The organism is Bacillus sp. NH11B (genome assembly GCF_001884205.1).
GTDB classification, from domain to species: Bacteria; Bacillota; Bacilli; order Bacillales; family Bacillaceae_G; genus Bacillus_A; species Bacillus_A proteolyticus.
The window spans coordinates 1-115,343 of the sequence record NZ_MAOG01000036.1 but is presented as its reverse complement, the minus strand read 5'-3'; the positions used below and the strand labels follow the sequence as shown (position 1 = coordinate 115,343).

The following is a 115,343-nucleotide window of genomic DNA, read 5'->3' as shown; positions in this document are numbered from 1 at the left end:
TATACCGCTTCCTGTCTTTTTCTTATATATATTGATACTACAACAAATATAAGGAAATAACCTCCTAGTACCGCGATATTTTCCCAACCAATCGACTTTCCAGCTACAATAGCCCATGCCCCGCTTCCGAAGTGGTATGTTGGTGTCCATTCACCAATAGATCTTAATATTTTCGGGAATACTTCAATTGGCATCCATAATCCACCGATTACAGCTAGACTCATATTTAAAATATTCGCTAAGCCAGCAGCTGCATCCGCCTTCTTAATTGAACCTATTACTGTTCCAAGGGCTAAAAATGGTGTCACGCCTAGTAATAACCATAATCCTGCACCAATCCATTGGCCTATCGTTAACTCAACATTATTAATTAATATTCCTGCCATAAAAATAACTAAGATTGAAAAAGCATTCACTACTGTTTGAGCAATAATTTTAGCTGCTAAATATGCGCCCTCTGGAAGCGGTGTAATTTTTAACAAATGTGTCCATCCTTGCCCTTTCTCCTGAGAAAGTCTCACACCGAAACTAAAAAGGGCAGTCCCTACAATACTGAAAGTCGCCATTGAAATTAAATAATGTGCTTTCCATGCATCTCCGTTTTGCGGGACTTGAACAACATTTGTAAAGATGTAATAAAACATAACTGGCATTAATAATGAGAAAAAGATGAATAATTTATTGCGGAACGTACGTAAAACCTCTATTTTACATTGCATCCATAATGCTCTCATGCGATTCCCTCCTTCTGATTTGCAACAAACTGTTCAAATGCTTCATCGAGGCTTCCACGTTCAACTGAAACGTCTGTTACAGGTAGATTCCTCTGATAAATTGCTTGTAAAGTGGCATCTGTATCTTCCGTCGTTAAAGTGAAGCGCCCTTCATTTGACTGTACTTCTGTTACATGCGGTAATTCCTTTAGTAAACTCTTAAGAATTTTCTCTTTCGAATAAAACGAGATAGTTTTTCGAGAAATCGTCGCTTTCATTTCATCTGGCGTACCATCTGCAATGATTTTCCCATTCGCAAATAATAAAATTCGATCTGCTAACGCATCCGCCTCTTCTAAATAATGTGTCGTTAAAATAATCGTTTTCCCTTCACTTGCTAATTTTCTAATCGTTTCCCAAAACGTTTTTCGAGATGTAATGTCCATCCCTACAGTTGGCTCATCTAAAAATAACAAGTCTGGATTCCCTGCAAGTGCCAGCGCAAAATTTAACCTTCTCTTTTGACCGCCCGATAATTTCTCACATCTTTGCTTTCGTTCTGATTCCAAGTTTGACAACTGCAGTAATGTTTCTTTCTCTACAGGATTCGTATAATAACTACGGAATAACTCGATTGCCTCTTCTACCGTGATGCTATCAATCACACTTACTTCTTGCAGCATCGCGCCGAGGCTATTGCGAACCTCTCTATGCTTCGGACTCTTTCCAAACATAGAGATATCCCCTTCTGTTGGATCCTTTAACCCGAGCATCATTGAAATTGTCGTTGTTTTCCCCGCACCATTCGGGCCGAGTAATGCTACTATTTGCCCTTTATTCACATGAAATGAAACGTTATTTACTGCTTTTTTATGTTTAAATGTTTTAGAAACACCATTTACTTCAATAATCTTTTCCATCTCTCCACCCCCGCCGTTTCTTATATTTACATTGTATGCTCTGGAAAAGTTAGGAAACAGTATGATGCGTCATGACATCCATATGACAATTGTCATGTATTCTCTATGAGATGAATCAACCCGCATACCGCACGCGAGTAGCAGTACAAAAACAAACATGATACAATCGGATAAGACATATATTCGAGGAAGGACAGTGGTTTTCATGATTATTCGTAATGAGCAAGATTTAGAAGGTTTACGAAAAATCGGCCGCATCGTTGCACTTGCACGCGAAGAAATGAAAAAACAAGCGAAGCCAGGTATGACAACGAAAGAGCTTGATTTAATTGGTAAAAAAGTATTAGACGAGAACGGTGCTATTTCAGCGCCTGAAAAAGAATATAAATTCCCAGGTGTAACTTGCATTAGTGTAAACGAAGAAGTTGCTCACGGTATTCCAGGCGATCGTGTATTAAAAGAAGGCGATTTAGTAAACGTAGACGTATCGGCAGCACTTGACGGCTATTATGCAGATACAGGTATCTCATTTGTTCTTGGAGAAGATGAAGAAAAAGAAAAGCTATGCCAAGCTGCAGTAGATGCATTTTGGGAAGCAATGAAAAAAGTAAAAGCTGGATCAAAACAAAATCAAATTGGTCGTGCTGTTTCTAACTTTGCACATAAAAGTGGATATAACGTAATCCAAAACTTAACTGGTCACGGCATTGGTCTTAGTTTACACGAAGCTCCAAACCACATTTTAAGCTACTATGATCCAATGGATAATGCACTTCTAAAAGACGGTCTTGTTATCGCTGTAGAGCCATTCATCTCAATGAAAGCAGATCATATTATTGAGCGCGGTGATGATGGTTGGACATTCGTTACGCCAGACAAAAGCCTTGTTGCACAATGTGAACATACAGTTGTCGTCACTCGTGGCGAGCCAATTATTTTAACTCAACTATAATAAAAAATAGCCGTTTTGTAGATTCCTTCTACTAAAGCGGCTGTTTTTATTATTTTTAAGTATGTAACATCCCAATAAACAGAAAGCTTATAAAAATAAAAAGGTGATACATCAAAGTATCACCTTTTTAACGGGGTGAGGCTGCCCAAAAGTACGGAAAACTCTTGAACAGCCTCGTATTTTCATATGGATGCCTTACATATATCATTGATGATAATTATGAAATGCGGAAACATAGTTATCATCACATGATTCAAACAAAAGAAAAGAAACCCTATAACAGATCTCTTTTCCCTACATAATCTAAAGTTTGGGTACACTAGATTCATGCAATGTAGGAGCCTTCAGAACTGAAAGCAATCCTTCATTTAAAATGATAGCATACATATATCCGCTAAAAATATGCAAATGTGCATATAGCGTTTTTTATTTCTCAATATACATTTATTGAAAATTCATACATATAAAGGTAAAATAAAGTCGTTATCCGTCTTCTTTTGTCAGTCAGAGAGAATAGAAGAATGGGAGAGGAAAAAATGAGAAAATCACTGAAACAAAAAATAGTAAGCTCCTTGCTTGCTGTATCACTCGCCGTTAGCTTAGCCCCAATTGGACAAGCAAAAGCTGATTCCACATCAGAAATCACGCAAACCCCACCTATTACAAAGCAAGTTGATGCAAATCGTGCCATCGAACATATCCGATTTTTATCCGAAACAATTGGTCCTCGTCCTGGTGGGACAAAATCAGAAGAATGGGCCTCTCGCTACGTTGGTATGCAACTTAAATCAATGGGCTATGAAGTAGAATATCAGCCATTTCAAGTGCCCGATCAGTACGTTGGATTCATTGAATCACCACTATCCACAAAACGCAATTGGCAAGCTGGTGCTGCTCCTAATGCACTAATTTCTACAGAAGCTGTTACAGCTCCTCTTATCTTTGTTCAAGGTGGTACAAAATTAGAAGATATCCCAAATGAAGTAAATGGCAAAATTGTTTTATTTGAAAGAGGAACAACAGTAGCAGACTATAATAAACAAGTTGAGAATGCTGTTAGTAAAGGAGCAAAAGGAGTTCTTTTATACAGTTTAATTGGAGGACGAGGAAACTATGGACAAACTTTCAATCCTCGCTTAACGAAAAAACAATCTGTACCTGTATTTGGTCTTGCTTACGCGCAGGGAAATGCATTTAAAGAAGAAATCGCGAAAAAAGGAACTACACTCCTTTCATTAAAAGCTAGACACGAATCTAATTTAACATCCCTCAATGTTATCGCGAAAAAGAAACCAAAAAAGAGTACAGGCAATGAAAAAGCAGTCGTTGTAAGTTCACACTATGATAGTGTAGTTGGAGCACCTGGTGCTAACGATAATGCTTCTGGAACAGGACTAGTATTAGAATTGGCTCGTGCTTTTCAAAATGTAGAAACTGATAAAGAAATCCGCTTTATTGCTTTCGGTTCTGAAGAAACTGGATTACTTGGTTCGGATTATTATGTGAATAGTCTATCCCAAAAAGAACGTGACCGCATTTTAGGTGTCTTTAACGCTGATATGGTCGCTACAAATTATGATAAAGCAAAAAATTTATATGCTATGACACCTGATGGATCTACAAACCTTGTAACCGATGCTGCTTTGCAAGCAGGTAAACAATTAAATACTGACCTCGTTCTTCAAGGAAAATTCGGTTCAAGTGATCACGTGCCGTTTGCTGATGCTGGTATTCCTGCTGCTCTATTTATTTGGATGGGTGTCGATAGTTGGAATCCATTAATCTATCATATTGAGAAGGTATACCATACACCTCAAGATAATGTATTCGAAAACATTTCACCTGAACGTATGAAAATGGCATTAGAGGTTATCGGAACTGGTGTTTATAACACCCTTCAAAAACCTGTTACTCAAACTGAACAGAAAGCTGCTTAATCATTTAAAAGACCACTGATTTAATTAGTGGTCTTTTATTGAGAAAAAATATATATGCATAAAAACATATTTTTTCCTATTCATTATCGTATACAATATTAACTGTAACAAAAATGATTACAACTAATCAGGAGGCTTTTCTACTATGAAAAATATGATTTTAGCCGGCGCATTAACTTTAACAGGAATTACTGGCGCTACCGCGTTTATTCCTGAAACAAAAGTCGCTGCTGCCGCTCAAGAACAAAGCTTTACAAAATTTTATTCTTTGCAAACTGGAGCTAGTTCTGAACAAGAACCTATTTTCCTTCAAAAGGGACAAGAGCTAACAATTCAACCTAACAGCAAAACTCCTAGTTACAGTGTTTATGACTCAAATCATAACCTTATTGGGCATTATTCTGATGGTTACGGCCGAATTTTCACTGCAAAAACAGATGGAAATATGTACGTTCAATTTCATGCACCTTACGTTTACTATAGTCCTGTTAGCTTTTCTGTTACTTATACTATTCAATAGAAAAGAGGTCCTTTACAGGGCCTCTTTTATTTCTCTTTCCAATTTACTTTTACAAATCCATCTTTCACCATTACACCACTTATATTAAACACATACTTTTCATTTGCTTTTAATGTAACTGTAAAAACACCTTTTTTCGATTCACAGATCTCCTTCAACTCTTTTATCCCTTCCCCTTGTCTTTCGTTTTCGCTAATTTATAGCATAGGGAATATATTTGCTTATATATATATCAATTAATTCTTCTACCTTTTCTTCCATCTTAAACCTCCTGTCGTTTATATAAGACGACGCAAATTCTCCTTTTGTTTGATAATTATTTTATTATCTCCATACAAAAAGGCAATCACAACATCGTGTGATTGCCTTTTATTTAAAGTGAGCTCTGCCTCCTAACCCCTTCCGTCTAAGAACCTTAGCCTTCGGGACTAAACAGCCGCTTCCGCTCTTCTTAATTACATTTTTTCTGGTGCAGATACTCCTACGATTGCTAATGCATTTTGAAGTGTAGTGCGTACTGCTTTCATTAATTCGTAACGAGCTTTACTTAATTCTAAGTTATCTTGGTTTAATACTTTTTCTGCATTGTAGAAGCTGTGTAATGCTGCTGCTAATTCAAATGCATAGCTTGTAATGCGGTGTGGCAGACGTTTTTGCGCTGCATCCGCAACTACAGCTGGGAATTCACCAAGTTTTTTCAGTAACTCTACTTCTTTCTCAGAAGTAACAAGTTTGTAATTCACGTCTCCGCCTGTAGCTAATCCTAACTCTTCACCTTGACGAAGGATACTGCATACGCGAGCATGAGCATATTGTGCATAGTATACTGGGTTTTCATTAGATTTTGATACAGCTAAGTCCATATCGAAGTCTAAATGAGAATCACCGCTACGCATTGCAAAGAAGTAACGCATTGCGTCCACGCCTACTTCTTCCATAAGCTCACGAAGTGTAACTGCTTTACCTGTACGCTTACTCATCTTCATTTTTTCACCATTTTGGTACAGTTGTACCATTTGGATGATTTCTACTTCAAGTGTTTCTTTATCATAACCTAGCGCTTGAATAGCAGCTTTCATACGAGGAATGTAACCATGGTGATCGGCACCCCAAATGTTGATTAGCTTATCGAAACCACGCTCTAATTTATCACGGTGGTAAGCGATATCTGGCGTTAAGTATGTGTAAGAACCATCGTTTTTAATTAATACACGGTTTTTGTCGTCACCGTAAGTCATTGAACGGAACCAAGTTGCTCCGCCTTCTTCAAAGATCTCATCACGCTCTTTTAATACTGCAAGTGCAGCATCGATTTTTCCGTTTTTGTATAATGATGTTTCTGAGAACCATACATCAAATTTAACACGGAAGCTTTCTAAGTCTTTTTGAAGTTTCGCTAACTCATATTTCAAACCGTATGAACGGTAGAACTCATAGCTTTCTTCCGCATCAGCTTTCGCATAACGATCGCCGAACTCTTCTGCTAAACGTTTACCGATTCCAATGATGTCTGCACCGTGGTAACCGTCTTCTGGCATTTCTTTCTCTAAACCTAACGCTTGCATGTAACGAGCTTCAACAGAAAGAGCTAAGTTATGAATTTGGTTACCAGCGTCATTAATGTAGTACTCACGAGATACATCGTACCCTGCTTTTGCTAATACGTTACATAAAGTGTCACCTACTGCCGCACCACGTGCATGTCCTAAGTGAAGATCGCCTGTTGGATTCGCAGATACGAACTCAATCTGTACTTTTTCACCTTTACCAGTATTCGTTTCACCGTATGCTTCACCAGCGTTTACGATTGTTGGGATTAAGTCTGTTAAGTAGCTATTATCCATGTAGAAGTTAATGAAACCAGGACCAGCGATTTCAATTTTTTCAATAGAAGCTTTTGCTTTATCGAAGTTTGCAACTAATTCTTCTGCAATCATACGAGGCGCTTTTTTCGCAACGCGTGCAAGTTGCATTGCCATATTTGTAGAGAAATCACCATTTGTTTTATCTTTTGGAGATTCTAATATAACGTTTGGAATCTGTTCTTCTGTTGCTAATTCTGCCTTTAATACAGCAGCTTGAATTTCTTCTTTAATCAATCCTTTTACTTGTTCTAAAGAATTCATTATTTTGCCTCCTTCAAATTAATTGTAATTGTATATCTGCCAGCTTCTTGTTCACTTAGAAGCAATGCGTACGTTAAGAAGAGTTGTCCTTTTTTCTTTTCATCCGACCATTTAAAAAGAACGTTATCAGTTTTCGTTTGCAATACAAACGTACCAAGTTCACTCGTATACGTACCAGTTGTCCATTCACCTTTCACATGCGTCTGACGCATAGAAATAGCACCTGAACGCATAATGAGAACTTGTTCATCTTGAATTTTAATAATTGTTTTCACTTCGCCTTGTTCGTTCGGCTCTTGGAATGTTATATATGTACCTTGACCTTTTACATAGTATTGACCATTTGCTTCAAAAGCAACGGTTTCCTTCCTCGCCCCTTCACGGATTTCTGTTACGAAATGAACGTGTACTGGCAAGCCTGCAAGTTGTTTCTTCACGTCTTGCACACCTTTCAAATGTTATAGATATTAAATACTACTTATAATAAATCACTTTTCCTATCATATCAAAAAAAGACTCTGTCTGTCTGCTGAAAAATCAGGAAAACTCCTTTTCAAAAAATAATTCAACTTCTCTTTATTTCGTATGTTAAAATATTTTTAAAATCTGAATATTTTTTCATTTAAAGAGGTGAATCTAATGCTACCAACAAAATTAAAAAAAGGTGATGAAATAAGGATTATTTCACCATCTTGTAGTTTAAGTATTGTCTCAAATACGAACCGAGAGCTTGCTATAAAAAGATTAACCGACATGGGCTTTCAAGTTACATTCTCAAAATATGCTGATGAGATAGATCAATTTGCTTCCTCTTCTATTTCTTCACGCGTTCAAGATTTTCATGAAGCATTTAAAGACCCTAATGTAAAAGCAATTTTGACGACACTTGGAGGATACAACTCTAACGGTTTATTAAAACATCTCGATTATGATTTAATTCGAGAAAATCCGAAATGTTTCTGTGGCTATTCTGATATTACCGCTTTAAATAACGCACTTTACACAAAAACAGGCTTAGTTACATATTCAGGTCCTCACTTCTCTTCATTCGGAATGGAAAAAGGGCTCGATTATACGACTGATTACTTTTTAAAATGTTTAGCTTCTAATGAGCCTATTGAAATATTACCGGCTGAAACATGGAGCGATGATTCTTGGTATATGGATCAAGAAAATCGAGAATTTATTAAAAATGAAGGATATGTTTCAATTCAAGAAGGGGAAGCGACGGGAGATATTATTGGTGGTAATATGAGCACATTTAATTTACTGCAAGGTACACCATATATGCCAAGCTTACAGGGCAAAATTTTATTTCTTGAAGAGGATAGTTTAACCGGAAAAGCTACCCTAAAAACTTTTGATCGATATTTACATTCTCTTATGCAGCAACCTGACTTTGAACATGTAAAAGGCATTGTTATAGGAAGAATGCAAAAAGGAGCAGAATGTACGATAGAAGACATTCAAGAAATGATTGCTTCAAAATTCGAACTTACACATATACCTATTATTGCAAACGCTAGTTTCGGGCATACAACTCCGATTTTCACTTTCCCAATTGGCGGACGTGCAAAAATCATTTCTAATAAAGAAAGTTCAGCTATCACCATTTTAACGCACTAAAAAAGGAGCGAACGATTCGCTCCTTTTATGGTTTTTCTATCTTTTGCAATGCTTTTTGTGGAATTGACTCTTTCTGGATTTCAGCCCATCCTTTTCCTTGCATACCTTTTGCATAAATTTTTATAAAAGCACCCGTATGCAATTCACGGTTCACCATTCTTTTAATAACTTGTAACTTTCCATCTTCTGTATACCCTTTAAATGTATACAAATATTCATCGTCTTTTTTCTCACCTTTATCTATAACTGCATAATAATCTTGTATTTCTTTATTTGAAAAGAAGTTGTCTACAAAAGCATGCACACCTTCTGTTTTTGTGTTTAAATAGTACGCTGTTCCACCCAAAATAATAGCGAACACAGCTAAAACTTTAATTACCAATTTCATAAATGCGCCTCCTGTTTGCACTTCTTTCTCACTAACCGTATGTCTATACCTGTATTATACGAAAAAAAGCATACTATACTCTATCGAAATGTCTTACACTTCCCTTACATTATTGTAAGGCTTTTTCACCTTACAGCAATTTCCGGGCAAAAAGTTTTTCCGTTTAACAAACTTTTATATTATTATTGAATGATACAAATTTTTATTACAAAAATCAAAGGAGACAGTTTTCAAATGGCTATCTTGCAAGGTTTAGCACTATTACTTGTTGTACTTTGTCTATTTACACTTTTTAGTTACCGTGCTCCTTACGGAATGAAAGCAATGGGTGCTTTGGCTAATGCAGCAATCGCAAGTTTTCTGATTGAAGCATTTCACCGTTATATCGGTGGAGAAATGTTTCATAATGACTTTTTACAATCAGTAGGAGAAGCTTCTGGTAGTATGAGCGGTGTCGCAGCAGCGATTTTAGTAGCATTAGCAATCGGTGTTTCACCCGTATATGCTGTTTTAATCGGTATCGCTACTAGTGGATTCGGTATTTTACCAGGTTTTTTCGCCGGATACGTTTGTGCTTTCGTTGTGAAATTTCTCGAAAAGAAATTACCAGCTGGTGTAGAATTTTTAGCAATTTTATTTATTGCTGCACCAATCTCACGCGGAATGGCAATGCTTATGGACCCGCTTGTTAACGCAACACTCGGTAAAATCGGTTCTATGATTTCAGTTGCAACTACAGAAAGTCCTATCATTATGGGTATTATGCTTGGCGGATTAATAACAGTTATTTCTACCTCTCCATTAAGTTCTATGGCACTAACTGCAATGCTCGGATTAACAGGTTTACCAATGGCAATTGGTAGTCTTGCCGTAGCAGCCTCAGCCCCGTTGAACTTTATTTTCTTTAAACGACTAAAAATTTGTTCAAAGAAAGATACAATCGCTGTAGCAATCGAACCGTTAACACAAGCCGATGTTGTCTCAGCAAATCCAATTCCAATTTATACGACTAACTTCGTTGGCGGTGCACTTGCTGGTATTATTACATCGCTATTCCAGCTCGTTAATAACGCGCCAGGAACAGCATCACCAATTCCAGGACTTCTTGTCTTATTCGGATTTAATGACGTTGTAAAAGTAACAATCGCTGCTATATTATGTGGAATCGTTACCACTATTGTTGGATACGTTGGATCAATTGTATTCCGTAAATATCCAATCCGTTCTGCTGATGAAATTCGTGGCATTACTTCGGAAGAGAAAGTCGCATAAGAAAAAGAGCTATTCTCAAATGATGAGAATAGCTCTTTTTTATGTCATATGACATTAAGTGAAATTATATCGGCGACTCTGAACAAGTCGGCTTCACTTTTACTTTACCCAGCCGAGCAGCATTTCCCGCACGAATTTGCTTGCTGCAACTGGTGTTTGATCACTATGGTCGTAGACAGGAGCTACTTCTACTAAATCTGCTCCAACTACATTTATATTTGAATTTGCAATTGCTACGATGGAATCTAATAGTTCTTTAGATGTGATACCTCCAGCCTCTAACGTTCCTGTTCCAGGAGCGTGAGCTGGGTCTAATACGTCAATGTCAATTGTGACATAGACTGGGCGTCCTGCAAGTTTCGGTAATACTTCTTTTAACGGTTCTAATACGTCAAATTTGTATAAGTTCATACCTACTTCTTTTGCCCATTCAAATTCTTCCTTCATTCCAGAACGAATTCCGAAAGAATATACGTTTTCCGGACCAATTAAATCACACACTTTACGAATTGGTGTAGAGTGAGATAAAGGCTCTCCTTCATACGATTCACGTAAATCAGTATGAGCATCCATGTGGATGATTGCTAAATCCGGATATTTTTTTGCCATTGCCTTAAAAATTGGCCAAGACACTAAGTGCTCACCGCCGAGACCTAGTGGAAACTTATCGGCATCTAAAAGTTTTGATACATATTCTTCAATCATGTCTATGCTGCGTTGTGGGTTCCCAAATGGTAATGGGATATCACCCGCATCAAAATACTTTACTTCTTCTAGTTCACGATCTAAATACGGACTGTATTCCTCTAGTCCAATCGATACTTCACGAATACGTGCAGGGCCGAAGCGAGAACCTGGACGGTAACTTACTGTCCAATCCATTGGCATCCCGTAAATAACTGCCTCTGACTCTTCAAAACTTGGATGACTTTTAATAAATACTTTACCTGAATAAGCTTCATCAAAACGCATATTCTTTTCCTCCTTATGTGGAACTTAAGGTATCCCAACCTTTCACTATTTCTCAAATTTGGAGCGCACTGCTCCTCTTTCTCGATTTACCGGGGTCTTCTTTTTTAACAATAAGAAGACGATTTTCTTTACAGAAGTATAAGTAGCTAGCATGCTCAAGTCTTCTGGACAAACACCTTAAATGAGCTACTTACACTTTATTTGTTCAAACTCGATTTCTTACTTAATTAAATCGCCAACAAATTTCGGTAATGCGAATGCTGCATTGTGTAATTCTTTTGTGTAGTATTTCGTTTCGATTTCGTGGAAACGCTCTTCACTTACTTCTAGTGGATCATGTTTTTTAGATCCGATTGTGAATGTCCAAAGTCCACTTGGGTAAGTTGGAATGTTCGCTGTGTATAAACGAGTAATTGGGAAAATCTCTTTTACGTCTTTAAACACAGTTGTAATTAGTTCTGGTGTAAACCAAGGGTTGTCCGTTTGAGCAACGAAAATACCATCTTCTTTTAACGCTTTAGAAATTCCAGCGTAGAAGCCTTTTGTAAATAGGTTTACCGCTGGGCCTACTGGCTCAGTAGAATCTACCATAATTACGTCATATTCATTTTCGCTTTCTGCGATGTGTAGGAAACCGTCTCCTACTTTTACTTCTACACGCTCATTATCTAATGCGCCTGCAATTGATGGTAAGTATTGTTTAGAGTACTCAATTACTTTTCCATCGATTTCAACAAGAGTTGCTTTCTTTACGCTTGGGTGTTTTAACACTTCACGAATAACACCGCCATCGCCACCGCCTACAACTAATACGTTTTCAGGGTTTGGATGTGTAAATAAAGGTACGTGCGCTACCATTTCATGATAAACGAACTCGTCCTTTTCAGTTGTCATAACCATGCCATCTAAAATAAGCATGTTTCCGAACTCTTCCGTTTCAACCATATCAAGTTTTTGGAATTCTGTTTGCTCCGTATGTAATGTGCGGTTAATACGCGCCGTAATCCCAAAATGCTTTGTTTGTTTTTCAGTGAACCATAGTTCCATCGTACAATCACGCCTTTCAATGCAAATTTATAATAGGGACATCATTAATGTCCCCTAACAAAAATAAAACAAAACATCCAAAAAGTATAGTTAAAAGTACAAAAATACCGAAAATATATTTTAGTCAGAGGGTTCTAACATATATGCAAAAAGGGTTTGCTCTGCAACAGGAAAGAAAACCCTTTCTTAAGAAAGGGTTTCTGTCTCTATTTCTACCGGTTTACGAATCGGAATTAAGATCATTACGCAACCAACTAATACAACAATTCCACCGACTAAAAACGGACTTTGTGGTGAAACTGTATGACCGATGACTCCTGATAAAATTGGAGCAATCGCGCCTCCTAACCAACGAACAAAGTTATAAACACCTGATGTAACAGATCTTTCATAAGGTGAAATATCCATTACATAACTTGTAAATAACGCGTTATTTAATCCTGATGCTAATCCTGATAGAACGATTAACACGATTTGTAACCACATGATTTTAACGAAGAATAGTGCAATTAAGAAAATCGCAAATACGAGTAAACTACCTTTTAACAATGTTTTTGGTTCATATTTACCTTCTAGCTTATGCGCTAAAATTGCTGATCCGTAAGCTAATGCTAATCCCCATCCGCAAAATACAAATCCTAATTGAATAGCAGATAAATGCATAATCAGTGGTGAATATGCTAACACGACGAAAAATCCGTAGTAGTATAACATTCCTGAAATGGCACCTTGCATAAACGGTTTATACTTCACCAGGTTAAGTAATTCACCTACGCCTGCTGCTTTACGCTTCACTTCTCGCTCCGGTTCTTTTACAAAAAAGAATACTAAAATAAATGCTAAGAAAATTAAAATACTCGTTGCGAAAAATGGGTAACGCCAAGAATGTCCACCTAATATACCACCTAACAATGGGCCACCTGCCATCCCTAAACCGATAGCTGCTTCATATAATCCTACTGCTTCATGAACTTCTTTACTTAATGCTATTAAAAGTGTCATTGCTGTAGCAAAAAACATCGCATTTCCTAATCCCCACCCTGCACGGAAAAGAGATAATTGAGCAATCGTTTGAGATATACCACATATAAATGCAAACACAGTTACAATCGCAAGACCGATCGTCATCATTCGTTTATCACCAAATCTTGATGCAAATATTCCAGCTGGTAACATCATAATTGCCATCGTTAAAATATAAGCTGTAAATAACATCTCGACTTGCCAATGCGAAGCACCAATTTGTTCAGCAATACTTGGTAAAATTGGGTCGACTACTCCTATACCTGAAAAGGCAAGGAAGGTAGCCACCACTGTAATCAATCTCCCTAATTTTTGTTTGCTCTCCATTTTGATTACTCTCCTTTTGTATTCTCTAAAAATGTAACCGCTCGACTTAAACTATCCTCTAGCTCTGCCTTCACGCGCTGCATTTGCTCCATTTTCTCGTCTAACGTTTGCACTTGTTTTTCAAGCATCTCTTTAATTTCTTGAATAACTTCACGGTCACGAGGATTCTCGCTATTTCTTCTTTGTTCCATTCGTTCTTTTAACGATAAGAAATGTTGCATTTCTTGAAGTGTAATTCCTAGCACTTCTTTCGCTTCCACAATCTTTTTAATTCTTGCAATGTCCTCATCTGTATACAGGCGAATGTTCCCCTCACTTCGTTCTGGGGGATGAATTAAACCAATTTCCTCATAATAACGAAGTGTACGCTTTGTTAAACCCACTTGCTTTGTTACTTCATCGATTTTATACATGTTTATTCCTCCCTTCACTTGATTATTACATTTTACGTTAACGTTAACTTTTATGCAACTGTTAGACTTTTGTAAATGTTTGTCCTATTCAATTGTATTTTTCCCAAGGCAGTTTCATAATGAAGAAAAAGAGATGATAAGGAGATTTTCACATGAATAAACCACTTATTTTCGCTCACCGCGGGGTAAAAGGGACACATCCAGAGAATACGATGATTGCCTTTCAAGAAGCCGAACGCATTGGTGCTCATGGAATTGAACTTGATGTCCATTTATCAAAAGATGGTGAACTTGTTGTAATTCACGACGAAACCGTCGATCGTACAACAAATGGCATAGGACTTGTTTCTGAAAAAACTGTAGAGGAATTACAAACTCTAGATGCTGGTAGCCATAAAGATCCTTCTTTCCATGAAGCAAAAATTCCAACGTTACGCGAAGTATTCATTTGGCTATCTACAACAAATTTACAACTTAACATTGAGTTAAAAACAGATGTGATTCACTATCCTAATATCGAAGAGAAAGTTGTCGCTCTTGTTCGAGAATACCATCTATCTAATCAAATTGTATTCTCCTCATTTAACCATGACTCTGTTTCATTATTAGCAGAGATAGCCTCTGAAATCCCAAGGGCAATTTTATATGATACGCCACTTGCTGATCCTATTGTCGAGGCAAAGCGTAGAGAAGCAACTGGATTACATCCAAATTTCCAGCTATTAACCAAAGAATTTGTACAGTTAGCACAAGAACAAGGATATGTTTTCCGTCCTTATACAATGAACGAATACAAAGATTTGCAAACTATGATTGATTATGGCGTAGATGTCATTATTACCGATTGGCCAGCACGTGCCTTTGAGCTCCTTTCTTAATTCAAGGGGCTTTTTTGTTTTCAAAATTTCATTGTTTAAAATAAACCAAAACCCTCAATACTAATACAATAATGCTTGTATTAATGAGGGGCTGAAAAAGATGGATCAAACTATGAATCCAAAACTTAAAAAATATAAACGTCTTTTCTTCACCGTAATGTTTTCTTGTGTTCTTTTTTTCGTTTTTTCCTTTTTCATTATCATTATAGCTGCAAAAATTATGGGACCTCCCCCTGTTGCAGTTCCGCAAACGAGTGTCTTTTACGCGAACGATGATACAGTTATTGGACAAAGTAACGAAATACAAAAGCGTTACAATGTCTCTCTTGACGAAATTTCTCCCTATGTAAAAGAAGCGACACTTTCTATTGAAGACCAAAGATTTTATAAGCATCATGGCTTCGATATGAAACGTATTGCAGGTGCAATTGTTGCTGATTTAAAAGCAATGGCAAAGGTGCAAGGAGCTAGTACGATTACACAACAATACGCACGTAATCTATATCTAGATCATGATAAAACGTGGAAACGAAAACTACTAGAGGCAATGTACACTGTCCGTCTTGAAGTGAATTATAATAAAAATCATATTTTAGAAGGATATTTAAATACAATTTATTACGGACATGGCGCTTATGGCATCGAGGCCGCGTCTCGTCTATATTTCGATAAAACAGCAAAAGAATTAACATTAGCAGAAGCTAGTATGCTTGCAGGAATCCCGAAAGGACCTAGTGTCTACTCTCCCTTTTTAAAAGAAGAACGTGCTAAAGGACGTCAATCTCTCATATTAGATGAAATGGTAGAGCAAGGTTATATTACGAAGCTGCAAGCAGCTTCAGCAAAAAAAGAACCGCTAACTTTCGCCTCATTAGATACGAAAAAAGTGGCAGAGGTCGCGCCTTATTTCCAAGATGCTGTACAAGCTTCTCTTCTTCGGGATATCGGATTAGATGAGCAAGCCTTACAACGAGGTGGCTTGCGTATTTATACAACGCTAGATCCTAAGTTACAATCTGTAGCAGAACAAGCTGTCAAAGATCATATACCTGAAACAACAAACATCCAAACTGCCCTCGTCTCTATGAATCCAAAAACAGGTGAAGTGGCTGCTCTTGTTGGAGGAACTGATTATAATACGAGTCAATTTAACAGGGCTACAGAAGCCGTTCGTCAGCCTGGCTCTACATTTAAACCATTTCTATATTACGCGGCCTTGGAACGAGGATTCACCCCTACTACGCGCTTAAAAAGCGAATACACTGTATTCACTTTAGGTGACGGCGTTTCAAAGTATAAACCGAAAAACTATAAAGATTATTATGCAGATGATTTCGTAACGATGGCGCAAGCCCTCGCAGTCTCTGATAACATATATGCTGTGAAAACAAATTTGTTTTTAGGAGATGACACGCTCGCAAAAACAGCGAAGCAATTCGGAATTAAGAGTGCATTAAAAGATGTGCCTTCTCTAGCTCTCGGTACGTCCCCTGTAAAACCGATTGAAATGGTGAACGCTTATAGCATGTTTGCAAACGGCGGAAAAGAAGTAAAACCTATCTTTATAAGGCGCATTATGGATCATGAAGGGAACATGTTATACGACGCTCATTTGGAGAGCAATCAAGTTCTCGATAAGAGCAAAGCATTTGTGATGGAAGAAATGATGACAGGTATGTTTAATAAAAAACTAAGTAGTTATGCCGCTGTGACCGGACAATCGATGTTATCCAAACTATCAAGAACGTATGCTGGAAAGTCCGGTTCAACAGAAACTGATAGTTGGATGATTGGATTTACTCCGCAACTTGTAACAGGGGTTTGGATTGGATACGATCAACCTAAATCCATTTCAAATGTAGCAGAACAAGGATACGCGAAAAAAATATGGACCGATACAATGGAAAAAGGATTGGATGGACAGCCTAAAAAAGAGTTCAAACAACCAGCAGATGTTGTTGCGGTCGACGTTAACCCTGAAAACGGTAAGATTGCTACAAAAAATTGTCCCATTTCTGTGAAAATGTATTTCACAAAAGGTACAGAGCCCACTGAATATTGTATGGATCACGTTGATGATAAAGAAGAGTTTGAAAAGGTTAGTGAAGAGAAGAAAAAGACGGGTTGGTGGAAGAAATATCTCCCGTGGTAAGAAAGAAGGCTATTGTCATTCTTTATCGGTAAATCGATATTCCTTATCGAATCGTTGATATATGTTGAGTTACGTTAGATATATTTTCATCTACCATGGTCCTATTCACTAAATAAAAAGGATGTCACCTAGTCAAAAAACTCGACTTACGGGACATCCTTTTCTTTTATTCACCTAATAATGCGTGACGCAATTCTTCACTAGATTCGTTCCAAATTGCTTCATTATGCTCTTTTAAGAATGTACCAAGTACTTTTTTAGATGATTCATCCATATGATCGACCATGATGTGACGCTTTAGTGATTTATCCATTTTGTTTACATGCTCTGGAAGTGATTTATATCCGCGGCGAATTTCACGATCAACTGTCATTTCACAAGCAGTTACACCTGCGTAATATGCACCGTTTGGTGTTCTTTCAATCGTTACCCAAACAAGCCAAAATGGTTTTCCGTTTGGAACTTCATCTTTATTTGTTAAAAATTTAATACCTTTTTCTACTGTACTACGCGCATGCATCGCACCGATATCAACGAATGCAGTTTTCTCTAGTACATCGACAAATACAGGTGAAATATTTTCTAGGCTTAATGCCCCAACGCCAAACCCACCATGTCCATCTGTTGAATCATTTTTTACAATATTAAAACCGATTTTTTTCTTTTTCTCTGTCATATGTAAATTCCTCCTCACTTAAAGATTATAAAAGCCCAAAAATAGGCGCAATGATATTTTGTAAAAATACTAATACATATGGGATAACAACATTGAAAATAGGCTGAATTGTGTAATTGCTAAGCGGTGTAATAACAAGAATTAATAACGCAATTGATCCATACTTTTCATACTGTGTCATTTTCGCTCGCACATTTGCTGGTGCTAAATCTTCCACAACGCGATATCCATCAAGTGGCGGGATTGGTAATAAGTTAAATACAAGTAAAACAATATTAAGCATAATAAAAATTTGGAAAAATTGATTTAACGTCTCTCCTACTGCGGGTGGAATCGCATCTAACACACCAAACGTTATTAGGCTATACCAAATAATTAAACCAATTGCACTTAAGATAAGATTACTTATCGGTCCCGCAATAGAAACTAATATTCCCGCAAGACGCGGTCTTTTAAAGTTATACGGGTTAACAGGTACTGGTCTTGCCCAACCGAATCCAAGAATTAGTACAGCAATCATCCCGATAGGATCTAAATGAGCCATCGGTGATAACGTTAAACGTCCTTGTTTTTTCGCTGTATCGTCTCCAAATTTATATGCAACATACGCATGTGCAAATTCATGCACAGATAGCGCAATAATAATCGCCATTGCTACCAACGGAATTTGTTGCAATGGGTATCTAAATAACTGATCCATAACTCATCTCCTCTTCAATATGTCAAAAAAAGAAATTATTTGTTTTTTCGATTGTTCTTCCTCATAATCCGCTATAATAAGAGTGTAACTTACATAAAAGGAGCGATTGTACATGCCATACGTAACAGTGAAAATGCTAGAAGGACGCACAGAAGAACAGAAGAAAGCTCTTGCTGAGAAAGTAACAGCAGCAGTAAGCGAAACAACTGGTGCTCCTGAAGAAAACATCGTTGTTTTCATCGAAGAAATGTCTAAAAACCATTATGCAGTTGGCGGAAAACGCTTAAGCGACAAATAATTTCAAGTTTTTTCATAAGAAGCAGCTCTTAGCTGCTTCTTATTTCTTTCCCTCTAACAACTCGATAATTCTCTCTTTATATTTTCCTCTTCTTCCATCTTCATAGATCAAATCATGCGGATAGAATAGTTTTTGATCCGTTCGCTTCTTACCTGTAATCGCCTCAACAATATCCGATTCACGCGAAAGCTCTCTAAGTTCCCCATTCGGCATAAGAAGTAAGATTGGTAGACGTTCTTCTTCTTCTCCTGCACGATAAAAGTCATACGGTAAGTCTGATGTTGAATCAACAACTAAATAATACTCTGGATCGAGTCCAATCTTTTTAAATAAGCTACTTAATTCCATCCAATTATCTAAACCATGCTTATCAGTAAACTCTACATATTTAAATAGATTTCTGTTCATAAAGCGGCGGCATAAGTCACTTAAAATCGGATCTTCTTCGTCTTGCCATACTTGGAAGTAATAATACATTACGTTCTCGTCTAACTTTAAATAATCCTCTACTGTTACCTCTTCTTCAAATAAAGAATAGAAATGAACAGGATGATTTTTAAACGCATAATACTTCTCATGCAGTGATTTAGCTCGGTGTAAAATCTTCGTTAAAATAACTTCTGCACTACGTGTTACCGGATGGAAATATACTTGCCAATACATTTGATAACGGCTCATAATATAATGCTCTACAGCATGCATACCACTATTTTTAATGACAACTTGATTACCGTATGGGCGCATGACACGCAGTATACGTTCCATATCAAAGTTCCCATACTTTACACCAGTAAAATATGCATCTCTTAATAAATAATCCATACGATCAGCATCAATTTGGCTTGAAATCATACTAATTGCTAATTTATTAGTAGATGTTTTCGCAATGACATCTGCTACCTTTTGCGGGAAATCCTTATCAACACGGCTTAACACACGATTAATTTCCGTATCGCCAACGATAATCTTTTGCGTAAATTTCTCATGATCTAACGAAAATACTTTTTCAAACGAGTGAGAAAATGGGCCGTGACCGACATCATGAAGTAATGCCGCACATAAACATAATAATCTATCTTCAGCATTCCAGTTCGGTCTGCCATCAAACACATCATCAATCATACGACGAATAATTTCATATACACCTAACGAATGAGTAAAGCGACTATGCTCTGCACCGTGAAATGTAAAAAATGTCGTTCCAAGCTGCTTAATACGGCGCAAGCGTTGAAATTCTTTCGTTCCGATTAAATCCCAAATAACGCGATCACGCACGTGCACATATTTATGTACTGGGTCTTTAAACACTTTTGTTTCGCTGAGTTTGTCGTTTAAATATACCACCTTCCGACATCCCCCTTCCTTTACTACATTCTTACTTTATATTATAAACGAAATAAGAAACAGAAAGAAATGAAAGACTATATTAATTCCTGTTATATAAAGAAAAATCACTTTTACCGACGTAAAAGTGATTTTTCTTTATATATTATTTTCCTAAAACAAACTCAGCAACTTCGTCTAAGATCATTTCTTTACCTAGTGGGAAGTATCCTTTGTTTAGGTCTTCATTGCTAATTGTGAATACGTGATTGTTTTTAACAGCATTCATATTTTTCCAAATTGATTCTTCTTGGAATTCTTTTAGACGCTGAGAACCGTCACCAGTTGTAAATACGAATAAGTAATCTGGATTGTAATCGATTAAAGCTTCTTTTTGTACTTGTACTAATGGTTTATCAGTTGGTGTACCTTTAACTGCTGGTAACTTTAAGTCATTAAAGATTACGCTACCGTAACCGTAGTCACCGTATACGCGGAAAGCATTTGGATATGCAGCCATTTTCATGAATGTTGCATCACCAGTTTTAGCGATGATTTTGTCATGTAATTTGCTTGCTTTTTCATCATACTGTTTGAACCATTCTTTTGTTTCTTTCTCTTTACCGAAGATTTGACCTACTTCTTCGAATTTTGGACGCCATTGGTCTAATGGAGTTTTTAACATAACTGTTGGTGCAATTTTAGATAATTGATCATAAATCTTTTCTTGACGATTGTTTACAAGAATTAAGTCTGGTTTTGCAGCAGCTACTGCTTCGATGTTAATTTTATCGCCCCAAGCAGAACCTACTGGTTTCACGCCTTCTAATTTCTTTGCAATATGTCCATCAATTTTTTCTTGTGTTGTATTTGCAGTAATAATCGGTTTCATACCGAAAATTACTAATTCTTCTGTTGAACCACTGAGGTCAGCAATTTTCTTTGGATTTGCAGGAATTTTAATTTCCCCTTTTGCATGTTGTACAGTGCGCTCTTCAGTTTTCGCATCCTTCGCATCTGCTTTCTTTTCTTCTTCTTTGTTAGAACAAGCTGCAAATAGTACAGAAGTAACAACTAGTACCATTGCTAATAGTGACATTTTAAAATTCTTCATATTCCCACTCCTTCTAGCTGTATTTCTCTTATAATTTGCATGTAACTATAAGAAACGAAAACAACAGTTAATTAATATATATTTATTAATTGTTGTTTATAGCCCGTTCTAACGGGCGTTCAACTTCCCATCCATGGGTAAGAAGCTCAACGTCAATTAGAACTCCCCCTCTCACCTCTTTAAGAGGGAGAAATCCTATTAATTACGCTTTTTTACGCAATTGATTATTAATCATCGCTAAATCGTATGTTAAACAAATTGGTTTACAGTTTACTGGACATGGAACGATTTGAGCTTCGATTTCAAATACATTTCGAAGCGTTTCACTTGTCATGACTTCATCTGGCGTTCCTTGTTTCATTAACTTCCCAGCTTTTAATGCAATCATATGATCAGAGAAACGAGAAGCATGATTTAAATCGTGAATAACCATAACAATCGTTCTGCCTTCTTCTTTGTTTAACTTCTTCAGTAAGTTTAATACCTCAAGTTGATGAGCCATATCTAAGTATGTTGTTGGTTCATCTAACACAAGTAAATCTGTTCCTTGTGCAAGAGCCATCGCAATCCATACACGTTGACGCTGCCCACCGGATAAAGCTTCTGCTGGACGATTTGCAAACTCAGTCATTCCAGTCACTTCAAGTGCCCAATGAATGTAGCGATAATCCTCTTCTTTCAATGTTCCAAATCCTTTTTGATGAGGAAAACGTCCATATGAAACAAGTTCAAACACAGTAAGGCCTGTTGGCACTTCTGCAGTTTGTGGTAAAATCGCCATTTTCTTTGCGATTTCTTTCGTTGGCTGTTTCTCAATTGCTTTTCCATCAAGATAAACAGTACCTCGTTTTGCTTTCAAAATACGAGAAGCCGTTTTTAATAATGTGGATTTCCCACAACCATTTGGTCCAATAATCGTTGTAATTTGTCCTTCCGGAATTTCAACTGTTAATCCATCTATAATTAACCCTTCATTGTAGCCAACAGATACCGCATCAACTGCTAAAGTTGCCATACAAAAAGCCTCCCTTTATTTTGTCCTCATAAGTAAATATATGAAATATGGTGCGCCAATTACAGAAATAACAAGACCGACCGGTATCTCTGAAGTTGGTAACACACTTCTTGAAATTACATCTGCAAATAAAAGTAAGAACGTTCCTATTAATGCAGCCGTTGGTAACATAATTTGATGCTTACCGCCAACGAGGCGCCTCGCTAAATGCGGAGCCATTAAACCGATAAAACCGATTCCGCCCGCAACAGCAACAGATGCACCTGCTAAACAAACTGCAATAAATAATAATTTCCGTCTTTCCTTTTCTACGTTTACACCAAGCCCAACTGCTGTAGAGTCGCCTAAATTCATTACATTTAATATGTGCGCTTTACTAATAGCTAGTGGTAAGAAAATAACCATCCATGGGAGCACACTTAGTACGAACTTCCAATCTGTTCCCCATAAACTTCCTGCCAACCAAATCGTTGCAAAACGGAAGTCGTTCGATGTCATCTTCATAGAAAAAATTAAACTAACCGCACCAAAGCCGGCTGCAACAGCGATACCAACAAGAATTAATCGAGTTGATGAAACGCCGTCTTTCCATGCTAGTAAATAAATAATAACCGCTGCCAATATCGCTCCAACTAGCGCGAAGAATGGAAGGATAAATACAGATAAAAGTGTACCTGTTCCAACTTTCCCGAAGAAAAAGTAGACGAATACAACAACTGTTAATCCCGCTCCAGCGTTAATACCGATAATACCTGGATCAGCAAGTGGGTTTCGTGATAACCCTTGCAAAATTGCACCTGACATAGCTAATGCAGAACCAACTAATATGGCAATAACCATACGTGGCATACGAAATTCAAATAAAATAACAGATTGATCTTCTGCACCTAATCCAACCAATGACTTTAATACATCTATTGGAGGAATTTTAAATGTTCCTGTATTTAAACTTATTAAAAATACAGCAACAATTAATCCTACTAAAATCGTTAAAATAGAAATGTTCTTTTTTGTTAAGACGCTCGTCCTCACATCTTTCCTCTCCCTTCATTACGTGCTAAGTAGAGGAAGAATGGCACCCCAATTAGCGCTGTAATTGCTCCAATTGGCGTTTCAAATGGTGGATTAATAACGCGAGATAACATATCTGCACATTCAATTAGCAATCCACCTAAGACCGCAGAACATGGAATAACCCATCTATAATCTGAGCCGACAAGGAAACGAGTCATATGCGGAATTACAAGTCCAACAAATCCAACTGATCCTGCCATAGAAACCGCAGAACCTGTTAATACAAGAACAAGTACTGTTCCTATAAATTTAATTAATGTCGTATTTTGACCAAGTCCAATCGCAATTTCTTCACCAAAGCTTAAAATTGTGATATATCTCGACATCATAATTGCTATAATGAGACAAACAAGACCAATTGGTACTAACATATTAATACTTTGCCATTTCACTCCGGCAACGCCGCCTGCATTCCACATACTTACCTCTTGGGCAAGGTTGAAATACAATGCAATTCCAGATGAAATCGCCCCTAATAAAGCACTAATTGCTGCACCTGCTAAAGCTAATTTCACAGGCGTTAATCCACCTGGTGAAGAAGACCCAATACCATATACAATGCTCGCTCCAAACGCAGCCCCAATAAAAGATGCGATAACAAACATTAAATAAGGTGAATTAGGGAAAAATGCATACATAATTGCAATCCCAAATACAGCTCCATCTGTAATTCCCATTAACGATGGTGATGCAAGTGGATTTCGCGTCATACCTTGCATAATTGCACCTGATACCGCTAAAAAGGCACCTGCAACTACGCCCCCTATTGCTCTAGGCATGCGTAATTCTTGAATTACGTTATGGTGCGTTATGGAACCATCAAACTGAAATACAGCTTGCCAAACGGTCTTTAAACTAATATCTGCTGCACCAAACGAAATAGAAACTGCCATACTTAAAGCTAACAAAATTGTGCCTGCTATTAAAATAATAGAAGCAACGAGCGGTCTGCTCTTAATCTCTTTAACATTCACATCTTGCTGTTCTATACTCCTTGCGCTCGCTTCCATCCCTCAACCATCCTAACCAACAACATATATTTAATAAAATGAAATTTATTCTCAAATAATAATAAAAAAATTAGGTGAATTGACCTTTTTCCTGATAATGATTCTCAGAATCAGACACTTTCTATTCTACCTACCACGTCAAAAGACTGTCAACCATTATTTTGAAATACGAATTCATACAAAACGCTATCTTATGGACATAAAAAAAGAAGAGTAATCTGTTCACTCTTCTTTTTCTTACTTATTTAACTTTGCTTCAATTTTTACGATTAATTCGTCTTCTGTTGGAGCCGCAACTGGACGATTATTTACAAACGCGAATGATTTTTTACGACCAGGGCCACAGTAAGACTGACATGCAACCTCAATCGTTGCACATGAATCTACTTTTTTTAACTTCGGAATCAACGTTTTAACGTTCGTTGCCTGACAATCATCACACACACGAAATTCGTTTCCCATTATATATAACACTTCCTCTATTTTAAACTTTTCACAAGTACATTTTAAAATAAACACTAAATGGTATTTTACCGCTCTTTGAAGCTTGTTGCAAGTCTCCGGGCATAGCTCTATTCCTATATAAGGCTACATATTATTTATATTTTCTCCTTCAAAAGCTTCCACCATTCATAGCAAAAATTTCTTCTCTTCATCGAAATCTACCATATTTTTAAAAGCTTTGTATAAAAGCTTTTTTTTTTGCCCATTATAAAAATAGGAAGTTCATAAAAAGAAAGGGAGTTGAATCTATGAAAGTAAGACAAGATGCTTGGACAGACGAGGACGATTTATTACTTGCTGAAACGGTGCTTCGCCATGTTCGAGAAGGAAGTACTCAATTAAATGCATTTGAAGAAGTAGGAGATCAGTTAAACCGCACATCCGCTGCTTGTGGTTTCCGCTGGAACGCTGTCGTTCGTTATAGTTATGAGCAGGCTCTTCAACTAGCAAAAAAACACCGTAAAGATAAAATGCGTGCTGCGAGCGGTGAACAAGCGAAAAAACGTTTACTTTATACACCAACAGCCTCAGGATCAATAACTGATTACGAGGAACTAATGCCAAACGAAACAGCTGTCCAATATAAAGAAGCTAGTCCATATCAAGAACCGACTGTTCCTACTTCAAAAAGTTCAATAACAATGCAAGATGTTATTTACTTTTTACAAACAGTTGGATCTTCAAATATAAAAGTAACAGCTCTTGAAAACGAGAATACGAGATTGAAACAAGAAATTAAAGCGCAAATACTCCGAAATGAAGAACTAGAGAAGAAACTAGAAAAATTAGAGCAACAATCTCATACTGTACAAGAAGATTACGAAACACTTATGAATATCATGAACCGCGCTCGCAAATTGGCAGTAATGGATGATGAGGAACGCTCACAAACATCTTTCCGAATGGATCGAAATGGTAATTTAGAAAAAATTGCAGAATAAAAAGGATGCAGGCAATGCATCCTTTTTATTCTTTCACTTTATATCCGAGAAAACCCCTCATTTTTTGCTATAATAGAGATTGTCATTTTAAAGATAAGGGGTTAGTTATATGAGCAATTCCCGTTCAATTTTATCTCAGCCAGAGTGGCGTATTGTAGATCAGTCTAGTTTAGGACCGACATTCCATGCCTTGCAATCATTCGCAATGGATGACACATTATGCACAAGTATTGGGAATGGCGCATCCGCTGCAACAATGCGTTCTTGGGTTCATCACAATACAATTGTTCTCGGCATTCAAGATTCACGCCTACCACACTTAGAAGAAGGTATTTCCTTTTTAAAAGAAAACAACTTCAATGTTATCGTTCGTAATTCCGGTGGACTTGCGGTCGTACTTGATGAAGGTGTGTTAAACGTATCACTTTTATTCCAAGAAACAGAAAAAGGTATCGATATTGATCTTGGATACGATACAATGTGGCATTTAATTAAGGAAATGTTAAACGATTACGACGTTACAATCGAGGCAAAAGAAATTGTTGGTTCTTATTGTCCTGGTAGCTATGATTTAAGTATTCGCGACCAAAAATTCGCAGGTATTTCTCAGCGCCGTATTCGCGGTGGGGTTGCTGTACAAATTTACTTATGTGCTACAGGAAGCGGATCGGAACGCGCTGCGCTTGTTCGCGACTTTTACAATGTAGCAATTCAAGGCGAAGAAACACGCTTCACGTACCCTGAAATTGTACCGAGTACGATGGCCTCACTCTCAGAATTACTTGGTGAAACAATTACAGTACAAAATTTAATGATGCGTCTTTTAAAAACATTACAGCAATTCGCTCCAAAGTTAACACCATCTCAATTAACAATAGATGAGATTCCTTTATATGAGACGAATTTGCAACGTATTATTGATCGTAATAATAAAGCACTTGGTTTAGAAAAATAAAAAAGACCACCCGCATTTCAAAAGAAATAGGGTGGTCTTTTTTCATATTAATTCATTATAGAATTAAAGTGCTTGAGCTGCTGTAATTAAAGCTAACTTGTACACTTCTTCTTCGTTACATCCACGAGATAGGTCATTTACAGGCATGTTTAAACCTTGTAAGATTGGTCCTACTGCTTCGAAGTTACCTAAGCGTTGAGCGATTTTGTAGCCGATATTACCAGCTTCTAGGCTTGGGAATACGAATACGTTAGCATCACCTTTAATTGTAGAACCTGGAGCTTTCTTCTCAGCTACAGATGGTACGAATGCAGCATCGAATTGGAATTCTCCATCTAAAGTTAATTCAGGAGCCATTTCTTTCGCAATGCGAGTTGCTTCCACAACTTTTTCTGTTTCTGGAGATTTCGCAGAACCTTTTGTAGAGAAGCTTAACATAGCAACGCGTGGGTCAATGCCGAATAGTTCAGCAGTTTTCGCACTTTCGATACCAATTTCAGCTAAATCTTGGCTGTTTGGTGCAATGTTAATTGCGCAATCAGCGAATACATACTTCTCTTCTTCACGTACCATGATGAATACGCCTGAAGTTTTTGTAACGCCTGGTTTTGTTTTAATAATTTGAAGTGCTGGACGAACTGTATCAGCTGTAGAGTGAGCTGCACCACTTACTAAACCTTGTGCTTTGCCCATGTATACAAGCATTGTACCGAAGTAGTTTTCGTCTTTAAGGATTTTGCGAGCATCTTCTTCTGTTGCTTTACCTTTACGGCGTTCAACGAAAGTTGCTACCATTGCATCCATTTCTTCGTATGTAGCTGGGTCGTAAATATCAACGCCCGCTAATGTTAAGTCCATGCTAGCAGCTTTCGCGCTAATTTCTTCTTTATTACCAACTAAGATTGGTTTTACTAACTCTTCTTTTGCTAAACGCTCTGCAGCGCCTAAAATTCTTTCATCAGTTCCTTCAGGAAGTACGATAGAAATGCCTTTTCCTTGAACTTTTTCTTTTACTGCTGTAAATAAGTTGCTCACGAATAAACCCTCCTACATATGTTAAAAAAACTCTATCTTTAAGAATACTGCTTTTCCTCTATATTTTAAACTTATAGCTCCCAAAAAATAGATAAAATAAAAATGATTATATTTTCATAAAATTCAGCCGAAAAATAAAGCCTACTTAATCCTTATTTTCTCCCGTTTTTGAGTAAATATAAATGTGACAATTTTATGCGCCGAAACTTTATGTAGATGTTTTTAACCCTATATATGCTATAGTTAACGTGTAAAATATCATTAACTGAGGTGAATAGAATGAGTGAAGCAACAACAACGTTAGATGGCTGGTATTGTTTACATGATTTACGTTCTATTGATTGGGCAGCATGGAAAACATTATCTAGTGACGAACGCGGACAAGCTGTGTCTGAATTTTTAAATGTCATTGAAAAATGGAACGAAGTAGCTGCTGCGAAAAAAGGCAGTCACGCAATGTATACAGTTGTTGGCCAAAAAGCAGATATTATGCTTATGATCTTACGTCCAACAATGGAAGAATTAAATGAAATTGAGACAGAATTAAATAAAACAACATTAGCTGAATATTTAGTTCCCGCATACTCTTACGTATCTGTTGTTGAACTAAGCAACTACCTTCCAGCTGATGAAGATCCATACCAAAATCCACAAATCTTAGTTCGCTTATATCCTGAGTTACCAAAAGCAAATCATATTTGCTTCTATCCAATGGACAAGCGTCGCCAAGGTGATGACAACTGGTACATGCTTCCTATGGAAGAACGTAAAAAAATGATGTACAGTCACAGTAAAATCGGTCGCCAATACGCAGGGAAAGTACGCCAAGTAATTTCAGGATCAGTCGGATTCGACGATTTTGAGTGGGGCGTAACATTATTCGCTGACGATGTTCTTCAATTTAAGAAGCTTATATATGAAATGCGCTTCGATGAAGTAAGTGCTCGTTACGGTGAATTCGGTACATTCTTCGTTGGGAACATTTTACCAGACGAAAAAGTAGAGAAATTTTTACACATATAATAATAAAAAAGGAACGAATTTCGTTCCTTTTTTATTATCCTCTATATTTACCCACCAAAAACTTCTTTTCTCTGCAAATTTGAACAAAAATCGACAAATTCTTTTCAAATTTCTTGTAAGATTGTAACCTTTTTACATCCAAATTTATGCTAAAATGGTACGAGCTATATGCTAATAACGATGCGAAGGTGATAATGTATATGAAGAAAATCTTGTCTATTTTACTAGTGTTTCTATTGTCAATTTCTTCCTTAGAAGTAACAACATCCCATGCAGAAGAAAAAATACATATAGAGGCAGCTGCTGCACTTCTATTTGATGCAGATACAGGAAAAATACTGCATGAACAAAATCCAGATGAATTACTAGCTATCGCTAGTATGTCAAAATTAATTGTTGTTTATGCCGTATTAGAAGCAATTAAAGAAGGAAAAATCACTTGGGATACGAAAGTAAACATTTCTGATTACGCTTATGAAGTTTCACGTAATAATGAATTCTCTAACGTACCGTTCGAAAAGGGACGCCAATATACTGTGAGAGAATTATATCATTCTATCGTTATCTTCTCTGCGAATGGATCTAGTATTGCTTTAGCAGAATTACTTGCAGGCAGTGAGAAAAACTTCTTAAATCTTGCAAATGAACATGCAAAAAAACTAGGGTTAAAGAAATATAAATTTGTAAACGCTACTGGGTTGAATAACGCTGATTTAAAAGGGAAACATCCTGAAGGAACTGATCCGAATGGAGAAAACTCTATGTCAGCTCGCGATATGGGTATTCTTTCAAAAACAATTATTACAAAGTATCCAGAAATGCTAGAGGATACAAAACAAAGATTTAGAAACTTCCCAGATAATCATCCGAAACCAATTCGTATGGAAAATTGGAACTGGATGTTACCAGGTGCTGCTTTCTCTTATGAAGGAGCGGATGGTTTAAAAACAGGAAGTTCTGATACCGCTGGATATGGATTCACTATTACAGCAAAACGCGGTGATTTACGCCTTATTTCAGTTATTATTAAAACGAAATCAATGGACGAACGTTTCACAGAATCTCGCGCATTAATTGAATACGGGTTTAATAACTTCGAAAAACAGAAATTAAAAATAGATAAAAATAACAAAATTTCTGTAGTAAAAGGAAAAGAAGACTACGTAACAGTTGTACCAGAAAAAGAAGTGACAGTAGTTACTGCAAAAGGTAGCAAAGCACCTTACAAAATTTCTACTGAAGCGGATAAATCACTCGCTGAAGATGGACATTTAGTTGCTCCTATTAAGAAAGATGCAAAGGTCGGTTCCATCGTTTTAGAACCAACTGATAAATACGGATTTTTAGATGGAAATAAAAGTATGAAAGTTGCTGCAAAAACGACAGAAGAAGTAGAAAAAGCAAATTGGTTCGTATTAACAATGCGTTCCGTTGGTGATTTCTTCTCAAATTTATGGTCTAAAATGTTCTAATGAAAAAGCTAGCCCACGCTAGCTTTTTTTCTTTCCCCCTCTAAATGTAAAACTTCGTTTGGTTGTCATATCTGAGTCCTTTTTCTCATACGTATGAACTAGTAATTGTTCCACACTTCATCTAGAAATAACCTCTTTCCAAAAGGTATTCCAAAAAGAGAGGTGACACATAATGGGTGTTATTGCTTATAACGAGGAAGATGTAAAGTTATTAGCTAGACTGATGCGTGCTGAAGCCGAAGGAGAAGGGCAACAAGGAATGTTGATGGTCGGAAACGTTGGGGTAAATCGTGTCCGCGGAAATTGTTTAGATTTTAAAAAAATACGTAATTTACGTCAAATGGTTTATCAAAATCCTGGTGGTTTTGAGGCAACGCAAAAAGGGTATTTTTATCAACGAGCAAGGGAACAAGATATCGCCTTAGCAAGACGAACCATTCAAGGGCAACGTTTTTGGCCTGCCAACTTTTCCTTATGGTTTTTTAGACCTGAAGGCCCTTGCCCACCAACTTGGTATGACCAACAAAATTCTGGCCGCTTTAAAAAACACTGTTTCTTCCAACCATCTGGTGAGGATTGTCCTGGCGTATATTAAGGAATGAAAATGAGGAGGGATTTTTGAATGGCACAGCAACAAAACCCATACTACGGAACAGGTTTTTATCAACCATCTGGAACTTATGTGCAACCGCAACAAATGACTCCTGGGCAACAGCAACAGCAACAAGCGATGCAACAACAAGTTGCTCAGGCTCAGCTTGCAGTTTCTCAAGGGATGTTACCACTAGAGCAATCGTATATCGAAAACATCCTTCGTTTAAACAAGGGTAAGCCAGCTACAGTTGTAATGACTTATGAACGTGGTAGTTCGCTTGGTACACAATCTTATACAGGGATCATCGAGGCAGCTGGCCGTGATCATATCGTTATTAGTGAACCGAAATCCGGAAAACGCTACTTGCTACTAATGATTTACTTAGATTATGTAGAATTCCCAGGAGAAATTACGTATTTACCTAGTCAACAAGCAACTTATCCTCCAAGACCATAAAAAAAGCTGGCTCCTGCCAGCTTTTGTTTTTTATAATCCTTTTACAACTGCAGTTCCTACTAGAATCCAAGCCACAATAAATGCCACACCACCAAGAGGTGTAATTGGGCCAAAGAACTTAATACCTGTCGTACTTAATGCATACAAACTGCCTGAGAACATAATAATCCCAGCTACCATTAGCCAACCAGCAGTAGTTAAAAGTGATGATTGAATCTTATCCATCAATAAAGCTACTACAAATAGTCCACCCGCATGAAACATTTGATATGTAACGCCTGTTTTCCAAACTTCTAACATTTTTGCAGAAATTTTATTTTCTAAACCGTGTGCTCCAAAGGCTCCTAACGCAACAGATAGCCCCGCTGCAATACAACCTAGTAAAAAGAAAATTTTCATCTTAATTCCCCTTTTTTACTTTTATCATAAGCAATTTTTTCATATAAGCCAAACGATTTTGCTTTTAAAAATCCAATAGAGAGTTACCATTTGCATCATCTTCTTTTATATATACTGGCTCTCCAGAAATCGGCATAACTGGTTGAACTGTTGTCATAGGCTGAGATCCGATTATTTGTGATTGAACCTGTGGCTCTCTATACGTATGCGATTCAACTTGTTCATCTAATAATAAATCACATAATGCTCGCACAACTAATAAATGTTCTTTAGACTTTTGCCCTTCACTACTTTTTGCCTTTGCAATTTCATTCGCCATTTTATTTAAAACCTTGTCGCTAGATATTTGCATTCCTTATCACCTCGTACTTTGTAATTCTTTCTCAAATTGCCCCAGTTTCTGTACTGAACCAAATACTATTATCATATCACGTTCTCGCAGTTTTTCCTGCCCCGTTGGATTATGAATAATATTTCCATTCCTTAAAATAGCTAAAATTGTTACATCAAACTGATTTCTTACATCGCTCTCTAATAATGATTTACCAACTAATATAGAATCTTTGCCAACTAAAATTTCTTCAATAACAAATGACTGTTCTACTCCATATAAAACTGTATCAATATAATTAACTGTTAATGGATTCGCAATACCTTTTGCAATATGAATTCCTGCCATACTAGACGGATTAATAACCTTATTCGCGCCAGCACGCCGTAACTTCTCTTCTGTTTCTGGCTTTTCAGCTCTTGCTACAATTTTAATTGCATCGTTCAATCCTCTTGCTGTTAATGTAATAAATACATTTTCAGCATCATTTGCTACGATAGCAACTAGACCAGCCGCCTTTGAAATTCCCGCGTTATGTAATACGTGATCTTCCGTTGCATCTCCATTTACATATAAAAGCTTTTCCTGTTCGAATATACTTTCATCTTTATCCACAACGACAAATGGAATTTTCTTCTCCTGTAATTCATGTACAACTTGAAGTCCTACTCTACCACACCCACATACTATAATATGATTTTGTAACTGTGCTATTTGTTTATCCATCTTCTTCCTCCGCACTGCATGAAATAAATTCCCTTCAATAATCATAGCTGCTACTACCCCTATTGCATACGTAACGATACCGACGCCAACAGGGATAATAAGAAGTGCAAATAATTTCCCCGCCTGCGTTACAGGAACGGCATCTCCGTATCCAACAGTTAATACAGTAATCATTGTCATCCAAAATGCTTGAAATAAACTAATCTCTTCAATTGTCATAAATCCTAATGTTCCTAGAAGTACAACAGAGGTCATACATATAACTGCTATCCATAATTGCTTGCGTGCATTCATATCGTGTTTCAACTCTTTTCTCTATCTACATTCTTTGCCAGTGGAAATGAAATACGTATATACTAGATATGGAATCTATGAAAGAGGTTGATATAATGAAGATATTTCTTTCCGCCTTACAATGGGCACTATTTATTTTAGCTGGAAGCCTTATTGTACCAATTAGTGTCGCAACTAGTTATGGTCTCGATGGTGCTGAAGCTATCGCATTTGTACAAAGAACATTATTTGTTCTTGGCTTTGCCGGCCTACTGCAAGCTATATTTGGTCATAAACTTCCTATTCAAGAAGGTCCTGCAGGCCTTTGGTGGGGAATTTTCTCCCTTTATGCAAGTTTAGGTGTCGTATTATTTGGATCAAGCAATGAAACGCTTAAAGTTCTTCAGTACGCTTTCCTATTAAGTGGAATTATTTGTATTATTCTTAGTGTGTTTGGACTTATCGATAAACTAGTTCGTTACTTTACACCGACAGTAATTGGAACATATTTATTCCTTCTTGTCGCACAACTTAGTGGCTCCTTCTTAAAAGGCATGTTTGGTCTTGATGGACAACATACAGAAGTACAGGCTAACGTATTTATTCTTTCACTCATTGTTATTTTACTATCTTTTTTCATTATGAAGCTACCTATTATTGGACAATATTCCGTTCTTTTCAGTATCGTCTTCGGCTGGATATTATTCGCATGCTTCGGATTATCTAATCCAGTAACACCTGTGACAGATATAATTCGTCTTCCATCTCTATTTGTTTTCGGCATGCCTCGCATTGAATGGAACATGGCAATTACAGTAATTTTCGTCACACTACTACTTCTAACAAATATGTTAGCAAGTATTCGCGTTGTACAAAAGGTTGTTTCTAAGTATGAAGAAGATGCCGCTCCAAATCGCTTCAAACAAGCTGGCATTATAACAGGAATAAATCAATTACTAGGCGGCCTATTTTCAGCCATTGGTCCTGTTGCCATTTCTGGATCAGCAGGATTTATCGCAACGACAAATATTTATAAACGCCTTCCATTTATGTTAGGGTCAAGCTTTATCATTCTTGTTAGTATATTCCCAAAGATTACTTCATTCTTTGCAGCAATCCCCGTTGCAGTTGGGTATGCTGCGATTTATCCTGTATTTGCAAGCATGATTGGTCTCGCTTTTCGCGAATATAACACTGTACAAAATAAAGAACAATTATTTAAAGTAGCAGGTCTTTCAATATTTACAGGAGTGGGAGTTATGTTCATTCCGGCAGGAGCATTTTCTACGCTACCACCATTTTTAGCATCATTTTTAAGTAACGGTCTCGTTCTTGGGTCTGTTATGGCTATTTTGCTGGAAATACTATTTTCTCGTTCGAATGAAAAACAACTATCGTAAATTGGAAAACTTCCATTATTGCACTCTACCTTTAGAGTTGTTACGATAATGATAAAGTGAAACTTTAATCAGTGGGGGTTTTGTTCATCCCCCACTGATTATTAGTTGAACCAATCGGGCGTTTACGGGCAGTTGATCTCCCACCTAACTTCTTTGCTCCAGCTGAATTTTGAGGTGGGAGTCTTACTGCCCACAAATAGCGGGATAAATTATCATGGGCAACACGCTCATGATAATTTATACTAACAATGCAGAACCTTTCTTATCTTCATGCAAAGAGGTTCGATGTCTTACTATATATATTCCCCAATATCTTCATAAAAATTTATTTCTATTCCAACAAAGAAAGGAATTTTCTATATGACTTATAAAATGATTGTTTTAGATTTAGATGATACTTTATTACGCGATGACCATACCATTTCACCTCGTACGAAAGAGGCTTTAATGACAGCACAAGAGCAGGGGGTCAAGGTCGTACTTGCTTCAGGGCGTCCAACGTTTGGTATGCGCAACGTCGCAAAAGAACTTCGTTTAGAAGAATACGGCAGCTTCATTCTATCTTTTAACGGCGCAAAAATTATTAACTGTAAAACAAACGAAGAAATCTTTAGTAGTACGCTATCTCCTGAAATCGTTCACAACCTATTTGAAATTAGTAAAACTGAAGGTGTATGGGTTCATACTTATATTGGCGATGATATCGTAACAGAAGAAAATAATCCATACACTGGAATTGAAGGCGAAATTACTGGTATGCCAATTGTTGTAGTAGATGATTTTAAAGCCGCTGTAACAGAGCCTGTAGTAAAAGTATTAATGAATAAAGAAGCTGAACGTCTTGTTGAAGTAGAAAAGAAACTACAAAAACAACTAGAAGGCCAATTAAGCGTTATGCGTTCAAAACCTTTCTTCTTAGAATTTACTGAATATGGTGTTACAAAAGGAACAAGCCTAAACCAACTAATCCAAAAACTTGGTATTAAGCGTGAAGAAGTTATCGCAATGGGTGATAGCTATAACGACCAAGCAATGATTGAATTTGCTGGCCTTGGCGTTGCAATGGGCAATGCACCAGATGATATTAAAGAAATTGCGAACTACGTGACAGACACAAATATGAACGATGGTGTTGCAAAAGTTGTAGAGAAATTTGTTTTAAAAACGGAAGTACTTGTTTAATATTTTCATTCATAAAACCTATTTGAAGTCAAATACTTCAAATAGGTTTTTATTTAAATTACAACGCTTTTGTGACTATATTTTGAACTTTGCACTATTCTCGTAGTGTAAACTTTCTTTTTGTATATAATGGAACAAAATAGACTATTTTATTTTGAAAAAGAATACAAATTTACTATAAACAAGCATTCATTAAAGGAGGCTACTTCATGTTATCTACACCAATCGGACGATTACGAGCAATCGGACTAGTTGAGGGGATTTCTTTCCTATTACTATTATTTGTAGCAATGCCATTAAAATATTTCGCAGGATTTGCAACAGCCGTTAAAATTACAGGTATGGCTCACGGAGTTCTATTTATACTATTTATCTTTGCGGTAATTCAAGTAACAATCGTACACCGTAAATCAATTTTATGGGCACTTGGCGCACTTGCTGCATCAGTTATCCCATTTGGTACTTTTGTACTAGATGCAAAACTAAAAAATGAACAATAATAAAAAGGTAGTTAACAATTGTTAGCTACCTTTTTGCGTTCATATATTCGGAATTTGCCAATCGATTTCTTTTTCATCCATGTTAGATAGAATCTCATTTACTTTAGAGTATGGCTTACTACCAAAGAAACCTCGTCTTGCTGATAGTGGGCTTGGGTGGACAGATTCAATAATATGGTGATTCGTATTCGTAATTAACTTTTTCTTCGCCTGAGCATGGCGGCCCCACAATATGAAAATAACTGGCTTTTCACGTTCATTTAATAGCTCAATTACGTGATCTGTGAAATGCTCCCATCCTTTTCCTTTATGAGAGTTTGCTTCACCTTGTCGAACTGTTAATACAGTATTTAATAATAAAACTCCTTGCTCCGCCCACTTCACTAAATAACCGTTATTCGGAATTTCATAACCATATTCATCTCGAAGTTCTTTATACATATTTAACAATGACGGTGGTGTTTTAATACCAGGTTGTACAGAAAAGCTTAAACCATGCGCTTGATTCGGTCCATGATATGGATCCTGTCCTAAAATGACAACCTTTGTATTTTCATAACTTGTATACCGAAGAGCGTTAAAAATATCTTCTACCTTTGGATAAACAACATGTGTACTGTACTCTTCTTTCAAAAAATTAGCTAGCGTATGATAATATTCTTTCTCAAATTCGGGTGCCACTAATGGCCCCCAATCATTATTTAAAACTGTTTCCATGCTTTCACTTCCTGTCCAATTAATTCACCATATCCTGCTTTGTAAATACTACAAACGAAATAATAAGGGAAACAACTGCCCAAATCGTTAAATTCATTAAAGAAAATCCCATCGATAGCCCTTGTAATGCAGGTAATTTTCCTGATAAATAATCCGTTAACGTTAAGTTCACACTAAAAATATATTTCGCACCTTCCCAAGATGTTGCGAATGAGCTTAAAATGCCTCCTGCAATTAATGCGGCTAGCATAACGCCCATACCAGCTGGTGTATTACGAATTAAAACAGAGACCATAAATGATATAGTTCCGACGACGATAGCAACAAACCAAGCTAATCCATACGCCATTAAGATGTATTGCCACTGCGGAATAAGATGTACAAAATTCGTATTTAATGTCTCCTTATCAATGACGAACCCTGTTAAAACAGGCAAGTTCCATCCAGAGTATCCAAATACAAGCCCGGATAATACGTAAGCAAACAAACCTACAAGAAGCAGTATGAGTGAAATGAAAAATAACATCGTCACGTACTTACTAAGAAGTATTTTCCAGCGCCGGATCGGCCGCGTAAGTAACATCTTCATCGTCCCATCACTCCGTTCTCCTGAAACAATATCAATAGCGACAATCATTACAAGAAGCGGAATAAACAATGTAATTCCTTGCTCAATAAATGCTCTTACAAAAGTCGGTGCGCCCGGTGCCATCGGGTTAATATCATGATCTAAATAATATTGTTGTTGCTCCACTCTTACCTTTAGCCAATCACGCCATTCTTCTGGCAATCTAGAGTTGTTCAAACGGTTCTGTGAATCAACAATTTGTTGTTGTAATGAAACTTTCCAATCCGTTGTACCGAGTCTTTTTTGCGTCGTTTCTATTTCACGATACTGAGCATACACGAAAAGTGGGATCAAGATTGCTAAAATAAGCATGACAACAAAAATACGTTTCTTACGATAAATTTTCTCCGATTCATTTAAAACTAGATTCGCAAATTCACGCATGCTGCTCACCCCTTGTGAGTTCAATAAATAAATCTTCTAGCGTAAATACCAGTTCCTTAACGCTATGCACATCTATCCCATTTTCTACAAAGAGTTTATTCCAACTACTTATAGATGCAATATCCATGCGGCATAGTAATCGGTCATCTTCTATACTCACTTCCCTTACTTCCTCAGCCAATTCAAGCATATTTTTCGCCTTAGAGATCGGTGTAACAATCCATTCTACACGATCACTTGCTGTTTTAATTAACTCTTCAATAGGTGCAACTGTTATCATTTTTCCTTTATGAATAATAGCAACACGATCGCATATCATTTGTACTTCACTTAGCAAGTGACTTGAAATAAACACACTCATATTTTCTTCTTTCACAAGCTTATGTATAAATTCCCTAAGTTCTCTAATTCCAGCTGGATCTAAACCATTTGTTGGCTCATCTAATATGAGCAATTTGGGATTTCCAAGAAGCGCCTGGGCAATTCCAAGGCGCTGTTTCATACCGAGTGAGTATGTTTTTACCTTGTCGTGAATTCTTTCATCCAAATGAACCATTTGAGCAATTTCAAAAATACGTTCATCTGATATACCACCTAGCATACGAGCAAATTGTTTTAAATTTTCCCATCCAGTTAAATATGTATACAGTTCTGGGTTTTCAACGATACTCCCTATTTGACGCATCGCTTCTCTGAAATTTTCCTTAATAGAATAACCACCTATAGAAATCGTACCTTCTGTTTCTTTAATCAATCCAACTAACATTCGAATTGTAGTCGTTTTTCCGGCACCATTTGGCCCTAGGAAGCCAAACACTTCCCCTTGTTTTACATCGAAGGAAATATTCTCTACAATTGTCTTCTTTCCAATTACCTTCTTCACGTCTCGTACAGAAAGTATCGTCGTCATTTTACCCCTCCTTGTTCTAGTTTTAATTTACTCGCAACATTTTGAACCAATCGGTCCGCCATATATGTATACCCTCCTTCATTCGGATGGAAATGATCGGAGTATAATAAATCTTTTCCACGGTTTTGGAATAAATCAAATGTCGGTGTAATATACACATTTTTATTATTTATCGCCAATTTTTCTAAAGATGCATTCCAATCTACAACAATGTTTGAAGACCCTTTTAAATCTTCTACATCTTCAAAAGGATTATATAAACCTAGCCAAAAAATTGGGCTGTCTGTATTTAACTTACGAATTTCTTCTATTATTTTCTTCGCTTCATTTTGGAACGTCGCTGTATCAGGACGGTATGTTTCTAAATCTATCTTTCCAAGCGATTCCCAGCCTGGAAATAAATCATTTCCTCCAATTGTTAAAACGATTACATCCGCTTGCTTAATTGAATATTGAGCGCCACTACTCTCAATTTGTTTTAATAAGTCAGGCATTTTCGCACCACTAACAGCTAAGTTTGTTAATGCAATCTTTTGCTTATAATCTTTTTGTAAATCCTCTTTCATACGCCCAATATAGCCAATTCCTTCTTTATCACCAACACCGCGTGTTAATGAATCACCTAAACTAACGACTTGCAATGTTCCGGTTTTCTTTTTCTCTTTTGCTACTACATCCGTTTTCTTAATTAAACTTGAAGCTTTCGGATTTAATACATCATTTACACCTGAAACAAAGCCATATGCAAATAAACAGAAAGATGCAATTGTAATGAGTAGAATTACTTTTACTACTTTTGATCTCATATCAAAACCCCTTTTAGCCCTCATAGATTGTCCATAATTATACCAAACGCAATTTTGAAAAGCGATTTTCACACCTTATCTATTATGTTGTTTCCCTTTGTACTAATTCTGGCAATAACTCCACGTGCTTTACATCTATTTGCTCATCATTAATCTTTTCATATAATAATTCAAATGCCTTCACACCAACATTTTTACTACAATATGAAATCGTCGTAATGCCTAAAATGTCTGCCACATCTTGATCATCACAACCGATAATCGTAATATCTTCTGGAATACGAATTCCTTGTTTTTTCGCCTCCGTTACCATTCCCGCCGCAATATGGTTGCAAGATACAAGAAACGCAGTTGGTTTTACTGACATAGAGGCCCATTCCCTAATTACATTACGCCCATCTTCCACCGTAAAACAGCCTTTAAACTTCCAGGCCTCTATCGGTGTTACAGCCATCTGTTGAAGCGAATCTTCATATGCTTGTTTTCTCCTTTGGCTATTAATGCTATTACTTCTTCCAATGCAATACCCAATACTTGTATGGCCCGCATCTATTAAGCTCTTCATACCGCGCGAAAACACTTTATAATAATCAATATGCACACTCGAAATTAAATTCGAATCTATTTCTTCACACATAACAATTGGACCTAATTTCGTATATTCTTCAAGCTTTTCCTTACTATTTGCCCGCGAACATATAATAACCCCATCAAGCTTTTTCATTTTTAACATATTCAAAATTTCTAATTCTCTTTCCCCACTATAATTCGTCTGACAAAGCATCATATTATAATTATTTTTTGCTGTTTCCTTTGATATTCCCTCGATAATAGCGCTATAATATTGATCATTTACGTGCGGCAATAAAACACCAATGACATTCGTTTTTCCTTTCACTAAATGAATTGCATTCACATTTTGCGTATAATTCAATTCTTCTATAATTGCTAAAATTTCTTTTCGTTTCTGTTCATTCACATATGGATGATTATTCAGTACACGTGAAACAGTTGAAACAGACACCCCAGCAAGTTCAGCAATCTTTCTTATATTTGTCATCTCATTTTCCCCTTCTCACAAAAATTCTCCCTTGACCTGGTAAGCTTTCCACAATATATCCTTTCTTAGCAAATACATTTTGAAAGGATATACAACTATGCTTCGATTCAAATTAGAATATATATTTTTCATTGGTGGTTTACTCATTCTCGCCATCGGCATTAATATGATGACGACAATTACTTCCTTTGGACTTAGCCCTTATGATTCCTTCTTTATTGCACTATATCAAAATTTCGGCATAAGTATCGGTTTTTGGATTTTCATGATTAACTTTGTTTTTACCCTAATCGTACTCTTTTGGGACAAAAAACAAATTACAATCGGCACAATTGTAACGATGATTCTTATTTCTCTTTTTGTTGATTGGGTTGGTTCTATTACGACTATTATGGACGCTATCCGCTCTCTTCCAAAATATATAACACTTATTTGCGGAAATCTATTCGTCGGAGCCGGAATTGGTCTTTACGTCTCTACTAACCTTTGCGCAGCACCTCAAGAGGCTTTCGTTTTAACTGTTGCTGAGAAAAAGAAGTGGACATTTAGAAGAACAGAAATTTCATTAGCTTTTTTATTTTTAACATTAAGCTTCTTATTAGATGGGCCAATCTATTTTGGAACAATTATCTTATCCTTTACAACAGGTTGGATTATTCAAGCATTTATTCAAGTTGGTACGCAGATTTTAAATAGAAAAAAACCTATTAAGCAAGCCGCTTAATAGGTTTTTTCATTTTATCCCGCTATTTGCGGGTAGTAAAACTCCAACCTCAAAATCCAGCGAATGCAAAGAAGTTAGGTGGGAGATAACTGCCCCTAAATGCACGATTGGTGAAGACAAATAATCAGTGGGGGATGGACAAAACCCCCACTGATTAAAGTTTCACTTTATGATAAGAGATACTACTTAGCATCTCCTTCAATTCGATAGTTTGCTTTCAAACAATCTATTTCTTCATACGATTGCAATGTATGTAGAATGTACTCGTAATCCGCAAGAGAAGCACGATGCGTTACAATTACAATTTCTGCTTTCCCTTTCTCTTCAAGCGGCATTTGAATAATCTTTTCAAAGCTAACACCACGCTCAGAGAACAATGATGTAATTTTTGCAAATACACCAATTTCGTCTTTTACATGAAATCTTAAAAACTTTTTCACAACAATTTCATCTGGCTCTTTTAATACTTTTTCATACTGAGGAGATACCGCACTATTTCCGTTTACACCTAACCTAATATTTTGCATTACAGCAACTAGATCTGACACAACAGCTGTCGCTGTCGGTAAGCTTCCTGCTCCCGGTCCATAAAACATCGTTTCTCCTACCGCTTCTCCATACACATAGACAGCATTATATTCATTTTGTACTGCCGCAAGAGGATGTGTATTTGGAAGTAACGTTGGTTCAACTGTAACCTCTAATTTTTCACCATCTCGCTTTGCAAGACCAATTAATTTAATTGTATAACCTAAGCTCTTACTATATTCAATATCTTCTGCTGTAATAGAAGTAATTCCCTTTACCTTCACATCTCCAAGCTCTACATTTGTAGAGAAACCGAGAGTAGCCAAAATCGTCATTTTCCTTGCTGCATCTAAACCTTCTACGTCTGATGTTGGATCTGCTTCTGCAAATCCAAGCTGCTGAGCTTCTTTTAACACGTCGTTATATGCTCTCCCTTCATCTGACATTTTCGTCAAAATAAAATTTGTCGTTCCATTTACAATTCCCATTACTTTCGTAATAAGATCTGAAGAAAGTCCTTCTACTATGCTGCGTAAAATCGGAATTCCTCCGGCTACACTTGCTTCATAAAACAGATCAGCTTTATTATCCTTTGCTACCGCTAATAATTCCGCTCCGTGTAACGCCATTAAATCTTTATTTGCAGTCACAACGTGCTTCCCACTTTGTAAAGCTTGTAAAATATATGCTTTTGCATCATTAATGCCACCCATTACTTCGATGACAACATCAATATTAGGATTATCTAAAATTTCATTCGCATCTTGTGTTAATAGAGTAGAAGATACTTCGACCTCCCTCTCCTTCTCAATGTTTTGCACCAACACTTTCGTTACTTTCACTGGACAACCTACTTGGTGTATGAGTCGTTCTTGATGATCTGTAATAATACGAACTACACCGCTACCAACTGTCCCAAGACCTAATAAACCAACTTGAATTTCTTTCATAATACTGCCCACCCCTCAAAAATTGTGTTTAGATGAAATTATATGAGTAAAAAATCTGAAAAACAATGTATTTTGAAGATTCGGAAAAATAAAGAGTAATCTTTACAAAGAAAACGTTGCCACGTGTTACACAATCTTTTTTTACAATACATAAGGGGTTTCTTGATACACGTAATAATTCAACCAATTAGAGAATAATAAATTCCCATGACTCCTCCACCTAACAAGCGGTTTCTCATTTGGATTATTATGCTTAAAATAATTTTTTGGCACATCAATATTTAACCCTTTTTGACGATCTCGTTCGTATTCTTCTTTTAACGTATCACAACTATATTCGCTATGACCGAGTGCGAAAACTTGCCTTCCCTCTTGCCCAATAACAAGGTGAACACCAGCTTCTTCAGAGTTTGCTAACAATGTTAATTCTTTTACCCTTCTAATATCACTCTCTCGTACTTCTGTATGACGAGAGTGCGGGGCAAAAAACAACTCATCAAAGCCTTGTAACAATTTCACATGTTGTTCAAGGACCTCATGTTCAAATACACCAAACATTTTTTCCTTAAGAGGATACTTTGGAACGCCATAATGATGATACAAACCAGCCTGTGCCCCCCAGCAAATATGAAGCGTAGATGTTACATTCGTTTTTGAATACTCCATAATACTTTTAAGCTCTTCCCAATAATCTACTTCTTCAAAAGAAAGAGTTTCAACTGGTGCTCCTGTAATAATGAGCCCATCAAATCTTTCATTTTCAATATCACGAAACGTTTTATAAAAGCTTGTTAAATGGTCCTGCGCTACATTACGAGACAGATGTGATTCCATATGAAGCAAATGGACATCTAATTGCAACGGTGTATTTCCAATTAATCGAAGTAATTGTGCCTCTGTGTCTTGCTTCGTTGGCATTAAATTTAATATGGCAATTTTCAATGCCCGGATATCTTGTGTTTCTGCTCGTTCCTTCGTCATTACAAAAATATTTTCTTTTTGCAATACTTTACGAGCTGGTAAATCTTTATCAATTATGATCGGCATGTTGTTTGCCTCCGATTAATGCCGCTTCTAAATCTGCAATAATATCAGAAACATCTTCTATACCAACCGATAAACGAATTAAATCAGATGTAACACCAGCTAAACGCTGATCTTCAGCACTTAATTGTCTATGCGTCGTACTAGCAGGATGTATAACACAAGTTCTTGCATCAGCTACATGCGTTACAAGAGTCGCTAGTTTTACATTTGCAATAAATTCTTTTGCTGCTTCTAATCCACCTTTAATACCGAAAGTTAAAACTCCACTAGCACCTTTTTTCAAATACTTTTGTGCTAACGAGTAATTTTCATTACTATCTAACCCCGGATAATTCACCCATTCAATACGTTCATGGTTAGCAAGCCACTTGGCAACTGCGAGAGCATTTTCGCTATGACGTTCCATTCGTAAATGCAGTGTTTCTAAGCCAATATTGCTAATATACGCATTGAATGGGCTCATACAGTTTCCATAGTCTCTTAATAATTGAACGCGCGCTTTCACAATATAAGCTACCGCTCCAAAATTTTGTACATAACTTACGCCGTGATAACTCGGATCAGGTTCGACAAGCTCAGGATATTTTCCATTTGTCCAATCAAAGTTTCCTCCGTCAATTACAATGCCACCTAAAGAGCTTGCATGACCATCAATATATTTCGTCGTAGAATGAACAATAATATTTGCTCCATGTTCGAACGCTTGGCATAAATAAGGAGTCGCTAATGTATTATCAACGATAAAAGGTACTTCTAATTCTTTTGCTGCCGCTGAAAGTTCTTTGAAATTCAAAACGTTCATTGCTGGATTTCCTAGCGATTCTGCATAAACGAGTTTTGTCTTATCATTAGCAAGTGCCGCAATTTCATCTGCTGTTAAATTTGGATTAAAGAACGTAACATCAATGCCAAGCTTACGTAAACTTACTCCAAATAAATTAAATGTTCCCCCGTAAACTGTTGAAGAACAAAGAAGATGATCTCCACTACTACAAATATTTAAAACTGCCAGCATAATGGCCGCCTGCCCAGAAGCTGTCGCAACAGCCCCCACACCGCCTTCTAAATCTGATAACTTTTGCTCAAATGCAGCTAAAGTAGGATTTCCAATACGCGTATATATATATCCTTCTGCCTCTAAATTAAATAGTGCCGCTAAATCATCCGAGGTATCGTATTTATATGTTGTACTTTGATAAAGTGGCAAAACACGCGGTTCACCATTCTTTGGCGTATAGCCACCTTGCACACAAATTGTTCCTTTTCCCCATGATTCTCCCATCTCTCATTCTCCTTTCTTTTATACAAAATAAAAAACTGCCCCTTTCCTGAAAACAAGAAAGGAGCAGTTTGAAAACACGCTCTAAAGGCTCTTTCTTATCTCTCAGGATTATTACCTGCAGGATTTGGCACAATTCCGTTATACGGCTGTTGCCAAGGTTTCATCGGGCCTGTCCCTCCACCTTTTCTTGATAAGACTATGCAATTACCGTTGATTTTATAGCAATAATTTCCTGATGTCAATTGTTTTTTCTGAATGTTCTAAATCAAATTCGTGAACTTTAATATAAACAACAAAAGAAATATATTCCATATTCATTTAAAAAAGACCTTTTAAAAACCTCGATCAATATATAGAATTAAATAAGTAGTTTAAGCGTATAGGTTCAAGATTCTCAAGAGACTCCATTATATTGAATAAGCCAGCCTCTCAAAAAGATACTATATATATTCAATCCATTTCACACTAGCATATTTAATCCTTTCTATATTAAAACTTACATAACGGAGGTATAACATGAAAAATAAAAAGGACATGCACTATATACTCGTCCTATATGGCATTCTTTTAGGCTCTATAGTAGGGGCTACAGTTTGGTTATTTTTAGTTACGCTAAATATCGGAATCCACTTTATTTGGGGATATTTACCTAACGTTTTCTCTTCTCCCCCTTATTACACTCTTTGTGTAACAATCATCGGCGGTATCCTCGTTGGTTTAACACAAAAATACTTCGGTACATATCCACGTCTTATGCCAGAAGTAATGGGTGAATATAAAAAAACAGGTAGAATTGAATACCGTTTTGTACATAAAGCTACTTTAACTGCGCTTATTGTTTTAATATTTGGAGCTAGTCTAGGTCCAGAGGCCGCACTTGTTGGAATTATCGGTGGACTTTGTACATGGGTAGGGGATCGCTTTAACTTCGCTTTAAAGGGAATGAACGAACTAACAGAAGTTGGAATTGGTGCCACTTTAAGCGTCATTTTTAACGCTCCATTATTCGGTTATTTAGCTCCGAATGAAAATGAGGGTGAACAAATTAATGGGTTTTCTAAAAGAAAAAAAGCAATTGTATATCTAACTACTACTTTTGCTGGTTTTTCCGTTTATTTATTGCTTAGTAAACTCGATAATCGTGGATCTTTTATTGTTGATTTTGGGGAAGGATCTCTTTCAATCAATGAATGGATCGCCTTTCTCCCTCTTGCTTGTATCGGTGCTATCGTCGGTTTCCTTTATTTCAAAGTAGAATTTACATTAGAGAAAATTATCCATCCTTTCCGCGAATACAAACTAACACTTGGAATTATAGGTGGGGTTTTATTAGGAATTGCGGGGACTTTTCTCCCATACACATTATTTTCTGGGGAACATCAATTAAAAGATTTAGTTGTTGAATGGAGCCATTTATCTTTTTGGGTATTACTTCTTTCAGGAGTTTTAAAATTATGTATTACCGCCGTTTGTTTAAATACAGGTTGGCGCGGTGGACATATCTTCCCAATTATATTTGCTGGATCAAGTATCGGATTCGCGATGGCTTCCATTCTTCCTATAGATCCAATAGCATCTGTGGCCATCGTAACAACAGCAATCTCAAGCTATGCGTTACGAAAGCCAATAGCTATAACCTTGTTATTACTTATGTTTTTCCCGCTCAATTTACTATTACCAATGCTTGGAGCGGCAGCGATTGGTAATGCATTTCCACTTCCAAAAAACAACGAAGCTACAAACGAATAAAAATAGGCAGTAGGGACAAAAGTTCCACTGCCTATTTTTATCCCGCTATTTGTGGGCAGTAAGACTCCCACCTCAAAATCCGGCGAGTGCGAGGGAGTTAGGTGGGAGATAATTGCCCGTAAAAGCCCGATTGGTGAAGGCTAATAATCAGTGGGGGATGGACAAAACCCCCACTGATTAAAGTTTCACTTTATTACACATGCTGCTTTAATAGCGCGTATAACTCTTCAAAACTATGCACTTCATATGTTGGCACAATCTCGCTATTATTTGGTTTCTTTTCTGGATTAAACCAACAAGTATCAATTCCCGCTACATATCCACCTTTAATATCGGCACTTAACGAATCCCCAATAATGAGCCCTTCTTCAAAAGCAAAATTAGGAATCCTTTCAAAAACATAATCAAAATACTCTTTCAGCGGCTTTCGGAATCCCGTATCTTCAGAAACAAAAATATCTTTAAAAAATGAATGTAATCCTGCATTACGTAAACGTTTATCTTGCGTCTTAGAAATACCGTTTGTCACTATATATAAATCATACTCACTTTGAATTTGATTTATAAATTCAAATGCACCTTGCATGAGTTGGTTTCCTTCTTCTAAGTAGCTACGATAATTATTTTCGAATAATATCCCATCTACTTCTTCCCCGTACTCTTTAAACAAAATCGAAAATCGTGTATTTACGACTTCATCACGGTTTATTTCACCTTCTTCAAAAGCAGCCCACAGGCTTTTATTAACTTTTTTATACTGCGCTTCAACCTCGCTAGTTAAAGGAATCCCTTTCTCTTCAAAGAGCATACGTAACGCCACTTTCTCCGCCTTCTGAAAATCTAACAATGTATCATCTACATCAAATAGCAATGTTTTATATTTTTTCATAAACCCCTCACACTCTCTTTTCTACAAAAACAAATTTACATAAATCGTATCATTCTTCCTTGTAAAAATAATAGGAGATATCTCATACTATAAACAGGGGTGAAAATATGAAAATCAGTAAAAATGAGAAAGAAATTTATCAATACATGCAAATTCATCAATTCCATACTCTTTTTTCCTTTCATGTCTTACCATATGTAGAACTACATTCTTTTCAAAAGAAAGAGATGATATGTAAGGAGGGAATCGACCTCCCTTATCTCTATTACTTAATTTCCGGGAAAGCAAAAATATATATGAGCCATAAAAATGGGAAAGTCTCTTTAATTAATTTTATTCAAGCACCTTCATTCATTGGGGAATTAGGATTAATTGGCGTAGAATCTGTTACGAAAGAGGTTGAGGTGATTGAAGATTGCATTTGCTTAGCGCTTCCTCTTAAAGATTGTCAGCATCTTTTATTGCAAGATGCTACCTTTCTACAGAAACTATGCAAATTTATTGGAGAAAAAATAATTACCCGAACAGAAAATTACGCCAAAAACTATAGTTACCCGTTTGAAAACCGATTAGCTGCATTTATTCTATTAACGGAACAAAATAATTGCTATACCGAAAAACATACTGAGGCCTCAGAATACTTAAACGTCAGTTACCGCCATCTTTTATATGTATTAAACCAGTTTTGCCAGCAAAATTATTTAAAAAAAGAAGGCCGAACATATTACATACAAGATCGAAATCAATTAGAAAAACTTGCTGACGAGCTGAAAATATAAAAAACAGCATTAACATAAAAGTTAATGCTGTTTTTTGAGTGGCGATTATAATTTCAATTAAAATTTGCTTGCTACTTTAGCTGCTTCTTCAAGACCTGCAGTAATGATTTCTTCTGCTTTATCTGGAAATTGGTTATGTCCCTCGATAACTACCGTTTCCATGTTTTTTGCACCGAAGAAGCCCATCATGCTTGCTACATATTTAACAGCCATTTCAACTTCCGCCGCTGGGCCTTCAGAGTATACGCCGCCGCGTGCATTTAATAATGCAATTTTCTTATCTCCGATTAGGCCAACTGGACCTTCTGGTGTATATTTAAACGTTTTACCTGCACGGTTTAAATAATCAATATACGTGTGTAGTACTGCTGGAATCGTTAAGTTCCATAATGGGAAACCGAAAACAACTTTATCAGCTTCTAAGAATTGATTTAAATACTTATCAGCAACTGCTACTACTTTTGCTTCTTCTTCTGTTAAATCAAATCCTCTGCTTGCTTTGAATGTACCATTAACCATGTCTACGCCTACATATGGTAATTCTTCTTTATATAAATCAAGTTCTACTACTGTATCATTTGGATGTGCTTCTTTATAGTTTGCTAAAAATGCCTCGTATAATTTCACACTTACTGCTTGTTCCGCTGGGCGGTTGTTTGCTTTTACAAATAAAACTGTTGCCATGATTCTTTTCCTCCTACTATTCACTCTTATGTTGTTATATATTACTTACGAAAAAGGGTTTCTCCCTTGTAATTGTTGTTGCTTACAAATACATTTTATCTTTATATCAAGACAATTTCGTCCTCACATAGACGTATTTTTCCATAAAAAAAGTCCACCTTCTAAAGGCGAACTCAGTCTTACGACTTTAGTCTTATACAATTCCATTTTTCACTGCATATAATGCTGCTTGTGTGCGATCTGATAAATGTAACTTACTCAAAATACTACTCACATGAGCTTTTACCGTTTTTTCCGTAATAACTAAAACAGAGGCGATTTCTTTATTACTCATCCCTTTCGCTAATAGCTGCAATACTTCATTTTCTCTTGCTGTTAGCACATCCACTTGAATAGAAGGTTCTTCTTCCTTTTCGTCCACAGGTAATGTTTGAGAGAGAAGAGCATTTGCTATATCCGGGTGTAATTGAATATTTCCTTTATATGCGCTTCGAATAGCTTCAACAAGCTGATCCGGTTCTACATCTTTTAAAATATAACCACTCGCTCCAGCTTTCAATGCCGGCAATACATGAGCCTGATCAGAAAAACTAGTTAAGACAATTACTTTCACGTTTGGATATTCTTTTTTAATACAAGCTGTCGCCTCAATCCCATCCATCTCAGGCATATATAAATCCATTAGTACAACATCAGGATTTGTTTCTCCTACTTTCACTAACGCTTCTTTTCCATTATTGGCTTCCCCAACTAATTCAAAATCTTCCTGTGTACTTAGAAAAAACGCTAATCCTTTTAAAACGACTGTATGATCATCAACTAACAATACTTTTATTTTCACAAACTTCCCTCATTTTCACATCATAATGGTACATTTACTTTTACACTTGTTCTTTTCTTACCACTTACAATTTTAATTGTTCCACCAACTAATTCTACTCTTTCACGCATCGTAGTCATACCAAGTGATTTCTTCTCTTTTATATCCTTTTCTTCAAAGCCGTTTCCTTGATCGATTATTTCTAATGATACATTTTTCTCCGTCACCTTGAAATAAATCGTCGCTTCTCGTACATTCGCATGCTTACTTACGTTATTTAAAGATTCTTGTCCAATTCGCCATAGCGCTTCCTCTACTACGCGTGGCAAATCACGAACACCAGTAACCTGTTCCCGAATTTTCAATCCCAAACTTTCGCCATATTGCTTTAGAGCTGGTAATAACCCTTTCTCTAATCCTGCCGGACGAAGCTGCCAAATCAAGGTCCTCATTTCTTTCAAAGCACCTTGCGCTAGTTCACGCATTTCATACAAAGAACTATCTACCTTTTCATTTTGGCCTTTTAAAACAGCTTCAGCACCCTTCGTCATAAAAGTTAATGAAAATAATTTTTGTGATACAGAGTCATGCAAATCTCTAGCTAAACGATTACGTTCCTCCATTCGTACAAGCTCTCGGCGTTTTTCATTTAACCTTAAGTTTTCTATCATTAATGATATATGATTTGCTAAAGCCTGTACTACATCTATCGTATTTATATCAAATTCTCCATTATTAGAACTTACACTTAATACGCCAAATATATGATTTTGAATATGTATCGGAATGGCAATAACTGCACTATTAGGATGTGCTATATTACTAACCTGACTCTTTAATAAAACAGGTTCTTCTTTTTCCAGCGCTTCCTGTGCTGCTAACTTCAAATCTTCTTGCAGCTCATCCATCTTATAAGAAGCCCTTACAGCAAGTTCATTTTCTTCTCTAATGAAGAATACAACTTGCTCCCATAGAAATAATTTCCCTATTTGTTCTACAATCCCCTCTGGCAATGCATTAAATTTATGAATCGCTCTTAAGGCTTGAATAAAACGCTCCAATTTCACATAATAATGCGCTCTTCGCTTTTCATTTTCATATAGTTTTGCCCGCTTTAAAGCCGTTCCAATTTGGAAAGCAACGGATTGGAGTAGTACTAATTCTTCTTCCGAAAAATGTGTTTTACCTGGACTTGCTACATTTAATACGCCAAACTTTTCTCCTCCAGCTTTTAAAGGAACCGTAGCATGATGAAGAATTCCTTCCGTATCTCCCCAATTATATTCAATTGCATTATTAATTCTTTTACATTCAATAATATTAACTGCTCGTTTTAATTTTCCATCTACAAAGCCTCGTAAACACCAACACTCACCTTCACACATCGGGCGTTTATTTTCATATGTAAGTGCCTCTGGTAATTGGTAATCGATTAACTTCGTATACTTCCCATTTTCATCCGCAAGAAAAATCCATCCTGTCGTTAAACCTGTTACACTTAGTAATTTTTCTAGGACCGCTTGCAATACATGGTAGGTATCATTTGAGGTATTCAACGTTTCTGCAATCTCTTTTAATATAACTAATTCATTTGTACGATTCTCTTGAAACATAATTCGTCTCCTGCATACAAGATTTTAAATAGTACTTAACATAAATCATCTACTTTTCACTTTGTACTTATTCGTAACATTGATATAATAGTGAAAACATAGTTTTCATTATATCACTTGAGGGGGCTTTCATAATGACATTAAATAAGGCACTTACAATCGCGGGTTCTGACACAAGTGGCGGTGCTGGTATACAAGCAGATTTAAAAACATTCCAAGAACTTGGCGTATATGGAATGACATCTCTTACGACAATCGTAACGATGGACCCACATAACGGTTGGGCACATAACGTATTCCCGATCGCGGCTTCTACATTAAAACCACAATTAGAAACAACAATTGAAGGTGTTGGCGTAGATGCTTTAAAAACAGGTATGCTTGGATCAGTAGAAATTATCGAAATGGTTGCGGAAACAATTGAAAAGCACAATTTCAAAAATGTAGTAGTTGATCCTGTTATGGTATGTAAAGGGGCCGATGAAGCGTTACACCCTGAAACAAACGACTGCTTACGTGACGTTCTTGTTCCAAAGGCACTAGTTGTAACACCAAACTTATTTGAAGCGTATCAATTAAGTGGTGTGAAAATTAATTCTCTTGAGGACATGAAAGAAGCTGCAAAGAAAATCCATGCTTTAGGTGCTAAATACGTACTAATTAAAGGTGGTAGCAAACTAGGTACAGAAACTGCTATTGATGTATTATATGACGGTGACACATTCGATCTTCTAGAATCAGAAAAGATTGATACGACAAATACACACGGTGCAGGTTGTACATATTCTGCTGCAATTACAGCAGAACTTGCAAAAGGAAAAACTGTAAAAGAAGCGGTAAAAACTGCAAAAGAATTCATCACAGCTGCAATTCGTCATTCATTCAAAATTAACGAGTATGTAGGACCAACACATCACGGTGCATACCGTAAATTCGTTGCACAGAAAGAGCTTGTCTAATAATAAATTAAAAAACATACTAAAACCGACAGAGCATTCATTGTTCTGTCGGTTTTAGTATGTTTTGCAAAAATGTTTTAAAGTACTCCTCGAATTCCTATGATGCTGAACTAACTTGGTTTCTACCATTTTTTTTTGAATAATATAATGCATCATCCGCTGCTTGAATAAATTGCTCAGGTGATTTTTTATACTCTGAAATCCCAACAGAAACTGTAATTTTAATTTTTGTTCCGTTTTTCAGTTGGAATGAATGCTTTTCAACAGCTAGTCGAATTTGTTCCCCTATACGAGTTCCAAATGCTAATCCCTTTTTCGGTATCAACAAGGCAAATTCTTCGCCACCCTTTCGAAAAACCAAATTAGAGAATGGTCCATTCTCTAACAAAATACGCCCTACTTGTTTTAACACTTCATCCCCAGCAGGATGACCGTATGTATCATTTACATACTTAAAGTGATCAATATCGATAAGTAATAAACAGAGTGAATCATTTTTCATATACTTGTTATCAATATGACGATTCATCTCTAAATCAAATTGCCTTACATTTCCTAGATTCGTTAATGCATCTATCGTTGCATAATGCTTCATCGTTTGAAATAATTCATTTGATTGCAATACGTAACTTGTACTTACAAATGTGATATATGCCGCTACAATACAACAAACTAAATATAATGAAACTACATACATATCCTTAAATAAAATATAAAGTGGCAGTATTAAAATAGACAAACTGCACACATTGAACCATATCCATTTTGTAAATATAGAAATTTTCATTCGCCAAATAAGGGTAATGCCAATCCCTATTGCCACGATAGTATAGCAAGCCAATTCAGAGGCTAAAGAATACTCAGTAAAAAGCACCCGCGTTATTAAAATGATCATAACTGTTATACTACTAGCTATTGGGCCACCAATTATAACTGCCAAAATAACTGCTAAATAACGTAAATCCAACATAATATCTTCAATATGTACACCAAAATGCATCAATAATATACCCAATATTCCAGTTAAAATACCGACCAAACATTTCTGCTAAAAAGAGAACCCTTCTTTTAACGGCTTATCTCTTAAAAGCTGAGCACCTACAAAGATAAAGGAAAGAATGATTGTCATATTTACAAATAGATCTCTGAACATAAAATAATCTCCCTACTTTTTCTTTTCCATCTATCTCTTTCTATATGCTATTGTATTACGTAATCCCTATAATTCCCAATATTTTTTATTTTACTGTTCCACGTGGAACAGTAAAATAAAAGAGGAGACGAAATTTCGTCTCCTCCATTAGCAACATCGTGATATCTTTCCGCCTTTTGCATTAAATCTAGCTTCTTGTGCCTCAGCAAAAAATTGCTTTTGACATAGAATTTTCTCTTCTGGATGATGCGCTTTCATATGATTTACATACGTTTCATAACTTGGAACTCCAACAAGCAAACTAATAAATTGCTTCCTCTTTCTCCATACGTTCCGTAAACTTTTAAGCATAGTTCCTCGACTCACTTTCATCTCTAGGAATATATGGCGCCTCTTTTAGCGGCATCGGCTTATTTCTTAATACTTGGATCCAAATTCGAAGTGCAGAAATTAATACAGCGATTACAACTATCATAAAAATCCCACAAAGTGCCGCATCAATATAGTCATTAAAAATAATTTGTTTCATTTGCGCAACGTTTTTAGCTGGAGCTAATACCTTCCCGTCATCTAATGCTCCCTGGAATACTTTCGCATGTGATAGAAATCCTATTTTAGGATTTTCATGAAATAACTTTTGATAACCAGCTGTCATTGTTACAATAAGCAATCCGACAGTTGGAATAAGTGTCACCCAAACATATGCTTTTTTCCCCATTTTGAACAAAATTGTCGTTCCAAGTAATAATGCAATACCTGCTAACATTTGGTTTGCAATACCAAAAAGTGGCCATAGCGTATTAATTCCGCCAAGAGGATCTACCACTCCTTGATATAAAAAGTACCCCCACCCTAGTACACATAGTGTTGTAGCTATCACATTTGCTAATGTAGAATCTGTTTTCGCAAACGGCTTATATACATGTCCTAAAATGTCTTGAATCATAAATCGCCCTACACGTGTTCCAGCATCAATCGTCGTTAAAATAAATAGTGCTTCAAAAAGAATCGCAAAATGGTACCAAAATGCCATCATCGCCGTTCCGCCCATTACTTGTGAAAATATATACGCCATACCAATTGCTAATGTTGGTGCGCCACCTGTACGTGATAAAATGGTCTGTTCTCCGACATTAACAGCAAGTTCTTTTAATTCATTCGGTGTAATAGCAAATCCCCATGAGGAAATAACTTGAGCCGCTTGTGATACATCAGTCCCAATTAGTGCTGCTGGGCTATTAATTGCAAAATAAGTTCCTGGTGTTAATACACAAGCTGCAATCATAGCCATCGCCGCTACAAACGACTCCATCAACATCGCTCCATAACCGATTGGCCTTGCATGGCCTTCTTCCTCAATCATTTTCGGTGTCGTACCTGATGAAACGAGAGCGTGGAATCCAGACACAGCACCGCAAGCTATTGTAATAAATAAGAACGGGAATAAATTTCCAGAGAAAACAGGTCCTGTTCCATCAATAAATTGAGATACTGCCGGCATCTTTAAATCTGGAGCTACAACTAAAATGCCAATTGCTAATCCAAGTATCGTTCCTATTTTTAAAAATGTACTTAAATAATCTCGTGGTGCAAGAAGCATCCAAACTGGTAATGCTGATGCAATAAATCCATATACGATAAGCATAATAGCAATTGTCTCACCACTGAAAGTAAATATACTTGCAAGCGTCGGATTTTCTGCTACATATTGTCCTCCAACAAGAGATAAAACTAGTAAAATAATACCAATTACTGATCCTTCTCCTACACGTCCTGGCCTAATGTAACGCATATAAACTCCCATTAAAATAGCAATTGGAATCGTTGCTGCGATTGTAAACATTCCCCACGGACTTCCAACGAGCGCTTTCACGACTACTAAAGCTAATACCGCTAATAAAATTATCATAATACCTAAAATACCAATCATCGCAATTAATCCTGTAACAGGACCAATCTCATCTTTAATCATTTCTCCTAATGATTTACCGTTACGTCTCATTGAAGCAAATAAAATTACAAAATCTTGTACAGCTCCAGCAATAACTACTCCAACGATAATCCAAATTGTCCCGGGTAAATAGCCCATCTGCGCCGCCAAAATTGGACCTACTAAAGGACCTGCCCCTGCAATCGCTGCAAAGTGATGGCCAAATAAAACCCATTTATTTGTCGGAACATAATCCTTCCCATCATTTAATGTATGAGCAGGTGTTTGCCTATTATTATCTAGTCCGAAAACTTTCCTCGCTATAAATCTACTATAAAAGCGATAAGCAATCGCATACACTGATACAGCAGCAACTAATAGCCATACAGCATTAATTGTTTCACCTTGAGATAAGGCTATTACACCAAAAGCAGATGCTCCTAGTGCTGCAATAACTCCCCAAAGTAAAATTGACTTCAACGTTTTCACATACAATCCCCCCATTACTACTTCTTAGTGGAGATTGTACTAAATTTTCTGAATATTTAAGTTAAATCCTCCTTATCATGAAGGATTTCTAGTTTATCATGTTAAAATTCTCTCATTACTTGTCATAGTTCAATTTTATTTCGAAGTCGTTTTACATAATTACGACTTACTGGAATCGGTTGCTCATCGTACCCGTCTAAATACAAATTATACGTGCCATTATAATAAGGTTTAAGTTCTTGTACATATAACATATTAATTAAATAACTTTTATGTACACGTAAAAAATCATATGCATTAAGCTTATTTTCTAATTCCTGAAGTGTATATGTTGAAATATGATGATTATTCGTTGTATAAATTGAAACTGTTTTATTTTCCTTATTTTTACTTACATATATAATATCCTCTGGAAAAATATATCTAATTCCCTCATGGCCTTCTATCGGCAGTTTACGCAAATGACTCTTTGCTTTCTCACTTTTTTCTTTCCCCATTTTATATAAAATGAATTGTAAATCTTCTTCACGAAATGGTTGCAATAAATAATAAAATGCTTGGAAACGAAAAGCTGTAATTGTCTCTTCTATATCCTCACCAATAAAAATAAATTTTGTATAACAATTCACTTCTCGTAACAAGCTCGAATATTCAAAACCAGTGCCGTCTACTAATTGCGAATTTAAAAAAACAAAGTCAGGTGTATGTTTTTTCATTATTAGCAAAGATTCTGTTCCGGTTCTCGCTTCAAAACATTCTACATTTCGAATGTTCTCAGTAAAGTACTCAACTAATTTTCTTCGCTCTTCTGTCTCTTCCATGATAAGTAAAATTTTCATTTATCCAACCACCTAATTCCTTTGTCCATATGTCTTGTTGTATACATTCGCTTTAGTAAGAAACAATCCCTTTTTCTTACTATACCATTATTTATCTAAAAAAACAGAAAAAAGGAAACCACTTTGGTTCCCCTTTTCTTTTATCTCGATTGGTGCGTGCTAATAATCAGTGGGGAATAGATGAAACCTCCACTAATTAAAGTTTCACTTTATACCAATTCCTGCTGTTTCGTTTCTTGCCCAAGTATAATCACAGCAAGTGCCCCAATTAAAATTGATCCACAGAAAATCGTAAATATTAGCGATAGTGAAGCTTGTGAAGCAACTAAATATCCTACTAATAGTGGTCCAAGAATACCACCAATACGTCCAAATGCCGCTGCCATTCCTGCACCCGTACCGCGAATAACTGTTGGATACTGTTCAGGTGTGTAAGCGTATAATGCACCCCAAGCACCTAAGTTAAAGAAGGATAATAACATACCCGCTACTATTAATGCTGTTAATGAATCCGCGATTCCGAACACATAAGCACTACATGCTGTACCAATTAAATACGTAACCAATACAAATTTACGACCAAGACGTTCAATAAACCATGCTGCTGTAAAATATCCTGGTAATTGGGCTAATGTCATAATAAGTACGTACTGGAAACTTTTTATTAAACTAAAACCTTTCAGTACCATTACACTAGGTAACCAAAGGAACATTCCATAATAGGAAAAGACAACACAAAACCATAAAATCCATAACATAATTGTTGCTTTACGATACTTCCCAGACCAAACCGATTTTATATTCTCAATAATAGATGGCCTTTTTTCAACCTTTTGAAATCTTGGAGAATCGGGTAAATTCCATCTTAAATATAAAGCATATAAAGCCGGAACTGCACTTAATACCATCGCAACTTCCCAACCGTATTTAGGAATCACAAAGTACGAGATAAGAGCTGCAATTAACCAGCCACCAGCCCAAAAGCTTTCTAATAGCACAACTATTTTCCCACGTTCGTGCGCTTCAACACTCTCTGATACGAGGGTAGATGCAACTGGGAGTTCTCCGCCGAGTCCCATACCAATTAAAAAGCGTAACATGAGGAACATTGTGAGTGTCGTCGTTAAGGCTGTTAAGCCACTACCAATAGAAAATAGTAATAATGTAATAATGAAGACCGATTTCCGTCCTATTTTATCTGATAGTACCCCAAAGACAAGCGCTCCTACAGCCATACCAATTGAGTTAATACTACCTATCCAACCCATCTCTTGAGTACTTAATCCCCAATCTTTTTGCAACGCCACTATTACAAATGAAAGCATTCCAACATCCATTGCGTCAAATAGCCATCCAAGCCCCGCTATACCAAGTAGCTTTCGCTTCGAAATTTCTTTTACCTTGCTCACAAGAAGTCCTCCTTACACAGCTGTCTTTACACATCATTTTACATGTGTGTATTGTATAAGTAAAATACTTTCGTGTAAAAAATTCTCCTTCATCATTCCCCAAAGGTAAAATGTTTATCAAAAATAAACAAATAAAAAAAGTAGCGATGTTCCGCTACTTTTTTGAACGCATTACTTCTTTTAAAAACTCAGCTAGTACTAACTGACGACGCCAGCGTGTTGGATTACTACATAATCTGTAAAACCACTCTAAGTTAATAGCTTGGATCCATTTTGGCGCACGTTTTACCTCTCCAGCCCACACATCTAAACTACCGCCTACTCCAACAGCCATTTTCGTTTCTAAACGATGCTTATTGTTTTGGATAAAGTTTTCTTGTCTTGGGAAGCCCAGCGCAACAAGTAATAGATCTGGTTTTGCTTCTTGAATACGAGAAACAATATTCTCTTCTTCTTCTTGTTTAAAATACCCATCTTGTGTACCCACAATAGATACAGCCGAATATGTCTTCGTTAAATGATTAGCTGCAGCTTGTACAACATGTGGTTTTGCACCTAATAAGAAAACAGATACTGGTCTATTATCTTCTGATAACTTTGCAAGTAAATTACACATTAAGTCAAAACCTGCCACACGCTCTTTTAAAGGTGTACCAAGCATACCACTTGCTTTAACAACCCCGATACCGTCAGGTGTAATTAAATCTGTATTTAATAATGTTTTATGGAATTTTTCATCCTTTTTTGCGCACATAACAATTTCAGGATTCGCTGTTACTACCTGAAAAGTATGAGTTTGCTCCAATTCTAGTTGTTTCTTTAAATATTGGATTGTTTCATCCATTGTCATTGTAGAAAAAGGAACACCTAGAATATCAACCGTTTGTACTGCCATATTTAACTATCCTCTCTATCATTAAAGGTTTTTCGTTATTAATTGCTGATATGTTTCTTTCGTATCTTCATATAATTTTTGAAGTGAGAAGTTCATAGTAGCATGCTCATAAATATGTTTACCCATTGCTGCTAACTCTCCAGTTTTCCACTTATCATACGCTTCTTCTAATGCCGATGCTAATGCTTTTCCATCACCAGTTGGCACAATCCATCCGTAAGTTTCGTCTGCGATTAACGGCTCGATCTCTCCCGCTCTAGTCACAATTGATGGTACACGCTGATTTGCCGCTTCTAATAAAACTAATGGAAATCCTTCGCTATGGGAAGTTAATAAATTTACATGTGATGAAGCAAATAATCGTTTCACATCTTGACGGTGCCCTAAAAATTCAACTTTATCATTAATTCCTTTTTCAGTAGCTAACGCCTTTAACTCTCCTTCTAACGGCCCGTCACCAACTAATAATACTTTAATCTTCTCCAATTTTGTTTGTTGTAACGCATCGAATAAAACTTCATGTCCTTTAACAGGATGCAGACGTGCTACTTGGATTGCCGTAAACACATCTTCATCAATATTAAACATTTCCTTGTTATTATAGCCAGCTGCTTTTTCTTGATCATATTCAATACCGTTATAAATAACATGCATCTTTTCATTTGAAATCCCTAATGCCGCTAAACTTTTTTTCAACCTATTCGTTACAACAAAAAATAAATCTATATTTTTTAAAGCTTTTAAATTTAACTTAGTAAAAATCCAACCTTTTAGGCCTTGTTTAGTGAAGTCTTGAAATGGATCACTATGAATTGTCGTTACCCATTTTGCCGCGAATTTCTTTTTCATTAAAGAAACAAAGAAATTTGCTCTAGGACCGTGTGTATGAACTACATCAAATTTTTCTTTATTAATGAATTCACTTATGTTTTTTAAAATGGATAAATCATAGCGAGATTTTTGTGAAAACACATGAACTTTTATCCCTAGCTCTCTTGCTTCTTTCGCAACAATTCCATCTTCAAATACTGCTAATTCTACTTCACCATCCGGAAACTGATCGAGCAGTGAAATAATATGTGTTTTTCCTCCACCATCTTCTGCTCCTGCATTCATATGCAATATCCTCATATTTTTTCCTCCTTTAAATCCTCGCTACATTTCCATCTATCTTTATTTTACTGTACTAAAAAATAAAAGCTAACAAAAGTTAGCTTTTATTTTTATCATTCAATTTCTAAATCTACAATTAGATAAGCTAACACCACTACAAAGTAAATTCCCACTCCTGGTGCTGTCAAAATATGTCCTGCAATGTACGCAATACCTAGTGCTAATACTAAGCTTGCTGAAATCATTCCATATTTTATATTAAATATTTCCTTAAATCTTGTAACAAATGCTATCAAGATTCTTAAGCCATAATAAATAAATGGAATCATCATTAATGCAAAACCAATAATTCCGAAATCATAAAACCAATCATGGAAGTCCATTTCAATTAACTTCGGATCTGGTTGTTTTTGTTCGTTATACTTAAAGTTACCTGCGTAACCCATTCCGAATAGTTTTTGTGACATTGGCGCTTCCTTAAAGAATTGCTTATGTCTTTCTTCATATACTTGACGTCCGCTGAAAATAAGATTTTCTTGATTTTCTTTCTTTTGCTCTTTCTCAATCTCTTTTTTAACTTCCGCCTCTATCTTTGCTTTTTCTTCCGGCTTTTCAACTTTATGTTGTTTTTCTTCTTTTTCTTTAATTTCTTGTTCTTTTTTTATTTTCTCTTTAATTTCTTGTTCTTTTTGCCCTTGTTGTGCTACGTTTTGTTCTGATAAATAGTTATTATGAATACCCATATTTTGTGCTAATGGTGTCTTTTTAAATGTTCCAACTACACCAGCTAATAGGACAATAGCAATTAATGCATTAAGTACAAGAGCTTTTTTGTTTGGATTTTTTCTATCAAATAATAATTGTAGTACAATAATCCCGATTGCTGCCGCTAACGTAGCACCAATTGAGCCCATTCCTACCTTCGTTCCAACTTGAATTAAAGAGTAAATCATTAACAGCGATGGAATCCAATATAAAACGTTTTTCATGCTCTTTGTTTTTTGAATAGAATATAGTACCACAATAGGGAAAATAATAGCTAAAATTGATCCTAATTCATTACCTGCATAGAACCATCCTCGGGAACCAACTTTCATCCACTCATAACTTCCAAAGTCTGTAGAAGTTGTAATAGAAACAACCATAACAGCATTAATAATTAATGTTGAATACACAATGTTATTTCTAACTTTATCGCTAATATTTACTGTCTTCTTCAGTGATTTTAAAGCTAAAATGTATGAGCCAAGCATAATATATATATACAATGCTTTTCCAATGAATTTAACTTCTTCTGCGAGTACAATAGGACTCTTGATTAACTTGTTATTAATAAATCCTATTCCTAATACAACTCCTAGTAATACAAGATAAATCAAAAACTTCCTATTTTCTCTTTCTTTTGCCTGAATTAAAATATAAATGCCACCCATTGCCATAATGAGGAATCTTACCATAATTCCAACTGTCGCATTTACTTTTAATAACTCAATGCTAAGAGACGTTAATAAATCTAAAACAGGCTGTAAAATAATAAAAAAGAGCAAAAAATGCTCAAATCTAACCCTAGCTTGATTTGCTAACATTCCAAGACCTCCATACAAAATCTTCACATTATCTTTTAATCATAGTTTTCTACTGTCTAAACATACCTAGCAATTATAACATAACTCATATTTAAATTGAGAACTATTTTTCATGCCGAAACTAGTCAAATCCAGCATTATTAGTAACCAAAAACATTGTCCTTTAGCTATCCTTTCCTATCCCTATAAAAACTATCTAACACATATGCACTTATTTTCGACAGTACAAAAATATTTTTTTATCATTTTATATAAATGTGCAAAACGGACTTCTCCTATTGTACCATCCCTCTAACTAAGCTACATCAAAAAACTATGCAATGAATCTTCCCACACTTTTTCACTTTACTTTATTGCTACTTATCAAGCATTTTCAAACGCTTTCTTTAGCTATTTCATCCATTTTTCTACATGTAGCGAAAAGTAATTGTTATTTCCAAAACTTTAGTGTATATTTTTTCTCTGGAACATCTTTAAGAGGAAGGAATTAAAGCCATGTTATTAATCGATATATTTACGTTTCTTGGCATTATCGCCGCTGCCATTTCTGGTACATTAGTTGGTTTGAAAAAAGATCTAGATTTATTTGGTGTCCTTTGTTTAGCTGTAGCTACTGCGCTCGGCGGCGGTATTATTCGTGATATTATGATTGGTAACCTGCCTCCTGTCGCATTTGTAAAACCCATTTACTTTTTTGTAAGTGTACTATCAGCATTATTCACATGTATGTTTTTTGAGCGCATTAATAAACTTCAAGTTGTTATTATGCTTTCTGATGCTGTTGGTTTAGGTGTATTTACAGCTATTGGTGCAAATGCAGCAATGTCACATCACGTTGACGCCTCATTTTTAGTCGTTTCAATGGGAGTTATTACAGGTATTGGGGGCGGTATTTTACGCGACATTTGCGCTCAAGATATCCCGTATGTATTCCGAAAAGAGATATATGCAATTGCTTCTATTTTAGGAGCAGTTAGTTTCCTAATTACACATGCAATGGGGGCACACGTATTAGCTTTCTATGTTTGTTTATTAATAACATTCGTTATTCGTGTAGTCACCGTAATATATAATGTACATTTCCCAGTTTTCTTTAAAACACATGCAAAAATTAATAAAGGCCATTAAGAGAATTCTACATAGAATTCTCTTAATTTATATACAATTTTACATACTATAGAGTAATTATATATAAAAAATTGAAAATGAATTAGAAACTATCCCACAAGTAATGAAGAGTATTCAAGACGATTCCTCGAAAATGGCCTTAACGGTGGATAATTTACAACTAGAACTAAGCCGATAAGGCGAATCGATACAAAAAAAGAATCCGAAATGGATTCTTTTATTTTCTAAAAAATATTTTTTGGCAATAAAAATAACCCATATAAACACCAAAGCTTTGTAAAATAAACAAAGCTGGCATAATGATATTATAGTATGCCATATCTACTTGAAAGAGCCTTAACGATACATATCCGGTAATTAATAATACAAACAGCATATATCCTTCATTTTGCTGTTTCTTAATTAGAAAATGTAATAAAGCTATGGCCATAAACAATGTCACCACTATAAATATAAGCTTTTCACATTTAAAAAGAATAGAATTTATCCCCTCATTTGAAAACTGGCTAATAACTGGTTTTAACAGTTTAAATCTTTCTACTTCCATTTCTTTTAACTCTTGATCAATTTGCTCTTTTACACTTTGATTTTCAGATGTTTTTTCTTCATTTTGACTTTTTCCAATTAAAACAGATTGAACATAATTCTGATTAGAAATCGTATACTGTGACATTCCCATCATCTTGATACCATAGCTCACACCAAAATGAGTACTATAAAACAGAATAAGTATTCCTATCATTTTTAATAGTAATTTTTGTTTCGCCCCTGATTGAAATAATTCAATTAACAGCACATATATAGCTATAAATATAGGTAAAAATAACCCCATTGGGAAAATCATATTGCTAAGCGCAAATAAAACGGCTGAAATTACCCACATATAAGGATGATCCAATCCTTTATATAAAAGTATGTAACAAGCACAATAAAATAAAAATATTGCGAGTGATTCCGCCGTTAATACAGAACTCATAAATATATTTGGAATATATAAAGCATAAAACACGGACGCGATACGACCACACTCTTCTCCAAAGACCATTGCCGCAATGCGGTAAATGAAAAATGCAGTTCCTGTACAAAATAAAATATTAAATAGTTGCAAAGCGAGTACCGTATCACCAAATATACGAATGATGATCGATTCATAAATAATAAAAGGTAACTGCGCTACATTCTCTATATTATTTCCAATTGCAATCTGCTTTGCAGACTCATACATAGCTTTCATATCACCTATTATTGGACCATCTACAAATAGAACTGTGATAAATCTTACAACTATAGATACGCTTATAAGAAAGATAAGAAATTGTTTATCTGTAAAACGATATTGCAAAATCGATGCCACTAACAAAATAAGAATAACAAAAATTACTAATACGATTGTTATACTTGTTGTACTTCCTCCAAAAAATTGCTTACTTGTTTCAAAAGCCGACCAGCAACTATAAACAAAAAATGCAAGCATCGCACCAATCGTTATTTTACTGAAGAAAGACGAAAAATTTGTTTGTATATGATTCATATGTCCATTGCACCTCTACTTCCATTTATAACAAAACGATTCTATCATGAATAGGCACAAGGTTAATAGGGAATTTCTATGACAAATACATAGTCATTACTTTTTCACTTGCAATGTAAGCGAATCCTCTTTTACACTACATTTTATATAAGATAAATTTTCTTTCAGTTGCATGAATACAAATACAGAAATTTCAATAAAGTGAAACTTTAATCCGCGGGGGTTTTGTTCATCCTCCACTGACTATTAGCCTGCTATTTGCGGGATAATCCTCTTGGAACACTTTACTTCATTAAATATCTAATATGGGTACTCCACTTACACATGTCACTCTGATTGAAAACAAAAAATAGGGGATGAATATATGGAAAAGAAATTCATGCGAGAATCAAAAGCAATTAAAACAACACGTGTTTTTCCTAACGATTTAAATAATCACCAAACACTTTTCGGGGGAAAATTATTAGCAGAAATTGATAGTATCGCTTCAATTGCAGCTGCGAGACATAGTCGCAAACATTGCGTAACAGCATCTATCGATTCCGTTGATTTTTTAACTCCAATTCACCAAGCAGATTCTGTCTGTTATGAAGCATTCGTATGTTATACAGGAAAATCTTCAATGGAAGTTTTCGTAAAAGTAATTGCAGAGGATCTACTAGCAGGCGAGCGTAGAATGGCCGCAACTTGTTTCATTACATTTGTCGCATTAAAAGACGGAAAACCTTCATCTGTACCACAAGTAATTCCTGAAACAGAGGAAGAACATTGGCTACATACAACTGGTTCAGATCGTGCAGAAAATAGAAAAAAAGGACGTTTGAAGAGTAAAGAAATGGCTGAAGTGTTAACTTTGAATAAACCTTGGAGTATTTAATTGCATTTAGCACAGGTAAACATCCCCATATGTTCGCCTGTGTTTTTTATTTTGTCTTAAATTATGATACACATAATCACCTGTTTCATAATCCTCATTAACAAACGTCCACTATCCTGACCTTTATTTTAGTATACTACTAGTGTTATAGTAGATGAGGCTTGCAAAAAATAATACTGCCTAATTAACATTATAAAGGATGGTGCAATATGTCTGTTGAGGTACCAATTGTAATACCTAAAACTTTGATTATTATTCCCGCTTACAACGAAGAAGAAGCGATTGCAGATACATTAACAAGACTTTTAGAACTAAAAGAACACTTTGTAGGGTTAGATATTTGTGTAATTAACGATGGTTCAATGGATAAAACGCCTGAGATTGTTACAACATTCCCGGTCCATCTTGTAAATCTACCTTATAATTTAGGAATTGGGTCCGCTGTACAAACTGGATACAAGTATGCTTATGAAAATGACTATGATATTGCTATTCAATTTGATGCCGATGGACAACATAACCCAGAGGATTTATATAAAATCATCCAACCTATTGCTGAAAATCAATGCGATATGGTGCTAGGGTCTCGATTTACGGAAAAAACTGCATATAAGGGAAGTCTTTCAAGACGAATTGGTATATTTTACTTTACTGCCTTATTAAAATTACTAACGAAACAAACATTTATGGATCCAACATCTGGATACCGTGCTATTAATCGCGAAGTAATTCAGATTTTCGCACACAATTATCCAAAAGATTATCCAGAACCAGAAGTACTTATCCACTTAAAAAAGAAAAATCTTCGCATTAATGAAATATCAGTTAATATGCAAGAAAGACAAGGTGGACAATCTTCTATTACACCATTGAAATCTGCATATTACATGATTAAAGTAAGTTTAGCTATATTGATGCAAAAAATTGTGAAAGGTTGATAATCCATGCCTATAATTACCTTTTCATTTATCTTTATCCTATTATTATTTTTCTTGATTATTAACTCGATACGTAAAGGAACTTTAGAAACAAAATATTCCATCCTTTGGATTTTTGTTTGTATCGCAATGGCGATTTTAAGCTCTACAGATAAGATTATAAATTGGATTGGGAAGCTATTACACGTAGAATACCCACCATCTGTTTTATTCCTGTTCGGACTTTTATTCTGCTTTATTTTAATTTTTGATTTAACTCGTAAGGTTTCTAAACAGCATCACCAACTTGTAACATTGACACAAGATTATGCGCTGCTAAAACAAAAATTAAATAATAAAGAACAAAATGATTCTTTACACGATGCATAATTAAAAACGACCTACTTTCTATTTTCAGAAAGTAGGTCATTTTTATATACCATTTAAATGTAATGTTTTTGATAAATTTAATTAAATCATTTATCTATTTTAGAAATGGTCTGCTAACCCTCATAACAGTTGCGACAATACCTACACCTATCATTATAAATAGCATTGGCATCAATGGAAGTGCATAACGATCATACGCAAAGTACAAGCTATTAAAATACGTTTGGAATAGAATGTTTATCCATAGGAATGAATACTCTCTCCATCTTCTCCAACAGAATGCAAATGCTAGGATTGAGCAAATTATGAAGCCTGTTTTAATTGGTTCATAAATTTTCTTCATATCTTCTCCAGATATATCAAAAATACTAATTGTAGTGCCTGGATAATAATATGCCTTCTCCCAGAAAATTTGTGGCTTTAAAATTAAATAACTTTTCAGCATTGATTTTTTATCTGTATGCCACCATTCCTTAATACGGTCCATCGCTACTTCTTGTTGCTTCGCCATTAATTCATGTGCTTCTATACCCGGATATTTCGCGAGAATTTCCGCATCGATTTCTTCCATACTTTTCCCAGGTGGATAACCTTCACCTTGATATGTACCCAGTAGCAACGGATTACCTGAACCTGCTGTAAGCGGAATAAACTTGTGAAATTGAACATAATTACGCGCCCACCAAGGACCAAGCACAACAAGTAACACTAATACACTAATACAGGCTTGCTTTATCATTAGGCGGAATGGATAGCGTTTTGCTACAAGGTATACAAATAATAGAATTGGATATAAAGCGATTTGTACCCTGAAATATAGTGCTACAAAGTAGAATAATAAAATAATATAAAAATCTTTCATTGAATGCGTATCTGCTAATTTCAAGCTCCAATATAATAGCCCTAATGATAGAAATAGATACGGGCTTTCTGTCAACGTCAAGTTCTCTACTACCACTTCAGGAGGGTATAATGCTAATAACAATGCAGCAATTAATCCTACTGCTGGATTTAAGATATATGTACCAATCTTATAAGTCATATAAATACTTAAGACACCGAAAGTTATCATAACTAATTTTGCACATAAAACCCCTAGGCTTCCGTGCCCAAATATGGCGAATATGCCTGCTAATAAAAATACTTGTCCAGGCATAATATGAGCAGTTGGTTTTGTCGGATCATGATACGTTAACATGCCCGTTTCTAAGAAATTGACAGCATTTTTTTGATACATTAAATCATCATTAGCGAGTGTTAAATCACTGCCATATGTTATTAAAGTCATGAGCCGGAATATTAGGCCGATAACTAAAATAATACCCAATATAATTAACTCCGGTCTTCGAATATACTTGCGTAACATGCTAAATTTCCTCCCTTTTATTGCAAAACATTTGTATTTCAAGCAAAAATATACACATACATCCTTTTATTATAACCAATTTCCATATAGGACTTCTATATTTTTAATAATAATTATTATATGCATAAAGTTGATTTACAAACTTTATATGCGGTAAACTTATACAGATAGGTATTCTGATAACCTTTTTTCACAAAAAGATTTACATAATAAAAATTTGAGGAGTTAAAATTCTATGATAGAACAAAACCAACTCGTCTCAGTTGTTATTCCTTTATATAATGCAGAGAAATATATTGAAGAGACGATGGAATCGATACTAAATCAAACATATAAACATATTGAAATTGTAATTGTAGATGACGGAAGTAAAGATCAATCAGCTTCTATCGTAAAAAATCTTGAGCAAAAATATCCAGGACAAATAAAATACATCCCTCAAGAAAATCAAGGTGTTTCTGTTGCTCGTAATACAGGAATTGAAAATGCTAGCGGAGAATATGTTGCTTTTCTTGATAGTGATGATTTATGGCATCCAACAAAAATCGAAAAACAAGTTGAAAGCATGCATAAAAACAACATGAATGCCTGTTATTGTGGCTATATGAACTTTTATGAAGAAACTGGTGAAAAAGTTGAGCACACGACAAACTTTATTAAAGGTGATATGACGAAAGCTTTCTTAACGCATCAAGTTGTTGCTCAAACGAGTACTTGGATTTTCAAAAGATCTATCGTGATGGATCATAACATTCGTTTCACACCAGGATGTAGCTGGGGAGAAGATTTAGAATTTCTATTTAAATTAATGAGTGTAGCAAACGTATGCTATGTAGATGAATATTTGACATATTACCGAATCTTATCAGAAGGAAATCTTTCTTCAAAGTATAAAGATTATGAATTAAAAACAGCAAAAGAATTAGAAGTATTTAATCGAATGAAGGATTGGGTTCATAATAAATCAAAAGACTTAATCGTGAATGATTCTACAGAACTTCTTGAAATTCTTGAAACCTACCTATTCCCATATACAGTCATTAATAACGCTTGTATATACATTAAGAGCAGCTCTAAATTAGATAAATCACAAGTACAACTAATCAAAAGCGATATAAATAAATATTGTCGCAAAATTTATTCGAAAAATGGAAAACGAAGCAAGAAGTTATACGCGATGCTTTGGTTTGTACGAATCAAGTTTATGTTTTCTTAAATAAAAAATACGCTTCTAAACATTCTTTCTGTAAACAAATCAAATTTACAAATAGGACGAAGCGCGTCCTGAAGAATAGAAAGGTCTTTTTCCATGAAAACAAATAAAATCCTTAAAAATGCCTCCTACCTCTTTGTAGGAAATATTACTGTTCGATTTGTACTTGCTATTGCGACAATTTTCTTTGCAAGATATGTTTCACCAGGTGAGTATGGGATGTTTACAACTGCATTAGCAGTTTCCGCTGTTATTTGTTATTTTACAGATGCAGGTTTAACACATACGTTTATGCGTGAAGGAACGAGAAGTGATGCTAACATTAGTGTACTAATCAGCAGTTATTTACGCATTCGTTTAGTATTAGCTATCGTAATTTCCGTACTCTTCGCTATTTTTGCTCAGTTCTTCTATACTGATGCTTACTTACGCGCCATGGTATATTGGGTTGTATTACCGACCATGTTTGGAGCAACTTTACAAGGTGTTGGAATGGCTTACTTCCAAGTTACAGAACGTATGCAATTTACAGCGATTATTTCTGTAATACAAGGTGTCACAGCCGCAGCTGCGCTTCTACTAGGAATGTCATTTAAATGGTCACTTATGATGGTCGCTGCCATGTACGGAATATCTAGTCTTGTGACAGGAGCCATCGCCTTTATAATGGTACTCCGCCATACAACAGTTCATAAAGGCTGGGACAAAGGTATTTTAAATCAATTACTGATTTTCACAATCAATGGCATTATCATTATGCTCTTACCACAGTTAGGGCCTATTATATTAGAAAAAGTTTCAACGTATGAGCAAGTTGGATTCTTCGGCGCTGCATCGAAAATACCCGCTGTACTTTATCAAATACCAGGTGTAATTGCAGCAGCCTTTTATCCAAAGTTATTTGCTTTTGGAAATGAAAAGAATATTGATGAACATAGAAAACTATCTCTGTTTGAATTAAAGCTTATGTCTTTCTTAGGGATGGGAATTTCTATCCCATTTATCGCTGATCCAAGCTTTTGGATTGTTACTTTATTAGGGGAAGAGTATGCACCAGCTGGTGATGCTCTTGCAATTTTAGCCTTTATGGTCATTTTACAATCTATCAACTATCCACTTGCTGATAATTTAACAACAATTGGTCAACAGTGGAAACGTGCGACAACGATGGGAATTGGATTAGCTGTCGCTATTATAAGCTACATCGCATTAGGTAGCCAATTTGGAATGATGGGAGCTGCGGCAGCCGCGATCATTACCGAGATTACGTTATTAATCGGATTTACTTTATTCGTTCGTAAAGGCTTTTCATTACTATTCAAAGGAATAATATTTAATAGCCTAGCATTTATAGTCAGTTACGCAATATACCGCACAGTATTAATTAACTTACCACCACTAATAGCTTTAACATTTACTGGTATATTGTACGGTATTATCGGTCTTGCCATTGACCCTCAAATACGTGGATTGATTTTAGGATTTGTAAAGAAAAAGCTAGGTAAGAAAATAGCATAAAGGCCAAGTTCTTTTTCATCTTTATGAAAAAGAACTTGGCTTTTTATTTATTATCCTCTACATATAAAATAGTTTCTTTTAATCCTTCATAACACCAACTCTTCTCGACGACATTTTTCATATCCCACAATGTAATTAAACACCTTTCAATTACACTCTATATTTTCCCAGAAGCAACGCAATGTTAATCTTGCAAAAATATACATTTTGAAAGGATAGCATTATACTCAATAATTTAGTATCATGATTCAAGACACTATTTCGAAATGGACGGAGGATACTATGAGCTTATTAACAGTCGAGAAATTAGGCCATACATTTGGCGATCGCACATTATTTAAAGATGTATCCATGCGTTTACTAGCAGGGGAACATGTTGGATTAGTCGGTGCAAACGGTGTAGGTAAATCAACATTTATGAATATTATTACTGGTCAACTTATCCATGATGAGGGCCGTGTAGAATGGACACCTGGTACAAATTACAGTTACTTAGACCAGCATACAATTTTAACACCTGGTCGCACAATTCGTGATGTATTAGCTGACGCATTTTTACCTTTATTTGAAAAAGAAAAAGCTTTAAATGAAGTTGCAGAAAAAATGGGAACTGCAACACCAGAAGAATTAGAGGAACTTCTTGAGGAGATGGCGGAAATACAAGATGCCCTCGAAGCAGGTGGTTTTTATTTATTAGATATTAAAATTGAAGAAGCGGCACGTGGTCTTGGAATTGATGCAATCGGTTTAGACCGTGATGTTGCTGCATTAAGTGGTGGACAACGTACAAAAGTATTACTAGCAAAATTATTACTTGAACAACCAGAAGTATTACTATTAGATGAGCCTACTAACTATTTAGATGTTGAACATATTCATTGGTTAACAACTTATTTAAAGGAATACCCACATGCATTCCTATTAATTTCCCATGATACGGAATTTATGAATAAATGTGTCGATGTTATTTTCCATCTAGAATTTACAAAAATGACGCGTTATACAGCGACATATGAAAAATTCCTAGAACTAGCAGAAATTAATAAAAATCAACATATAAATGCTTATGAAAAACAGAAAGAGTTTATTAAAAAGCAAGAAGACTTTATTGCGAAGAACAAGGCTCGTTATTCAACGACAGGTCGTGCAAAGAGTCGTCAAAAACAACTTGATCGCATGGAGCGTATTGATCGTCCTGAAACAGCAATTAAGCCGGAATTCTCATTTAAGGAATCTCGTGCAAGTAGTCGTTTCGTCTTTGAAGGCGAAGATGTAGAGATCGGATATACACATCCATTATTACCAAAACTAACAATGACAATTGAACGCGGTGAAAAAATTGCCATCGTTGGTTGTAATGGTGTCGGTAAATCAACATTACTAAAAACGATTTTAGGAAAAATTAAACCTTTAAGCGGTAAAACAAGTCTTGGTGACTTCTTAGAGCCTGCATACTTTGAGCAAGAAGTAAAAGCGGATAATATAACACCAATTGATGATGTTTGGAACACATTCCCTAGCATGGACCAACATCAAATTCGTGCAATGTTAGCGAAATGCGGATTAAAAAATGAGCATATCTCTCGCCCGCTAAATCAATTAAGTGGTGGCGAACAAGCAAAAGTTCGTTTATGTAAGCTAATGGGTGAAGAAAGTAACTGGATCCTATTCGATGAGCCAACAAACCACCTTGATGTTACAGCAAAGGAAGAACTTCAAAAAGCTCTGAAAGCATATAAAGGGACAATCCTTCTTGTATGTCACGAACCAGAATTTTATGAAGGTTGGATTACAAAAACTTGGAATGTTGAAGAGTGGGCAGAACAAAATAAATAAGCCTTAAATTATTTCATTATAATTGTAAAATAAAATCCGTTCCTAGAAAGTACTTTCTAGGAACGGATTTTTTTATAATAATGAAACTTTCATTAGCTTCAGGCCAGTACGACGAAAAGATTAAACTAACATTTCATTATTTCAACTCGATATTATAATATCGAGCTAACCTTACTCTAAAATCCTTCAAATCATTATATGCTTCCAAATTCGCTAACATCCCTCGAACCACTGGAATCCTAGGATTTTGAACTCTCATTTCTGATTCTAAAACATCTAAAGTGACTAAAACCTCATCATTTTCCAGTTGGTCTGCTAATGTTCGTTTTAATACAATAATTTCATTTAAAAAGTGCTCTTTCACCTGTTCTTTAATAAGCTCTGAGCTACAAAAAAGCTCCCCAATCTTTTCTTCATTTAAAACCGGATCCTCCGAAGAATCTAGAAGCCCTTCTACTAAATCGTCTACTCTTTTTAAAATAAAGGAAGCAACATGAGAGAAATCAATTTCCGGTTCATTTAAAATAATCAATTGTAAATAACCGTGGCATATCCCTTCCACCATAATTACCAAATCTAATAAATATGGACTGACCGTTTCACCATAAATAGACAATAAGCTATTCCGATAAAATGCATGAGATTCTAACTTCATTCGTATCATAAACTCTTCTACTTCTTTATTAAACGGAATAGCATTTTCTCTTGCATGCATAATAATAAATTCTTTATGTTTTTGCACATCAGTAAACTGAAAATATAACTGCTTTTCAAATTTTTCACGTGGTAATAAAGACTCTTTTTCAATATCCAGCATTTTCTTTTGGATTTTGTCATAATAATATCGAAGTGTCGCTAATAAAAGCTCATCTTTCGATTTAAAATACAAATAAAAAGCCCCTTTTGATATACCACAAGATGTGACAATCTCTTGTATTGACGTTGCACTTACACCCTTAGTCGCAAATAACTTCATAGCCATCTCTATAATTAAGCGCTCTTTTTCTTTCATATCATATCTTCTCTCCTAAACTTAATTTCGCATCTTATGTAAATGTAAATTTAATCTTATATCAGCAAGTAGCAAAACCCCTACCCCAATAGCGGGTCAAAAAGTTATTTTTAGGCCTACTACTTACCTAAAAGCTCCATTAATAAAAGCTAATGATTCAGTAAGGAATAATAAAAAAGTCTCTCCCCTTATAGTTTCAATTTATTATACCATCTCTTTTCATTGACGACTGACCAATCAGTCAGTTATATTATGTATTAGACTGACCAGTTGGTCAATACAATAAAAAGGGAGCGCAAACATGAACAAAATCATCAATTTCTCATTAAAAAATAAGTTCGCGGTTTGGCTACTAACCATTATTGTTACCATTGCAGGGATTTATTCTGGGCTTAACATGAAGCTGGAAACAATTCCTGATATTACAACACCTGTTGTAACAGTAACTACGGTTTATCCTGGTGCTACACCAGAAGAAGTAGCTGATAAAGTTTCAAAACCGATGGAAGAGCAACTGCAAAATTTAAGCGGTGTAAACGTTGTTAGTTCATCATCTTTTCAAAACGCATCTTCTATTCAAGTAGAGTATGATTTTGATAAAAATATGGAAAAGGCCGAAACAGAAATTAAAGAAGCTCTCTCGAACGTGAAACTTCCTGAAGGCGTAAAAGATCCGAAAGTTTCTCGAGTAAACTTTAATGCTTTTCCTGTTATTTCGTTAAGCGTAGCAAGTAACAATGAATCTTTAGCTACGTTAACAGAAAATGTAGAAAAAAATGTTGTTCCAGGATTAAAAGGACTTGATGGTGTTGCATCTGTTCAAATTTCAGGTCAACAAGTAGATGAAGTACAACTTGTCTTTAAGAAAGATAAGATGAAAGAATTAGGTTTAAGTGAAGATACTGTAAAAAATGTGATTAAAGGATCGGATGTATCTTTACCACTTGGCTTATATACATTTAAAGACACGGAAAAATCAGTTGTTGTAGATGGAAATATTACAACGATTAAAGCATTAAAAGAGCTAAAAATCCCAGCTGTACCTTCATCACCTAGCGCTCAAGGTAGTCAAAATGCTGGAGCTGGTGCACAAACGCCGCAAATGAATCCAGCCGCTATGAATGGAATTCCAACAGTTACATTAGACGAAATTGCTGACATTAAAGAAGTTGGGAAAGCAGAATCTATTTCTCGAACGAATGGAAAAGAAGCAATCGGAATTCAAATTGTGAAGGCTGCTGATGCGAATACAGTTGATGTTGTAAATGCAGTTAAGGATAAAGTAAAAGACCTTGAGAAAAAATATAAAGACTTAGAGATTATTTCAACATTCGACCAAGGCGCACCTATTGAGAAATCAGTTGAAACAATGCTGAGCAAAGCAATTTTCGGTGCTATCTTTGCGATTGTTATTATTATGTTGTTCCTACGAAACATTCGAACAACACTAATCTCTGTCGTTTCTATACCACTTTCTTTATTAATTGCTGTTTTAGTAATAAAACAAATGGATATTACACTTAACATTATGACACTTGGAGCAATGACAGTCGCTATCGGCCGTGTTGTTGATGACTCAATTGTTGTTATTGAAAATATTTACCGACGCATGTCGTTATCAGAAGAAAAATTACGCGGGAAAGATTTAATTCGTGAAGCTACGAAGGAAATGTTTATCCCAATTATGTCTTCTACCATTGTAACAATTGCTGTATTCTTACCACTTGGACTTGTAAAAGGTATGATTGGTGAAATGTTCTTACCATTTGCCTTAACTATCGTCTTCGCTTTATTAGCATCGTTACTAGTGGCCGTTACAATCGTACCAATGCTAGCTCACTCCTTATTCAAGAAAGAGAGCATGAGGGAAAAAGAAGTACATCACGAAGAAAAACCAAGTAAATTAGCAAATGGTTATAAACGTATACTTGAATGGGCTTTAAATCATAAAATCATTACATCAAGTATCGCTGTCCTTCTATTAGTTGGTAGCCTCGCACTTGTGCCAATTATCGGTGTAAGTTTCTTACCATCTGAAGAAGAAAAAATGATTATCGCAACGTACAATCCTGAGCCAGGTCAAACGTTAGAAGACGTTGAAAAAATTGCAACAAAAGCTGAGAAGCACTTCCAAGATAAAAAAGAAGTGAAAACAATTCAGTTCTCATTAGGCGGAGAAAACCCAATGAGCCCTGGCCAATCAAATCAAGCTATGTTCTTCGTTCAATATGATAACGACACGAAAAACTTCGAAAAAGAGAAAGAACAAGTCGTTAAAGATTTACAAAAGATGTCTGGCAAAGGCGAATGGAAAAATCAAGATTTTGGAGCGAGTGGCGGTAGTAACGAAATTAAACTATACGTTTACGGAGATAGCTCTGAAGACATTAAGCCTGTCGTAAAAGATATTCAAAATATCATGAAGAAAAATAAAGACTTAAAAGATGTAGACTCTAGTATTGCAAAAACATATGCAGAGTACACTTTAGTCGCAGATCAGGAAAAACTAAGTAAAATGGGTCTAACGGCTGCGCAAATTGGAATGGGACTTTCTAATCAACATGATCGCCCTGTTCTGACAACAATTAAAAAAGACGGTAAAGATGTCAATGTATATGTAGAAACTGACAAACAAAATTATGAAACAATCGATGACTTAACAAATCGTAAAATTACAACACCACTTGGTAATGAAGTGGCTGTGAAAGATGTGATGACTGTAAAAGAAGGTGAAACTTCGAATACAGTAAAACACCGCGATGGCCGCGTTTATGCGGAAGTAAGTGCGAAATTAACATCGGATGACGTTTCAAAAGCATCTGCTGCAGTTCAAAAAGAAGTAGATAAAATGGATCTTCCTTCTGGCGTAGATGTTTCTATGGGCGGCGTTACAAAAGATATTCAAGAATCATTCAAGCAACTTGGCTTAGCGATGTTAGCTGCGATTGCCATTGTATACTTCGTTCTTGTCGTTACATTTGGTGGTGCCCTTGCACCATTTGCGATCTTATTCTCGCTACCATTCACAATCATTGGTGCACTCGTTGCCTTACTAATCTCTGGTGAGACGTTAAGTGTATCTGCAATGATTGGTGCGCTTATGTTAATCGGTATCGTTGTAACGAACGCAATCGTGCTTATTGACCGCGTTATTCATAAAGAAAATGAAGGTTTATCCACACGCGAAGCATTACTAGAAGCCGGTGCAACACGCCTGCGTCCTATTTTAATGACTGCCATTGCAACAATCGGAGCTCTTATCCCGCTTGCATTAGGATTTGAAGGCAGCGGCTTAATTTCTAAAGGACTTGGTGTAACCGTAATTGGTGGATTAACAAGTTCAACTTTATTAACACTTCTTATTGTTCCAATCGTTTATGAAGCACTAAGCAAATTTAAAAAGAAAAAAGTAAAATAAACTAAAAAATAACCTCGCTAACTGCGAGGTTATTTTTTAGTTCCAAACAAAATTAAAAAATCACCGTATCCTTCTTTCTCTAACTCCCCTTTCGGGATAAATCGAAGGGCCGCTGAATTTATACAATAGCGAAGTCCATTCGGTCCTGGACCATCCGGAAATACGTGCCCGAGATGTGAATCTCCCTCCTTACTTCTCACTTCTGTACGCGTCATATTATGACTCACATCCATTTTTTCTTTCACACTAGCTGACATAACTGGCTTCGTAAAACTAGGCCATCCACATCCACTATCAAATTTATCTATAGAAGTAAACAAAGGCTCACCTGAAACGATATCTACATAAAGACCTTCTTCTTTATGATTCCAATACTCATTTCGAAATGGTGGTTCTGTACCACCTTCCTGTGTTACATAAAATTGCATCTCATTCAGTTTTCCCTTTAAATGAGCATTATCTTTTGGCCAATGTTGCTTAATAAACGCATCTCGCCCTGAGCCCTTACGGTATAACTCGTAGCGGAATTCATTTTTCTTATGATATCCTTGGTGATATTCCTCTGCCGGATAAAACGTAGTAGCTGGCAATATTTTTGTCGCAATCGGCTTTGAAAAGCGCCCGCTCTTTGCAAGCTCTTCTTTTGAATCCACCGCTTTTTTATGTTGTTCTTCATTGTGATAAAAAATCACTGTTTCGTAAGACTGTCCGCGGTCGTGGAATTGCCCACCTACATCAGTCGGATCAATTTGTCTCCAATATAGATTTAATAACTCTTCATACGGCATTTTATTTGCGTCAAATGTAATTTGTACTGCCTCATAATGTCCCGTCGTTTCTGAACATACTTCTTTATACGTTGGATTCTCTTTATGACCACCTGTATAGCCAGAAACAACCTTTATAATCCCTTCCATCTCTTCAAATGGCGAAACCATACACCAGAAGCACCCTCCAGCAAATGTAGCTAACTCTACCTTTTCATTTACAGCCATTATTTCACCCCTATTCTATCTTCTCCTTACAGTATGGCATAAGAAACATGATGTTATAAAAGAAAAAGCATCGAACATCGATGCTTTTTTAATCTGTCCCCTTTGTAAAGGACAGTAACCCCCCAATGATTAAAGTTTCACTTTATTTACGAGGTTTTAAGGAATCTTGAAAATAGAAAGTGTTATTTATTAATAGCAAAATAAATATTTGTATATTTGCTTTAAATTCTAATTCTAGTAATATGAAATTGCAAATACATTTGTTGAAAATAAAATCATAGAGTGTATTAATTTACTTTAAAAGGAGAGTTTGTGAAATGAAAAAGTTACTAGTATTACCAGCAATCGCTTTATCTTTAATTGGAACAGGGACAGCTGCAGCATCAGTACCAGAAACGAACATGAATAAAACTCCTGAAGTAACAGAAATTCAGCTAGGAAATGGTGACGATTCAATCATCATGTATTCATCATCAATATTATTAGGGAGTCAAACAATTTCCTTTGATCATGGCTCTGGGTCCGGTTATTTTTGGAATAAATCTGGCGATGATCTTAAATTTTGGATTCAAAACACGGGGCCAAGTACTTTACGCTATAAACTTATAAATTCAGCAGGCCATACGCTTTATCAAGAAAGTATAAGTCCAGGGGCGCAAAAAACTCTTTACTTTAGTACTAGTTGGTCAGATTGGGTATCAAGTGGCAAATATACCATCTCTGCATATACTGATGATGGCGGTGTTGGTTCATTTAAATTTGCAGCAAGAGCATTTCCAGAAGGACTTTAAGATCGCAAAATAAATTTATTAAATTATATATATAGATATTTAATAAATTTATTAATTATCTTCAAGTTAATAATAAATAAGTGTTTTATTTAATTAAACCCCAAATCGTGGATACTAAAAAAGTCCATGATTTGGGGTTTTGATGCATTTTCACGCTCATTCCTCATTATAATGGAAACGATGATAAAAGTGAGATACAGGAGATGAGCAAAATTATTTTTAATGAAATACAAAGGAGAATTCTTTTGTTAAATTATCCACTTTATAGGGTATATTTCATTTCTTACTTCACTTTATTTTTTTCCAACGTCCTTCTCCATTTCATCACTTGTCACATCTAAGACATCTAATAAGAAAATGAAGATCGGAATACCGATAATAAGTCCCCACACACCTAAGAAATGCTCTGAGAAAATTAACACCATAAATGTGTAGAAGATTGGTAAGTTTGTTTTTTGCGACATAAATTTCGGGTTCAACACGTAGCTCTCAAGCGCATGAATTACTGTTACGATAACTACAATATAAACGACATACATAATACCGCCGATGTTGTAAGCAATCATACAAAGTGGGAATAACGAAATGATAACACCTGCGACTGGAATTAAACCAAGCAAGAAAATCATTAACGCCAAACCTAGTAATTGCGGGAATCCTAATATCCATAATGCGATAACAGATAAAACACAGTTAACAATTGCAATTAAAAATTGTGCTTCGATTACTTTTCCGAATGAACGTGCAAATTTCTTTCCGAAATACTCTATTTCGTTATAGAAAATTGCAAGTCGACTTTCTTTAAATTTCGAAGTAAAAGCAACGATACGTGCTTTTTCGAGTAAGAAAAATAAGCTTAAAATTACAGAAAGTAAAACTTGAAGGCCAAATTTCCCAACATTCGTAATAGATTTATACAAAATGTCTACGCCTTGCCCCACATATTTAGAAAGCTCCATATGATTAACTGCATTAACTGCATACTTAATTAATTCACTATCAGGTGGATTTCTTAAAAATACATTAAATTGATAAATCAATTGTGAAATTTGTATTGTTAATACCGGTAAATATTTAAATAGCGTAATGGCAATTCCAGCCACTAACATTACATATAAAAGCGCTATAATAATTTTCCGATTAATTGGCATGAAATGATCTAATTTACGAGAAATAAACTTTTGGAATCGATCCATTAAATACGTCAGCATAAACGTAATTAAAATTAAATTTAACATACTTTGCATCCCATACAATATGAGAGCAAGTAATACTAATACGATTAACCTCTGAAATCCTTTGCTTTGAAACAGGTTTTTTATTTGCATAATCGACGAGTACTCTCTCCTGTCCTATAAAGTAAAACGTTAACAAGTAGATCTCTCTTTATTCTCTACTTATAATTATCCTTTAATATTAAAGCCATTGCGAGCAATTTATCTTCAATCCTAACCGCTCGTTAATTGTGCTAATATATTATGTTACTTCTTATTTTACAATACAATGACCTATTTCAAAATGCATTATGCACAGTATTAATGAAGATTTAAGGAAAGTTTTACTCTCCTAAAAATAGGTCTTACCACCACTGTAACATAAAAAGCAAGCTATCAGTAGAAATCCGTCCTACAAATAGCTTGCTTTTATATTTTTTTAAGTAAGTTTTATCATCCAATAAATGGCATGAACATTGGAATAACCACCACTGTTACAACACCCACTACTGTCACAGCTATACTTGCCATAGCTGCTTCTACTTCACCCATTTCGATACCTACTGCAACCCCTAACGCATGTCCTGCTGTTCCAAGAGCCAAACCTTTAGCGATCGGATGTTTAACTCTAAATGTTTTTAAGAATAAAGCTCCTAATGCGTATACGATAACTGCATTAAAGATAACTGCAAATGATGTAATTGCTGGAATACCACCGATACTTTCAGATATTGGTAATGCAATTGCTGTTGTTGCTGCCTGCGGTAACATCGAGTTCATAACAGCTGTATCTAAACCAATTGCTTTTGCGACAATGAACACGACAACCACTGAACAAATAGATCCAACCACGATAGCCGATAAAATTTGCCACCAATATTTTTTTAACTTATCAACTTGTTTATATAATGGAATTGCAAAGGCGATGGTTGCTGGCTCTAAAAAGAAACTAATCATCTTCCCACCAGTATTATATTCTTCAAAAGTAAAGTTACCTACCTTTAAAAATACAATCCCTAATACCATTGCTACGAATAGTGGTGTAAATAAGAAGAATCCTTTTGAGTGTTTGAATAAAAATGTTCCGATTCCGTATGCAATTAATGAAACGACGATTCCGAAATATGGAGTCATTGTGCTTGTCATGTTCATTACCTCCTAACCATGTATGGTCTAAAATAGTTACGCAACTTTTCCGTGTTTGCTTCCTTCGTTTACAACTTTCAACTCTTTTGTATCTTTTGTTTCTTTGTCATCTTTACCTAAAATTAATTGTGCAAATAAACCTGTTACAGCAAGTAAAATAATTGTTGCAACAACGATTACGGTTAAGATTTGTACGAAATATTGGCTCATTACGCCAAGAGAATTAATAACTGAAATACCTGATGGGACGAAAAGAAATCCGATAATCCCCGTTAAAGCCGTTCCGAGTGATTCAACTTGCTCCAATTTAATAACCTTTAGACATAATAGGCTAAATAAAACAACTAACCCGATTACCGATGAAGGCATCGGAATTGGTAAATGTGTTGCAATAATATTAGAAACTAACATAATAGCTGAAAATATGAATGCTTGTGATAAGAAACTATATACTTTTTTCGTACTCATTTTGGCCACCTCTTTCGATTTGGTACCTTTATTGTATAAGATACAAACAAAACTGTAAGCGTTTACACAACAGAACGTCAAATATACAAAATTAGTTACAAATATAGGCAGATGAAATACAAAAAGCTACTTCTTAAATACGAAGCAGCTTTTTGAGTTCTTTTGCATATGTACGGCTAACCGGGACTTTAGACCCCTCTTTCATAATTAAGTTATAAGTGGAATTAAACCACGGCTGTATCTCAGAAATATGATTAATATTAGTAATGAAACTACGGTGAACACGCATAAAAATGGTTTGCGGTAATTTCTTTTCCAAAATCACAAGTGTATCATGTGTTACATATGTTTCTTTCATTGTTTTTACAGCTACTTTCCCATCTACAAGCCCTACATAAACAATATCTTCAATATTAATAAGTACAATTGATTCCTCAATCGGTAATGCTAATTTATGCATCTCGGTCGTTACATCTACACTCTTTACATCTTGCTTTGTTTCTAATTTTATTTGCTTTTGTTTTTTATATTTCTTTAATGTCTGTACGATACGTTCTTCATCAAATGGCTTTAAAATGTAATCTAACGCATCTACCTCAAACGCTTGCAACGCATATTGATCGTATGCAGTAGCAAACACAATTGAAGGTGGATTTTTCATTTTCTTTAATATATTTGCGATTTCAAATCCGTTATCATCAGATAATTGAATATCTAGAAAAACAATATCTGGTTTGTTTTTCATTAATTCTTCCAATGCATCCTCTACACAATCCGCCTCACCAATTATCTCTACTTCTTTCGTTTGCTCTAATAAATATTTCAATTCATCCCGTGCTAACATTTCATCATCAACTACTAATACTTTTAACACTCCGTTTTTCCTCCTCTACTTTTTTCGGAATTACAAAGAGGATCTTTGTCCCTTGCTCTAATTCACTTTCAATTTGAAGCATTGTCTCTTTCCCAAATAACCCGATAAGTCGTTCGTTAATATTATATAAAGCTGTTCCCGTCCCTTTCTTTGATGGAACTACCATTTTTCCTAATTGCTCTAGACGTTCACTCTCAATCCCTTGTCCATTATCCTTTACTTCAAAGTGAACCATCCCTTCTTTTTCAAACACATGTACCTCGACTTGGCACACTGGCTGCTTTTTCGGAAAAGCATGGCGTAATGCATTTTCAACTAATAGCTGAAGCACAAATGGTGGTACTAAGGTTACCTTTAGCGCTTCTTCAATGTACATCTTCACTTCATACTTATTCGGAAATCTCGCTTGCTCTAACGATAAATATGCATGTACATGATTCAACTCTTGTTCTAATGGAATAAGTAATTGGCGTGCCCCTTGCAAATTACAACGAAAATAAACGCTAAGCTGCAATAATAATTTTCTCGCTTTCTCTACATCTGTTCGGCATAGAGCTGATACCGTATTAATTGCATTAAATAAAAAATGCGGATTGATTTGTGCTTGCAGCGCTTTTATTTCGGCATCCTGCAATAACTTACTTTGTAACTCAGCTTCACCTAACTCAAGCTGTGTGGAGAAGATTTTCGCCAGCCCTTCCGCTAACTCTTCTTCAACACGACTTAATTGATTAGAGTTTTTAAAATAAAGTTTTAATGTTCCTATCGTATTTCCATGTGAAGTTAATGGAATAACAACTGCCGCTTGTAATGGACACCCTTCATGTTGACAATTAATCATCTCACGCGACTTCGCTTTCATTATTTCCCCTGTTTTTAATACGGATTTTGATAAACCTGTTATTAAACTGTGTGAAGGAATATGATGGTCTGATGCTAATCCAACGTGAGCTAAGATTTTCTCTGTATCTGTTAAGGATACCGCATCCGTTCCCGTAAAGCGGTGAATAATTTGTGCCACATGTTTACAAGACTCTTCTGTTAACCCTTGGCGAAAATACGGTAATGTCTTATCAGCAATTCGTAATACTTTATGTGTTTGCAGAGCTTTTGCATTCTCTTCCTGACGCAAAATGGCTTGTATCATAGAAAGTAAAATAAAACTCCCGAAACTATTCACAAGGATCATCGGTATCGCAATTGTTTTCACAATACTAATTCCATCCTCTACAATTAATAGAATCATAACCATTTCTAAAGAAACGATAAAGACACTTAAAATCGCTGAAAATTTAGGTGTAATTGTGCGATTATATTTTTTGAAAATGTATCCAATATAACCTGTTATAACTCCTGCCAAAATTGACGAGATGGCACAACTTAGCGCTGTCGTCCCACCAAGCATATAACGGTGAATACCAGCAATTGATCCTACTCCAATTCCAACGATAGGACCGCCAAGCAATCCACTAATTCCAACACCCATAATACGTGTATTCGCAATTGTACTTGATGAAGAAACACCTTGTAGCCAATTTTCATTCATAATCGTATTTCCCGCTATTTCAATCCCTGTGTAATTGCTTACAATTGTAAACACTGAAAAAATACAAATAAGCTTAATTTTATCTACATATCCGTCTTGCTTATGAAGAAGGCGCCTAAACGTTTTAATATGAGAAAGTAAAAATCCTAAAATAACAATAAGTCCGACACGTTCAATCATCATAAGTACTAAATTTAGCATCTGTGATTCATTCCTTTTTATATTAGTTAGTTTTATTATGGGAAAATAATGAAGCGGGAGTCAAGAAGAATGAAATGCTTTTTGAAATATTTTACACATAACAATTCCCACTTTATTTGACAATCTAACAGAAGAGTGCTAAAAATAAAGTAATATAATACAGTCCTTTAACCCAACCCCGTGAGGTTGAGAAGGAAGTCGGAATATACTATACGTATGGTCTTTTTTAGGGATACGTATGCTTTTTTGGCCTTCTCATCATATCAGGTGAGAAGGCCTTTTGTTATTCTTCCATAGCGACTGTAGAAGAAAATAAGGAGGAGTAATGATGAACGTCACTACTAATGTACAATCATCAACAGAGGAGACAAAAGAGAAAAGATATAAAACATTGTTTGGTTCTGCGCTAGGATATGCAGCAGAAGGTTTAGATATGTTGCTCTTATCTTTCGTACTCGTCTACATCTTAAAAGAATTTCATTTAAGCCCTGTTGAAGGTGGAAACTTAACATTAGCTACCACAATAGGAATGCTAATCGGGTCTTATTTATTTGGATTTATTGCTGATTTATTTGGGCGTATCCGTACGATGGCCTTCACAATCTTACTATTCTCACTAGCAACAGCACTCATTTATTTCGCAGCAGATTATTGGCAATTATTAATTCTTCGCTTTTTAGTTGGAATGGGAGTTGGTGGTGAATTCGGGATTGGAATGGCCATCGTAACTGAAACATGGTCTAAAGAAATGCGCGCTAAGGCGACATCCGTTGTTGCACTTGGATGGCAATTTGGCGTACTAGTCGCTTCACTCCTTCCGGCATTTATCGTCCCGCATTTTGGATGGAGAGCTATTTTCTTATTTGGACTCATTCCAGCTCTACTAGCTGTTTACGTCCGCAAAAGTTTAAGTGAACCGAAAATATGGGAACAAAAACAACGATACAAAAAAGAATTGTTACAAAAAGAAGCTGAAGGTAATTTAACAACTACTGAGGCAGAACAACTAAAGCAAATGAAAAAGTTTCCACTTCGAAAGTTATTTGCAAATAAAAAAGTAACGATAACAACAATTGGCCTTATTATTATGTCATTCATCCAGAACTTCGGATATTATGGAATCTTCACATGGATGCCAACTATTTTAGCGAATAAATATAACTACACATTAGCAAAAGCGAGCGGTTGGATGTTCATCTCTACGATTGGCATGCTAATTGGAATTGCGACTTTTGGTATTCTAGCCGATAAAATTGGTCGCCGTAAAACTTTTACAATCTATTATGTCGGTGGCACTATATACTGTCTCATTTACTTCTTCTTATTCACAGACTCAACATTATTGTTATGGGGAAGTGCATTGCTTGGATTCTTTGCCAATGGCATGATGGGAGGATTCGGAGCAATTTTAGCTGAAAACTATCCTGCTGAAGCTCGCTCGACAGCAGAAAACTTTATTTTCGGTACAGGACGTGGGCTAGCTGGATTTGGACCTGTTATTATCGGATTACTTGCTGCAGGTGGTAATTTAATGGGAGCACTATCTCTCATCTTCATTATCTACCCAATCGGTTTAGTTACGATGCTATTATGTGTCCCAGAGACGAAAGATAAAGTATTAGAATAGATTAAAACTATACGAAATGTTTGTTCGAGTACTATCCCCTTCAGGAAAAGTAGTTGGATAAATAGAAAAGAGGAAGCATCTCAAATGAAATGCTTCCTCTTTTTATATAAAATAAAACATACAATTTGTTTATTTTTTATTTTGATTTACTAGCTTTTTGGAACAAGAAGGAAGTTTTATCTTCCTTTTTTACAATACCTTGTTTTAATGCTAATTCTCCTGCAACTTTAGGCGCAAGCCACAGCATTGGGAATAACAGAATGGATACAGGAACAGCCGTCACTACAATGAAGGATTGTAAGGCGTTAATACTTCCCTCACCCATGTATAAAAGAATCGCTGCAACTGCGCCCATAATAAGCGACCAAAAAACTCGCAAACTAATTCTAGGATTTCCATCTCCAGTCACTGCCATTGAAATCGAATAGGCCATTGAATCTCCTGTTGTCACTACAAATAAAATTGTTAATAAAAGAAATGCCGGTCCAACAATATTAGAGAGTGGCAGTTGCTCTGTAATTGCAATCATAGCCGCTGGCATACCAGATTCACTTAATGCGGTCGAAATAGAACCAGGCTTCATTAACTCATAAAATACACCTGATCCTCCCAAAATCGTAAACCAAAACGTTGTAATAATAGGTGCAATAATTCCAATTGCAACGATGATTTCTCGGATTGTTCTGCCTCTTGAAATACGGCTCACTAAAATTGCCATCATCGGTCCATATCCAATAAACCATCCCCAGAAAAAGATTGTCCACGACCCTAACCAACCTGTATCACCACGATATGTGCTCATTGGAATAAATTCATTTATATAAAATCCAAACGAAGAAACAAATGAATCAATAATAAATCCACCTGGTCCAAACAGTAATACGAATGCCATTAATAAAACTGCTAACCTAACATTTAAATTACTTATAATTTGAATCCCTTTATCAATTCCCGTTACCGCAGATATCGTAGAAACAGCTACTACACAAACAATAATCGCTAATTGAGTAGTAAACACATCAGGAATGTCAAACAATGCTTGTAACCCATAACTTGCTTGTAGTCCTAAAAATCCGATTGGGCCAATCGTCCCTGCAGCTACCGCAATAATGGCAAATACATCGATCATTGTTCCAAGCCAACTCTTTCGCAATTTCTCTCCAAAAATAGGATATAAAAGTGTTCGAGGTTTTAACGGCATATCTTTATGATAATGTCCGTACATCATAACTACCGCACTAATTGTACCTAAAATCGTCCAAGCGAGGAAACCCCAGTGCATATAGCTTTGTGCTAAAGCAGGCATTACCGCTTCTTTCGTTCCAGCAGTTATACCTTCATGTATTGGTGGCACCGTCATCAAATGGTACATCGGCTCTGCAGCTGCCCAAAAAACGCCACCTCCGGCAAGTAATGTAGACATAATAATAGCGAGCCATTTTGTCGTACTAATCTCAGGTTTTTCTAGCCCCCCAAGTTTAACTCTCCCATATTTCGAAAACGCCATACACATTGCCACAATAAATGTACCAATTAATAAAACCTGCCAAAAGGCACCAAAATATTTAATTGAAGCTGCAAAACTGCTATTAATGACTCCCTCTACGTAACTTTTATTTAAAATAACTGCAATTACAAATAATAAAAGTGAGCCACCACTAATAAGAAATACAGGCCAATCCGTTTTTCGACTATTCATTCTCATTTACACTTCCTCCTTCCTCAGCAATCTAAAAAAACAACTTTATTATGTTTTATTGTTTACACCCAAAACATAATGATTATATAAGCATAATAATTCATCAATTTTCTACACACTTATGTTGTCCCTGAAAATATGCTAAATCCCTTATTTAAAAGAAAATTTCTATTCCTATTACATAAAAAAGCAAAACAAAAGACCTTATATTTCTATAAGGTCTTCGAAACAGAAATTTGATTATAACATAAGGAACTCCTTGGTTCAAAAAGCTCCTTCCAAAAATAACCGAGAGTAAAGGCTTCCATTTGCTACGTAACAGTAATTAAAAAAAATTATATTTTGCAGAAAAAACCCCTATACTAAATATTATTTATGAAAGAAATTCGGCTTCAAAATTTCATTCGGATACGGTTTATGATAAATATGAGTGGTAGCTGGCGACAGCGGTGGAATGAGCCACACCCAATTGCCTGTTACAACCCGTCCACATGCTGCTTCTTGCTTCTCAAATTGTTGAAATTGTTGTGCAGCTGTATGGTGATCAACAATACTAACTCCTTGTTTTTTGAAGGAATGTAATACAGCAATATTCAACTCAATTAGTGCCTTGTCTTTCCATAATGTACCGTTTCTCGATGTATCTAACTCCATCATCTCCGCAACAGCCGGCAGTAAATTATAACGATCATGATCCGCTAAGTTACGTGCCCCAATCTCCGTCCCCATATACCATCCATTGAACGGAGCGGCTGTATAGGAAATACCGCCAATTTCTAAGCGCATATCTGATATCATTGGAACCCCATACCATTTTGCTCCAAGGGATGAAATCGGGTATTCTGGGTGTTCAATTGGCACTTCTTTTACTTCTTCTCTCGGAATTTCTTTATATGTAGGTGCCTTCCCGTTTATAGAAAAAACAAGTGGCAATACATCGAAATTCGTACCTTCTCCTTGCCATCCAAGTTCCTGGCAAAAATCCGTAAACGCAGTAGAATAAGAGTCCCCAATCACCCCTATTTCTGTTTTATATCCTGCATACCGAATCAATTGGTGATTATAAATTCGTATATTATTTTCTTCACCTTGATATTGCTTAAAAATTGTAATCGTCGGTTTAACTTTCCCATCGTTCGTTGCATATTTAATATGATGAATTAATGCATTATATACACCTTCCTCATCATTTACTTCACGTGCATCTAATATGTGCATCTTACTCCAAAATAGTCTTCCGATACATCGATTACTATTGCGCCATGCCATTCGCGATCCATGAACAAGTTCTTCAAATGTATGCTCATACGTCCCCGTCTTCTCTATCTCAACTTGAATTTCTTTCACACGCTCTTCTATGAATTGGTCTTTATTAAGCTCTTTATAGCAAATTGTAATAAACTGACTCGCTTCCTCTATTAATTGTTTCGTTTTACTCATAAACGATCTCCTTCTATTTCAACAAAACGTTCTACTTTACAGTATAAGCAAAAAGAATAAGAGTCACAAATGAAAGTCGAAGTGTTACTTTTATTGTAATATTTTTCAGAAAATTAAAGACATTACTATTGACTTACATAAAAAATAGGTGTATTTTTGACTCAGGTAAATTATTTTTACCTAGACCAACTTTTAAAGAGAAAGGAGGTAATGTTATGTCTTCATTTCAATTGCCAAAGCTTTCATATGACTACGATGAACTAGAGCCATATATCGATAGCAACACACTTTCTATTCATCACGGAAAACATCATGCGACATACGTAAATAACTTGAATACCGCTTTAGAAAACTATACGGAATTACATAATAAGTCTTTAGAAGAGTTACTATGTAATTTAGACGTTTTACCAAAGGAAATTGTTACAGCTGTAAGAAATAACGGTGGTGGTCACTATTGTCATAGTCTTTTTTGGGAAGTCATGAGCCCGCGAGGTGGCGGTGAGCCTAATGGAGACGTTGCAAAAGTAATTGATTATTACTTCAATACCTTTGACAACTTAAAAGATCAACTTTCCAAAGCAGCTATTAGTCGTTTTGGAAGTGGCTATGGATGGCTTGTTATGGATGGTGAGGAACTTTCCGTTATGAGTACACCCAATCAAGATACACCTTTGCAAGAAAGTAAAATTCCATTACTCGTCATCGATGTATGGGAACACGCCTATTATTTAAAGTATCAAAATCGGCGTCCAGAATTTGTTACCAATTGGTGGCATACAGTGAACTGGGACCGGGTAAATGAAAAGTATTTACAAGCAATTCAATCACAAAAACATTAGTCGTGCGTATAAGGTAAGTTTAGTAATGTAAAATTAGTATTGTCGAAATCCTCCAGAATCCCCCGGATTGCCACCGGGGGATTTATGATTATTTCATTGCATGTATGTAACAACGTAATACTTGTTCTATGTCTATTTTCAACTCTCGGAACGGGAATCCTAATTCACTAGCTTTTCCATTATGTAATGTACAATTAATCACTTCATTATAAGGCGCTACATTATCTCCTACCTCTTGAACGAGTGCTTTTATTCCCGTATTTTCTTCTATGAAATGAATGATTTCTCTAGTAGAAACTACTCCGTTACTACAAGCATTGATTGGCCCTTCTATACTTTCCACCCCGCACCAAGCTAAAAATTGGCCAGCTTCTTCTTCATGTATAAACGACAATTCTCCATCTAAATGATTCACCGCAACAGGCTCTTGCCACGCAATATGTTCAACGTAAAATTGTAACCTTTTCGTATAATCGTTTTCTCCAATAACAACTGGAAAACGCACTGCAACAACTGGGAATGTTGCTTGTTGAAATACAGTAGCTTCAGCTAATCGCTTGCCTTCACCATAATTAAAATCCTTCCTATCCCCATACGTAATGGCATACTCATACGGATTAAAGTTCTCTTCTAACAGGCCTATTGCTGGCTCGTAAACAGCCATTGAAGATGTCATAACGTATTTCTTCGTTTTTCCTCGTAACACTTCACATATTACCTTTGCTGCATTCGAGCTATAGCATAAATTATCGTATACGATATCATAACTTTTATCTTCTAGACGCTCTGCAAGTTGTTTTTTGTCTTCTCTATCGACAATCAGCCTTTTTACTGCACTTCCAAAAGGATCTTCTGTAATCCCTCTCGTCGCAATCGTTACATCGTGTCCATCTTGCAAAAGTGCTTCTACTAAATGTTTACCAAAAAACCTTGTTCCCCCTAGCACCAATACTTTTTTCAACTTCATCATCCCCATTTTGATAAATTGTAAAATACTACCTCTCCATTATAAATGCTCATATATAAAAAGCACGGAACTCATTTAACGATTCCATGCTTTTCTACAGAAAATATATTAACGTACTCGATATTTAAAAATACAATAGCAGAAATATAAAATAGAAATTACTGATACATAAACCCATAGTTCATATACGAAGCCTTCTCCCCATACTCCCATAAAATAAAAGAGTGAAGGCAACGTCAATGTTACCCATGATTGTACAAATGCAATTCTGCCAAGATATTGATTGATATTCTTTTTTTGTGCATTTAACACAAAGAATAAATACCAAAGTAATGCCCACATAAACCATGTTAACGCATTAACAACATCGTGGAATTGAACAAATGAAACGACCATATAGAATAGGGCAATAATTGCTACCCAAATACAGAACCAGCCTAGTCCACTACTATCCATTCCTTTAATAAAAGTAACGCCTACATATAAATAAGTTAAACCAAATAAAAAGGTAGCTGCATATGAATATACCGTCCAATTACTTTGATCAGAAATCATAATTAAATAAAACGGTATAATAATTTGTAATGCCCCTACAAATAAATTAAAGACACCTGCGCTTTTCATCTCTACTTTGCCCAATATAACAAGACTATTTAAAAATAAAGCTGCACCTGAAAGTAATAATCCTACGTAACCCATATATATTCGTGTGAAAGTCTTTCCCTTTCACACTTTTAACCTCCCCACAATATAAAGTAATCCTTTATTATTTTTCTTCCTATTTAAAACTACATACATAATTTTTAATCTAAATAAGTCAGACTTCCTACCTTAAAAAGGGCCAGAATTTAAAACGCTTTCAATAATAAATAAGCCTATCAGAACATTAAATAGGATTCCTTGATTATAAACGTACTCTGACCATGATACAAGTATTGGAATTCTTTTCAATATTACGTTTTTTATTTCTATAAAAAATTAATAGGATAATGCATTGTTCCTATCTCACTCTACTAATTTCTAACATAGAATATTATAGAATGGACCGGTCAGTAATACATTCATCTTTATAAGATAATCGTATTACTGGCCCAAACTGTCATAGTCAATCTTGATAGTTTCTCATTCCTAATAATTGCTATTTATCATAAATATCATTCGGATTAATTGTGGGAATAAATCCATTTATAGAACTATATTTTTTAGATACGTTATTTGGAGTAACGGTAAACGTTACAATTTTATTACTTTGTTGTTTAAAATAGCGCATCCAATTTTGACTCCATTCATCTTTCGCAATAACCTGTTTATCGAAGTCTTCCCACAATACACCATGTATAAAATTCAAGGATGTATTTTTGATTGTGTCAAATCCCCAATTCTGTATAAGAAGCAGGTTGGAATCAACACTTTTAATTCTCTTAATTATATCCATCCTTATATATCGAACAGAAAATTTTTATCAAAAATTTTCTGTTCCTAAAACTAAAGAAACAGATACTGTTAAAACACTCAAAGCGAAAGATGTAGCTCAAAATGGACAGAAAATGCAATTATACGTTTTAAAAACGGATAATAAATTAGGACAACAAGTCGAATTTAATACGAAGAAGGCAATGGATTACGCACACCTACACTATAAAAATATTACAGCTAGTGAAATTAAGGGACTTACTCCCTCTCCCTATACAGGGATTATTATTACAGGTGAAATAATGGAGCAACTTCCACAAGCTGATATTCAAAATTTTGTACAAATGGGCGGAAGGATTATTATCGCAAACCGACTTGATTCAGATCCTTCCTGGAACACATTATTTGGTATTACAAAAAAAGAAGGTTTCAAAGATGCAAAAGGATTAACCTTTGAGGAAGTTTTATTCCCTGGTTATCCAGATCTCTCAAGTTCTTCTCCATTGTTTACTCATAGCTCAATGAATATTACGCTAGATGAGAATACAACTAATACTTGGATTACAGCGGAAGATACTCCCATCCTTTGGACCAATGACTACGGTGAAGGAAAAGTCTTATATTGGAATACAACAGCATTGAACGATAAATTAGGTAGAGGTATGTTCGTTCAATCACTGGGTACTATTTTTCCGACTTTCGCTACAGCACAACTTGGAGCGGAGATTATGTATATCGATGACTTCCCATCTCCAATTCCACAGGGAGAACTAAAAAACTTAACAAAAGAAAAAATTTCTGTTGAAGAATTTTATAAAAAACATTGGTGGAAAAATATGAAGGATATCTCTGAAGAGCTTGATATTAAATATACGGGTGTTGCAATTGGGACATACCAAAATAAAGTAACACCACCTTTTGAAGATTTCACGGGTAAAAATAGAAATACCTATTTATTATTTGGAAGAGAATTATTAAGTCACGGTGGAGAAATCGGTATTCATGGCTATAACCATCAACCTTTATTATTACCACCAGACCCAGTAGATAAAGCACTTGAATATGTTCCGTGGAATTCAAAAGAGGATATGGAGAGCTCCTTAGATGCCCTACAAAAACTCGTGTATAACTTCTTTCCAAACGAAAAACTAAAAACCTATGTACCACCATCCAATATTATAAATACAACTGGATTAAGTGCATTAAACGACGCGGTTCCAACTATGGAAACAGTTGCTTCTCTATATGTGGGAAGTAAAAGTAACGGCAGTTTAATTCAAGAATTTGGACCAGATGAATATAACAAAAACATTTATCACTTCCCGCGTATTACGAGTGGCTATGCTATCACGGATGAAGAGCAATTTATCTTAACTGATGTTACCGCAAATTTAGGGGTTATCTCACATTTCGTCCATCCAGATGATATCCTTGATGAAAAACGCTCAGGTGACTTAACATGGGAAGAATTATTTAAAGCTTATAAAACGACAATTAAAGAAATACGAGAAAAATATCCTTATATAAAAAGTATGACCCAAAGTGAAGCAACTGCTTCTATGAAAATTTATCAAACTGGTGACCTAGATGTTTCTTATGAAAATGATGCTGTTCACATTGCATATAAAGGGTTACCAAACCATACTTCAACAATTATACGTGTAGAAGAAGGTAAGAAGATACAACCTGGCTCATTCTCTTACGGTACGGTTAAAAAGCTTGATTCCCAAATTTATAGCGTTACGTTAACGAAAGCCAGCGCTACGATCCCAATTAAAGGAGAATAACAGATGAGAATAGGTTTGGTCGTCGAAGGCAGTTACCCCTTTGTAAGTGGAGGGGTAGCAAGCTGGGTTCAAATGATTATCCAGCAGTTTAAAGAACATGAATTTACGATTTTTGCGATAGTCCCTCAAGTAAAAACAGAAGCTGAATATCAATATGAAATTCCGAGCAACGTAAAAGATATCATTATGATTCCTTTGCAGTCAGAAAATGAATCAAAACATGTAAAAACTAATTTAACTGAACAAGAAGTACAGACACTTCAAAAATGGTTTACATTTCAAGCCAACGATACAACAGCATTACAAATATTAGGGGATAAACAAAAGCTAGGAACACTCCATTCCTTCTTTGAAAGTCGTGAGTTTTATGAAATTGTTAAAGAAAGCTATTTATATGAAGAAAGTAGTGGTTCTTTCTTAAATTATTTTTGGATGTGGAGATCTATGTTCACACCAATCATTCAAATTTTACAAATTGATTTTCCTGAATTAGATCTTATTCATTCTGTATCGACAGGTTATGGCGGACTGCTTGGTGCTGCAATTAGCGCCAAATCTGATATACCATTTATTCTAACCGAACACGGTATTTATTCTCGGGAACGTGAAGAAGAAATACTACAGTCTACTTGGATACCAATTGAATACAAAAAAAGATGGGTTTCTTTCTTTCATCACTTGTCTCATCAAGCATATGAACAAGCAGCTGATGTAATTACGTTGTTCGGCCGAAATAGTGCATATCAAAAAGAATTAGGTGCCCCGGCTCATAAACTAAAAATCGTTCCAAATGGCGTTACTTTATCTGACTATAAAGGGTTACGTAAATCAAAGTATAATTCGGATAAACTCATCATTTCCGCTATTATACGAGTTGTGCCAATTAAAGATGTAAAAACAATGATTTATGCAGCTAAATTATTATTTGAAAAAAATATTCCATTTATATTTTATTTACTAGGTCCTGATACGGAAGAAGCAGAATATGCTCAGGAATGTCGTGATTTAATTCAACAACTAGGATTAGAAGAGCATGTAATAATGACCGGCAAAGTAAATATTAAAGATTACTTAAAACAAACGGATATTCTTGTATTAACAAGTATATCTGAAGGGCAACCATTAGCTATGTTAGAAGGAATGGCGGCAGGATTACCATGGGTTGTTACAGATGTCGGTTCTTGTAGGGAGTTAATTTACGGGCAAGACGAAGATCCTTACGGGCAATGTGGATTTGTTGTACCACCTGTATCTCCCGAGCAAGTTGCCATTCATTTAGAGTGGTATTATCGTCACCCCGAATCCATTCAACAATTTGGGGATAATGGGCGCAATCGTATTGAAGCGCACTATCAATTATCAGGTGTCGTTGATAGTTATCGTAAGCTCTACTTAGAAAGAGGTAAAAAAACATGGCAGGAATAGGATTTCGTTTACAAAAATTATTCCAAGAAGACTACTATTCTTCAAGAATAAAAGCGTACGGATTTTCATTATTTGTTACAGCCGGTCCATGGTTAGTCGTTATTTTAGCAGTAACAGCTATTCGATACATTTTAAGTTTATTCCATTCTATTTCAATTGAGGAACAGCGCCTTTTCACAATTTCAATTTCATACTGCTTTATTTTTTCTCAAATCATATATGGTGCCTTACAACTCATCGTAACTAGATATGTGGCTGACCTTTTATACGAACAATAAGCTGATAAAGTATTTTCTTCCTTTTTAGGAATGACGAAAATCACACTTTTCTTAGCTATTATCTTATGGATTTTGTTTGCAATTTTTACACCATTAGCCTTGTATTATAAAATTGTGATGCTATTTTTATTTTTAGCTTTAAATATTATTTGGATTCAATCCATTTATTTAACAGCAGCTAAAGATTATCAGTCTATCGCTCTTGCATTTTTAATTGGTTCCATTTTCTCCTTATCTGGAATTGCGCTTATAGCTTACTGGCATCCGACACTTGGAATAGAACATGGATTTGCCCTATTACTTTTAATTGCTTTTACAATCGGGACTTTCATTACATTAGTGTGGTTAAGTATAGTTATTGTACGAATGTTTCCAAATAGTGATGCTACTGAACAATTTACCTTTCTTTCTTATTTAGATAAATATCCAGAACTATTTTGGTCGAGCTTGTTTTACAATATCGGCATTTGGGTATGTAACTTTGTTATTTGGTTCGGAGAAGGACGAGGAAATATTGAAAACACGTTTATTTATCATCAAGTATATGATACCTCTGTTTTCTGGGCTTATTTAAGTATTATCCCAACATATATCTTTTTCGTAGTATCCATTGAAACAAGGTTTTATGAAAGGTATAAGAAATTCTTCGGTTCAGTTAACGATGGAGCGACATTAAATACAATTTTACAATTAAAAGATTCGATGAATTTTGTCCTAAAGCAAGAAATGGAACGAATACTTCGTAATCAAGGTATTTTTTCTTTACTTATTATTTTTATAATATGGATGTTTAGTTCACAATCCGGGAACGTAACACTTGAATACTCCATTTTGCAGCTGACTATGATTGGTGCTTATGCAAACGGGATGGTCCTCGTCATCACGTTACTCCTCTTATATTTTGAAGATCGTAAAGGGGCATTTCGAACATCGGCTCTGTTCTTTTTTGCAAACCTGTTATTAAGTCTTCTTCTACTACCATTTGGATTCGATGGTTACGGTATTAGTTTTGCACTCGGATCTTCTATTACATTCTTATATGCTATTTCTAGACTCTTTACTTATATTAAAGATATTGACTACTATACATTTTGTCAGTCAAACACCTCTATGAGACAACGAACTTTCTTTACTAAAATGGGCAATAAACTTAATGGAAAATAAACAGATAAAAAAATGACCTCTTGCTTATGCAAAGGTCATTTTTTTATCTGTTTATTAAACTTCTAGATAGCCATTTTTGTTATTTGATTGCCATCTCCAAGAATCTGCACACATCTCTTCTAATCCGCGTAGTGCTTCCCATCCTAATTCACGCTTCGCTTTTGATGCATCTGCAAAACATACTGCAACATCACCAGGACGACGTTCCGTAATTTTATAAGGAACTTCCTTGCCTGAAACTTTTTCAAATGCTTCAACCATTTCTAATACACTATAGCCCGTACCTGTACCAAGATTGTATGCATCTATCCCAGTAGTGCCAAGTACCTTTTCAAGCGCCTTCACATGGCCATTTGCTAAGTCTACAACATGAATATAATCACGGATACCCGTGCCATCTTTTGTTGGATAGTCATTTCCAAATACACTTAATTCCTCTAACTTCCCTACCGCTACTTGTGTTACATATGGCATTAAGTTATTTGGAATTCCATTTGGATCTTCTCCAATACGCCCACTTTCATGCGCTCCAAATGGATTGAAGTAACGAAGTAATGCAATACTCCATCCTGCATCTGCAAATGCTACATCACGCATAATTTGCTCAATCATTAATTTTGTTTGACCATATGGATTTGTTGCACTTAATGGAAACTCCTCCGTAATTGGTGATGTTTCTGGGATACCATACACTGTTGCAGACGAACTGAAGATCATTTTCTTCACATCATGCTTCTGCATCACTTCACATAGCACTAATGTGCTTGTAATGTTGTTATGATAATACGTTAACGGAATTGCTACTGATTCTCCTACGGCCTTAAAGCCCGCAAAGTGAATAACAGCTTCAATTGTATTTTCTTCAAAAATCGTATCCAGTGCTTCGCGATTTAAAATATCTTCTTTATAAAACTTAAACTGTTTTCCTGTTATCTCTTTCACTCGATTTATAGACTCTACTGAGCTATTCGAAAGATTATCTACTACTATAATTTCGTAACCGTTATTTAGTAATTCTACGCATGTATGACTACCAATATATCCTGCTCCACCTGTTACAAGTATTGCCATAATTATAGTCCTCCATATTTCATTCATTATAAACTTCTCAAAGTATATCACATATTTCTTATCCTATGTTTATTATGCGAACACAGAAACTTACATTTTATCCCATAATTATTTTATACAATACATGATTCCAATCAGGTAATAAAAAAACGCCACATAACAGACATCGCGTGGCGTTTTTTTATCAAATTACGTAACAATATACACTTAGAAAATGCGCAAGACTACCTAACAATACAAAAACATGAAAAATTTCATGGTGTCCCATATATTTAAACTCCAACCATTTTGGCTTCGCACCATAAATAAACCCACCAATCGTATAAAAAATACCTCCAAGTACTAGGAAAAGAATACCTCCTGTACTTAAATTATCAGCTAGCGGTGCAAAGAATAGAACAATTAACCAACCCATCAGAAGATAAATTGCTGTCGATAACCATCTTGGACAATTAAACCAAAACATTTTAAAAACAATACCACAAATCGCAGTTCCATAAACTAAACAAAATAATAGCAAACCATTTGCCGAATTTAATGTAATTAAGCAAAAGGGTGCATATGTACCTGCAATTAATATAAAAATCATAGAATGATCTAGCTTCCTAAAGAAATAAATAACACGTTCACTCGCTACAACACTATGATACACAGCTGATGCCATATAAAGGACCATCATCCCGATACCAAATAAAATAACAGCTGTAATTGCAGCAAAAGATGGCATCTTAACAGAAACTTTCACAAGCATAGCTAATAATGCAATAAATGATAATACAGCTCCTCCTAAGTGAGTAAATGCATTAACCGGTTCTCTTACATAAGCATTCATATAAACACCCCTCATATAATTACATGTAGTTTTGATAACTACATGTAATTATATACACATTATCCATACAGGTCAACATTTACATTTCATTCGTTTCGTAATACCATATTTAAAGATATACTAAACATTAAGTTCCACTAAGTTATAAAAGTGAGGGGTTCTACGTGGAAAATATAAATAAATTACTTGAATCATTACATTTAGAAAAAAACATTAAACTTGAAGATATCCCAAATGTCGACTTATATGTAGATCAAGTCGTTCAACTATTTGAGAATACTTATGCGGATACAACAAGAACTGACGATGAAAAAGTATTAACAAAAACAATGATTAACAATTACGCAAAAGGGAAATTATTCATCCCTATCAAAAATAAAAAGTATTCAAAAGAGCATATGATTTTAATCAGCTTAATTTATCAATTAAAAGGAGCCCTTTCCATTAATGATATAAAAAGCTCCTTAGAAAACATAAATGCACCTTTAATAAACGATGATACATTCGAATTAAACACTCTATATAAAGATTATCTTTCTCTTACTGAAACCAATGTAGAAAGCTTTAAACAAGACGTAAACAAACGCGTTACGGATGTAAACGAGGTTTCTTCCTTAGAAGATCCAACGCTAGAAAAGTTTTTATTACTAACATCCTTCGTGGCTATGAGTAATATGTATAGACGTTTAGCAGAAAAATTAGTTGATGATTTAAAAGAATCTTAAATAAAAAAGCTATCCATCTGTTACATTGGATAGCTTTTTTGTTTACTTAATTGCTTCATGGACTTTTAATTGTTTCCCTTTAATCGTTGTATTTTTCATGATTTTTAAAACAAGCGGTCCTTTTCCATTTAATATTTCAACGTAAGAAACATTATCTTGGATTGTAATAATGCCTATATCTTCTGCTGTAACACCTTTAATTTTAGCAATTGTACCGACGAAATCTACCGCCCTAATTTTCTTTTTCTTCCCGCCATTAAAGTACAATTTCATAATTCCTTTGTTTAGGTCTGCATTTTTATCTTTCTTTATAATTGGTTTAGCATGTATCTTTTCCTCAAATGCTGCTTTCCCTTTTATAACCTCTTCTTTTGAAGGTGAAAGTGCCTTTGGAATTTCAAATCCGATGTATTCCTCAATCTCTTCTAAGAATCTATTTTCATACGGCGTTATGAATGTAATAGCTTTTCCATTATTACCAGCTCGTCCCGTTCTTCCTGTACGATGTACATAACTTTCCTTTTCTAATGGAATATCATAGTTAATAACATGTGTAATATTATCAATATCAATCCCTCTAGCTGCTACGTCTGTCGCTACTAAATAACGGAACTTTCCTTTTCTGAAATCGTCCATAACTTCAAAACGATCTTCTTGTACCATACCGCCATGTATTTTGTCACAAGGATAGTTAACGCGCTTTAACTGTCTAAATACGTGATCTACATTTTCCTGTGTACGGCAAAAAATAATACAACTATCTGGATTCTCAATCGTTGTTACATCCTTAAGAAGTGAAAGCTTCTCCTCTTCTATCGTCTCAAAAAGTGTATGTTCAATTTTGTCTGTTGTAATCCCAGCAGCCTTAATTTCAATATGCGCTGGCGAATCCATATACTTACGAGATAATTTTTCAACATCTTCTGGAAGTGTTGCCGAAAATAGCATAGTCATTCGTTTTGTAGGTAGTTCGTCAATAATTGCCTCTACTTGATCAATAAAGCCCATATTCAACATTTCATCTGCTTCATCAATAACTAAATACTTCAAACACTCTAAAGAAAGGGTACCTTTTTCAATATGATCTAACACACGGCCAGGAGTCCCAACTACAATATGTGTTTTTTGCTTTAACTCTAATTTTTGACGTGCAAATGGAGATTTACCATAAACTGCAGCAGCCTTAATCCTTTTGAAGCGGCCTATATTCGTAATATCTTCTTTTACTTGCACCGCAAGCTCTCTCGTCGGTGTTAAAACTAAAGCTTGGGGCTTATTCTCTTCCCACTCCACCATTTCACAAAGTGGTATGCCAAATGAAGCGGTTTTTCCACTTCCAGTCTGCGATTTCACGACAAGGTCTTTCTTTTGCAAGGCAACTGGAATAACCTCTCCTTGCACTTCCGTTGGATGTTCATATCCTAAACCAGTAAGTGCTCTTACAATTTCTTTACTTAATGCATAATCAGAAAAACTTTTTTTACTCATATATTAACCTCTTTTTATTCTATATTATTTTCTTTTTTCGCTTTTCCTATCAATGAATCATCATATACGTTATTATCACCTTTTTCATTATACTTGAAAGCTCACATAAAAAGGCGAATCATTCGTGATCCACCTTTTTATATAGAAATTTTCTATTTCAAAAAATTATTCCATTATAAAAATAAACCTCTATCACTTCATATACTGTTCAACTAACTGATAGCACCTTTCCTTCGTACTATTTACATTCGATGAAATACTTGCTAAACCTGACAATGTCCCCTGCCCGGATTCATTCCAAGCTTCCTCCGCCTTTTGATCTCGATACGTAATCCATTCACGCTGTTTCTCTCTCAAAGTGTTCATTTCATTTGTAGGAAGTTGCATTTTCAAAACACCATAAATCTCATTTAATGCTTTATCCCATGCCTCGTATCTTTTGCTCTCACCCTCTTTCATTTCAGTTGTAATTCCGTTCTCATATAAGTAATCGAGTTTCTTCAAACTCTCCTCAATACTATTTAATTTAGTAATATACTCTACCTTCTGACCGGTAATAGCACTTTCTTTCTTAAGCTCTTCTACTTTCGACTTCTCTTCATTTTTATTTTCTTCTTTTACTTTTTCTTCCTTAAGATTCTCATCTTTTCTTTTATCTACATCTATTGCCCTCGGCACAATCTGTGTAATTTGTTCATTCGCATTTTGATAATATACTTTAAACTGTTCTTTCCCTTTCGTTTCCCTAATAATTACGTTCAGTTGCTCTTTTACATCCACAAACTTCTGTTGGTTTTTCAACTCTTCTACTTTAGCAAGCATTTGCTTATATTTTTCTTCCTCATCTTTTTGATTAGATAAAGCTTCTCGTTTTTCTTTTGCTTGTTTCGCTAATATAACTGAACTAGCAGAATCATTTTCAATTTCTCTTAATAACGAAATTGCCCGGTCTATATTACTTTCCTGCAATACTTCAATCATTTTATTCGTTTGATTCATCTTCAGCCTTACTTCTCGGTCATCCTTATTTTCTTTTAATGCTAATTCAAAAGATGCGACTGCTCTATCGTATTCTTTATTTTCCAGTGCTAAATCTCCTTGTTTCTTCGCCTTATCAAATGCATCATTATTGCTGCATCCAGCAACAATCAACAAAGTTATTCCTATTGTTAGTATTAACTTTTTCATAGTATTTCCCCAGCCCCCTCATCCAAAATAAGAAGCACACATATAATTTTATGCAATTATCGAAACTTTCCTTACTTTTTTTATAAACGAACGTTATACATATAAAAACCATTTAAATTCGTTTTTAACGTTATTTTTAAAAGATATTAGCCTTTTTCAAAAAAAACGTTAAGAAAATCTTTGACTTCTTAATAAAAATGATGTAAATTATCCTATGGACGAACATTTTTAATCAATAAAAATAAAATATTCGTATTTTAGGGGTGTAAATGATGGAAAACGTATTTGACTATGAAGACATTCAATTAATTCCTGCAAAATGTATTGTGAACAGCCGATCTGAATGTGATACAACTGTCACTTTAGGAAAACATAAATTTAAATTACCTGTCGTACCTGCAAATATGCAAACAATTATAGATGAAAGAATCGCAACTTATTTAGCTGAAAATAATTACTTCTATATCATGCATCGTTTCCAACCAGAGAAACGAATCTCATTCATTAGAGATATGCAATCACGTGGATTAATTGCTTCAATCAGCGTTGGTGTTAAAGAAGACGAGTATGAATTCGTACAACAATTAGCTGCTGAGCAACTTTCACCTGAATACATTACAATCGATATCGCACATGGTCACTCTAATGCTGTGATCAACATGATTCAACATATTAAAAAACATTTACCAGAAAGCTTCGTTATCGCTGGAAACGTTGGAACTCCTGAAGCGGTAAGAGAATTAGAAAACGCTGGTGCTGACGCAACAAAAGTTGGTATTGGACCTGGTAAAGTTTGTATCACTAAAATTAAAACAGGCTTTGGAACTGGTGGTTGGCAGCTAGCTGCACTTCGCTGGTGTGCAAAAGCTGCAAGTAAACCAATTATCGCTGACGGTGGTATTCGTACGCACGGCGACGTAGCTAAATCAATTCGATTTGGAGCGACTATGGTTATGGTCGGTTCTCTATTCGCTGGTCATGAAGAGTCTCCAGGGGAAACAATTGAAAAAGATGGCAAGCTTTATAAAGAGTACTTCGGTTCTGCTTCTGAATTCCAAAAAGGTGAGAAGAAAAACGTTGAAGGTAAGAAAATGTTCGTTGAGCATAAAGGTTCTTTAGAAGACACTTTAATCGAAATGGAACAAGATCTTCAATCTTCTATCTCTTACGCTGGTGGAACAAAATTAGACTCAATTCGTACTGTAGATTATGTAGTCGTGAAAAACTCTATTTTCAACGGTGATAAAGTATATTAATTTTTAAATCTAACTAAAAGGACAAGCATCTTTATGCTTGTCCTTCTTTTTCATGTATAAAAATGTAAAATATTTTCATTTTACTGAATTTTCTAGTATCATGTTTTTAGATACTTATAATAAGGGGGATATAACAAATGAAAAATGTAATTGAGAAACGCCTTATTCGCGCAGAAATCTCTACTGAATTGACATGGGATCTTTCTGATTTATACGAATCTGACAAAGAGTGGGAAAATGCATTACGTGTATTAACGGACGATATAAAAAAACTTGATGCATTTAAAGGACAATTACACACTGGCTCCGCTACCTTATTAAATTGCCTACTTTTAGAAGAAGAGCTTTTAATGAAGTTAATAAAACTCGGCACATATGCAAATTTAAAAGAATCCGCTGATCGTACAGATCCAGTTATTCAAGCGAACTCTTCCAAAATTTCCGCTTTAGGGACGAAAGTACATACCGCACTATCCTTTATTCATAATGAAATTCTCTCCTTTGAAGAAGGAACAATTGAAAAATATTTAACTGAGGAAACAAAACTTGAGCCTTTCCGTAAATCGTTACTAGAAATACTACAAAAAAGGCAGCACACGCTCTCTCCTGAAACAGAAGAAGCTCTTGCTGCACTCGGCGAAGTTCATAGTTCTCCCTACAAAATTTACGGCATGACTAAATTAGCCGATATGGATTTCCCTTCTATACAAGATGAACAAGGAAATGATTTACCTGTATCGTTTGCATTATTTGAAAGTAAATATGAATTTTCTCCAAGCGCATATATACGCAGAAAAGCATATTCATCATTTGTTTCCACATTGAAACGATATAAAAATACAGTTGCAACAACGTATGCTACTGAAGTAAAAAAACAAGTGACACTTTCTCGTTTACGTAAGTACGAGTCTGTTACCCATATGCTTTTAGAACCTCAAAAAGTTCCACTTGAAATGTATAACAACCAACTAGATATTATTTATAACGAATTAGCGCCTCATATGCGCCGTTTTGCAGATTTAAAAAAGAAAGTATTAGGTCTCGATCAAATGCTCTTCTGCGATTTACACGCACCGTTAGATCCTGAATTTAATCCAACCATCACATACGATGAAGCTGGTAAATTAATTCAAGAATCTTTAAAAGTATTAGGACCTGAATATAATACGATTATCGAAACAGGCTTTAAGGAAAGATGGGTAGACCTTGCAGATAATATCGGAAAATCAACAGGTGCTTTCTGCTCTAGCCCATATGGTTCCCATCCTTACATTTTAATTACATGGCAAAATACGATGCGTGGATGCTTCACATTAGCTCATGAATTTGGACATGCTGGTCATTTTTATTTAGCCAATAAAAATCAGCGCATTATGAATGTACGTCCATCTATGTACTTTGTTGAGGCACCATCAACGATGAACGAATTACTATTAGCCCGGCATTTACTAGCGACTACTGACGATAAGAGAATGCGTAGATGGGTTATTCTGCAACTACTCGGCACATATTACCACAACTTCGTTACCCATCTACTTGAGGGAGAATATCAAAGACGAGTATATACCCTAGCGGAAGAAGGGCAAGCACTCACAGCTACAACTTTAACTGAAATAAAAACAAAGGTCCTTTCGACATTCTGGGGAGATTCCGTAGAAATCGATGAAGGCGCTGGCTTAACATGGATGCGTCAACCTCACTATTATATGGGCTTATATTCTTACACATATTCTGCGGGCTTAACTGCATCTACTACTGTAGCTCAAATGATTAAAGAAGAGGGACAACCTGCTGTTGATCGTTGGCTTGATGTACTTCGCGCAGGAGGTACAATGAAACCACTGGAATTAATGAAACACGCTGGAGTAGATATGTCAAAACCAGATGCAATCCGTAAAGCTGTTTCTTACGTCGGTTCCTTAATTGATGAATTAGAGCGTTCTTATGAGAAATAAAAATAAGCCCTCGCTTTATGAGGGCTTATTCTATATTACTTTCCAAATCTTTTGCGGTATCCGCACTTTCTACATAGTTCTTCTACTGCAACTCTTTTTGAAAATCCATCTACAATATTTTTCGCTCTATCGCCTTCAATAATGTTAGAAAATGAATCAGTATTAATATTACCAAGATTGATGATACCTTCACCATCTAAGCAACAAGGAATAACAGTTCCGTTCGCTAAAATTCCAGCCTGATTACGAAGTCCATGACAGAACCCTTTTCCATCATCCTCTTCTTCATGTAATGCCGGCCACTGGAATTCGTAGTCTTGATTAATAAAGACACGTTCCGCAATTTTTATACCTTTTCCTGGTGTAAGCTTCTCTTCAATTTGATAAGATAGATCAAACTCATTTTCAATTATAGATAATAAATCCCTATTTTTCTGGATTTCAGCATTTGTTTTATTATCTTGCGCTAAATTCCATAATCTTAGTGAAACGATTAAATCCGATTGACTTGTCGCCTCTCTAATGAAAGAAAGTATACTCCTTACATAGCCCTCTTTATCTTGCGATCCTGGGTGTCCATCAAAACTGTGCAGCGAAAAATTCATTTGTCTTAACGCAGGCTTATTTAACAGCCTATGCCTTCTCTTATTAATTAACGTTCCGTTCGTTGTAATATTAACTTTAAACCCTTTTTCATGGCTTAAATCTAATAGTTGATCTATTTTCGGGTGGAGCAACGGCTCACCCTTCACGTGCAAATAAATGTAGTCTGTGTGAGGTTTAATTTGGTCTAATCTTTTAGCAAAATCCTCTACAGAAATGAATTGCTTCTGCCTTTCCGTCGGCGGACAAAAGCTGCACGCAAGATTACATACACTCGTAATCTCCAAGTAAAACTTCTTAAACTTCTTCACCTTTAATTCCTCACTTCTCTGACTACTTATACTTTTTCCTCTTCATATTACAGCATACTTTTTTAGAAATAGAAACATACTTATTTTAGGAAATGAAGGTTTACTGCATAAAATACTTCTTCAACCTCTTTTCAATTTCCGAAAGCTGCATATAGCTATCATGTTTTCTATCTTTAATCTCTTGAATACCTCTCGCAAGGATTTCTTTTGCTTTCTCTTCTTGCCCTGACATCATATAAAAATCACATATTTTTTCATAAAAAATAATTGGACTCCTTGTTGCATAATCTGCCGCATTATCCCAGTCATCAATTTGCGAATAATATGGAATTCCAACATTCATTACATTATCTATAAACGCACTAAATTCCGCCCTATCATATTCTGAATTCGTGAGCTTCCAATACCGTGTACTCCTTCTCCAGCCTGGAATATTCCACTCTGCATCTCCGACTATTGAATTATTTACTAGCTTATTTCCCCATTGTTCTTTATACCATTTAGAATACTTTTTTGACGTAACACCCCACATAGTCCAAAACTCACAATAATCTTCAGAGTCCCATTTACTGAGTGAAAAACTAAAAGTTAGCTCAAAATCACCTTGTGTACGAGAAAATTTAGGTACACTCTTTGCATAACGGAAACCCAATTTTTGTAATTCATTCACTAAAAAATTTTCTATATATAAACTTAGTAGTTGTTTTGGCTTCATACTGTTCACCCTATTACATATTGTGAAATATAGAAAACGGCCACATATGTAGCCGTTTTAATGTACTGGTATACAACTATTTATGATACGGTTCCCCGCGATTAATACGAAAAGCCCTATACACTTGCTCAAGCAATACTAGACGCATTAATTGATGTGGTAATGTCATCTTTGAGAAAGACAGAGATTCGTTTGAACGCTTCATTACTTCTGAGCTAAGTCCAAGTGATCCACCAATTACAAACGTTACTTTACTCTTTCCATATGTAGCAAGACGATCTAGACTTGCTGCAAATTCTTCTGATGATTTTTGTTTTCCTTCTATTGCTAACGCAATAACGTGCGCATCATCAGAAATTTTATCCAGTATACGTATGCCTTCTTTTTCTTTTACAATTAACATTTCTGCTTCACTTAAATTTTCTGGTGCCTTTTCATCTGGCAATTCAATTACTTCTACTTTTGCGTAAGAAGATAATCGTTTTAAGTATTCTGCTATACCTTGTTTTAAGTATTTTTCTTTTAATTTTCCGATTGAAACAATCGAGATATTCACATCTATTCCCCACCTTACAAACACGTTATCCACAGCACTTATCCACATATCCACAAATGTTACCCACATATTGTGTGAGAATCTGTGTTCGATACAACATATGTCGCCTCATTTTGACAAAATTCACATGTTTTTTTCTTTTCTTCAGAGTTATCCACATTGTTAATAACTGGCGCAACTTCACACTCATCCACAATGATATCTAATGCTAATTCAACATGTTCTAAACAACAAGGTAAATTCATATTCTTCACCTCACTTTTCTACAATAGAAAACAGGAGGTAGGCCCTCCTGTTTTTAATACTTTTGAATGCCCAATTTCACCGTTGTTGTCGCTCGTTTTGTACCACGATAAAAAGTAAGAGTCATTTTATCATTAATTTTTTTATTATATAAGGCCGTGCGGAACCCAATAATATCGTGCACCGCTTTTCCATCTACCGCCACAATAACATCATGTTCTCTTAGACCAGCTTCCGTACCTGGCGAAGGACTTTTCACATCTAAAACACAAACTCCTTCTGTTACGTTACCTGGTAGGTTTAATGTTTTTGACCAATAGTAACTTGGAATCTCATTTAATGATCTTAGTTCAATCCCAACGTAAGGCCTTTTTACTTTACCGTACTTTTCAAGCTCATTCATAATAGGAACAGCTCTCGTGACTGGAATAGCTAGTCCAATTCCCTCTACTTCTTTTGCTGCAATTTTCATTGAGTTAATACCTATTAATTGTCCAGATACATTTACAAGCGCTCCACCACTATTACCTGGATTAATTGCCGCATCTGTTTGTAATACTTCTACTTGCCAATCGTAATGTCCATCTTGATCTAAATCCACAGGAACAATGCGCTCATTAGCCGAAATAATACCTTGTGTGACAGTTCCAGAAAATTGTAGCCCCAGTGGATTTCCAATTGCAATAACAGGTTCTCCTCTACGAACGGTATTAGAATCACCAATTTCAATCACTTTCTTCACATGCTTCGCATCTATTTCTAGTACTGCTAAGTCCGTGACTACATCGGTTCCCAATACTTTACCTGGAACTTTCTTACCGTCACTTAAGCTAACTTCAATACGATTCGCCCCAGCGACAACGTGGTTATTTGTTACAATATACGCATGTCCATCTGTCCTCTTATAAATCACACCAGAGCCTGTACCAGCTTCCGAATCAGCCTCTGAAAAATCATCTCGTTGAATATTAATAACACCCACAACAGCCTCCGAAGCACGATCAACAGCATCTACAAAGCTAACTTGTTTAACAGACTCATTTCCGCTTTGAGCTTCAGCCATATTTTTTTCACTCGCTTCAACTTGCGGAAGCTTACCTTCATCATTTGAAAATAAAGGCGCTCCAAATGCAAATAATGAAGCCCCTACAATTGTTCCCGCTATACTAGAAATAACAATACCTTTATGTTTCTTTTTCCCTGCACGTTTAATACGATATTTTTCTTCATCAATAAAGGACATATTTGTTCACCTATCTTCCTGAAAACAACTATATTCACCTTTATTGTTTACTAAAATGAAGAATTATACGTATTGAATTTTTGTAGGCATCTTTGGATCTGTATCATGTATTTTAAAGGATTCTCCAACCCCAAAACCTTTTTCTTCTAATACTTGTGATACAGACATACGAGCTAATTCTTTCATGTTATTATCCAAGCTTAAATGCGCTAAATAAATGTGTTTTGTTTCGTCTGTAATAACATCCGCCATCGCTAATGCAGCATCCTCATTACAAACGTGACCTACATCACTTAATATGCGTCGTTTAATGCTCCATGGATAACGCCCCATACGAAGCATTTCCACATCATGATTGCTTTCAAATACGAAAGCATTCGCTCCCTTAATAACACCTTTCATACGGTCACTTACGTAGCCCGTATCTGTAATAAGAGCTAACTTTCTATTATTGTTATGAAAAGCATAAAACATCGGTTCTGCCGCATCATGAGAAACACCAAATGATTCAACTTCAATATCCCCAAATGTTTTCACGTCTCCTACTGAGAAAATGAATTTTTGATCAGTTGGGATATTACCTATTAAATGTTCCATTGCATTCCATGTTTTCTCGTTCGCATAAACAGGCAAATCATATTTACGCGCCAATACACCTAATCCTTTAATGTGGTCACTATGCTCATGTGTTACAAGAATACCTGATATGTCATTTATATTCAGTTCGGCTTGCTTAAATAATGCCTCTGTAGCTTTACCACTTAAACCTGCATCGACAAGCAATTTTTTTTCATCTGTTCCTACATATAGCATATTCCCTGTACTTCCACTTGCAAGCACACTAAAATGCATACTCATTCTTTCTCACTCCATTATGTTCTTCCGGCACTTGAGTTTCCCCTAATTCCATAACTTGTCCTTCAATTGCATTCACAAAGTAGTCCTTTTTCTGCTCTGTCTTTAAGTTCCACGTTGGAGCAAGCACTTGTATATTAGAAGAAGATTCAGCTAAAGTCGCATATCCAATCTGCGCCTCTTTCACGTGCGTATTTTCTGCAATTTTATTTTTTACATATATATTTTCTAAAGCTGTTTGAGCAGTGATAATTTCTTGTTCTTTCGTTTTTTCACTTTCGCCCATTTCCTTCAAATCCGTTAACATTGTTTGTGTATACGAAACAAGCTCATTTTTTTCATTCAAATCTACAACAATCATTGCATGATTGTTGTAGAAAATCGGCTTATCCTTATACTTTTGAAAGAAATAAATTTTTGAATCTTTCATTGCCCCAAACTCGTATTTCTGCCCATCAAGCACGTAATTTTTTAAGAAATCATTATACTTGTCCTTTGATAACGATTTTGCATTTAAAAATGGTTCTTTCAACTTACTTTCTATCTTATATTCTTCTTGCAGATGCACTGTTTGATTTTTTAAAGACTGCACATCTTCTTCCTTAAAGCTTTTATTTTTCGCCATAATAAACGACTCTTTTTTCGGCTCTTTAGGAAAACTCCCCATAGTAATTTTAGACTCTTTTAATTGTTGATCAATTTTTGTTTCTGTCACAAGTTCCAATTGATTACTATCTTGCTTTTGAATGAACTGAAAGATAAGAAAGAGATCTAAAACAAAAAAGGTCACAATAAATATGGTTTTAATTCGATCCCAATCCATTTAGTCCCCCCTCACTCCATTCAAATATTTTTTGCTTACCATTTTCTTCACATTTTACATACCATATTGGCTTTAAAATAATGTTTTTTCCTTCGTTAATGGAATCTTCCAATGATAACTTATAACCAATTCCAACATCCTGAATTGAATTTTTATCAATTTGCGGATTATTCTCTAATGATGTCATCACTGTACGACCCGATGCGAGAGAAGTTTTTAGTTGTTTACTAGGTAATTTGAAACTTGGATCAAAAAAGGATCTTTCATACTGCATGATTTCACCTGAACCCCATGCTTGCTTTAATTCCGCCATTCCATCGCTATTAAATACAGGCAATCCCTCCTCATAAAAACGGAAGGACGTTTTCCCCTTATCAATATAATCAAAACGATAGAGTTTTAAGGCACCACTATGTCCACTTACAAAGTCAAAACTTTTTTGTAAAAGTGCTGCATTATCCATAGATTCATCACTATGTACAGCGGAGTTTTTGTATTTCAACATTGCATTTGACTGATCAATTTCCATAGAACGTATACCATCTGTAAATGTTTTCTTTGATTTCTCAGAAATAGGGCTTAAATAACGTGGATCACTAAATAATGCATTTTTAAATGTATCCTCATCTAGCCTAGATCCAAAATACTCTACCTCACTTAATTCCGTAATTCCATCTGGTAAGTAAAGTTTTTTTCTATCACTTATTTGATATTCAAAATACGGTCTCGCTACTGTTATAAGTTGATTTTGAGCATTTATAACATCCTTTACATAAACACCACTCAATTTTGCTTCATATATTTTACGATAAGGATAAGTATCATAGGAAACAAAACTAATTTTAATTTCTTGGTCCTTACTTCGAGAAGGGTCAATTATAATACGATTGAAACTCCTATTACCTTCTATGTTTTTATCTTTAAAATTAAACATACTTTTAATCGTACCCAGTGGAATGTTTGTAGGAAAAATAAATTCGATTTTTTCTTCTCCATGTACATACGAAAGAAAATCACCTTTAGGAACTGTCCCTGTTATTTCCTTTAAATCATGTAACTCTCCATTTTCAAGAATTCTATAAATTAAATCCACATTACTTTTGTTTTCACTCACATAATGATTTTTCTCTTTATGAACAATGACAGAGGATGGGCGAACAACCTCTGAAAGTTTTATTGGATTTATCTCTTCATTACCTTGAACAAATTTTGCATTTTGTATCGAAGTAGAATCGGGAACATATGTCCATAAATTAAAAGTAAGAAATAGGCTAATAACAACTAAATTAATTAAAACTATCGTTTTAAAGTTTTCCATACTCATTCCCAATCGTCCTCTTCATCAGTTGCCATTGGCAGTGTGAAATAAATAGTTGTGCCTTTTCCTTCCTCACTTTTCGCCCAAATTGAGCCGCCGTGTGCCTCAATCATTTCTTTCGCAATGGCTAATCCAAGACCTGTACCACCCATTTGTCTTGAGCGAGCTTTATCTACACGGTAAAAACGTTCAAATATTTTATCTACATTTTCCTTTGGGATACCCATTCCTTGATCACTCACACTAATTTCTAATAACTCACCGCGGTCACGCAGGCGATATGTTACTGTGCCACCTTCTGGCGAATATTTTAATGCATTGGAAATAATGTTATATAAAACTTGTGTAATTTTGTCTGTATCCATATCAATAAATCGAGATTTCTTAGAGAAAGATCGTTTGAAGCTTACATTTTGCTCTTTAGACATTTCAAAGCGATCGATAACGTTATTAAAGAAATCAGTAAAGTCGACCCATTCCTTCATTAAGCGATGTTCTGTACTATCTAGTTTAGATAATTGTAACAACGCATTTACAAGTCTAATCATTCTTTCTGTTTCTTCTTGTGTAACCGTTAAAAATTGCGGTGCGATATTCGGATCTTGCCATGCACCATCCGTAAGTGCTTCTAAGTAACTGCGCATTGTTGTTAACGGTGTTCTTAGCTCGTGAGATACATTCGCAACAAACTCACGACGCTCTCGCTCTATACGCTCCTGCTCCGTTACATCATATAATACAGCAATTAAACCATTTGCCTTACCTGTTTCTTTTTGAATGACAGAGAAACTAGCACGTAAAATATATGGTTCATTCCTCGTACTAAAATCTAATAAAACTGAATCAGGTTCTTCATATAAATGATCCAGCGTAAATTCTTCTTGTATCCCTAGCACTTCTAAGACAGATTGATCTAGTGCCGTTTCACGCGAAACATTTAACATTTTTTCCGCAGGATCATTTAATAAAATGATGTCACCTTTTCGATCAGTAGCAATCACTCCATCTGTCATATGTGATAACACAGATGATAGTTTGCGTCTTTCACTCTCTGTTGAAGAGCGAGCTTGTTGTAATTTTTTGGATAAATTATTGAAAGATAATGCTAGTTGTCCAATTTCATCATGGCTATGCACTTTTACTTTTCTCGAATAGTTTCCTTTTGCCATTTCAATTGCTTGTCTCCGCATATCTGAAATTGGTCTTGTAATTGTTTGAGCCAACAAAATCCCAAGTACAGCTGTTACTAGTAAAGCAATTACTGTCCCCGTCGCGAAAATTTGGTTTATATCTTTCATTTGTTTATACACATCTTCCATAGATGCAACAATACGAATGACGCCAAGTACCTCTCCTTCTTGTTCTTTTAGAATAGGAGTAATCATCACTTGAACCCGATGACCTGTTTTCACGTCTTTCTCAACCTTTGACTCTGGTTTTTTTTGTACCATTACCCGTTGTACAGCTGTGTCTGCTGACGTTCGTCCTACTTTATTTTGCTTAGACTCGTCTGAAATTGCCATTAATTTTTTAGTAGAATCAATTACACTTATTTCTTGAATATCTCTCTTACGATCCGATGCAAATTTTTGAATTGAATCGTTAATAGCTTTATCTACCGAATCTGCTTTAGGACGTTCTTTTACAAACTCTTGCTTCAAGTTATAAGAAAGTAAGTTTGTTTGCTGCGTTAAGGAATCTTGAAAACCTTTTACAAGGCTTTTTTCTAATTCCCTAACGAAATATACACCAATTACTTGCATTGCTATTAATATTAACAGCATATATATGAGCACAAATTTTAAATGAATAGATTGAAAAAAACCAACTTTCTTCATATACTATTCCTGTTCTGGGTCACGCAAGTAATACCCTACCCCACGTCTAGTTACAATTAAAGTAGGATGACTTGGATTATCTTCAATTTTTTCGCGTAAACGACGTACTGTTACGTCTACTGTACGTACATCTCCAAAATAATCATAACCCCAAACTGTTTGTAATAAATGTTCACGAGTCATAACTTGACCTAAATGCTTCGCTAAATAATGTAGTAATTCAAATTCACGATGTGTAAGCTCAATGCTTTCTTCGCGCTTCGTTACACTATAAGCATTCGGATTGATAACGATTGGTCCAATAACCATCTCAGTATTTTCTTCTTTCTCTGCAGCACCACCCTGCTGATGACGACGTAAATTCGCCTTCACACGGGCAAGTAACTCCCTCGTACTAAATGGCTTCGTTACATAATCATCCGCCCCAAGCTCAAGTCCTAATACTTTATCAATTTCAGAGTCTTTTGCTGTAAGCATAATAATTGGCATTTCTGAGCTTTTACGTATTTCACGACATACCTCTAAGCCATCTTTTCCCGGTAACATAATATCTAATAAAACCATATCTGGCTTTTCTTCATTTGCTTTTTCAATCGCCTCATCACCATCATGCGCCATTACAATTTCAAAACCTTCTTTTTCTAGGTTGAACTTCAAAATATCTGCAATCGGTTTTTCATCATCAACTACTAAAATTTTCTTTCCCATCATCGTCTATTTCCTCCTTATAAAAATATGGTCAATAATCCCTAAACACATTGACGTTTATATAGTATGTCCCTATATGACCGCACCTTTTGTTTAAGTATTTTCTCCTCTATTCTCATAGACTCATGTATGATCCACTTTTTCACGGAATCCTATACGATCTATAGAAAAACCTCTAGCTTCAACTGCTAGAGGCTCCCCATTCTATTTTAAAATAACTACTCACTTTTGTAAAATTACATAAATAAAAAGGATATTAAGTGGGCCCACTTAATATCCTGAGAGTGGCTCGGGACGGAATCGAACCGCCGACACGAGGAT

At 35.5% G+C, this 115,343-nt stretch carries 104 protein-coding genes, 6 pseudogenes and 1 riboswitch (1 of these 111 running past the window's edge); of the genes and pseudogenes, 38 read left to right on the top strand and 72 right to left on the bottom strand.

The features are described 5' to 3' along the window. Nucleotides 1-734, bottom strand: the 5' portion of a protein-coding gene (locus BAU27_RS07620; protein WP_071744044.1) for an ABC transporter permease. 1 nt of this gene lie to the left of the window's left edge; only the first 734 of its 735 coding nucleotides appear in the window; the start codon lies at nt 732-734; only part of the stop codon is in view: it crosses the left edge, with 2 bases visible at nt 1-2. Continuing rightward, nucleotides 731-1,633 carry an ABC transporter ATP-binding protein gene (locus BAU27_RS07615; protein ID WP_071770551.1) on the bottom strand — a complete coding sequence of 301 codons (903 nt, stop codon included), beginning with the start codon at nt 1,631-1,633 and terminating at the stop codon, nt 731-733. The genes BAU27_RS07620 and BAU27_RS07615 overlap by 4 nt, the downstream gene beginning before the upstream one ends. A gap of 157 nt (nt 1,634-1,790) precedes the next feature. On the opposite strand from BAU27_RS07615, the gene map reads away from it, so the two are divergent. The 3 genes from map (at nt 1,791) to BAU27_RS07600 (ending at nt 5,042) form a co-directional block, all read left to right on the top strand. Next, nucleotides 1,791-2,585: a type I methionyl aminopeptidase gene (gene map / locus BAU27_RS07610; protein WP_116733419.1), complete on the top strand. Its 795-nt coding sequence runs from the start codon at nt 1,791-1,793 to the stop codon at nt 2,583-2,585. 536 nt (nt 2,586-3,121) lie between these two features. Beyond that, nucleotides 3,122-4,522, top strand: a complete 1,401-nt coding sequence (locus BAU27_RS07605; RefSeq protein WP_071770564.1) for a M28 family metallopeptidase — start codon at nt 3,122-3,124, stop codon at nt 4,520-4,522. 145 nt (nt 4,523-4,667) lie between these two features. Continuing rightward, complete coding sequence (locus BAU27_RS07600; protein ID WP_071770550.1) at nt 4,668-5,042, top strand: hypothetical protein; 375 nt, start codon at nt 4,668-4,670, stop codon at nt 5,040-5,042. 26 nt (nt 5,043-5,068) lie between these two features. Here BAU27_RS07600 and BAU27_RS32785 read toward each other — a convergent pair. The 4 genes and pseudogenes from BAU27_RS32785 to BAU27_RS07590 all read right to left on the bottom strand — a co-directional run. Beyond that, nucleotides 5,069-5,227, bottom strand: a pseudogene (locus BAU27_RS32785) (anti-sigma factor); the annotation flags it as partial. Further along, nucleotides 5,221-5,392 (bottom strand): annotated as a pseudogene (locus tag BAU27_RS33525) (RNA polymerase sigma factor); the annotation flags it as partial. The pseudogenes BAU27_RS33525 and BAU27_RS32785, both read right to left, overlap by 7 nt. 105 nt (nt 5,393-5,497) lie before the next feature. Beyond that, entirely contained in the window at nt 5,498-7,168 is a 1,671-nt protein-coding gene (argS, locus tag BAU27_RS07595; protein ID WP_001086435.1) for an arginine--tRNA ligase, read from the bottom strand. After that, nucleotides 7,168-7,605: a YwiB family protein gene (locus BAU27_RS07590; protein WP_071744041.1), complete on the bottom strand. Its 438-nt coding sequence runs from the start codon at nt 7,603-7,605 to the stop codon at nt 7,168-7,170. The genes argS and BAU27_RS07590 overlap by 1 nt, the downstream gene beginning before the upstream one ends. A 202-nt stretch (nt 7,606-7,807) precedes the next feature. Here BAU27_RS07590 and BAU27_RS07585 point away from each other — a divergent pair, with 202 nt between their 5' ends. Further along, a complete protein-coding gene (locus tag BAU27_RS07585) occupies nt 7,808-8,794 on the top strand; it encodes a S66 family peptidase (RefSeq protein WP_071770549.1) in 987 nt (328 codons plus the stop codon). A 25-nt stretch (nt 8,795-8,819) separates the two neighbouring features. Here the strand turns inward: BAU27_RS07585 and BAU27_RS07580 are convergent, their stop codons facing one another. Beyond that, nucleotides 8,820-9,182 (bottom strand): YxeA family protein, encoded by a 363-nt coding sequence (locus BAU27_RS07580; protein ID WP_071770548.1) that lies wholly within the window; start codon nt 9,180-9,182, stop codon nt 8,820-8,822. Nucleotides 9,183-9,416: 234 nt separating this feature from the next. On the opposite strand from BAU27_RS07580, the gene BAU27_RS07575 reads away from it, so the two are divergent. Beyond that, nucleotides 9,417-10,454, top strand: coding sequence for a PTS sugar transporter subunit IIC (locus tag BAU27_RS07575; RefSeq protein ID WP_071744038.1), 1,038 nt, complete (start codon nt 9,417-9,419; stop codon nt 10,452-10,454). Between the two features lie 99 nt (nt 10,455-10,553). Here the strand turns inward: BAU27_RS07575 and speB are convergent, their stop codons facing one another. From speB to BAU27_RS07555, 4 genes are all read right to left on the bottom strand, one after another. Next, nucleotides 10,554-11,426, bottom strand: a complete 873-nt coding sequence (gene speB / locus BAU27_RS07570; protein WP_001209823.1) for an agmatinase — start codon at nt 11,424-11,426, stop codon at nt 10,554-10,556. A gap of 219 nt (nt 11,427-11,645) precedes the next feature. Further along, complete coding sequence (gene speE / locus BAU27_RS07565) at nt 11,646-12,473, bottom strand: polyamine aminopropyltransferase (RefSeq protein ID WP_000424696.1); 828 nt, start codon at nt 12,471-12,473, stop codon at nt 11,646-11,648. 186 nt (nt 12,474-12,659) lie between these two features. Beyond that, nucleotides 12,660-13,823, bottom strand: coding sequence for an MFS transporter (locus tag BAU27_RS07560; RefSeq protein WP_071744037.1), 1,164 nt, complete (start codon nt 13,821-13,823; stop codon nt 12,660-12,662). 5 nt (nt 13,824-13,828) lie between these two features. Continuing rightward, entirely contained in the window at nt 13,829-14,236 is a 408-nt protein-coding gene (locus BAU27_RS07555) for a MerR family transcriptional regulator (RefSeq protein WP_071744036.1), read from the bottom strand. A 152-nt stretch (nt 14,237-14,388) separates the two neighbouring features. Here BAU27_RS07555 and BAU27_RS07550 point away from each other — a divergent pair, with 152 nt between their 5' ends. Beyond that, a complete protein-coding gene (locus BAU27_RS07550; RefSeq protein ID WP_071770547.1) occupies nt 14,389-15,114 on the top strand; it encodes a glycerophosphodiester phosphodiesterase in 726 nt (241 codons plus the stop codon). A 100-nt stretch (nt 15,115-15,214) separates the two neighbouring features. Next, nucleotides 15,215-17,266: a transglycosylase domain-containing protein gene (locus BAU27_RS07545; protein WP_071770546.1), complete on the top strand. Its 2,052-nt coding sequence runs from the start codon at nt 15,215-15,217 to the stop codon at nt 17,264-17,266. Between the two features lie 166 nt (nt 17,267-17,432). On the opposite strand, the gene BAU27_RS07540 is transcribed toward BAU27_RS07545, so the two are convergent. Both BAU27_RS07540 and BAU27_RS07535 read right to left on the bottom strand, forming a co-directional pair. Continuing rightward, the gene (locus BAU27_RS07540; protein WP_071770545.1) at nt 17,433-17,942 is read right to left on the bottom strand and encodes a YwhD family protein; all 510 of its coding nucleotides are present in this window, start codon (nt 17,940-17,942) and stop codon (nt 17,433-17,435) included. A gap of 25 nt (nt 17,943-17,967) precedes the next feature. Beyond that, a complete protein-coding gene (locus tag BAU27_RS07535; RefSeq protein WP_071744033.1) occupies nt 17,968-18,642 on the bottom strand; it encodes a site-2 protease family protein in 675 nt (224 codons plus the stop codon). Between the two features lie 112 nt (nt 18,643-18,754). Between BAU27_RS07535 and BAU27_RS07530 the strand changes: the two genes are divergently transcribed. After that, entirely contained in the window at nt 18,755-18,940 is a 186-nt protein-coding gene (locus BAU27_RS07530) for a 2-hydroxymuconate tautomerase (protein WP_001147171.1), read from the top strand. 39 nt (nt 18,941-18,979) lie between these two features. On the opposite strand, the gene BAU27_RS07525 is transcribed toward BAU27_RS07530, so the two are convergent. The 6 genes from BAU27_RS07525 to BAU27_RS07500 form a co-directional block, all read right to left on the bottom strand. After that, nucleotides 18,980-20,284, bottom strand: a complete 1,305-nt coding sequence (locus tag BAU27_RS07525) for an HD domain-containing protein (protein ID WP_071744032.1) — start codon at nt 20,282-20,284, stop codon at nt 18,980-18,982. Nucleotides 20,285-20,429: 145 nt separating this feature from the next. Next, entirely contained in the window at nt 20,430-21,377 is a 948-nt protein-coding gene (locus BAU27_RS07520) for an ABC transporter substrate-binding protein (protein ID WP_071770544.1), read from the bottom strand. A gap of 202 nt (nt 21,378-21,579) precedes the next feature. Next, nucleotides 21,580-22,392 carry an ABC transporter ATP-binding protein gene (locus BAU27_RS07515; RefSeq protein WP_000212073.1) on the bottom strand — a complete coding sequence of 271 codons (813 nt, stop codon included), beginning with the start codon at nt 22,390-22,392 and terminating at the stop codon, nt 21,580-21,582. Between the two features lie 15 nt (nt 22,393-22,407). Further along, entirely contained in the window at nt 22,408-23,424 is a 1,017-nt protein-coding gene (locus BAU27_RS07510; RefSeq protein WP_071744030.1) for a FecCD family ABC transporter permease, read from the bottom strand. After that, nucleotides 23,421-24,476 carry a FecCD family ABC transporter permease gene (locus BAU27_RS07505; protein ID WP_000388282.1) on the bottom strand — a complete coding sequence of 352 codons (1,056 nt, stop codon included), beginning with the start codon at nt 24,474-24,476 and terminating at the stop codon, nt 23,421-23,423. The genes BAU27_RS07510 and BAU27_RS07505 overlap by 4 nt, the downstream gene beginning before the upstream one ends. Nucleotides 24,477-24,713: 237 nt before the next feature. After that, on the bottom strand, nt 24,714-24,938 hold the full coding sequence (locus BAU27_RS07500; protein WP_000526075.1) for a YuzB family protein: 225 nt from the start codon (nt 24,936-24,938) through the stop codon (nt 24,714-24,716). A gap of 290 nt (nt 24,939-25,228) precedes the next feature. On the opposite strand from BAU27_RS07500, the gene BAU27_RS07495 reads away from it, so the two are divergent. Both BAU27_RS07495 and lipL read left to right on the top strand, forming a co-directional pair. Beyond that, nucleotides 25,229-25,921 (top strand): RsfA family transcriptional regulator, encoded by a 693-nt coding sequence (locus BAU27_RS07495; protein WP_071744029.1) that lies wholly within the window; start codon nt 25,229-25,231, stop codon nt 25,919-25,921. Nucleotides 25,922-26,030: 109 nt separating this feature from the next. Beyond that, nucleotides 26,031-26,876, top strand: a complete 846-nt coding sequence (lipL, locus tag BAU27_RS07490; protein WP_071744028.1) for an octanoyl-[GcvH]:protein N-octanoyltransferase — start codon at nt 26,031-26,033, stop codon at nt 26,874-26,876. A gap of 63 nt (nt 26,877-26,939) precedes the next feature. On the opposite strand, the gene pta is transcribed toward lipL, so the two are convergent. Beyond that, nucleotides 26,940-27,911 carry a phosphate acetyltransferase gene (gene pta, locus BAU27_RS07485; RefSeq protein ID WP_071770543.1) on the bottom strand — a complete coding sequence of 324 codons (972 nt, stop codon included), beginning with the start codon at nt 27,909-27,911 and terminating at the stop codon, nt 26,940-26,942. Nucleotides 27,912-28,190: 279 nt separating this feature from the next. On the opposite strand from pta, the gene hemQ reads away from it, so the two are divergent. From hemQ to gerQ, 4 genes are all read left to right on the top strand, one after another. Next, a complete protein-coding gene (gene hemQ, locus BAU27_RS07480; protein ID WP_071770542.1) occupies nt 28,191-28,934 on the top strand; it encodes a hydrogen peroxide-dependent heme synthase in 744 nt (247 codons plus the stop codon). 194 nt (nt 28,935-29,128) lie between these two features. Further along, complete coding sequence (locus tag BAU27_RS07475) at nt 29,129-30,406, top strand: serine hydrolase (RefSeq protein ID WP_139254616.1); 1,278 nt, start codon at nt 29,129-29,131, stop codon at nt 30,404-30,406. Between the two features lie 172 nt (nt 30,407-30,578). Then, nucleotides 30,579-31,001, top strand: coding sequence for a cell wall hydrolase CwlJ (gene cwlJ, locus BAU27_RS07470; RefSeq protein WP_000538162.1), 423 nt, complete (start codon nt 30,579-30,581; stop codon nt 30,999-31,001). 27 nt (nt 31,002-31,028) lie between these two features. Further along, entirely contained in the window at nt 31,029-31,457 is a 429-nt protein-coding gene (gene gerQ / locus BAU27_RS07465; RefSeq protein WP_071744024.1) for a spore coat protein GerQ, read from the top strand. Between the two features lie 30 nt (nt 31,458-31,487). On the opposite strand, the gene BAU27_RS07460 is transcribed toward gerQ, so the two are convergent. The 3 genes from BAU27_RS07460 to BAU27_RS07450 all read right to left on the bottom strand — a co-directional run bounded on the left by BAU27_RS07460 (nt 31,488) and on the right by BAU27_RS07450 (nt 33,207). After that, entirely contained in the window at nt 31,488-31,856 is a 369-nt protein-coding gene (locus BAU27_RS07460; RefSeq protein WP_000688311.1) for a DUF423 domain-containing protein, read from the bottom strand. Between the two features lie 64 nt (nt 31,857-31,920). Continuing rightward, nucleotides 31,921-32,208, bottom strand: coding sequence for a YwdI family protein (locus tag BAU27_RS07455; RefSeq protein WP_071744023.1), 288 nt, complete (start codon nt 32,206-32,208; stop codon nt 31,921-31,923). Nucleotides 32,209-32,214: 6 nt separating this feature from the next. Next, nucleotides 32,215-33,207, bottom strand: coding sequence for a potassium channel family protein (locus BAU27_RS07450; RefSeq protein WP_071770540.1), 993 nt, complete (start codon nt 33,205-33,207; stop codon nt 32,215-32,217). A gap of 95 nt (nt 33,208-33,302) precedes the next feature. On the opposite strand from BAU27_RS07450, the gene BAU27_RS07445 reads away from it, so the two are divergent. The 3 genes from BAU27_RS07445 to BAU27_RS07430 all read left to right on the top strand — a co-directional run bounded on the left by BAU27_RS07445 (nt 33,303) and on the right by BAU27_RS07430 (nt 36,268). After that, nucleotides 33,303-34,586: a purine/pyrimidine permease gene (locus BAU27_RS07445; RefSeq protein ID WP_071744021.1), complete on the top strand. Its 1,284-nt coding sequence runs from the start codon at nt 33,303-33,305 to the stop codon at nt 34,584-34,586. Nucleotides 34,587-34,946: 360 nt separating this feature from the next. Next, nucleotides 34,947-35,768, top strand: coding sequence for a Cof-type HAD-IIB family hydrolase (locus BAU27_RS07435; protein ID WP_071770538.1), 822 nt, complete (start codon nt 34,947-34,949; stop codon nt 35,766-35,768). A gap of 209 nt (nt 35,769-35,977) precedes the next feature. Further along, nucleotides 35,978-36,268, top strand: coding sequence for a DUF3817 domain-containing protein (locus BAU27_RS07430; protein ID WP_071770537.1), 291 nt, complete (start codon nt 35,978-35,980; stop codon nt 36,266-36,268). Nucleotides 36,269-36,307: 39 nt separating this feature from the next. Here the strand turns inward: BAU27_RS07430 and BAU27_RS07425 are convergent, their stop codons facing one another. Genes BAU27_RS07425 through BAU27_RS07405 form a run of 5 tightly spaced genes read right to left on the bottom strand, consistent with a single transcriptional unit; the run spans nt 36,308 to nt 40,773 of the window. Further along, nucleotides 36,308-36,985 (bottom strand): uracil-DNA glycosylase, encoded by a 678-nt coding sequence (locus BAU27_RS07425; RefSeq protein ID WP_071770536.1) that lies wholly within the window; start codon nt 36,983-36,985, stop codon nt 36,308-36,310. A gap of 19 nt (nt 36,986-37,004) precedes the next feature. Beyond that, the gene (locus BAU27_RS07420; protein ID WP_071770535.1) at nt 37,005-37,997 is read right to left on the bottom strand and encodes an ABC transporter permease subunit; all 993 of its coding nucleotides are present in this window, start codon (nt 37,995-37,997) and stop codon (nt 37,005-37,007) included. Beyond that, nucleotides 37,990-38,907 (bottom strand): ABC transporter ATP-binding protein, encoded by a 918-nt coding sequence (locus BAU27_RS07415; protein WP_071770534.1) that lies wholly within the window; start codon nt 38,905-38,907, stop codon nt 37,990-37,992. Before BAU27_RS07415 ends, BAU27_RS07420 begins: the two co-directional genes overlap by 8 nt. Further along, on the bottom strand, nt 38,904-39,785 hold the full coding sequence (locus BAU27_RS07410; RefSeq protein ID WP_139254615.1) for an SGNH/GDSL hydrolase family protein: 882 nt from the start codon (nt 39,783-39,785) through the stop codon (nt 38,904-38,906). The genes BAU27_RS07415 and BAU27_RS07410 overlap by 4 nt, the downstream gene beginning before the upstream one ends. A 10-nt stretch (nt 39,786-39,795) precedes the next feature. After that, nucleotides 39,796-40,773 carry a LacI family DNA-binding transcriptional regulator gene (locus tag BAU27_RS07405; RefSeq protein ID WP_071770532.1) on the bottom strand — a complete coding sequence of 326 codons (978 nt, stop codon included), beginning with the start codon at nt 40,771-40,773 and terminating at the stop codon, nt 39,796-39,798. A 97-nt stretch (nt 40,774-40,870) separates the two neighbouring features. Here BAU27_RS07405 and BAU27_RS07400 point away from each other — a divergent pair, with 97 nt between their 5' ends. After that, entirely contained in the window at nt 40,871-41,497 is a 627-nt protein-coding gene (locus BAU27_RS07400) for a YczE/YyaS/YitT family protein (RefSeq protein WP_071744015.1), read from the top strand. A 182-nt stretch (nt 41,498-41,679) separates the two neighbouring features. On the opposite strand, the gene BAU27_RS07395 is transcribed toward BAU27_RS07400, so the two are convergent. The 3 genes from BAU27_RS07395 to BAU27_RS07385 form a co-directional block, all read right to left on the bottom strand. Further along, entirely contained in the window at nt 41,680-42,975 is a 1,296-nt protein-coding gene (locus tag BAU27_RS07395) for a homoserine dehydrogenase (RefSeq protein WP_071770531.1), read from the bottom strand. Nucleotides 42,976-43,116: 141 nt separating this feature from the next. After that, on the bottom strand, nt 43,117-44,022 hold the full coding sequence (metA, locus tag BAU27_RS07390) for a homoserine O-acetyltransferase MetA (RefSeq protein ID WP_071744013.1): 906 nt from the start codon (nt 44,020-44,022) through the stop codon (nt 43,117-43,119). Then, nucleotides 44,006-45,304: a bifunctional O-acetylhomoserine aminocarboxypropyltransferase/cysteine synthase gene (locus BAU27_RS07385; RefSeq protein ID WP_071770530.1), complete on the bottom strand. Its 1,299-nt coding sequence runs from the start codon at nt 45,302-45,304 to the stop codon at nt 44,006-44,008. Before BAU27_RS07385 ends, metA begins: the two co-directional genes overlap by 17 nt. 92 nt (nt 45,305-45,396) lie before the next feature. Next, a riboswitch (SAM riboswitch) is annotated at nt 45,397-45,501 on the bottom strand. 319 nt (nt 45,502-45,820) lie between these two features. Here BAU27_RS07385 and BAU27_RS07380 point away from each other — a divergent pair. Next, nucleotides 45,821-47,053, top strand: coding sequence for a chloride channel protein (locus BAU27_RS07380; protein ID WP_071770529.1), 1,233 nt, complete (start codon nt 45,821-45,823; stop codon nt 47,051-47,053). Between the two features lie 193 nt (nt 47,054-47,246). Here BAU27_RS07380 and BAU27_RS07375 read toward each other — a convergent pair whose 3' ends face one another. After that, on the bottom strand, nt 47,247-47,942 hold the full coding sequence (locus BAU27_RS07375; RefSeq protein WP_071770528.1) for a YjjG family noncanonical pyrimidine nucleotidase: 696 nt from the start codon (nt 47,940-47,942) through the stop codon (nt 47,247-47,249). A gap of 107 nt (nt 47,943-48,049) precedes the next feature. Between BAU27_RS07375 and BAU27_RS07370 the strand changes: the two genes are divergently transcribed. Continuing rightward, nucleotides 48,050-48,721 (top strand): transcriptional regulator YeiL, encoded by a 672-nt coding sequence (locus BAU27_RS07370; protein ID WP_071770527.1) that lies wholly within the window; start codon nt 48,050-48,052, stop codon nt 48,719-48,721. A gap of 57 nt (nt 48,722-48,778) precedes the next feature. Here the strand turns inward: BAU27_RS07370 and BAU27_RS07365 are convergent, their stop codons facing one another. From BAU27_RS07365 to BAU27_RS07355, 3 genes are all read right to left on the bottom strand, one after another. Continuing rightward, nucleotides 48,779-49,405, bottom strand: coding sequence for an FMN-dependent NADH-azoreductase (locus BAU27_RS07365; RefSeq protein ID WP_071770526.1), 627 nt, complete (start codon nt 49,403-49,405; stop codon nt 48,779-48,781). Between the two features lie 193 nt (nt 49,406-49,598). Then, the gene (locus BAU27_RS07360) at nt 49,599-50,246 is read right to left on the bottom strand and encodes a response regulator (protein WP_071770525.1); all 648 of its coding nucleotides are present in this window, start codon (nt 50,244-50,246) and stop codon (nt 49,599-49,601) included. A 20-nt stretch (nt 50,247-50,266) separates the two neighbouring features. Then, nucleotides 50,267-51,838: a GAF domain-containing sensor histidine kinase gene (locus BAU27_RS07355; protein ID WP_071770524.1), complete on the bottom strand. Its 1,572-nt coding sequence runs from the start codon at nt 51,836-51,838 to the stop codon at nt 50,267-50,269. Between the two features lie 134 nt (nt 51,839-51,972). Here BAU27_RS07355 and pdxK point away from each other — a divergent pair, with 134 nt between their 5' ends. Further along, nucleotides 51,973-52,797, top strand: a complete 825-nt coding sequence (pdxK, locus tag BAU27_RS07350) for a pyridoxine/pyridoxal/pyridoxamine kinase (RefSeq protein WP_071744005.1) — start codon at nt 51,973-51,975, stop codon at nt 52,795-52,797. Nucleotides 52,798-52,894: 97 nt separating this feature from the next. On the opposite strand, the pseudogene BAU27_RS07345 reads toward pdxK, so the two are convergent. The 8 genes and pseudogenes from BAU27_RS07345 to BAU27_RS07305 form a co-directional block, all read right to left on the bottom strand. Further along, nucleotides 52,895-53,950, bottom strand: a pseudogene (locus BAU27_RS07345) (diguanylate cyclase). Between the two features lie 147 nt (nt 53,951-54,097). After that, nucleotides 54,098-54,301 carry a YbdD/YjiX family protein gene (locus BAU27_RS07340; RefSeq protein WP_071744004.1) on the bottom strand — a complete coding sequence of 68 codons (204 nt, stop codon included), beginning with the start codon at nt 54,299-54,301 and terminating at the stop codon, nt 54,098-54,100. Beyond that, nucleotides 54,294-56,369, bottom strand: a complete 2,076-nt coding sequence (cstA, locus tag BAU27_RS07335) for a carbon starvation protein CstA (protein WP_071770523.1) — start codon at nt 56,367-56,369, stop codon at nt 54,294-54,296. Before cstA ends, BAU27_RS07340 begins: the two co-directional genes overlap by 8 nt. 122 nt (nt 56,370-56,491) lie before the next feature. Continuing rightward, entirely contained in the window at nt 56,492-57,208 is a 717-nt protein-coding gene (locus BAU27_RS07330; RefSeq protein WP_071744002.1) for a LytR/AlgR family response regulator transcription factor, read from the bottom strand. A 209-nt stretch (nt 57,209-57,417) separates the two neighbouring features. Next, a complete protein-coding gene (locus BAU27_RS07325; protein WP_071770522.1) occupies nt 57,418-58,617 on the bottom strand; it encodes an MFS transporter in 1,200 nt (399 codons plus the stop codon). Nucleotides 58,618-58,771: 154 nt separating this feature from the next. Beyond that, nucleotides 58,772-59,512 carry a WecB/TagA/CpsF family glycosyltransferase gene (locus BAU27_RS07315; protein WP_016131015.1) on the bottom strand — a complete coding sequence of 247 codons (741 nt, stop codon included), beginning with the start codon at nt 59,510-59,512 and terminating at the stop codon, nt 58,772-58,774. A 21-nt stretch (nt 59,513-59,533) separates the two neighbouring features. After that, nucleotides 59,534-60,643, bottom strand: coding sequence for a glycosyltransferase family 4 protein (locus BAU27_RS07310; RefSeq protein WP_071744000.1), 1,110 nt, complete (start codon nt 60,641-60,643; stop codon nt 59,534-59,536). 95 nt (nt 60,644-60,738) lie between these two features. Further along, nucleotides 60,739-62,211 (bottom strand): O-antigen ligase family protein, encoded by a 1,473-nt coding sequence (locus BAU27_RS07305; protein ID WP_071770521.1) that lies wholly within the window; start codon nt 62,209-62,211, stop codon nt 60,739-60,741. A gap of 495 nt (nt 62,212-62,706) precedes the next feature. On the opposite strand from BAU27_RS07305, the gene BAU27_RS07300 reads away from it, so the two are divergent. Next, the gene (locus tag BAU27_RS07300; RefSeq protein ID WP_000924380.1) at nt 62,707-63,339 is read left to right on the top strand and encodes a trimeric intracellular cation channel family protein; all 633 of its coding nucleotides are present in this window, start codon (nt 62,707-62,709) and stop codon (nt 63,337-63,339) included. A gap of 217 nt (nt 63,340-63,556) precedes the next feature. Here the strand turns inward: BAU27_RS07300 and BAU27_RS07295 are convergent, their stop codons facing one another. Next, the gene (locus BAU27_RS07295) at nt 63,557-64,870 is read right to left on the bottom strand and encodes a glycosyltransferase family 39 protein (protein WP_071770520.1); all 1,314 of its coding nucleotides are present in this window, start codon (nt 64,868-64,870) and stop codon (nt 63,557-63,559) included. A 364-nt stretch (nt 64,871-65,234) separates the two neighbouring features. On the opposite strand from BAU27_RS07295, the gene BAU27_RS07290 reads away from it, so the two are divergent. The 3 genes from BAU27_RS07290 (at nt 65,235) to BAU27_RS07280 (ending at nt 67,054) form a co-directional block, all read left to right on the top strand. Next, nucleotides 65,235-65,747 (top strand): acyl-CoA thioesterase, encoded by a 513-nt coding sequence (locus BAU27_RS07290; RefSeq protein ID WP_002123645.1) that lies wholly within the window; start codon nt 65,235-65,237, stop codon nt 65,745-65,747. A gap of 209 nt (nt 65,748-65,956) precedes the next feature. After that, on the top strand, nt 65,957-66,685 hold the full coding sequence (locus BAU27_RS07285; protein ID WP_000110207.1) for a glycosyltransferase family 2 protein: 729 nt from the start codon (nt 65,957-65,959) through the stop codon (nt 66,683-66,685). Between the two features lie 6 nt (nt 66,686-66,691). Beyond that, a complete protein-coding gene (locus BAU27_RS07280; RefSeq protein ID WP_002089883.1) occupies nt 66,692-67,054 on the top strand; it encodes a DUF2304 domain-containing protein in 363 nt (120 codons plus the stop codon). 94 nt (nt 67,055-67,148) lie between these two features. On the opposite strand, the gene BAU27_RS07275 is transcribed toward BAU27_RS07280, so the two are convergent. Next, the gene (locus tag BAU27_RS07275; RefSeq protein ID WP_071770519.1) at nt 67,149-68,420 is read right to left on the bottom strand and encodes a glycosyltransferase family 39 protein; all 1,272 of its coding nucleotides are present in this window, start codon (nt 68,418-68,420) and stop codon (nt 67,149-67,151) included. 235 nt (nt 68,421-68,655) lie between these two features. Here BAU27_RS07275 and BAU27_RS07270 point away from each other — a divergent pair, with 235 nt between their 5' ends. The 3 genes from BAU27_RS07270 to BAU27_RS07260 all read left to right on the top strand — a co-directional run bounded on the left by BAU27_RS07270 (nt 68,656) and on the right by BAU27_RS07260 (nt 72,987). Beyond that, complete coding sequence (locus tag BAU27_RS07270) at nt 68,656-69,636, top strand: glycosyltransferase family 2 protein (protein ID WP_071770518.1); 981 nt, start codon at nt 68,656-68,658, stop codon at nt 69,634-69,636. 93 nt (nt 69,637-69,729) lie between these two features. Then, complete coding sequence (locus tag BAU27_RS07265) at nt 69,730-71,151, top strand: oligosaccharide flippase family protein (RefSeq protein WP_071770517.1); 1,422 nt, start codon at nt 69,730-69,732, stop codon at nt 71,149-71,151. Nucleotides 71,152-71,433: 282 nt separating this feature from the next. Then, nucleotides 71,434-72,987 (top strand): ABC-F family ATP-binding cassette domain-containing protein, encoded by a 1,554-nt coding sequence (locus BAU27_RS07260; RefSeq protein ID WP_071743991.1) that lies wholly within the window; start codon nt 71,434-71,436, stop codon nt 72,985-72,987. Between the two features lie 136 nt (nt 72,988-73,123). On the opposite strand, the gene BAU27_RS07255 is transcribed toward BAU27_RS07260, so the two are convergent. Beyond that, on the bottom strand, nt 73,124-73,999 hold the full coding sequence (locus BAU27_RS07255) for a TetR/AcrR family transcriptional regulator (RefSeq protein WP_071770516.1): 876 nt from the start codon (nt 73,997-73,999) through the stop codon (nt 73,124-73,126). A gap of 301 nt (nt 74,000-74,300) precedes the next feature. On the opposite strand from BAU27_RS07255, the gene BAU27_RS07250 reads away from it, so the two are divergent. Beyond that, a complete protein-coding gene (locus BAU27_RS07250) occupies nt 74,301-77,417 on the top strand; it encodes an efflux RND transporter permease subunit (protein WP_071770515.1) in 3,117 nt (1,038 codons plus the stop codon). Nucleotides 77,418-77,446: 29 nt separating this feature from the next. Here BAU27_RS07250 and msrB read toward each other — a convergent pair whose 3' ends face one another. After that, the gene (gene msrB, locus BAU27_RS33520) at nt 77,447-77,899 is read right to left on the bottom strand and encodes a peptide-methionine (R)-S-oxide reductase MsrB (protein ID WP_483295354.1); all 453 of its coding nucleotides are present in this window, start codon (nt 77,897-77,899) and stop codon (nt 77,447-77,449) included. A gap of 45 nt (nt 77,900-77,944) precedes the next feature. Beyond that, nucleotides 77,945-78,412, bottom strand: a pseudogene (gene msrA / locus BAU27_RS33515) (peptide-methionine (S)-S-oxide reductase MsrA); the annotation flags it as partial. A 317-nt stretch (nt 78,413-78,729) separates the two neighbouring features. Here msrA and BAU27_RS07240 point away from each other — a divergent pair. Beyond that, nucleotides 78,730-79,203 carry a hypothetical protein gene (locus BAU27_RS07240; protein ID WP_071770513.1) on the top strand — a complete coding sequence of 158 codons (474 nt, stop codon included), beginning with the start codon at nt 78,730-78,732 and terminating at the stop codon, nt 79,201-79,203. Nucleotides 79,204-79,496: 293 nt separating this feature from the next. Here BAU27_RS07240 and BAU27_RS07235 read toward each other — a convergent pair whose 3' ends face one another. The 5 genes from BAU27_RS07235 to lytS all read right to left on the bottom strand — a co-directional run bounded on the left by BAU27_RS07235 (nt 79,497) and on the right by lytS (nt 84,652). Then, nucleotides 79,497-80,531 carry an AI-2E family transporter gene (locus BAU27_RS07235; RefSeq protein WP_071770512.1) on the bottom strand — a complete coding sequence of 345 codons (1,035 nt, stop codon included), beginning with the start codon at nt 80,529-80,531 and terminating at the stop codon, nt 79,497-79,499. Nucleotides 80,532-80,870: 339 nt separating this feature from the next. Next, nucleotides 80,871-81,563 carry an antiholin-like protein LrgB gene (lrgB, locus tag BAU27_RS07230; protein WP_002113184.1) on the bottom strand — a complete coding sequence of 231 codons (693 nt, stop codon included), beginning with the start codon at nt 81,561-81,563 and terminating at the stop codon, nt 80,871-80,873. 36 nt (nt 81,564-81,599) lie between these two features. Continuing rightward, nucleotides 81,600-82,031: an antiholin-like murein hydrolase modulator LrgA gene (gene lrgA / locus BAU27_RS07225; RefSeq protein ID WP_071770511.1), complete on the bottom strand. Its 432-nt coding sequence runs from the start codon at nt 82,029-82,031 to the stop codon at nt 81,600-81,602. A 133-nt stretch (nt 82,032-82,164) separates the two neighbouring features. Beyond that, complete coding sequence (locus BAU27_RS07220; protein WP_071770510.1) at nt 82,165-82,905, bottom strand: LytR/AlgR family response regulator transcription factor; 741 nt, start codon at nt 82,903-82,905, stop codon at nt 82,165-82,167. Further along, nucleotides 82,883-84,652, bottom strand: a complete 1,770-nt coding sequence (gene lytS / locus BAU27_RS07215; RefSeq protein ID WP_071770509.1) for a two-component system sensor histidine kinase LytS — start codon at nt 84,650-84,652, stop codon at nt 82,883-82,885. The genes BAU27_RS07220 and lytS overlap by 23 nt, the downstream gene beginning before the upstream one ends. A gap of 328 nt (nt 84,653-84,980) precedes the next feature. Between lytS and BAU27_RS07210 the strand changes: the two genes are divergently transcribed. Then, nucleotides 84,981-86,279, top strand: a complete 1,299-nt coding sequence (locus tag BAU27_RS07210) for an MFS transporter (RefSeq protein ID WP_071770508.1) — start codon at nt 84,981-84,983, stop codon at nt 86,277-86,279. Nucleotides 86,280-86,415: 136 nt separating this feature from the next. Here the strand turns inward: BAU27_RS07210 and BAU27_RS07205 are convergent, their stop codons facing one another. Together BAU27_RS07205 and BAU27_RS07200 are read right to left on the bottom strand one after the other, a co-directional pair. Next, nucleotides 86,416-87,984: a BCCT family transporter gene (locus BAU27_RS07205; RefSeq protein ID WP_071770507.1), complete on the bottom strand. Its 1,569-nt coding sequence runs from the start codon at nt 87,982-87,984 to the stop codon at nt 86,416-86,418. A 363-nt stretch (nt 87,985-88,347) separates the two neighbouring features. Beyond that, entirely contained in the window at nt 88,348-89,418 is a 1,071-nt protein-coding gene (locus tag BAU27_RS07200; protein ID WP_071770506.1) for a nitric oxide synthase oxygenase, read from the bottom strand. A 215-nt stretch (nt 89,419-89,633) separates the two neighbouring features. On the opposite strand from BAU27_RS07200, the gene sodA reads away from it, so the two are divergent. Continuing rightward, the gene (sodA, locus tag BAU27_RS07190; RefSeq protein ID WP_071770505.1) at nt 89,634-90,260 is read left to right on the top strand and encodes a superoxide dismutase [Mn]; all 627 of its coding nucleotides are present in this window, start codon (nt 89,634-89,636) and stop codon (nt 90,258-90,260) included. Nucleotides 90,261-90,348: 88 nt separating this feature from the next. Here sodA and BAU27_RS07185 read toward each other — a convergent pair whose 3' ends face one another. The 3 genes and pseudogenes from BAU27_RS07185 to BAU27_RS07175 form a co-directional block, all read right to left on the bottom strand. Beyond that, a complete protein-coding gene (locus BAU27_RS07185; RefSeq protein WP_071770504.1) occupies nt 90,349-91,236 on the bottom strand; it encodes an NAD-dependent epimerase/dehydratase family protein in 888 nt (295 codons plus the stop codon). A gap of 99 nt (nt 91,237-91,335) precedes the next feature. Further along, nucleotides 91,336-91,926: an AmiS/UreI family transporter gene (locus BAU27_RS07180; protein ID WP_071770503.1), complete on the bottom strand. Its 591-nt coding sequence runs from the start codon at nt 91,924-91,926 to the stop codon at nt 91,336-91,338. A 439-nt stretch (nt 91,927-92,365) separates the two neighbouring features. Further along, nucleotides 92,366-92,650, bottom strand: a pseudogene (locus BAU27_RS07175) (endo alpha-1,4 polygalactosaminidase); the annotation flags it as partial. Between BAU27_RS07175 and BAU27_RS07170 the strand changes: the two are divergent. The 3 genes and pseudogenes from BAU27_RS07170 (at nt 92,613) to pelG (ending at nt 97,294) form a co-directional block, all read left to right on the top strand. Beyond that, nucleotides 92,613-94,427, top strand: coding sequence for a DUF2194 domain-containing protein (locus BAU27_RS07170; protein ID WP_071770563.1), 1,815 nt, complete (start codon nt 92,613-92,615; stop codon nt 94,425-94,427). The pseudogene BAU27_RS07175 and the gene BAU27_RS07170 sit on opposite strands and share 38 nt — an antisense overlap. 3 nt (nt 94,428-94,430) lie before the next feature. Next, on the top strand, nt 94,431-95,852 hold the full coding sequence (gene pelF / locus BAU27_RS07165; RefSeq protein ID WP_071770502.1) for a GT4 family glycosyltransferase PelF: 1,422 nt from the start codon (nt 94,431-94,433) through the stop codon (nt 95,850-95,852). Further along, nucleotides 95,840-97,294 (top strand): annotated as a pseudogene (pelG, locus tag BAU27_RS07160) (exopolysaccharide Pel transporter PelG). The gene pelF and the pseudogene pelG overlap by 13 nt, the downstream one beginning before the upstream one ends. A gap of 54 nt (nt 97,295-97,348) precedes the next feature. On the opposite strand, the gene galE reads toward pelG, so the two are convergent. Continuing rightward, entirely contained in the window at nt 97,349-98,365 is a 1,017-nt protein-coding gene (gene galE, locus BAU27_RS07155) for a UDP-glucose 4-epimerase GalE (protein WP_071770501.1), read from the bottom strand. 184 nt (nt 98,366-98,549) lie between these two features. After that, nucleotides 98,550-99,197: a PAQR family membrane homeostasis protein TrhA gene (gene trhA / locus BAU27_RS07150; protein WP_071770500.1), complete on the bottom strand. Its 648-nt coding sequence runs from the start codon at nt 99,195-99,197 to the stop codon at nt 98,550-98,552. Between the two features lie 164 nt (nt 99,198-99,361). Here trhA and BAU27_RS07145 point away from each other — a divergent pair, with 164 nt between their 5' ends. Then, a complete protein-coding gene (locus BAU27_RS07145; protein WP_071770499.1) occupies nt 99,362-99,922 on the top strand; it encodes a DUF1836 domain-containing protein in 561 nt (186 codons plus the stop codon). 42 nt (nt 99,923-99,964) lie between these two features. Here BAU27_RS07145 and BAU27_RS07140 read toward each other — a convergent pair whose 3' ends face one another. Together BAU27_RS07140 and BAU27_RS07135 are read right to left on the bottom strand one after the other, a co-directional pair. Next, the gene (locus BAU27_RS07140) at nt 99,965-101,410 is read right to left on the bottom strand and encodes a DEAD/DEAH box helicase (RefSeq protein WP_071770498.1); all 1,446 of its coding nucleotides are present in this window, start codon (nt 101,408-101,410) and stop codon (nt 99,965-99,967) included. Nucleotides 101,411-101,602: 192 nt separating this feature from the next. Beyond that, entirely contained in the window at nt 101,603-102,598 is a 996-nt protein-coding gene (locus tag BAU27_RS07135; protein WP_071770497.1) for a lysozyme inhibitor LprI family protein, read from the bottom strand. A 272-nt stretch (nt 102,599-102,870) separates the two neighbouring features. On the opposite strand from BAU27_RS07135, the gene guaC reads away from it, so the two are divergent. Together guaC and pepF are read left to right on the top strand one after the other, a co-directional pair. Continuing rightward, on the top strand, nt 102,871-103,854 hold the full coding sequence (gene guaC, locus BAU27_RS07130) for a GMP reductase (RefSeq protein WP_000432440.1): 984 nt from the start codon (nt 102,871-102,873) through the stop codon (nt 103,852-103,854). A gap of 137 nt (nt 103,855-103,991) precedes the next feature. Further along, nucleotides 103,992-105,809, top strand: coding sequence for an oligoendopeptidase F (gene pepF, locus BAU27_RS07125; protein WP_071770496.1), 1,818 nt, complete (start codon nt 103,992-103,994; stop codon nt 105,807-105,809). A gap of 35 nt (nt 105,810-105,844) precedes the next feature. Here the strand turns inward: pepF and BAU27_RS07120 are convergent, their stop codons facing one another. The 10 genes from BAU27_RS07120 to walR all read right to left on the bottom strand — a co-directional run bounded on the left by BAU27_RS07120 (nt 105,845) and on the right by walR (nt 115,025). Next, entirely contained in the window at nt 105,845-106,723 is an 879-nt protein-coding gene (locus BAU27_RS07120) for a radical SAM/SPASM domain-containing protein (RefSeq protein ID WP_071770495.1), read from the bottom strand. A gap of 100 nt (nt 106,724-106,823) precedes the next feature. Beyond that, nucleotides 106,824-107,438, bottom strand: a complete 615-nt coding sequence (locus BAU27_RS07115; RefSeq protein WP_071770494.1) for a hypothetical protein — start codon at nt 107,436-107,438, stop codon at nt 106,824-106,826. Between the two features lie 76 nt (nt 107,439-107,514). Then, the gene (gene rlmH, locus BAU27_RS07110; protein WP_071770493.1) at nt 107,515-107,994 is read right to left on the bottom strand and encodes a 23S rRNA (pseudouridine(1915)-N(3))-methyltransferase RlmH; all 480 of its coding nucleotides are present in this window, start codon (nt 107,992-107,994) and stop codon (nt 107,515-107,517) included. A gap of 59 nt (nt 107,995-108,053) precedes the next feature. Further along, nucleotides 108,054-108,239, bottom strand: a complete 186-nt coding sequence (locus tag BAU27_RS07105) for a CxxH/CxxC protein (RefSeq protein WP_071770492.1) — start codon at nt 108,237-108,239, stop codon at nt 108,054-108,056. Nucleotides 108,240-108,292: 53 nt separating this feature from the next. Then, entirely contained in the window at nt 108,293-109,480 is a 1,188-nt protein-coding gene (locus tag BAU27_RS07100; protein WP_071770491.1) for a S1C family serine protease, read from the bottom strand. Between the two features lie 63 nt (nt 109,481-109,543). Further along, complete coding sequence (locus tag BAU27_RS07095; RefSeq protein WP_071770490.1) at nt 109,544-110,338, bottom strand: MBL fold metallo-hydrolase; 795 nt, start codon at nt 110,336-110,338, stop codon at nt 109,544-109,546. Next, complete coding sequence (locus BAU27_RS07090) at nt 110,322-111,158, bottom strand: two-component system regulatory protein YycI (protein ID WP_071770489.1); 837 nt, start codon at nt 111,156-111,158, stop codon at nt 110,322-110,324. The genes BAU27_RS07095 and BAU27_RS07090 overlap by 17 nt, the downstream gene beginning before the upstream one ends. Further along, nucleotides 111,139-112,482, bottom strand: coding sequence for a YycH family regulatory protein (locus BAU27_RS07085; RefSeq protein ID WP_071770488.1), 1,344 nt, complete (start codon nt 112,480-112,482; stop codon nt 111,139-111,141). Before BAU27_RS07085 ends, BAU27_RS07090 begins: the two co-directional genes overlap by 20 nt. Then, complete coding sequence (walK, locus tag BAU27_RS07080) at nt 112,479-114,314, bottom strand: cell wall metabolism sensor histidine kinase WalK (RefSeq protein ID WP_071770487.1); 1,836 nt, start codon at nt 114,312-114,314, stop codon at nt 112,479-112,481. The genes BAU27_RS07085 and walK overlap by 4 nt, the downstream gene beginning before the upstream one ends. Nucleotides 114,315-114,317: 3 nt before the next feature. Further along, nucleotides 114,318-115,025 carry a cell wall metabolism DNA-binding response regulator WalR gene (gene walR / locus BAU27_RS07075; protein ID WP_083595905.1) on the bottom strand — a complete coding sequence of 236 codons (708 nt, stop codon included), beginning with the start codon at nt 115,023-115,025 and terminating at the stop codon, nt 114,318-114,320. Nucleotides 115,026-115,343 lie beyond the last annotated feature (318 nt).

Bases quoted from the DNA above. Each gene is read 5' to 3' on its own strand.
- BAU27_RS07140 (WP_071770498.1), bottom strand. From the start codon at position 101,410: ATGAGTAAAAAAAGTTTTTCTGATTATGCATTAAGTAAAGAAATTGTA.
- BAU27_RS07540 (WP_071770545.1), bottom strand. From the start codon at position 17,942: ATGACAGAGAAAAAGAAAAAAATCGGTTTTAATATTGTAAAAAATGAT.
- BAU27_RS07530 (WP_001147171.1), top strand. From the start codon at position 18,755: ATGCCATACGTAACAGTGAAAATGCTAGAAGGACGCACAGAAGAACAG.
- BAU27_RS07330 (WP_071744002.1), bottom strand. From the start codon at position 57,208: ATGAAAATTTTACTTATCATGGAAGAGACAGAAGAGCGAAGAAAATTA.
- BAU27_RS07550 (WP_071770547.1), top strand. From the start codon at position 14,389: ATGAATAAACCACTTATTTTCGCTCACCGCGGGGTAAAAGGGACACAT.
- BAU27_RS07560 (WP_071744037.1), bottom strand. From the start codon at position 13,823: ATGGAGAGCAAACAAAAATTAGGGAGATTGATTACAGTGGTGGCTACC.
- BAU27_RS07370 (WP_071770527.1), top strand. From the start codon at position 48,050: ATGAAAATCAGTAAAAATGAGAAAGAAATTTATCAATACATGCAAATT.
- BAU27_RS07475 (WP_139254616.1), top strand. From the start codon at position 29,129: ATGTATATGAAGAAAATCTTGTCTATTTTACTAGTGTTTCTATTGTCA.
- BAU27_RS07290 (WP_002123645.1), top strand. From the start codon at position 65,235: ATGGAAAAGAAATTCATGCGAGAATCAAAAGCAATTAAAACAACACGT.
- BAU27_RS07515 (WP_000212073.1), bottom strand. From the start codon at position 22,392: ATGGCAACTTTAGCAGTTGATGCGGTATCTGTTGGCTACAATGAAGGG.
- BAU27_RS07505 (WP_000388282.1), bottom strand. From the start codon at position 24,476: ATGGAAGCGAGCGCAAGGAGTATAGAACAGCAAGATGTGAATGTTAAA.
- trhA (WP_071770500.1), bottom strand. From the start codon at position 99,197: ATGAATGCTTATGTAAGAGAACCGGTTAATGCATTTACTCACTTAGGA.
- walK (WP_071770487.1), bottom strand. From the start codon at position 114,314: ATGAAGAAAGTTGGTTTTTTTCAATCTATTCATTTAAAATTTGTGCTC.
- lytS (WP_071770509.1), bottom strand. From the start codon at position 84,652: ATGCTAAATTTAGTACTTATGATGATTGAACGTGTCGGACTTATTGTT.
- BAU27_RS07520 (WP_071770544.1), bottom strand. From the start codon at position 21,377: ATGAAGAATTTTAAAATGTCACTATTAGCAATGGTACTAGTTGTTACT.
- speE (WP_000424696.1), bottom strand. From the start codon at position 12,473: ATGGAACTATGGTTCACTGAAAAACAAACAAAGCATTTTGGGATTACG.
- BAU27_RS07365 (WP_071770526.1), bottom strand. From the start codon at position 49,405: ATGGCAACAGTTTTATTTGTAAAAGCAAACAACCGCCCAGCGGAACAA.
- BAU27_RS07255 (WP_071770516.1), bottom strand. From the start codon at position 73,999: ATGAAAGAAAAAGAGCGCTTAATTATAGAGATGGCTATGAAGTTATTT.
- BAU27_RS07205 (WP_071770507.1), bottom strand. From the start codon at position 87,984: ATGAGAATGAATAGTCGAAAAACGGATTGGCCTGTATTTCTTATTAGT.
- galE (WP_071770501.1), bottom strand. From the start codon at position 98,365: ATGGCAATACTTGTAACAGGTGGAGCAGGATATATTGGTAGTCATACA.
- lrgB (WP_002113184.1), bottom strand. From the start codon at position 81,563: ATGACAAGCACAATGACTCCATATTTCGGAATCGTCGTTTCATTAATT.
- BAU27_RS07495 (WP_071744029.1), top strand. From the start codon at position 25,229: ATGAAAGTAAGACAAGATGCTTGGACAGACGAGGACGATTTATTACTT.
- BAU27_RS07605 (WP_071770564.1), top strand. From the start codon at position 3,122: ATGAGAAAATCACTGAAACAAAAAATAGTAAGCTCCTTGCTTGCTGTA.
- BAU27_RS07235 (WP_071770512.1), bottom strand. From the start codon at position 80,531: ATGCAAATAAAAAACCTGTTTCAAAGCAAAGGATTTCAGAGGTTAATC.
- cwlJ (WP_000538162.1), top strand. From the start codon at position 30,579: ATGGGTGTTATTGCTTATAACGAGGAAGATGTAAAGTTATTAGCTAGA.
- guaC (WP_000432440.1), top strand. From the start codon at position 102,871: ATGGAAAACGTATTTGACTATGAAGACATTCAATTAATTCCTGCAAAA.
- walR (WP_083595905.1), bottom strand. From the start codon at position 115,025: ATGATGGGAAAGAAAATTTTAGTAGTTGATGATGAAAAACCGATTGCA.
- BAU27_RS07415 (WP_071770534.1), bottom strand. From the start codon at position 38,907: ATGACGACGATACTTTCTGTACGAGACGTGAAGAAGGTAATTGGAAAG.
- argS (WP_001086435.1), bottom strand. From the start codon at position 7,168: ATGAATTCTTTAGAACAAGTAAAAGGATTGATTAAAGAAGAAATTCAA.
- BAU27_RS07240 (WP_071770513.1), top strand. From the start codon at position 78,730: ATGAAAAAGTTACTAGTATTACCAGCAATCGCTTTATCTTTAATTGGA.
- BAU27_RS07285 (WP_000110207.1), top strand. From the start codon at position 65,957: ATGTCTGTTGAGGTACCAATTGTAATACCTAAAACTTTGATTATTATT.
- BAU27_RS07575 (WP_071744038.1), top strand. From the start codon at position 9,417: ATGGCTATCTTGCAAGGTTTAGCACTATTACTTGTTGTACTTTGTCTA.
- speB (WP_001209823.1), bottom strand. From the start codon at position 11,426: ATGCGTTTTGATGAAGCTTATTCAGGTAAAGTATTTATTAAAAGTCAT.
- BAU27_RS07460 (WP_000688311.1), bottom strand. From the start codon at position 31,856: ATGAAAATTTTCTTTTTACTAGGTTGTATTGCAGCGGGGCTATCTGTT.
- BAU27_RS07455 (WP_071744023.1), bottom strand. From the start codon at position 32,208: ATGCAAATATCTAGCGACAAGGTTTTAAATAAAATGGCGAATGAAATT.
- BAU27_RS07095 (WP_071770490.1), bottom strand. From the start codon at position 110,338: ATGAGTATGCATTTTAGTGTGCTTGCAAGTGGAAGTACAGGGAATATG.
- BAU27_RS07435 (WP_071770538.1), top strand. From the start codon at position 34,947: ATGACTTATAAAATGATTGTTTTAGATTTAGATGATACTTTATTACGC.
- BAU27_RS07380 (WP_071770529.1), top strand. From the start codon at position 45,821: ATGAAAAATAAAAAGGACATGCACTATATACTCGTCCTATATGGCATT.
- gerQ (WP_071744024.1), top strand. From the start codon at position 31,029: ATGGCACAGCAACAAAACCCATACTACGGAACAGGTTTTTATCAACCA.
- BAU27_RS07580 (WP_071770548.1), bottom strand. From the start codon at position 9,182: ATGAAATTGGTAATTAAAGTTTTAGCTGTGTTCGCTATTATTTTGGGT.
- BAU27_RS07430 (WP_071770537.1), top strand. From the start codon at position 35,978: ATGTTATCTACACCAATCGGACGATTACGAGCAATCGGACTAGTTGAG.
- BAU27_RS07210 (WP_071770508.1), top strand. From the start codon at position 84,981: ATGAACGTCACTACTAATGTACAATCATCAACAGAGGAGACAAAAGAG.
- BAU27_RS07265 (WP_071770517.1), top strand. From the start codon at position 69,730: ATGAAAACAAATAAAATCCTTAAAAATGCCTCCTACCTCTTTGTAGGA.
- BAU27_RS07115 (WP_071770494.1), bottom strand. From the start codon at position 107,438: ATGAAGCCAAAACAACTACTAAGTTTATATATAGAAAATTTTTTAGTG.
- BAU27_RS07405 (WP_071770532.1), bottom strand. From the start codon at position 40,773: ATGACAAATATAAGAAAGATTGCTGAACTTGCTGGGGTGTCTGTTTCA.
- BAU27_RS07445 (WP_071744021.1), top strand. From the start codon at position 33,303: ATGAAGATATTTCTTTCCGCCTTACAATGGGCACTATTTATTTTAGCT.
- BAU27_RS07260 (WP_071743991.1), top strand. From the start codon at position 71,434: ATGAGCTTATTAACAGTCGAGAAATTAGGCCATACATTTGGCGATCGC.
- BAU27_RS07420 (WP_071770535.1), bottom strand. From the start codon at position 37,997: ATGCGTGAATTTGCGAATCTAGTTTTAAATGAATCGGAGAAAATTTAT.
- BAU27_RS07315 (WP_016131015.1), bottom strand. From the start codon at position 59,512: ATGGCAGTACAAACGGTTGATATTCTAGGTGTTCCTTTTTCTACAATG.
- BAU27_RS07200 (WP_071770506.1), bottom strand. From the start codon at position 89,418: ATGAGTAAAACGAAACAATTAATAGAGGAAGCGAGTCAGTTTATTACA.
- BAU27_RS07295 (WP_071770520.1), bottom strand. From the start codon at position 64,870: ATGAATCATATACAAACAAATTTTTCGTCTTTCTTCAGTAAAATAACG.
- BAU27_RS07585 (WP_071770549.1), top strand. From the start codon at position 7,808: ATGCTACCAACAAAATTAAAAAAAGGTGATGAAATAAGGATTATTTCA.
- metA (WP_071744013.1), bottom strand. From the start codon at position 44,022: ATGCCGATCATAATTGATAAAGATTTACCAGCTCGTAAAGTATTGCAA.
- BAU27_RS07425 (WP_071770536.1), bottom strand. From the start codon at position 36,985: ATGGAAACAGTTTTAAATAATGATTGGGGGCCATTAGTGGCACCCGAA.
- BAU27_RS07100 (WP_071770491.1), bottom strand. From the start codon at position 109,480: ATGTCCTTTATTGATGAAGAAAAATATCGTATTAAACGTGCAGGGAAA.
- hemQ (WP_071770542.1), top strand. From the start codon at position 28,191: ATGAGTGAAGCAACAACAACGTTAGATGGCTGGTATTGTTTACATGAT.
- lipL (WP_071744028.1), top strand. From the start codon at position 26,031: ATGAGCAATTCCCGTTCAATTTTATCTCAGCCAGAGTGGCGTATTGTA.
- sodA (WP_071770505.1), top strand. From the start codon at position 89,634: ATGTCTTCATTTCAATTGCCAAAGCTTTCATATGACTACGATGAACTA.
- BAU27_RS07300 (WP_000924380.1), top strand. From the start codon at position 62,707: ATGTTATTAATCGATATATTTACGTTTCTTGGCATTATCGCCGCTGCC.
- BAU27_RS07305 (WP_071770521.1), bottom strand. From the start codon at position 62,211: ATGTTAGCAAATCAAGCTAGGGTTAGATTTGAGCATTTTTTGCTCTTT.
- BAU27_RS07105 (WP_071770492.1), bottom strand. From the start codon at position 108,239: ATGAATTTACCTTGTTGTTTAGAACATGTTGAATTAGCATTAGATATC.
- BAU27_RS07085 (WP_071770488.1), bottom strand. From the start codon at position 112,482: ATGAGTATGGAAAACTTTAAAACGATAGTTTTAATTAATTTAGTTGTT.
- map (WP_116733419.1), top strand. From the start codon at position 1,791: ATGATACAATCGGATAAGACATATATTCGAGGAAGGACAGTGGTTTTC.
- BAU27_RS07615 (WP_071770551.1), bottom strand. From the start codon at position 1,633: ATGGAAAAGATTATTGAAGTAAATGGTGTTTCTAAAACATTTAAACAT.
- BAU27_RS07275 (WP_071770519.1), bottom strand. From the start codon at position 68,420: ATGTTACGCAAGTATATTCGAAGACCGGAGTTAATTATATTGGGTATT.
- BAU27_RS07375 (WP_071770528.1), bottom strand. From the start codon at position 47,942: ATGAAAAAATATAAAACATTGCTATTTGATGTAGATGATACATTGTTA.
- BAU27_RS07090 (WP_071770489.1), bottom strand. From the start codon at position 111,158: ATGGATTGGGATCGAATTAAAACCATATTTATTGTGACCTTTTTTGTT.
- BAU27_RS07280 (WP_002089883.1), top strand. From the start codon at position 66,692: ATGCCTATAATTACCTTTTCATTTATCTTTATCCTATTATTATTTTTC.
- BAU27_RS07180 (WP_071770503.1), bottom strand. From the start codon at position 91,926: ATGGGTTACGTAGGATTATTACTTTCAGGTGCAGCTTTATTTTTAAAT.
- lrgA (WP_071770511.1), bottom strand. From the start codon at position 82,031: ATGAGTACGAAAAAAGTATATAGTTTCTTATCACAAGCATTCATATTT.
- BAU27_RS07135 (WP_071770497.1), bottom strand. From the start codon at position 102,598: ATGAAAAAGTTAATACTAACAATAGGAATAACTTTGTTGATTGTTGCT.
- BAU27_RS07185 (WP_071770504.1), bottom strand. From the start codon at position 91,236: ATGGGGATGATGAAGTTGAAAAAAGTATTGGTGCTAGGGGGAACAAGG.
- BAU27_RS07395 (WP_071770531.1), bottom strand. From the start codon at position 42,975: ATGAAAGAAATTCAAGTTGGTTTATTAGGTCTTGGGACAGTTGGTAGC.
- pepF (WP_071770496.1), top strand. From the start codon at position 103,992: ATGAAAAATGTAATTGAGAAACGCCTTATTCGCGCAGAAATCTCTACT.
- BAU27_RS07385 (WP_071770530.1), bottom strand. From the start codon at position 45,304: ATGGGAGAATCATGGGGAAAAGGAACAATTTGTGTGCAAGGTGGCTAT.
- BAU27_RS07450 (WP_071770540.1), bottom strand. From the start codon at position 33,207: ATGAATGCACGCAAGCAATTATGGATAGCAGTTATATGTATGACCTCT.
- BAU27_RS07535 (WP_071744033.1), bottom strand. From the start codon at position 18,642: ATGGATCAGTTATTTAGATACCCATTGCAACAAATTCCGTTGGTAGCA.
- pelF (WP_071770502.1), top strand. From the start codon at position 94,431: ATGAGAATAGGTTTGGTCGTCGAAGGCAGTTACCCCTTTGTAAGTGGA.
- BAU27_RS07500 (WP_000526075.1), bottom strand. From the start codon at position 24,938: ATGGGAAACGAATTTCGTGTGTGTGATGATTGTCAGGCAACGAACGTT.
- BAU27_RS07555 (WP_071744036.1), bottom strand. From the start codon at position 14,236: ATGTATAAAATCGATGAAGTAACAAAGCAAGTGGGTTTAACAAAGCGT.
- BAU27_RS07270 (WP_071770518.1), top strand. From the start codon at position 68,656: ATGATAGAACAAAACCAACTCGTCTCAGTTGTTATTCCTTTATATAAT.
- BAU27_RS07400 (WP_071744015.1), top strand. From the start codon at position 40,871: ATGCTTCGATTCAAATTAGAATATATATTTTTCATTGGTGGTTTACTC.
- BAU27_RS07355 (WP_071770524.1), bottom strand. From the start codon at position 51,838: ATGTTTCAAGAGAATCGTACAAATGAATTAGTTATATTAAAAGAGATT.
- BAU27_RS07310 (WP_071744000.1), bottom strand. From the start codon at position 60,643: ATGAGGATATTGCATATGAATGCAGGAGCAGAAGATGGTGGAGGAAAA.
- pdxK (WP_071744005.1), top strand. From the start codon at position 51,973: ATGACATTAAATAAGGCACTTACAATCGCGGGTTCTGACACAAGTGGC.
- BAU27_RS07340 (WP_071744004.1), bottom strand. From the start codon at position 54,301: ATGCTTAAAAGTTTACGGAACGTATGGAGAAAGAGGAAGCAATTTATT.
- BAU27_RS07545 (WP_071770546.1), top strand. From the start codon at position 15,215: ATGGATCAAACTATGAATCCAAAACTTAAAAAATATAAACGTCTTTTC.
- BAU27_RS07250 (WP_071770515.1), top strand. From the start codon at position 74,301: ATGAACAAAATCATCAATTTCTCATTAAAAAATAAGTTCGCGGTTTGG.
- BAU27_RS07600 (WP_071770550.1), top strand. From the start codon at position 4,668: ATGAAAAATATGATTTTAGCCGGCGCATTAACTTTAACAGGAATTACT.